Raw genomic sequence first — 115343 nt, 5'->3', positions numbered from 1 at the left:
GGGCGCCCACGATGGACTCCCTCACGGCATCCTGGACGCCGGCGGAGGCGACGGTGGATGACCGGGAGTTCACCACCACGGACCTCATCTCCTTCGCGGACGCTTACATGGGCGTCGAGGCGTCGCGCTGGTGCTTCTACACGCGCACCTCGCCGAAGGACGGAGAGCTGCCCGTCTACTTCGAGGACAACGACTACGAGGCGCTCGCGGGCCACTACGTGGATGACGGCACGTGGTTGGACGAGAACGACCCGATGTCGTTCGGCTTCGAGAGCTTCGAGCACTGGTTCCGCGCGCTGTGCAAGGTGCTGCGTCGGGAAGACGTGGACCCCGAGGACGTCCGGCAGGTGGGCAACTCGATAAAGAAGTGAGTCACGGTCGCGGATACATCGAGCACTCGGGACGGGCCTTCCTGAAGGCCTCGAGCTCCCCAGGCGGGACGTCCGTCTGCGACAGGTCCAGGAACTCGAGCGTGGCAAGTCGGCTCAGCCACGCCGGCAGCGCGGTGATGCGCGTGTTCTTGAGGCTGAGCGAGCGCAGCCGGGAAAGCTGTCCGAGCACCTCCGGGAGCGTGGCGACCGCGGTGTGGTCCAGGTTGAGTGACTCGAGGTGCTGGAGTTGCCCCAGCTCGGAGGGCAGGGTGGCCAGCTCCGCGTTCCAGGAGCAGTCGAGCTGCTCGAGCTTCGAGAGCCGGCCCAGCACGGCGGGCAGCTCCTTCAGGCCCGCGCCCTTCAGCGTCAGCGTCTTCAGCTCGGTGAACTCGGCCACCATGTCCGGCACCACGCCCAGCTTGCGGTGGAGGAGGGCGATGGCGCGCGTGTCGCGCGGGAAGGTGTCGAGCAGGGCCGCCGCGCCCGCCTGCCGAGCCTTCGCCGCCGCCTCACCGAGAGACTCCTGGAGCAACGCGAGCGGGTCGCCCAGCTCCGGCTTCTTGCCCGCACCGGCGGGCTTCGCGACGGCCTTGCGCAGCGGTTCGAGGGCCTTGCCGAGCCACGCCTCGAAGCTTCCCAGCTCGCGCAGGGGCAGGCTGTCCTCCACCTGGAACACGACAGGGGCGTCGTCACCCGCTCCACGTCCGAAGGCGAAGCCGTTGACGTCGTTGAGGTCGGCGGACGCGAACATCACGAAGCGGTACACGTGACGGCCCGCCTCCCGCTCCGCACGCACGTCGGTCCACTGCCGGTTCGGTTCGCCCATGCCCTGGGACGCGCTCGCGCGCCAGCGGGGCGGCAGGAACGCCAGGGCCTTCTTGCCCGTGTTGAGCCAGCGGTACCCCAGCGCCTCGACGAAGCGCTGGTAGGACTCCGGCAGGAGCCCCGTCTCGTCGGGGACCTGCTCGAACACCAGGCTCATGGGCTCCAGGTCCGAGGGGTACTGGCCCACGGCCTTGGGTCCCATCGCGGCGAGCACCTGTTGCTCCAGCCCGGTCCACGCCCCCTCGGGCGAGACAGGCTCCTGCTTCCCGGTGGAAGCGCGGGGCGTGGACTTGCTCTGGGAGGACGAGGAGGTCTTCTTCTGCGCCATGCTGCACCACGGGGTCGGGTTGAGGCGCACCGCAGGCGGGAGCCCGTGGTGCGCCTCGTGACGAATCCCGTCTAACACTCTTCCGCGAGACACTGCGTCATACACGCCGTATTGGTGCCGCAGCGCTGACGACAGATGCGGTTGCACAGACAGGTCGGGTTGTCTTCACACGCCTGCGCGCTCACGTTCGAGCCCGTATCCGCCGGCTGCTCGCTCACGGGCTCTTGTGACTCCTCGGGCAGCGGTGCGCCACATCCGAACATCAGGCCGAGTGCTGTCACCGCAGCCAGCCACATGCTTGCTCGCTTCATCCTGTTCTCCTGGTGGGACGCGCGGAAGTGCGCACCCGGAGTCTAAAGGCAAGCAGCCCAGGAGCGCGAACGCTGCAGTGTGAGCATCAAATGACAGCCATGCATGCTTTCTGACGCGCCGCCCTATCCTTTGCGATGTTCAGCGCAGGAATCGCGCGAGGACGGAGAAGTCGTCCTGTCCGTGCCCCGCCTTCCGCGCGGTCTGGATGAGTGCATCCATGGCCTCGGGGATGGCGCGGTGGATGTTGCGCTCCTCGCACAGGTGCAACAGGTGTTGGAACGCCACGTTGTGCGTGTCGAGCGTGGCGGGGCTCTCGGCGTCCGCGCCGTACTGCTCCTTCTGGATGCGCTGGAGCAGGTCCGTCATGGAGAACTGAATCATCGGACCGACGGACTCCAGGTGCCGCCCCAGCACGTCGAGCGCAATCCCCTCCGCCCGGCAGATGGCCGCGGCTTGCAGCCCGCTGAACAGCGAACCCCACAGCTGGAACAGGATGGCGCTGTCGAGCGCGGACGCGTGGCCCTCGTCCTCGCTCACGTGCTGCGTGTTTCCACCGAGCGCCGCCAGCACCCCCTGGTGCTGGTCGTACAAGGCCTTCGGCCCCCCATACAGGAGCGTGCAGTGGGGCTGACCGATGAGGTCCGGCGTGGCCATGATGGCACCGTCCAGGTAGTGGATGCCGTGCTGGCGAGCCCATGCCGACTGCTCGCGCGCCAGCTTCGGAGAACCGGACGTGAGCTGCACCAGCGCCTTGCCGCGCAGCTCCCGCGTCACCTCGTCCTGACGCAACAGCGCGTCGCTGGTGTCGTAGTCATTCACGTTCACGATGACGATGCCGGCGACCCGCACCGCGTCCCGCACGGAGTCGGCGATGCGCGCGCCCGCCGTGGCCAACGGCTCGCACCGCGCCCGGGTGCGGTTCCAGACCGTCGTCGTGTACCCGTTCTGGAGGAAGGCCTTGACCAGCGCGGAGCCCATGCGGCCCGCGCCGATGACGCTGATGTGTGGCTTCATGTCGTGTGTCCTTACGAAGTGGGAGTGAGCTCAGAACTGCGACAGGCCGCCGTCGACGGGCAGCTCCGCGCCGGTGGTGAACGTGGCCTCGAGGCCGAGGAACAGCGCCGCGCGAGCCACCTCCTCGGCGTCCGCGATGCGTTTCATGGGCGTCAGGTGCAGGCCCTCCTGCTCGAAGGACTCCACCTCCTGCGGCGTGGCGCCGGTGACGCCCATCGTGGGCGTCCGTGTGAAGCCCGGGCTCACCGCGTTCACCCGGATGCCCCGTGACACCAGCTCCGCGCCGAGCACCCGCACGAACGAGCGGACCGCCGCCTTCGCGCCTGAATAGACGCTCATGCCCGGAGCGCCCGTCTCGTCCGCCACCGACGTGGTGAAGACGAACGCGCCGCCGTCTCGCACCAGGGGCGCCAGCCGCTGCGCCGTGAAGAACGCCCCCTTCGTGTTGACGCCGAAGGTCTCGTCGTACACCGACTCCGTCACCTGCTCGAAGGGCACCAGCTTCGCGTACCCCGCGTTGACGAGGACGAAGTCCACCGCGCCCAGCGTCTCCTTCACGCGCGCGGCCAGGGCGTCGATGTCCCGCAGGCTCGCCGTGTCGGAGCGCACCACGTGGGCTCGCGGCCCCAGCTCCTTGCGCGCCGCCTCCAGTCCCTGCTCGCCACGGCCGGTGAGCAGCACCTCCGCGCCTTCCGCGAGCAGCGCCTTCACCGCGGCGAGCCCGATGCCCGCCGTTCCTCCCGTCACCACCACTTTCTTCCCGGAATACCGTCCCATGTCGCGTCTCCCCAGAGTCCCGCCTGGAAGCACGGCCACGCACCGGCGCGGCGGCTCCATCGAGTGTGGGGAAGGAATACCGACGGCCTCCACGTGGGTCGCGCACGCACGGATGTTTCGGGAGCACGAACGGACGCGGACCCCTATATTCAGACGCCATGAGCGAGCACGCGCGACGACCTCGAGTCAGCCTGGGGGTCGAACTGCGGACGACGCGCGCCGGAGACCGGGTCCACCTGTCGAGCTCGGACCACGTCCTCAACATCCACGCGGGCCAGCCCGTGCGGGTGTCCTGTCTCGCCAGCCAGCACTTCTCGGTGCGCACGCGAGGGGAGCTCTTCCTGTTGCCCGCGGGCCACACCGACACCTGGGTGGAGGACGATGACAGCGTGGGCCTGGACCTGCGTCTGCCTCACTCGCTGCTCCGGATGGCGGCCGAGGACATGGGGCTGGACCCGGACCGCGTGGGCGTCGCGCTGCGGCACCACTTCCGCGACGCGCAGCTCGAACACATCGCCTGGGCCCTGGAGGCCGAGGTCCGCGCGGACTTCCCCAACGGACTGCTCTACCGGGAGAGCCTGGGCCTGGCGCTCGCGGCCCGGCTGCTCGCCCACTACCGCGCGGAGGTCGAGGTGCGCGGAGGCCTGTCCCCGGACCAGCTCCAGCGCGTCACGGACTACGTGGAGACGCACCTGGACGAGGACCTCTCGCTCGCGACGCTTGCCCGCGTGGCGGCCGTCAGCGCGTCGCACTTCAAGACACTCTTCAAGCGCTCCACCGGGCTGCCCGTGCACGAGTTCGTGATTCAGCGCCGCGTGGAGCGGGCCCGCACGCTGCTCCTGCGCGGCGAGCTGCCCACGGGGCAGGTGGCCCTGGAGGCGGGCTTCTCCCACCAGAGCCACATGGCCCGCTGGATGCGTCGCGTGCTGGGTGTGACGCCGGGTGACATCCTCCGCTCGCGCGCCTGACTCCCGCGTTGCCGGTGGCCTGGGAGCGGCGTAGAGCCCATCCCATGGCCGAAGAGACTCCCGATGCCCAGATGCTCGCCATCTTCGAGGCGAATGACTTCCACTACGCCTCCGTCGAGGAGGCCTGGGCGAAGGCCCGGCACCTGTATCCGCTGCTGCCTTCCGTGGTGGACCGCTTCCCCGAGGAGCGCGCCCACCAGGTCTGCTCGGAGTGGTTGAGCCGGGTGGCCGAGCGCATCCAGGACGCGCGGCCGGCGGCGGAGCTGTTCGCCCAGGCCCGCTCGAAGGCTCCCCCACGCCAGGCGCACCTCGTCGCCAGCAAGCTGGGGGACCTGCGCAACGCGTGGGTGCTGGGCAAGAAGCCCGCGGCGGCCGCCTTCGCCGATGGCGCCGGCCACCTCGCCGAGGTGTGGGCGGCCAGGACCTCGGGGGAGGAGGACGGGGAGACCGACGCGTGGAAGCGCTCCCAGGAGGCCTCCACGGCCCTGGTGACGGCCTGGGTGCTGCACCAGGGGCTGGTCGACACGGACAAGGAGGCCCGGGTCCGGGCCCGCGAGGCGCTGACCGACCTGCTGCGTGAGGCCCGGGGCGCGCTGCCCCTCGAAGAAACCTGACATACTCCTGTCACGGGCAGGGTCCATAACTCCCTCATCACCGCGACTCACCGAGGAGAACCTGTCATGAGCCTGACCCCTGCCCAGAAGTCCCCCACCCTGAAGAAGTACGTCGGCGGCTGTCACTGCGGCGCCGTGCGCTTCGAGGCCGAGGTGGACCTCACCGAGGCGATGAATCGCTGCAACTGCACCGTCTGCACGAAGATGGGCGGCACGACGACGCAGGTGGCCCCCAGCTCGTTCCGCGTCCTCCAGGGCGAGGGCGAGACGGGCGAGTACCGCGTGGGCAAGAGCCCCAACTACCGGCGCTTCTGCAAGCACTGCGGCGTCCAGGCCTACGGCGGCGGCTTCGTCGAGGAGATGGGTGGGGACTTCCGCTCCATCAACGTGGGCTGCCTGGATGACGTGGACGTCTCCAAGCTGAAGATTCAGTACTGGGACGGCCGTCACGACAACTGGCAGGCGGGTTCGCGCTCCGAGCCGTGGCCCCTGCGCGCCGCGTGAGGCGGGCCTGCGGTCAGCGGTGGGCCAGCGTGGCCTCCAGGCCGCGCAGCAGGACGTCCAGGCCGTGGCGGAACTCCTCGTCGTGGGTGAGCCGCCGCGCGTCCCCGGCCGTCTGCCTCAGCAGGGGATAGCGGGCGGCGTCCAGCTCCGTGAGCGCGGCGGTGCCCGCTCCGGACAGGGCGCCCAGGTGCGTGAGCTGGACGGAGCCGAAGACGTGGCTCACCAGCGTGCGCAGGGCGATGAGCCGCGCCAGGTCCTCGAAGCCGCCCTCCGTCAGGAGCGCGAGCAGCGCCTCCGCCCACGCCAGCGTGCCCTCGGTGCAGTGGCGCCGGGTGAGCACCAGCGGCGCGACGGAGGGGTGGCGCGCCACCGCCCCGCGCACCTGTCCCAGCAGCGTCTTCACCCGCTCGGTCCAGGGCGTGCCCTCGACTGACTCCGGCAGTCGCACGTCCCGCATCACCGCGTCGACGACCAGCGACTCCAGCGCGTCGCGCCCCTCCACGTAGCGGTACAGGGACATGGTCCCCATGCCGAGCACGCTCGCCACCGAGCGCATGGACAGCGCGGCCAGCCCCTCCCGCTCGATGACGGTGAGGGCGGCGTCGGCGATGCCGGGCAAGGTGAGCGAGCGGGGACGTGGCATGGCGGAGGGGGGCTTGGGCGTACAGCGTACGCTCATGGTGGGGCTGTTACGACTCATCTCGAAGGAGATGGGCGCTCCGGACGGGAGAGGTTGTCCTCCGTGATTCCGGCAGGTTGCCTGCTCCGACAGGCCGTGTGTGCTTTTTCCTCCCACGGCGACACAACCTCAGGTGCCCAGAGTTCGAGAATCTTCACGAACCTGTCACCTCTGGGCCCCCCCCACCATGAAGATTCGCGCCGACCTCCCGAAGCTTCCTGTCACGCGTTCCACGGACATCCGGCCCGCGACGACCCCCGAGGTGAAGAACAAGGCCCTGGGCTTCACGGAGGGCTCCACCTTCGAGGCGTCCACCAGGCCCGCGCCGCCGAAGTCGGCCACGCCGCTGACGGCCCCGACGGTGACGTCCGGCCCGGTGGCCCTGGACAGCGCCGCCAGCAAGGCGGCCATCCAGACGACGATGGACTTCCTGCAGAAGCAGGCGGCGCCCACGGTGTCGCAGCTGCTCGCCGGCAAGCAGGGCGTCAACGCCGCGGACTTCGCGCCGCGCGCGGTGGAGCAGGACGACCTGGGCTTCACGCACGTGCGCATGGACCGCAAGCACGAGGGCGTGCCCGTCTTCGGCGAGCAGGTGGTGGGTCACCTGGACCGCGAGGGCAAGCTGGAGAGCCTCACCGGCGACGTGGGCACCCTCCCCGCGGGCCTGGGCAAGAAGGAGACGAAGCTGTCCGCCGAGGACGCGCTGGCCGTCGCCCAGAAGGAGTTCAACGGCCCCACGGACCGCAAGCCCGTCTCCGAGCGCGTCATCTTCAAGGACGCCAACGGCGAGTACAAGGCCGCGTACCACGTGGAGCTGAGCAACACGACGGACGTGGGCCCGGGCAAGGACCCGCGCCGCATGCAGTACCTGGTCGACGCGAACACCGGCAAGGTGCTGGAGCAGTACAACCAGATGGGCGGCGTGGGCAGCCACGCGCACGGCGCGGACCACGCCGGCCACTCGCACGCGGCGAAGCCGTCGCTGACGGCCGAGACGCCGACGACGGAGGAGCCCGGCACGCCCGCGCCCTCGAGCAAGGCGGACGACACCACCCAGTACAGCGGCAAGGTGGAGATCGGCAGCACGAAGACCGCGGACGGCAAGTACTCGCTCGAGGACAGCTCGCGCGGCGGCGGCGTGGTGACGCGGGATGCGCTCAACCGCGACCCGAACACCGACTCCACCACGCACGCGGCCGTCACCGACGACAACGACATCTGGGGCGAGGGCACCGACTCCGCGCGCAACAAGGACGCGGTGGACGCGCAGTACGGCGCCCAGGCCACGTACGACTTCTACAAGGACGTGCTCGGCCGCGACTCCATCGACGGCAAGGGCGAGAAGCTCATCTCCGACGTGCACGTGGGCAAGGACTTCGCCAACGCCTTCTGGGACGGCGAGAAGATGAACTACGGCGACGGTGACGGCGACCAGTTCGGCTCGCTCACCACGCTGGACATCGCGGGCCACGAAATCACCCACGGCCTCACCGAGCGCACCGCGGGCCTGCAGTACCGCAACGAGTCGGGCGCCCTCAACGAGGCGATGAGCGACATCATGGGCGTGGGCGTGGAGTGGTACGCCAGCCAGCGCAACGACGCGGTGAAGTTCGACTGGACGGTGGGCGAGGACACGTACACGCCCAATAACGGCGACGACACCGACGGCCTGCGCGACCTGAGCAACCCCTCCAGCGACGGCATGTCGCCGGACCACTACTCGAAGCGCTACACCGGCTGGCAGGACAACGGCGGCGTGCACATCAACTCGGGCATCCCGAACAACGCCTTCTACCTGCTGTCGGAGGGTGGCACGAACCGCACCTCCAACGTGGAGGTGAAGGACGGCATCGGCATCGAGAAGGGCCTGAAGATCTACTCGCGCGCGCTGAACTTCTACATGACGCCGACCACCAACTTCGCCCAGGCGAAGGAGGCCACGTACAAGGCGGCGCAGGACCTGTACGGCAAGGACTCCGTCGAGGCCCAGAAGGTGCTGGAGAGCTGGGGCGCGGTGGGCGTGAAGTAGTCGCCGCCGTCTGTTGAATCCCCGCCGCGCTCGAGTCACTGGCTCGCGCGGCGGGGCGCCTCACCCGAGGGCTCACGCGTCGTCGTCCCGCTCCTGCTCCCACCTGGGGAACACGCCGTCGAGCCAGGGCCGCAGCATGACGCCCACGTGCTCCACGGACATCCCGTCACCGGTGCGCCGGAAGATGGCGTAGGGCGCGTAGGCCTCGAGCGGTTCCATGTCCTGGTGGCACCCCTCGCGGGTGAACGCGGCGAAGAGGGGGATGGCGTCCCCGTTGTCGTGCCATGCAGACCGGTTCATCTTCCACTGCGCCTCGAAGACCGCCCGCCAGGTCGTCGTCGGATGGTTGATGGGGTCATCGTCCTCCGCGCGGGAGACGGCCGCGAGGTCGGGGGTCTCCAGCTCGGAGTAGGTGAGCTCCCGGTGCACGGCGTCGCGGGCGTCGTCGTCCCAGTACTGGGCGACCAGGAACGTCGCGGAGCGCAGCGCGGGGAAGCGCGCGAACATGTCGCGCACCTGGGGCTCGATGTGCTCCTTCAGGACCTGCTCGCGCATCGCGGCCGTCTGGCTGGGGGTGTACTTGGTGGGGGCGCTCATGATGGACCTCGCAGCAGCGCGAGCTGCTCGCGGCGCTCGTCGGGGGTGAGTCGGTGCAGGTAGCACTCGAAGATGACGGGCAGGCCGGAGCGCATGCGCTCACGGGCCCAGCCCAGTCCGAAGGTGTCCGCGGTCAGCGGCTCGTGCGCGTCCCGGTCCCCGGGGTTGGCGGAGACGTGCACCTCGTCGATGTGGGGATGGTCCCAGAGCCGGTGCAGGACGGCGTCGGAGAGCCGGCCCGCGGTGCGCTGGATGTGCAGGTGCGAGACGTCCACCGCCAGCCGCAGCCCCAGGTCCATGGCCCACTGGAGCGCGTCGCCCGTGCCCAAGGCATGGCCGGGGTACATCGTCTCGAGCGTCAGGTGCGCGTAGTCACCGGCCTCGGCGCGCTTTCGCCAGTGCGCGCTCGCGGCGTCCACGTCGCGGGGCGGGTGCACGGAGTCCGAGCGCACCATGCACCTGGCGGTGTCGGACCAGACGCGTGAGCGCAGCGCCCGCGCGTCGAAGCCGTGGTGCGTGCGCGTGGGGACGCCCTGGCGCGCGAGGGACTCCAGGAAGCCCTCGGTGGGGGCGTTGCCGGGCGTGAGCTGGAGCCCGTCCACGCCGGGCAGCGAGAGCAGCTCCTCGGCGGCGGCTTGCATGGGACGACCTTGGAGGCAGCTCAGGGCGAGGAGGAGCATCGGCGTTGGGAGGATGGCACATGGCCCCCACGGCAGACGAGCCGCGCGCCTGACAACCGGGGGCTCCCGGGTGGAACGGACGGCTGCCCGCAGGCTCGCCCCGCTCCGGGGAACGAGGCTCCCACCCAGGGACAACACCATCTCGTCTTCCAGAGAGCCTTCACGCCCAGGAGAGCACATGCCCCTGCATGGAAAAGACGAAGTCCGGGACCGCCTCAACGATGACGTCTACGCCTCGCCGGACCTGTCCGTGCCGATGCCGAAGTACCGCATCCCCGACGAGGAGCACAGCCCGGACCACGCCTACGCCGTGGTGCATGACGAGCTGCTCCTGGACGGCAACTCACGGCAGAACCTGGCCACCTTCTGTCAGACCTGGTCCGAGCCCCAGGTGCACAAGCTGATGGACGAGTGCCTCGACAAGAACATGATCGACAAGGACGAGTATCCGCAGACCGCCGAAATCGAGACGCGCTGCGTGAACATGCTCGCCGACCTCTGGCACGCGCCCCACGCGTCCAGCGCCATGGGCTGCTCCACCACGGGCTCCAGCGAGGCGGCCATGCTGGGGGGCCTGGCGCTCAAGTGGCGCTGGCGCAAGCGGCGCGAGGCGGAAGGCAAGTCCACCGAGAAGCCGAACCTCATCTGCGGCCCGGTGCAGATCTGCTGGCACAAGTTCGCGCGCTACTTCGACGTGGAGCTGCGCCAGGTGCCGCTCGCGCCCGGGCGCATGGTGATGACGCCCGAGGAGGTGCTCAAGCACTGTGACGAGAACACCATCGGCGTCGTGCCCACGCTGGGCATCACCTTCAACCTGCTCTACGAGCCGGTGGCGGACATCGCCGCGGCGCTGGACGCGTTCGAGGTGCGCACGGGGCTGGACATCCCCATCCACGTGGACGCGGCCAGCGGCGGCTTCCTCGCGCCCTTCATCCACCCGGACGTCGTCTGGGACTTCAAGCTGCCGCGCGTGAAGTCCATCAACGCCTCCGGCCACAAGTTCGGCCTCACGCCGCTGGGCTGCGGCTGGGTGGTGTGGCGCGACAAGGAGGACCTGCCCGAGGAGCTCATCTTCCGCGTGGACTACCTGGGCGGCGACATGCCGACCTTCGCGCTGAACTTCTCGCGGCCGGGCGGCCAGATCGTCATCCAGTACTACAACTTCCTGCGGCTCGGACGGGAGGGCTACCGGCGCTTGCAGCAGGCGTGCTCGGACACCGCGAACTTCATCGCGAAGGCCATCGAGCAGATCGGCCTGTTCGACATCGTCTACGACGGCCGGGGCGGTGTGCCGGGCGTGTGCTGGAAGTTGAAGGAGGGGACGGACCCGGGGTTCACCCTCTACGATTTGGCGGACCGCCTGCGTGAGCGGGGCTGGTTGGTGCCCGCCTATCCGATGCCCGCGGACATCCAGGACCTGGTGGTGCAGCGGGTGCTGGTGCGCCACGGGGTGAGCCGCGATCTGGCGACGCTGCTGGTGACGGACCTGCTCGCGTGCATCGAGCACTTCCGCCGCCACCCGGTCAGCGCGCCGATGACGCGGGAAGAGGCCTCCGGCTACCACCATTGAGGTGGAGCTGTCGGGGAGAGTGCGGGAGCGCGTCAGGTGCGGACGCGCTCCCGTTTTTTCCGCGTCAGCGCTCGTCGTTCCGCTCGATGAAGTCCACCAGGCTGTCCACGTAGCGCGAGTCGATGAGCGTCGTCAGGTGCGTGCGGCCGGGGACGATGACGTTCTCGAACTCCGCGAGCTCGCGCTCCAGGCGCACCGTCTTGGAGTAGGGCGCGTCGAACTCACCGTTCACTGCCTGCACCGGCACGCGCAGGGACGGCAGGTCGATGGACGGCGGCCACCACGCGGACCACGCCTCGGTGATGGCGGCGACGAAGCGCGGGTCCGGGGGCGGCTCGTTGGCGATTTCGTCGAGGATGCGCTGCTCGTCGGGGTCCGTGCCCTTCGGGTCCTTGGCCTCCGCCTCCGCGCGGATGACCGGGTCCAGCTCCTCCACGCCCGCGCCGCCCAGGTGCGCGCTGATGACCCGCTCGGGGGCACGTGTCATCAACACGCGCGTCATCGCCGCGCCCATGGAGTAGCCCACGATGTGGGCCCGCTCGATGCCGAGCGTGTCCATCAGCTCGAGGACGTCCAGCACCATGGGCTCGCCGTAGGACGAAGCGGTGTAGGGGACGTCGCTCTGCCCGTGGCCTCGCTGGTCCAGGATGATGAGCCGGTGGCCCTGCTTCGCCAGCGCTCCGGCGATGCCCGGGGCCACCCAGGACGGCTTCGCGCTGCCCAGGAGGCCGTGGAGCATCACCACGGGAGCGCCGCGCCCCTCGAACTCCAGATAGTGCATCTTCAGGCCGTCCCGGTTGGTGAACCAGCGGTCCTGCGGCTCCGCGGCGGGCTCGGGGTCATCCGAGCAGCCCACCAGCGCGAGCAGGGCGAGGGGCAGCAGGGCTACGTACGACTTCAGCATGCGGTGTGTCTCCCGGAGAAACGCGGCCAGAAATGCCGTGGTCTCCGGGAAACACCGCGCAGCTGTTCTTCTGTTACTGCTGTTTCAGCGAAACGCGATGGGCTCGAACTGCTTCCCGTCGCGTGAGGACGTCAGGTGGTGGGGGAACACGGTCCACAGCCTGTCTCCGGCGACCACGAGCCGGGCGACGCCGGGAGCGGGGGAGGGCAGCTTGACGGTGACGGCCCGGTCCTTCTCCAGCCGGAGCACCTGCTCCCCGACGCTGACGAACAGGCGGTTCTTGAAGAAGTCGATGGAGTGGATGCCGTCCTTGGGCAGGGCGAGCTTCTGGGCCTTGCCCTTCCGGGGCAGGTACCAGGCGTGCTCGTCGGTGTGCAGGTAGACGCCCTGCTCGGGGGCGGCGCACAGGGCTCGGACGGGGGCGCGGGTGGGCTGGCGCCGGGCCAGCGTTCCGTCCTCGAGCACGAACACGCCATCGTCGCCGAAGGCGTAGAGCGTGCCCTCGTGGGAGAAGAGGCGGTGGAGGCCGGACTGCTCGTCGCCGAGCAGCTCGAGGCTCAGGTTCTTGCCCTCGGGCACCAGCCGTCCCAGGCCGTTCGCCTCGCAGAGTCCGTAGAGGACGCCGTCGTGGACCACGGCGTCCACGAGGTTGAGGCCTCCGGGGCCGCTGACCTCCTTCACCTTCCAGCCCTTGCCGCCGCCGTCGAAGGCGAGCGCGGAGACACCGAAGGCGGACAGGCCCCAGGGGGCGCCGAGGTCGCGCAGGATGGGCGCCACGTAGCCATGGGGCAGGGCCTTGGGCAGCTTCGTGCGAGTCCACGTCTTGCCGTCGTGGATGAGCAGGCGGTTGAAGTCGACGTCGTAGGAGAGCCCGTTCGACTCGAGCTCGTCCTCGTCGATGTCCATGTGGATCTGCTCCAGCCAGACGCGGTCGTCCCATGGCTGGTTCCATGGGATGCCCTTGTCGAAGTCCCACAGGTCGTCGCCGGCGGTGTAGCCGTGGTCGGAGTCCGGGTGGGGCGTGCCCGCGAGCACCATCACCGTCCCGTCCGAGGTGACGTGCACGTCGGCGAACACCTGGGCCGTCGTGTACACGTCCGGCGCGGGCTGCTTCGCGGCTGGGGCCCGCTTCGCCGCGGAGGGCTTCTTCGGGGCTGAGACCTCCCTTGCGTTCTTCGCGGCCTTGGACTTCTTCGCGGTGGGCGCCTTGCCCTCGGCGTCCGGCTTCGCGCCCGACAGCGCCTCCAGCTCCCGCACCAGCGCCTTGTCCCCGAGCTTCTTCGCGCGCTCCAGGAGCGACTTGCCACCGACCTTGAACTCCAGCTTGGCGCCGAGCGCGCGGAGCGCGAGCAGTCGACCCACCCGGCACGGCGTGGTGACGGGGCCCTTCAGCTCCGCGGAGACATCCCAGTCGCCGACGTGCCGCATCCCCTGCACGAGGTCCTTCGCGCGCTGGCCCTTGGCCACCTGGGGCTTCCTCGCACGGAGCCACTCGAGGAACCCCTCGTCCGCGAAGGCGCCCTCCATCCCCCGGAACGCGGAGGCGTGGTCATCCGGATGGAAGGGCGAGGGGCGCGGATTCTCGGCCACCCAGTCGAGCAGCTCCTGATACGCATCGGGCCTGCCCTTGCGCGCGCGGTGGATGGCCTTCCACGCCATCACGCCCCGCTCGGCCCGCCGTTGCTCGGGGCGGTCCGCGGCCAGCGACTGGCTCTCCGCCAACAACTCCTCGGCCTGCTTCAGCCGCGCGGGCGTCGGGTCCGTGCGCAGGATGTTCTCCGCGTGCTGCGCGAGCGCGAGCGCGCGGGCCCGGTGCGCCACCGTGTCGCCACCATCCGCCTTCACCTTCTTCGTCAGCTCGAGGATGCGCCCCCGCACCGCGCGCTGCGGCTCCTGGAACTGGCCCTGCCACTGCCCGGGTGAATGGTCCCGGTCGCGCTCGTAGGCCCAGTTCAGCGCGTGCAGGGCCTCCAGGTGGTCCGGCTGGGCGGTGAGGACCTCCTGGAGCAGCGCCTTGGCCGTGCCGAAGCTCCGGGGATACTGGTCGAGCAACTTGTCGGCGCGGGCGAACAGCGAGTCGACGTCGGAGGCGCGAAGCTTGGGCATGGGGGCGTGCATAGCACTCTCCCCGGCATGCCCGAGCTCCTCAGTGCGGCGCGGCGGCGCTGTCGCTGGCGATGGGCGCGTTCGCGTCCCGGCTCACGCGGGGGAAGAACAACCCCGACACGAAGGCCGCCACCGAGAAGGCGCAGATGAGCCAGAAGTTGATGTTCAACCCCGTGGTGAGCGCCCCGCTCAGCGACTTCAACATCGCCTCCGGGATGGCCGCGTGCCCCCGCTCCGGACCGAGCAGCGCGTTGGCGGCCGACAGCGGCACCGTCGGGTCCTTCATCAGCTGCGACACCATCACGCCGCCCATCAACCCCACGCCCAGCACGCCCCCGATGGTGCGGAAGAACATGTTGCTCGCCGTGGCCACGCCCCGCAGCTCCCAGCCCACGCTCGTCTGCACCGCGATGAGCAGCGCGGTGGACGCGAAGCCCAACCCCACGCCGAACAGCGCCATGGCCCCCTGCAGCGCCCACAGCGGCGCGTTCTGGCCGAGCAGCAGCGCCATCAACACCGTGCCCACCATCGTCAGCCCCAGGCCGCCGACGATGAGCGGCCGGAACCCCGTGCGCAAGAGCAGCTTGCCCGCGAACAACGAGGCCAGCGGCCAGCCGACAATCATCGGCGTGATCATCCCGCCCGCCACCGTGGGCGTGCTGCCCAGCACCGCCTGCACATACAGCGGCACGTACGTGGTGGCGCCGAACATCGCCGCGGAGAACAACGCCCCGGCCACGGAAGAGATGGCGATGGCGGGCGACTGGAAGATGCTCATCGGGATGACCGGCGCGGGCGCCCGGCGCTCCACCGCGACGAAGGCCCACAAGAGCCCCAGCGCCACCGGCAGCGCCCACAGGTTCATCCCCACGCCCTGCACCCCGACGAGCAGCGCCACCACGCCCGCGCACAACAGCGCCGCGCCCGCGTAGTCCAGCTGCTGCGGCTTGCGCTCCACCTGCTCGTGGAAGAACGCCACCACCAGCGCGAACGTCAGCACGCCCACCGGCACGTTGATGAAGAAGATCCAATGCCAGCTCAGGTACTTCACGATGAGCCCGCCCGTGACGGGCCCCACCAGTCCCGCCACCCCCCACACCGCGCTGAAGGCGCCCTGCACCCGCGCGCGCTCCCGCATCGTGTACAAATCCCCGACGATGGTGAGCGCCACCGGCTGGATGGCGCCCGCCCCCAGGCCCTGCAACGTCCGGAACGCGATGAGCACCCCCATCGACGTCGCCAGCCCGCTGGCGACAGAGCCCACCAGGAACAGGCCGATTCCGAACAGCAGCACCGGCTTGCGACCGTACAGGTCCGCCAGCTTCCCGTAGATGGGGACGGTGATGGTGGAGGCCAGCATGTACGCGGTGAAGACCCACGCGTAGCTCTGGATGCCACCCAGCTCGCCCACCACCGTGGGCATGGCGGTGGAGACGACGGTGACCTCCAGCGCCGCCATGAAGAGGCTCGTCGCGAGCGCCAGGGTCGTCAGGGGACGGTGAGTCTTTCGCATGATGTCGGGCGGGGTGGGGCCGCCCACTTCTAATGGCCACCTCCCGAAGGCGCCAGCGTCAATCTTTTCGCGCACTTGGGAAATCATGGAAAAGCCTGGAGAGCGTGTCGATCCGAGCCTTGCTCGTTCGTCGCGCAAGATGAGTGGCGAGCGGCGCGCTCGGTCCAGGGCCCGGGGGGGCCGTCAGGAGAGGTCGGACCGAGCGCGCTCCACTCCTTCGAGGAGCTTTATGAAGAAGACACCCGGAGTCCTGTTGGCGGTCATCGTCCTGGGCTTGTTCGTGGTCATCAGTCACAGGCCGGACACCTTCCGCGTCGAGCGCACGGCCTTCATCCAGGCTCCCGCCGAGGTCGTCTTCACGCTGGTCAACGACTTCCGGTACTGGGAGCAGTGGTCGCCCTGGTGGAAGCTGGAGCCCACGCAGCAGGTGTCCCTGACGGGCGCGCCCTGGGGCGTGGGGGCCGTCTACGAGTGGCGGGGCCAGCGCACCGGCTCCGGGCGGATGGAAATCGTGGAGAGCCGCCCGTGCGAGTACGTCCGCCTCCGGCTCGACTTCCTGGAGCCCATGCGCGCCACCAACACCACCGAGTACGTGCTGACGCCCGCGCCCGGCGGGGTGGCGCTCACCTGGGTGATGGCCGGGGAGAACACCTTCGCCGGCAAGGCGCTCCAGCTCTTCTCCAGCATGGACGAGGTGATGGGGCGTGACTTCGAGCGGGGCCTGGCCGACATCAAGCGCGTGGCCGAGTCCTTCCGGGGCGCCGCGCGGCCCTCCGTGGGCGACGCGGGCTTCCGCGGCGACAGCGACTCGCGAGCCGCGGCCCTCGAGGTCGTCGTCACCCGGCAGCACCAGAACCACGAATAACGTGTATTTGTTATCAGGAGGAGCCGGCTCCGACGGCAGCGCGGCGCTGTGACACATGGGACACGCAACCTTGGGGGCTCCTGGCCGATACTGATTCTGGATTTCTCCAGACAACGGCCGAGACATGTCACCCCGGATTCCCCCACCGAGCCGTCCCGCCACCTCCTCCACGTCCTCGCAGGCCCGCTCCTCGGAGTCCGAGGCCCAGCCGGCCCCCTCCTCGCCCCGCCCTGGCAGCGCGGGGGCACGCGGACCCGCGGTGAAGGACTTCTTCGACGATGTCCGCCAGACGCGCAACGCGGAGGCGAAGCGCGCGCCCGCCCAGGCCTCACAGGCGGACCACGGGCCGGTGGCCCGGGCCTTCGCGCGCAAGGACGGCAGCCTGCTGGCGACGCCGCTGGTCCCCAGCGCGGCGACGGTGCCCACCCAGGCCTCCAGCCGTCCGGGCATGGGCGCCATCCCCTACGACGGCGGCACGACGTTCCGCGTGTGGGCCCCCAACGCGCAGCGGGTGCAGGTGGCCGGTGACTTCAGCAACTGGCAGTCGGTGGAGCTGCAGCGCGAGCCCAGCGGCAACTTCTCGCTGGACGTGCCCGGCGCGAAGGCGGGCGACCAGTACCAGTACGTGGTGCAGGGCAAGTACGGCGACTGGCGCTGGAAGGGAGACCCGCGCGCCAACGACGTGACGAACTCCACGGGCAACTCCATCGTCGTGGACCACAAGTCCTACGAGTGGAAGCACGACTGGGAGTTCAAGATGCCGCCCTGGAACGAGGCGGTCATCTACGAGATGCACGTGGGCACGTTCAACGACGAGCCCGGGTGGGGCCCCGGCAACTGGCAGAGCGCCATCGACAAGCTGGACCACCTGAAGGATTTGGGCATCAACGTGGTGGAGCTGATGCCCTCGGCCGAGTTCGCCGCGGACTTCTCCTGGGGCTACAACCCGGCCTTCCCCAACGCGCCGGAGAGCGCGTACGGCACGCCGGATGACTTGAAGCGCTTCGTCGACGAGGCGCACAAGCGCGGCATCGGCGTGGTGATGGACGTCGTCTACAACCACCTGGGGCCCAGTGATTTGCCCCACTGGGACTTCGACGGCGAGACGTACGGCAAGGGCGGCAGCTACTTCTACACGGACTGGCGCGCCAAGACGCCGTGGGGCGACACGCGCCCGGACTACGGCCGCCACGAGGTGCGCGACTACCTGCGCGACAACGCGATGATGTGGCTGCGCGACTACCACATGGACGGGTTGCGCCTGGACGCCACCAAGGAGATCCGTCAGGCCAGCGGCGCGAACAACCCCGAGGGCTGGCAGCTCCTGCGCGACATCAACGAGGCCGTCAACCGCGAGTTCCCGCAGAAGATCATCATCGCGGAGGACCTGGGCAACGAGGCGGGCCTCACGCACCCGGACGGCGCCAACTTCGACACGCAGTGGGACTCCAACTTCGTGCACCCCATCCGCTCGGCGCTGACGGCGCCCTCCGACGCGGCCCGGGACATGAACGCCGTCGCCGACGCCATCCGCTTCAAGTACAACGGCAGCGCCAACCAGCGCGTCATCTACACCGAGAGCCACGACGAGGTGGCCAACGGCAAGCAGCGGCTGCCCAGCGAGGTGGGCGGCTGGGACGCGGGCGGCTACCACGCCAAGAAGCGCTCCATCCTCGGCGCCGCGCTCACCATGACGAGCCCCGGCATCCCGATGATCTTCCAGGGCCAGGAGTTCCTCGAGGACGGCCACTTCCAGGATGGAGACCCGCTCGACTGGAAGAAGAAGGAGACGTACGCCGGCATCAACCAGGCGTACACGGACCTCATCAAGCTGCGCCGCAACTGGAACGACAACACGGCGGGCCTGCGCGGTGAGAACGTCAACGTCCACCACGTGAACAACGACGACAAGGTCGTCGCCTTCCACCGCTGGGACAAGGGCGGCGCGGGCGACGACACCATCGTCATCGTGAACTTCGGCGGGAAGCAGCTGTCCAACTACGAGCTGGGCCTGCCCTCCGACGGCACGTGGAAGGTGCGCTACAACAGCGACTGGCAGGGCTACTCCGACAACTTCGGCAACGCGCAGAGCTTCGATGTCGGCGGACGCTGGAGCGGCAAGGACGGCCTGCCCGCCAGCGGCAGCCTCAACAACCTGGGGCCCTACAGCGTCGTCATCCTGTCGAAGGACAAGTAGGCCACGCACCCGGTGGGGACGGACCCGGGCCCCTGTCGCTTGAAGGACAGGGGCTCGCCCCCCGTGGACAATGTCGTGTGCGGCGGCCATCCGGCACAACGGCCGGCATGGCCAGAAACGCGATGGTGGTGGTGGCGCGCCCGGAGTGGGTTCCCGGCGGCAGTCCCTGGTGGTCGACCTTCAAGGTGACGTTGCTCAACCTGTCGGACGAGGCGGTGGTCAACCCCTCCATCGGCTTCCGGGTGGCGCCCGACCAGGTGGTCCACAACAACTACGGCCTCTTGTGGCAGCGCCACGGTGACACGCTGATGGGCACGCTGGTGGCCGAGCGCCAGACGATTGCCCCACGCGCGACCCAGGAGTTCCGCCTGTCCGTCCGGACGGAGGGCGCGCACAAGGGGCCGCTGCCCTCCTGCTTCACAGTGGACGGCCAGCCCGCGGACCCGCCGCGGGATGTGGAGCCGCCCTCGTCTCCCCGGCGCGTGCGCGCCCTGCTCGTGGGCTCGCGGCTGCTCACGCTGGGGTGGGATGCGTCCACCGACAACGTGGCCGTCGCGGGCTACCAGGTGACGTACTCGAGCATGGACCGCGAAGAGGCGCGGACGCTCACCTGCGCGCGGCCCTGCATCACCCTCACCGGCCTGACGCCTCGCACCGAGTACCTGGTGTCGGTGGCGGCGTATGACTTGTCCGACAACCTGTCGAAGCTCACGCCCCCGGTGATGGTGCGCACGGCGGCGCCCTTGCCGGACGCGGGGGACTGGGACGTGCCCCGGGCGCCGTTCCTGGACCTCGCGTCCGCGTCCCGGCCCGTCGTGGCGGAGCTTGCGCGGGCGTGCGGGCTGGATGGCGTCATGCTCGGCGGTCTGGGCGTGCGGGCCGGCGGCGCGCGGAAGCTGGCGTGGGGCGGACACCTCCGGCTGGTGGACGCGGTGGATGGGCGCTCGCACGAGGCGGAGGCCTCGGTCTCCGACTACGGCAAGGAGGACCTGGCGGCGTTCCGACACAGCGGGGGCAGGGTGGTGCTGTCCTTCGGCGGCGCCGGGCTCATGCCGCTCGAGGTGGAGGAGACGGACGTGGCCCGCGTCGTCGCCACCTACGCGGCCATCCTCCGCAACTACGAGGTCCGCCACCTCGACTTCGCCTTCGACAGCGCGTTCCTCCATGACGACGCGGGCCTGGAGCGCCACGTCGCGGCCATGTCCCAGCTGCGCCTGGTGTGCCCGTCGCTGAAGCTGTCGTACTCGCTGCCGGCGGATGGCGCGCCGGGGGCGCTCGCGGGCTTCAACGACGCGGGAGTGCGCCTGCTGCAGCGGCTGTCCTCCGCGGGAATCGAGCCGTCGCTCGTCAACGGCCTCCTGCTGGAGCTCGGACCGACGGCGCCCGTGGACACCTTCGAGTGCTGTGTCCAGGCGCTCCACGGCATGCACGCGCACCTGTCCGCCGCCTTCCCGCGCTGGGACTCGGACCAGGTCTGGCGACGGCTGGGCGCGAGCCCCCTGTTCGGCGCACACCCCAACGGCCGCGACTTCACCCTGGAGCATCAGCGCAGGCTGGTGGCGCTCGCCCAGAAGCTGCGCCTGGGGTGTCTCTCCGGCCGCGCGGGCCTCCGGGACACGGGCCTGTCCTTCTCGCGGTGCATCGCCACCTACCTGCCCGGCGCGTCCACGACACAGGCGCTCATGTCGTAAGCATCTCCCGAAGTACGACGCGCGTCGTTGACAACGTACGATTCGAATCGTACTTTGACGACATGACGACGGAAGCGATTCCCACGGAAGTGGAGCTCGCCATCCTGGGCGTGCTCTGGAAGCGCGGTCCGTGCACCGTGCGGGACGTGCACGAGGCCCTGGGGCGGGAGGACGGCAAGAGCGCCGGTTACACCACCACGCTCAAGCAGCTGCAGGTGATGGCGGCCAAGGGGCTGGTGAGCCGTGACGAGCGCTCGCGCAGCCACGTGTACGCGGCGAGCCTCGGTGAGGCGCGCACCAAGCGCCAGCTGGTGAAGGACCTGCTGGAGCGTGTCTTCGGGGGCTCCTCGGGCGCGCTCGCGGTGCAGGCGCTGTCGCTCAAGCCCGCGTCGAAGGAAGAGCTCGAGGACCTGCGCCAGCTGCTGGGCGAGGGCAAGGGGAGCAAGCGATGAGCCCGACCTGGCTGATGGAGGGTGCCCGGGCGCTCACGGTGTGGCTGGCCCAGGGCGTGTGGCAGGCGAGCCTCGTCGCGCTGGTCGCGGCGGCGGCGCTGTGGCGCTTGCGCGAGCGCTCGGCGCGGGCCCGGTACGCGGTGGGATGTCTGGCGTTGGCGGCCCTGGTGCTCGCGCCGGTGGTCTCGCGGGTGCGGTCGTCTCCGGGGGCCGCGCGGCAAGAGGCGGCTTCGCGCGCCGACGCCCTGTCACCGTCCGGGTCCGAGGCGTCACGGCCGGAGGCGCCGCCCGCGAGTGCGCGCGTCTTCGTTCCCCAGGAAGTGGCGTCCGGTGACGTCCGGGCACAGTGGCCCCTCGTGCTCGGCGGGCTCTGGCTGTTGGGCGCGTGCGTGGGGCTGGCGCGGCTGCTCGTGGGGGGGTGGCGCACGTCGCGGCGACTGGTGCGGCCGGCGACGCCCGTGTCCTCGGCGCTGAGCCAGACGGTGTCGGACGTCTCGGAGCGCCTGGGACTGTGGCGTCCGGTGCGCACGCTCGAGTCCCCGCTCGCGCCGTCTCCGTTGGTGCTGGGCGTGGTGCGCCCGGTGCTGGTGTTGCCCCAAGGCGTGGAGGCGCGCCTGTCGCCCGCGCAGCTCGAGTCGGTGCTGGCGCACGAGCTGGCCCACGTGCGTCGCCACGACACCGCCGTCAACTTCCTGCAGTGCCTGGTGGAGACGCTGTTCTTCTTCCATCCGGCGGCGCGGTGGTTGTCCGCGCAGGTGCGGCTGGAGCGTGAGCACTGCTGTGACGACGTGGCGGTGGGCTTCTGCGGCAACGTGCGGCTGTACTCGGGCGCGCTGCTGGGGCTCGAGGAGCTGCGGCAGTCGGGGCCGGCGCTGGCGCTCGGCGCGGGCAGCCATCCGCTCGCGGCGCGGGTGCGGCGACTGCTGGGGCGCACGCCCGTGGAGTCACCTCGGGGGAGGGGATGGGCCCGGCGCGTGGGCAGCGCCCTGGGGGTCCTGGCCGTCTCCTGCGGTGCCTGGGCGTGGGAGGCACCGGCGAGCGCGCCCCGTGACGGCAAGGGCATGCTCGCGGCGGGGACGTGCTCGCGCCCCGTGTATCCGAAGGACTTCACCGCCATCGCCACCCACGTGAATGCGGACCGCACGCTGCGCCACCGGCTGTTCGTCTCGCGCTGCGGTCGCATCCGGCTGGAGGACGCCACGGGCGCGTCCGTGTACACGCTCCTCTTCGACGTCGGCACGGGTGAGAGCGCGATGCTCGATGCCCGCGAGCGCACCTACGAGACGCACTGGGGCGAGACGGAGCTGGGGCTCCCGCTGCACCTGCCCGGGGGCTGCTCGTCGCGGGGGGCGGGCTGTGAGCGCCAGGCGGAGGAGACGGTGATGGGGCGCCGCGCCCAGCGCTGGCACCGCGTGCACTCCGCCCATGACACCGTCACGCGGTGGATGGACCTGGAGCTGGACTATCCCATCCGCGAGGTGTCCGAGCTGTTCGGCACCCTGACGCTCTCCGACATCCGGCTGGTGGAGCACGGCGCCACGCTCTTCACCCTCCCGAGCGACTACCGGGCGGCGACGGCGCCGTAGCACCCGCCTCAGGGCGTGGGCTTCGCGGTGGGGCCCACCTTGGCGAGCAGCGCCTCGCGCGGAATCCTCAGCGTGAAGGTGGAGCCGCGCCCCAGCTCGCTCTCCACGTCGATGGTGCCCGCGTGCGCCTCGACGATCTGGTGGGTGATGAAGAGCCCCAGGCCCATGCCGCCGTAGTTGCGCTCGGACACCGCGCGCACGAAGCGCTCGAAGATGCGGTGCTGCTGGGTGGGCGCGATGCCGATGCCCTCGTCCTTCACGACGATGACGGCCTGGGTGTCCGCCACCCTCGCGCTCAGGTGGATGGGCTTGCCCGCGCCGTACTTGATGGCGTTGGTGACCAGGTTCGTCACGGCCTGCTCCAGCCGTCGCCGGTCCCACGTCCCCTCGATGGGCTCGGGGGCGTCCACGTCCAGGCGGCAGCCCGCGACGTGCGCCTGGGGCCCGTAGCGACTGGCGATGTCCCGCAGGAGCGCGGACAGGTCCATGCGCTCGGGCTCCACCGTGAGCCGGCCCACGTTGATGCGCGAGACGTCCAGCAGGTCATCGATGAGGTCCGCCAGCTTGCGCACCTGCCCGCTCGCCGACGCCAGCTCCCGCGACAGCCGCCCCTCCGCCAGGAGCGCCTGGGGGTGGGTCTCCGCGATGCGCTTCATGGCGGTGAGCTTCAACTGCAGCGGCGTCAGCGGCGTCTTCAACTCATGCGAGGCCACGGAGAGGAACTCGTCGCGCGCCCGCAGGGCCTCGCGCAGCCGCTCCAGCTCCCGCGTCTCCTCGGCGTGCTTGCGCTGGGTGAAGTCCCGCGTCACCTTGCCGAAGCCCCGCAGCTCCCCGCTCTCGTCGAACAGGGCGGTGATGACCACGTTGGCCCAGAACCGGGTGCCGTCCTTGCGCACGCGCCAGCCCTCGTCCTCGAAGCGGCCCAGCCGGATGGCGGACTCCAGCTCCCAGGCGGGCTTGCCCCAGGCGATGTCCTCGGGAGGATAGAAGCGGCTGAAGTGCTGCCCCAGGATCTCGTCCGCCCGGTAGCCCTTGATGCGCTCGGCGCCCAGGTTCCAGCTCGCGATGTGGCCCTCCACATCCAGCGTCAGGATGGCGTAGTCGGACACGCTCGCGATGAGCAGACGGAGCTGGTCCTCCGTATCCCGCCCGGAGCGGTCGCTCCGTGAGTAGGTGATGACCCCGTCGCTCGAGTTCAGAAGGTGGTCGTGGTTGTCGCCCAAGGTGCCCTCTTCCAGCCGCCTAGGAGAACACGTCAGTGTCGTCGCGCAAGCGTCCGTCCCATCCTTTCGTCCAATAGACGAAGGCGTCCCCCTCCTACCAGGGCGGTGGATGGACCGGAGGGCCCCCCGCCCGTCCCGTGCGAGCAGGCGAGGGGGCACCCGGAGCGAAGCGACCTCTCAGGCCGAGGCGTCCTCGCCGAAGGCGCGCTCGACCAGGGCCTTGAGGGGCGCGTGGGCGGGCAGCGTCCCGAAGCAGGCGCCGTGCGCGCCACCCAGCCGCGTCTCGCAGAACGTGTCGGCGACCTGGCTGTTGCCGGCGCGCAGCAGCAGCGAGGCCTGGAGCGCCAGGGCCAGCCGCTCGACGACGAAGCGCGAGCGCCCCTCCAGCGTGGCCGTGTCCGCGAAGTTCTTGGAGATGCGGGCCAGCTCCGCGTCGAACGCCGGGTGGCCTCCCTGCGCCGTCATCAGCTCCTGGAACAGGGCCTCGCGGCTGGCGGGCTCCCGGGTGGCCGCGCGCAGCACGTCCAGGCACTGGATGTTGCCGCTGCCCTCCCAGATGGAGTTGAGCGGCGCCTGACGGTAGAGCCGGGGCAGGTTGGACTCCTCGACGTAGCCGGCGCCGCCCAGGCACTCCTGCGCCTCGTTGACGAAGACGGGCGCGCGCTTGCACACCCAGTACTTGCCCACGGCCGTCGCCATGCGGGCGAACGCCGCCTCGCGCTCGTCGCGGGGCCCTGAGTCCACGGCCCGGGCCACGCGCGCGGTCAGCACGGTGTGCGCCTCCGACTCCAGCGCCAGGTCCGCCAGCACGTTGAGCATCAGCGGCTGGTCGATGAGCCTGCGGCCGAACGCCTTGCGGTGGCGCGTGTGGTGGATGGCCTGCACCAGCGCCTGTCGCATCAGGCTGCTGGAGCCAATCATGCAGTCCTGCCGGGTGAGGGCCACCATCTCCAGGATGGTCGCCACGCCGCGGCCCTCCTCGCCCACCATCCAGGCCACCGCGCCCTGGAACTCCACCTCCGAGCTGGCGTTGCTCCAGTCGCCCAGCTTGTCCTTGAGCCGCTGGACGCGGATGGCGTTGCGCTCCCCTTCGGGCGTGAAGCGCGGCAAGAGGAAGCACGACAGGCCGCCCTCGGCCTGGGCGAGCACGAAGAAGGCGTCGCTCATGGGCGCGGAGAAGAAGAACTTGTGCCCCACCAGCGAGTACGGATTGCCGGGCCCCTTCTCCCCCAGCCGGTGGGCGCGCGTGGTGTTGCTGCGCACGTCGGAGCCGCCCTGCTTCTCCGTCATGCCCATGCCGATGGTGACGCCCGTCTTCTTCTCCGAGGGGATGAAGCGCGAGTCGTACGACGCCGCGGTGACGAGCGGCAGCCACTTCTGGGCCAGCCCCGCGTGGTGGCGGAAGGTGGGCACGCACGCGTACGTCATCGTCAACGGACAGCTGGTGCCCTGGTCCGCCTGGTTGTGCAGATAGGACAGCGCCATGCGCGCCACGTGCGCCCCGGGCGTCTTCTCGTGACGCCAGGCGAAGTTGGGGATGCCGTGGGTGATGGCCGCTTCCATGATGCGGTGGTAGGCGGGATGGAACTCCACCTCGTCCAGCCGGTTGCCGTAGCGGTCGAAGGGCTTGAACCTGGGCTTGTTCTCGTTGGCGAGGAAGCCCTGCTGCATCAGCTCGCCGCCCACCAGCGGGCCGTACTTCGCGATGTCCGCCTCCGCCCAGCCGCCACCCTCGCGGTGGATGGCCTCGCGCAGGGGCACGTCGGTCTTCCAGGCGTCGTACACCAGGGGCGGCGCCTGGTTGGTGACTTCATGGGTGGCGAAGGTGGGCGCGAGGGGGGCGGAAGAACTCATGGGACGAGGATAGGCGAGCGATTCGGGCGGGGCGAGCGCAACGTCTGCGCCGGGCCGGACGCGGGGGGAGGAGGCGCACGGCGCGCGTGGCCCTCAGAGGTTCAGCGTCACCACGAGCGTGTCGGAGTACGCGCCCTGGGAGGCGCTCTGCTGCGCGGGGATGCGGCCGTAGATGGGGATGGCCACGTCCAGCCCGAGCAGGGGGAGGAAGGGGCCCAGGCGGTAGGTCCCCGCGCTCCCGTCGCCCCAGATGTTCAGCCGGGTCGGGTCCACGAAGAGGTTGTAGGCGAGCGTGTTCGTCGCCGGCCCCTGCATCTGCCTCGCGGCGGGGGTGTTCGAGCGGCCCGCGCCCAGCTCGATGGTGATGGGCGTGGAGTGGGCCATGCACCGGTAGACCACGCTCCCCGTCGTCTCGAGCGGCGCGGCGGAGACCGGGTTGTAGTTGCCGAAGTTCAGGTTCACCACGCCTCGCACCTGGCAGAGCGCCTGGCTCTGCGTCGCCCCGAGGATGCACGCCCCCGCGAGCAGGAGCGCGCAGCTCTGCGTCACTTCATTGCTTCGCCTCATCTGCGCACCCCACGGACCCCAGGTCGATGACCGGACCGGGGAGGGATGGGATCTCCAGGACCGCGGCGCATCGTCCGCCGGGGTAGTTGACGTGCGCTTCATGTCGGCCGGGTGGAATCCCCACCAGTTCGAACTCCCCATGCCAGCCGATGCCCGATTCCCAACGCTGTCCGTCCACCTCCACCTGGAGCGTGCCCTGGACGAGCGCGAACGCGTCGGGCCGCTTCTCGAGCACCAGCTTGCCGCGATAGGCGCGCACGGAGTCCACCTCGAAGTCGAGCAGCGCCCCGCCCTTGCGCCAGGGCGCCACCAGCTTCTCCGTGGCGGTGACGTACAGGTCCAGGGGGAGGTCCTCGTGCACGAGCGACAGCCGGTTCACGCCGTAGGCCTGCAGCCGCGTCACCACCAGCTCGCCGTCCGCGTTCGTGCGCCCGATGAAGTGGTTGTTCAGGCGGACCCCAATCCCCGACGCGCCCTTCACGCGCACCAGCGCATAGCCCTGGTCCACCGCGCGCGTGACGTGCAGGCCCCCGCCCAGGGCCACCACGGCCCCGGAGACCTCGGCCCCGCCCACCAGCGCCCCGCCGTGCCACTCCGCGTTCCCGGACACGCGGCCCACCTGGGTGTCGTAGTCCACGCGCGCCAGCGCCATGTCCTGGCTCCCCAGCTGGGCCTGGGCCTGGAAGCCCAGGCCGCCCTCGAGCGGAATCCCCCGGCTGATGTCCAGCGCGGTGGCGCCGCGGCGGCGGCCCTGGGTGTGCCCCACGTTCACCGTCGTCCGGGGGTCGAGCACGGCGGTCAGGTGCACCATGCCCTCCAGCGACGAGGGCCCCTGGAGCTCCTGGTTGCGGCTGGCGGAGAAGGACAGCATGGCGCGGGTCAGCAGCTGCGCGGACGTGGACGCGCCCAGCCGCGTGGTCCACTCGCCGGACTTCCAGCGCATGGCCACCGCCTGTCCGCCGAAGCTGACGCGGCTGCCCAGCGCGACGAAGACCGAACCGCCGGCCTCCAGCGGCGGCGTCCTGCCCGCCACCAGGCTCGCGTTGGCGTAGTCCGGGCTCTGCACCCGGGTGAAGAGCTGGCCGCCCGCCCACCGCCCCTGGAGCGAGTAGGCCAGGCCCGCCGCGAGCCCCCTGCGGCGCTCGCTGATGCTCAGCGCCTCCGACAGCTCGAGCTCGCCCTTGGGCAGCTGCAGCCACTGCGCGGCGCCCGTGCTGAGCAGGTCCGGGGACAGCTCCAGGCGCACGCCCGGCGTCAGCCACCGCGTGGCGCCCATCCGGAAGTGGCCGAGCAGCAGGGGACGGCCGTAGTCGAACGAGCGCGTGGCCAGCGACCTGCGCTCCACGCCGAGCGACAGCTGGTAGTCGGCCACGCCCGGCGCGAGCAGCTGCGCGCCCAGCGAATACGACGAGCTCACCTCGCGCGTGCGCCCGAACGCGTCCCGCACCACGTAGCGCGCGACGCCTTCTCCCCGGGGCACGGTGAAGTTCTCCAGCCGGTAGGGGCCCGGTGGCAGCTCGGCGCGGCGCACCAGGCGGTTGTTGACGTAGACCTCCAGGACGGAGGGCGTGCTGACATCCCCGGCCAGGTCCTGCACCGGGTTGCGCACGAAGTAGGGGTTGAGCTCGAACGAGCGCTGCACGTGCACGCCCGCCACCACCGCGCCCCCTCCCAGCACGCCGCCATGGCCGGTGGCCTCCCCGGCGATGGCGCGCAGCATGACCTCGGGGAAGTCCACCGTGAGCTGGCTCAAGCCCCACAAGGGATTGCCGCCGGGGGTCCACCGGGCCTGGGTGGTGAACAAGGCCCGCCCCAGCGAGGCCCCCGTCTCGCCGTACAGCGTGAAGCCGGAGTTGCGCGCATGGGCCGCGTAGTTGAGGAACGCGCTCGGGCTCCCCGTGAGCGTGTAGCCCTCGGGGGCCGTGGGCCCCATGTCCACCCGCGTGGTGACGAAGGCCGTCGCGGGCAGCTCGCACTGCAGCTTCGCGGTGCGCTCATCCAACTGGAAGCTCGCCAGGGGGCCCAGGCCCGCGAGCGACACATAGCGCTGGCCGTCGATGACCTCCACCCGCGCGCCCAACCGGACCAGGTCGACGCCCGCCGCCTCCAACGTGGCGGCCGGCACGAGCACGTCCTGGTCCCGCAGGCGCGGGAACACGTCCCCCTGGGGGACGCCGTTGAGCGTCATCTCGACGACGATGGGGGGGGTGACGACGGGCTCGGCCGCGCGCGCCAGTCCCGTCCACAACAGGACCAGCGCCGCCCCGAGCCCCAACGATGTGGAACGGCTCATGGAGTTTCAGGCGTCGCGCAGGGGACGGATGCGTTCACCGGCGCCGCCTGACGGAACACCCCACGGTCCGTCTCCACCTCCACCTCCAGGGACCGAATCTTCTGGCACTGCTCCACGGGCGTCTTGAGCGCGAAGGTCAGCGAGCCGCCCGGCAGCACGTACCAGCCGGGCTCCTCCTTCACGAAGACGCGCTCGCCCTTCTCGTCCAGCCCCCGCATGCGGCTGTTGCGCACGTAGAAGGTGACGGTGCCCGGGTTCTTCACGCGGAACTGGAACTTCGATTGGGTCAGCTCCACGTCCTCCACGCGCCCATCGACGCTCTTGCTCTGCGGCGCGACGAACACCGGGACGGAGATGCGGGTGAGGACCTTCAGCCCGGCGGACGGTGGCAGGGGGCCGATGGGCGGCAGCTCCTCGACGACCAGTCGGAACGTGCGCTCCGTCGCCTGTGGGGCCGAGGAAATGCCCACCCGGATGGGGCGGGTCTCCCCCGGCTCCAACGTCAACATCGCCGGAAAGAAGAAGACCTCCTGTGTCGGCGCGAGGCTCATGTTGCCGCCCTCGTCCTGGGTCCAGGTATGCATCGATGCCTGGAAACGAACGGATTCGTTGCTCAGGTTCTTCAGCATCACCGCCACCCCCCGTGAGCCGCCCTCCAAATCCAGGCGCACGGGGTTGACCTCGACGGCGGCGGCCAGCCCGGACGCGGGCAGGGCCCACGTCCACAATGACAGCCACCTCAGACTCCGGACCCAGAACGACCGACGCGAAAACATGAGGCCTCGACCGGGTCAGAAGGTGATGGTGGCGACCACGGTGTCGTTGTACGTGCCGGAGGGCACGTTCTGCCCGCGCGGCACGTTGCCGTAGACCGGCACCGGGATGGAGATACCCGTGCCGACGTACGCCAGGCCCGTGCCGGCCGTGTTGCCCCAGACCACCAGGCGCGTCAGGTCCTGGTACAGCAGGTAGGACATGTAGTCATTGGAGTTGGTGTTCTTCATGCGACGCAGGGGCACCGCGTCCGTCGAGCCCGCGGCGGCGTTGCGGCCCTGGCCCAGGGTGATGACACCCGTGCCCAGCAGGGTGCACTGCACGCCCATGGTGCCCGTCCCGAGCAGGTCGATGCCCAGGCTCGAGTTGATGATGACCGGGTCGTAGTTGCCGAAGTTGAGCGTGCCCGAGTTGATGGTGCACGAACCGGACACGGCTGCCGTCACGGTGAGGTTGGCGGTGGCGGTGGCCGCGTCAGCGGTGGTGGCGGTGAAGACAGACGCCGCGATGGCGGCGGTGAGGACGCTCTGAATGGCTTTCATGTGTGATGCTCCAGCGACGGTCAGGTGAATCCTGCCGTTGCCTCCTGCCATTGCAGACTGGGCGCCAACGGCGCGAACGCCAAGGCTGCCCCTCCCCATGCGCCAATCACCTCACGCTTCGGAAGTGGAGTGGCTGGCACGTCTACAACCCAGGGGAGGGCGGATATCGACTGGCGAGTGTCCCACCGTACGTCGCGGGTCCCCCTCGGGCCCGGGTGTCGGACCCGAGGGGAAGCGGCTAGGAGGGCGGCGATTTCGCCATCGCGGGCGTGCCGTTCTCCCATTCCGGGCACCGCGAGGGTCAGGGCTGGAACGCTTCTTTCACTGCGTCGAGTGGTGGATTGGTGCCCGTCGCCGGGTTGGTGCAGCCCTGGTTGAGGGTCCAGATGATGGTGCCGCCGAAGCCGTTGGCGCGCGCCCACGCGCCCTTCGCGGCGATGGCCTGCGGGGAGTCATACGAAATCCAGCGCACGGTGCCGTCCACCACGGGGCGGGTGAAGGTGACGTAGCTGGACTGGGCGGCCGCGTCCCAGCGGTACGTGCCGCTGGCGGACAGCTGGAGGATGCGCGCGTAGGGGAAGTCGTTGTCGCTGCCCACGTAGTCGGACCAGTCGGTGTAGGGCTGGTAGGGGCCGGTGATGTTGCGCCAGGCCATGCCATAGAAGGGGATGCCCATGCCGAGCTTCGCCTTGGGCAGGCCCGCGTTCGCCCAGGCGTTGAGGCTGGAGGACACCGACGTCGGCCGCGTGCCGGACTCGCCCGTGAGCGCGGAGCCGTACCACGAATCCCAACCGCCCCAGGGGCCGGTCATCTCATAGGTCATGACATTCATCTGGTCCATGTAGGGGACCAGGTTGTTGAACCAGGGGTCGGCGTCCTCGGGGAAGTTGTTGTTCACCCAGCCGATGGGGATGGTCATCAGCATGTTGGGCCGGGCCGCGCGCAGCTCGCGCACCAGCGCCAGCAGGTTGGGCCGGTCCGCCACCTCGATGGGCTCCCAGTCGATGTCCAGGCCGTCGTAGCCGAAGCTGTCCATGGCGGCGATGAGGTTCCGGACGAAGCGGGCGCGGTTGGCGTTGGAGGCGGCGCCCACCCAGCCGTCGTGCTCTCCGGCGCCGCCCACCATGATGAGGGCCTTGCGCCCCGCGGCGTGGGCCCGCGTGGCCAGGGTGCGCGCGATGGCTGGCCCGTTGTCGTTGTCGAACTGGGTGTTCACCGTGCCGTCGGCGTTGGGCGTCGCGCGGCCGACGAAGATGTGGGTCAGCGCGCTGAAGTCCACCTTCTCCGGCGGATACAGGTCCGCGTTCCAGCCGGTGTAATAACCAGACACCCACAGCCCACCCCCGGGCGCGGCGCTGACGGTGATGGTGGCCTCGGCGGACTGGTTGGTGTCCGCGAGGCTCTGGGCCACCACATGGTAGGTGCCGGGCGCGGTGGGCGCGGTGTAGACGCCCGCCTGGGTGATGGCGCCGCCCGCGGTGCCCTCGCGCACGCTCCAGCGCACCTGGGTGTTGGTGGAGCCCGTCACCGTGGCGACGAAGGTGCTCGTGCCTCCGGGCGGCAGGGTCACGGCGGGCGGGGAGACGGTGACCTGCACGGGGGCCGGGCCGTTCGAGTCCTCCAGGCGCACTTCGTCGAAGTAGAGCGTGGACAGCGTCTGCCCGAGCGCCTCCTGGAGCACCAGGCCCTTCATGCGCGAGCCGACGGGGATGACGGCCGACAGCGGCACCCTGCACGTCACCCAGGTGTTGGCCCGGACGCGGCCGCCGGTGCAGCGGGCGCCCAGGGGCGTGCCCGGGGTGAGCACGTTCTCCTCGAAGGCGCGCACCTGCACCGCCGCGTTCTCACCTCCCGTGCCGCCGTGCACGCGCAGCACCAGCGCGGCCGTGGCGTTGACGCTCTGGGGCTCCGTCAAGAAGAACAGGCCCTCATGCGCTCGCATCGTCACGGAGATGGAGTGCCGTCCTCCGGAGACGGGCGAGGTGTTCGTCAACGAGTGCTGCGCCCAGGAGAAGTCCTGCCAGGGCGCCACCATCCCATCCAGATATATCCAGCTCGTGACGGCCAGCCCCTGTTCGCGTGGGGCCTCCGTCTTCGGCGGCTGCGCGTGTGTCCCCCAGGCCGACAGCAGCACCACGGCCATGGCCATCCAACCCACCCAACGTTTCATGTGTTCTCCTCTCGGGGCATGTCGGGCACCGCGCTCACCAGCGGCGTCGCACGGGCCATGCGCCCCGGTGGCGGTCCGAAATGGACCGGCCACTCGAGGCAAGCTGGGTGAAGACTCCCCAGCGGCAAACCCCACCCCCGGTCCCAGACGGCGGCGGTGGGCCGACATTCATCTGGCGGCTGGGACAATGAATGGCGTCAATGCCTTGCAGGAGGAGTTCTCGCTACACGCCCCCCTGAGACATTGGAACGAGCGAGAAGTTTCGTCACGTCTGGGATTCAGGCCCGGCCGTTGTCTGCCCCGGGGTGGTGATTCGGACCCGGCTTGCGCGGGGGCTGGCCGGGTGTGGGTGGAGCGGGTCATGGCGCGCGTCGGCCGGTTGGCCGTGGCATTCCCGCGCGGGCCGCGACCGGGAGTCTCGAGGCGTCGCCGCAGGACCTGTCATTGGGGCGCCATGTCGCGCTCAAGCTCCCGCGGCCGCAGCTGCTCGGTCCCCTTGGCGCGGAGCGGATGCTGGAGGAGGCTTGTCGCGAACACCGTGCTGCTCCGGAGCATGGCCACGATGGCTTTCATTGGGCTCATCGCGGCGCCCCTGGATTCTGTCGGTGGGGTTGACCCCGGGGTGAGGCTGAAGATGCACCGAGGGGCGCGCGCGACTCAGGTGGTTTGCGGGGGTGCTCTGAATCCCAGGTTCCACTACACTTCCAGGAAACCTGTGACTCCCAGTTGGAGACGAATGATGTTCAGTGCCTTTCCGCGCACCCTGCGAAGCCTCACCGCCACGGCGGCCCTCCTGTCCCTGACCGCCTGTGGCGACGACGACGACAACACCCCCGAGCCGCCCGCGCCCCTGGCGTGTGACGCCTCCACCTACGCCGAGGCCGTGCGCAACGCGGCGGAGCCCACGAGCACGGACATCTCCACGGACCTGTGGGCCATCAGCCCGTCCAACACCAAGCTCGTGTGGAACGCGGACAAGACGGCCGTGCGCATGGCCATCTGGACCACCTTCCAGGGCTATACGCTCGGCCAGAACACGCTGTCGCGCGAGGTGTGGGTCACCCCCGCGCCCCAGCTCCAGACGTTCTGCAAGACGGTGCCCCAGGACAAGCTGGTGGCGCGCGTGAACCAGTACCTGGGCCTGCCCCCCGCGGGCGAGAGCGACAGCGGGCGCTACATCGTCGAGCTGTGGGTGAAGCCCTCCGACATGTTCCGGCCCTGCCCGGACTCGGAGATCGACGACGGCAGCTGCGGCCTGCAGTTCCCCGAGTCCGCCACCAACGAGCACAAGAACTGGATGAACGCGTACTTCGCCTCCAGCTACGGCTTCTGGCAGCGCACCCAGTACCCGTGGACCGGCCTGGGCTACACGTATGACTGGTGCAACGCCGACACGCACGTCGGCGCCAGCGAGTACGTGGTCCGCTCCGCCTCCATCGTCGAGGTGACCGGCAAGTTCGAGCGCGCCGTCTACTGCGCGCAGTAGTCGCCGCCCCCGCCCACCGGTCCGCTCACTTGAGCCGTGAGCGGGCCGTGGGCTCCAGCAAGAGCGTCTCCGGTTCGGCCTTCAACCGCGCGCGCAGCCCCGGGCGCACCGTCTCCTTCCAGCCGCGAGCGCCCTCCAGCTTCTCCAGGTGCGCTCGGTACGCCTCCCGGCTCGCGAAGCGCGTGAAGAAGACGACCACGTGCGCCCCTTCGCGCACGGGCAGCGCGGGGAAGGTGTTCGTCGCGTGCTCGCTCTGGAACACCGCCAGGGGCGCAGCCCCCGCCTTGGTCAGCTCCGGTATGCACTGCTCCTCGACGTACTCCAGGAACGCCGCGTCCACGGGCGCGTCGCGGTGGAGGATGGTGGCCACGACGAGTGAGCCGGGAACCTCTCGCGCCTCCACACCCGGGCGTGCCTGGGTCGGCGCGGGGAACCCACGTCGACCGGGGAGCGGCTTCAACAGGAGCACGTTCGACGAGTCCACCATCGTCGCGTTCGCGGCCTCCCGGTGCGCCTTCCACACCGGGCTGCCGTAGAAGGACTTCAGCGCCACCTCACGGGCCCCCATGTCCGCGAAGCCGCGCAGCCACACGAAGCGCTCGGGCCTCTCCGCGTCCCGGAACTGACCGACGAGCCGGGCGCCTCGCGCCTCCTGGCTCTCGATGAACTCCCGCTCGAACAGCGAGACGAGCACGTCCCGCTGCCCCTCGCGCAGCGTGTACTGCCTCAACTCCAGCACGGCACAGCAGTCATCGGACGACGGTTTCACGGGCGTGACTCCAGCAGCGGAGGCCGGCGGGAGCGCGTGGGCCGTCCACGTCAGGAGCAAGGAGAGAACGAGGAGGGGCGGTCGCATCGGGCCTTCCGGAAGAAGAAAGGGCCACGGTACGGACCATCTAGGTCAGTTCCGGTCCTCATTCGGACGACCCTCGCGCGCGGCTCAGGGCACGTAGGCGACGCAGTCGATCTCCACCATCAGCCCCTCGTCGGGGAGCGCCGACACCTGCACGGTGGTGCGCGCGGGGCGGTGGCCGGCGAAGACGCGCTCGTAGACGGCGTTCATCCGACGGAAGTCCTTCATGTCCGTCAGGAAGACGCCGCAGCGCAGGACGTGCTGCAGGCTGGAGCCGCCCGCGACGAGGATGCGCTCGAGGTTGCGCAGCACCTGCTCCGTCTGCGCCTCGATTCCCTCCGCCTGTTTCCCGGTGGCCGGGTCCGTGGCGGCCTGTCCGGAGACGAAGAGCAGCGACTCCAGCTTCATCGCGGGGGAGTAGGGGCCCACGGGCTTGGGCAGCCCCGGTGCGGTCACGACTTCGTGTTTCGTCGACGTCATGGACGGATGCCTCCTGGTGCCGGGGACCCCACATGACCTCCCAGGGCGAGTCAAGTGGGTCCGGTTCAAGGAAAAGCGTGATACAGCGTGCGTCGACACGCGCGGGTCCTTCCGCGTGGCACGCGCCCCGGCGCGTAGGCCCGTGATTCATGCTCGGGTCCTGGGAGGGTGACAGATGCAGTCGAGATGCGTCTTGCAACGCCTGGTCTTGATGTTGTGCTGTGCCATGGTGTGGTCGTGCGAGCCTCAGCGCGAACTGCCCGCGGCGGAGGATGCGCTCGCCCTGGCCCGGAGCTATTTCCCGGAGCTCGCCACGGACGAGGGTGCCCCCAGGCGCTTCTCCTCGTCGGACACGCCAGCCTCCGGAGCGGACGCGCGGGTGCTGACGGCCCGGCTCACCGGGAGCGGGGCGCTGGAGATTTCCACCCGAGGGCTGTCCTTCCGGGTCGAGTCGTCGCCGGGGGATGCCGACCATGGGATGCCGCGCCACGAGGGCGCGGTCTCGTACGTGGGCGAGCGTCACTTCTTCTTCCCGGTGGGCGGCTTCGCGGAGCTGAGCCAGGGCTGGCGCGGCTCGCGAATCGAAGAGGCCTGGGTGGTGGATGCCTCCGAGCCCACCCACCGCGCCGAGTATCGCGTCACGCTCCCGGGCACGGTGACGCGGCTGCGGGACACGGGCGAGGTCATCGAGTTCCTCGACGAGGACGGCTCGCCGGTGCTGCGCTTCCACCCGTCCGAGGTCCGTGACGCGCAAGGCACCTCGCGCCGTGGGACAGCGCGGCTGTCGGGCGTGCGCGAGAGCGCCGTCGCGAAGGTGTTCGACGTCGTGAGCCCCCAGGTGGGCATCGTCTCCGAGGTCGCGCTCGCGGGGCTCTCGGCACCGCTGGTGGTCGACCCCGGCTGGTCCTCGACCGCGGCGATGGCGACCGCGCGTGGCCAGCATGCCGCCATCCCGCTGACGGAGGGCTCCGTCCTGGTGGTGGGCGGCGTCAACAGTGGGGGGTTCGTCACCAGCGCGGAGCGGTTCGACCCCACGCGGGGCGCCTGGTCCGTCGTCGCGGCCCCGGGCATCACCGGCAACACGACGTTCGGCGTGATGCTGCCGACGGGCAGCGCCGTCGCCTTCACGGACGGCAGCCTGACGGGACGCCTGTACGACGCGGCGGCGAACACCTGGACCGCCACGGGCGCGATGTCCGCGAGCCGGGCGCTGCCGACCGCCACGCTGCTGTCCTCGGGGCAGGTGCTGGTCGCGGGCGGCTCCAGCCTGGCGACGGCGGAGCTGTACGACCCGACGACGAACACCTTCACGCCCACGGGCTCCATGTCCGCCGCCCGCCGTGCCCACGTCGCCGCGCGGCTGAGGGATGGCCGGGTGCTGGTGGTCAGTGGCTTCAACAACGCCGCGGTCGAGGTTCCCTCCGCGGAGCTCTACGACCCCACCGCGGGGACCTGGTCGCTCGCGGCCCCGCCCCTGGTGCCGCGTCACTACGCGACGGGCACGCTGCTGCCCGATGGCCGCGTGTTGCTCGCGGGCGGCCGTACGGCCTCGGGTGTCATCGCGCAATCGGAAATCTATGACCCCACCGCCAACACCTGGACCGCGACGGGCGCGCTGCGGCTTGCTCGCAACGGGCACACGGCCACGCTGCTCCCGGATGGGAAGGTCGTGGTCATGGGCGGCTCGGACGACGCGAGGGTGGGGCAGACCGTCTCGGAAATGTATGACCCGGCGACGGGGACCTGGAGCGATGCGGGCACGGTGACCGTGGGCCGTGAGAACGCCACCGCCACGTTGCTCGTCACCGGTCAGGTGCTGGTCGCCGGCGGCTTCAACCAGTCGGGTGGGCCCACGGTCTTCTCCGCGGAGGCGGACCGCTACGAGGCCTCCAGCTCCCGCTGGACGCCGGCCGGCGCGCTGGCGACGGGGCGTGAGAGCCAGTCGGCCGCGCTCTTGCCCTCGGGGCAGGTGCTGGTCGCCGGAGGTCGCGACGACACGGGCGTGCTCAGCGGCACGGAGCGCTACACGCCCGCGAGTGACTCGTGGGCTCCCGCGGCCGCGATGGCCACGACGCGCGAGCGCGCCACGTTGACGTTGCTGCGTTCGGGGCAGGTGCTCGCGGTCGGCGGCTCCAACAACGGCGGTGCGCGCCTGTCCTCGGCGGAGCGGTACGACCCGACGACCAACACCTGGGCGCCCGCGGGGAACATGGCGGGCGCGCGCGATGGTCACACCGCGACGCTGCTGGCGACGGGCGACGTGCTGGTGACGGGCGGACGGCTCGCGGGCGTGACGGAGATCTACGACGTGAGCGCCAACACCTGGCGTCCGGCGGCGACGACGCCGGAGACCCGCTCGAACCACGCCGCGGTGCTGTTGCCGGACGGCCGGGTGTTGGTGGCGGGCGGTCGCTTCGCCGCGACGTCGGTCAACACGGTGGAGCTGTATGACCCGACGGCGGACACGTGGACGCCCGTCCCGCCACTCGCGGAGGGCCGGGCCCACTTCTCGCTGGTTCTGCTGCCGTCCGGGCGGGTGCTGGCGGCGGGAGGTCAGTCGCCCACGGGTGAGACGGCGACGGCGGAGCTGTACGACCCGACGACCAACACCTGGTCTCCCGCGGGGACGCTCACGACGGCGCGGGCCTATCACGCCACCGCGCTGCTGCCCTCCGGGCGCGTGCTCGTCTCGGGTGGCGAGGGTGGGGGGAGCGTGCTGGACAGCGCGGAGCTGTACGACCCGGTGACGAACACCTGGCAGCCCGCGGCGAACCTGCCCGAGGGCCGGTCGTTCTCCAAGCTCATCGTGTTGTCCACCGGCGAGGCGCTGACCTTCGGCGGACAGGACGCGGGCGGCCTCTGGTTGGCGAGCGCCTCGCGCTACAACGACACGGGTGCGCAGCCCGCGTGGCGGCCGACGGTGGCCACGCCGGACCAGGTGCCCCTCGGCTGCCCGGTGCGCATCACCGGCACGGGGTTCCAGGGCATCTCCCACGCCAGCTCGGGTGACTACCGAGACTCCTCGGCGGCCTTCCCGCAGGCGCGCCTGCAGGCCATCGAGGGCCGGCGGCTGTGGAGCCTGCCGGGAAGCGACATGTCCGCCACGGGCGTGACGGCCACCATCCCCGCGAGCGCGACGCCGGGCGCGTATGTGCTCTCCGTCTTCGCCAACGGCGTGGGCAGTGGCCGCGTGGTGCAGGCGGTGCCGAACACCGCGCCCACCGTGCAGGGCCTGTCGGCCCTCTCGAGCAACGGGGTGCCCGCGGAGGTGACGTTGACGGGCACGGACGCGGAGGGTTCTCCGCTCACGTTCATCATCGTCACGCCGCCGGCGCACGGCACGCTCAGCGGCACGCCACCCAACCTCACGTACACGCCGAATCCGGGCTACATCGGACCGGACAGCTTCACCTACCGGGCGCGCGACTGCGGACTCGACAGCAACGTGGCCACGGTGACGGTCGATGTGTCCGACGACCCGCCGACAATCACCTGTCCGGCGGACCTGGTGGTGGACGCCACGAGCGCGTCGGGCGCGGTGGTGGACTACCCCCCGGCCACGGCGTCCGACAACGGCGGGCCCGCGCCCACGGTGACGTACTCGCCGCCCTCGGGCAGCACGCTGCCGCTGGGCGACACGACGGTGACGGCGACGGCGGTGGACACCGGCGGTCAGCAGGTCACCTGCACCTTCCAGGTGACGGTGCGCGACACGACGGCGCCCACGCTGACGTGCCCCGCGAACATCGAGGTCCAATCCGACGCGCAGGGCGGCGCGGAGGTGACCTACAGCGTGCCGCCTCCGACGGACACCTCCGGCCCCGTCACCGTGACGACGTCGCACCCGTCCGGCTCGCGCTTCCCGTCGGGCCGCACGCGCGTCACCGTCACCGCGACGGACGCCTCGGGGAACTCGTCCCGCTGCGAGTTCGACGTCACCGTGCAGACCTTCGTGGTGCGCATCGCCGGCGGTAGCTGCCAGGCCGCGGGCGGTGGAGCGAACCTGGCGCTGGTGGTGCTGGCGGTGCTCGCCGTGTGGGCGGGGCGCCGTCGTGGCCGCGAGGAGGCGGGTCGATGAGCTCCTCGAATCCTCTCCTCCGACTCTTCAGCTCGAAGGACCTTCCCTTGCGTAAATCAGCACGGATGTGTGTGCTCGCCGCGGCGCTGGCCTCGGCGGGTGGAGCCTCGGCGCAGACGACCTCCACGCCCCTGAGCCCCTTCGACGCGGAGCGGCTGCGGCTGAACGCGTCGGCGGTGGACTCGCTGACGGTGGACACCGGACGGCTGCTCAACGAGGGCGGCTATCGGCTCAGCCTGCTCGTGGGCTACGAGCGCGGCATCCTGGTGCTGGAGGGCAGCGACGGCAGCGAGCGCTCCATCCTCCACTACCGCACGTCGGCCTGGGTGCAGGGCGCCTGGTCGCCGGTGGACCGGTTGGAGCTGTCCGCGCGGCTGCCCGTCATCATCCACCAGGGCGGCCATGGCGAGGGCATGTACGTCGGCATCTCCACGCCGTCGTCCTCGGGGCTGGGCACGCCGGAGGTGGGCGCGCGCTACTCGCTGTTGCGTCGCGACGAGGGCGCGCCCTTGTCGCTCGCGGTGGGGTTGGACGTGGGCCTCCCCGGTGGACGCGCGAGCGCCTTCGGTCGGCAGGAGCACTGGGCGGGGCTGCAGTTCTCGCCCCGCGTCTCGCTCGGCCGCGAGGTGGGCATGTTCGCGCTGGGCGCCAGCGCGGGCGCGCGCATCCGGTCGACGGAGGCGAACCCGGGCCGCGACGTGGGCACGGAGCTGGAGCAGTCCGTCGTCGTGGCCACGCGCGGCGAGGGGCTTCGCGGCGAACTCGCGTTGCAGGTGGCCGAGTCGCTGGTGCAGCCCGACGTGGCGGTGGAGCTGCTCGGCGGTGTGCGGCTGCCCATCGGCCACGGCTTCGAGGTGAACGCGCTCGCCGGAAAGGGCTTCACGAACATCCCCGGTACGCCCGCGTGGCGTCTGGGCGCCGGCATCGCGTGGGCACACAACCCCGCCCGCGAGGACGTCTGCCAGGGCGGACGCAAGCACACGCCCGAGCAGTGCCCGGACAACGACGACGACAATGACGGTGTGCTCAACAAGTCCGACCGCTGCCCGAACGAGGCGGGCTCGGTGGAGAATGAGGGCTGCCCGGACCCGGACTCGGATGGTGACGGCGTGCCGGACCGGACGGACGCGTGCCCGAACGAGGCCGGCAGCAAGGACGCGGGTGGCTGCCCGGACAAGGACGGCGACGGCGTGCCGGACGCGAAGGACCAGTGCCCCGACGAGAAGGGCACGGCCGAGAACCAGGGCTGCCCCGCCCCGAAGGACACGGACGGGGACGGCGTGCCGGACGACGAGGACAAGTGCCCCAAGCAGAAGGGCACGGCCGAGAACCAGGGCTGCCCGGCCCCGAAGGACACGGACGGTGACGGCGTGCCGGACGACGAGGACAAGTGCCCCAAGCAGCAGGGCACGGCCGAGAACCAGGGCTGCCCGGCCCCGAAGGACACGGACGGTGACGGCATCCCGGATGACCAGGACAAGTGCCCGAACGAAGCGGGCGTGGCCAGTCGCCAGGGCTGCCCGGAGCCGGCGCCGGTGGAGGAGAAGCTGTCGCTCGCGGACCGTCGCGTCACCTTCACGGTGGGTCGCGCCGAAATCGAGGGTCAGGGCACCAAGGTGCTGGATGACGTGGCCGCGCAGCTGAAGGCGCGTCCGGGTGTCGCCGTCCGCATCGAGGGCCACACCGACAACACCGGTCCGGAGGAGCTCAACCGCACGCTGAGCCAGGAGCGCGCGGAGGCGGTGCGCGCGTACCTCATCAAGCGCGGCATCGACGGCAAGCGCCTGGAGGCCAAGGGCTACGGTCCGTCGCGTCCCATCGCGACGAACGACACCCCGGAAGGCCGCAGCGAGAACCGCCGCGTGGAGTTCATCATCAAGCGGTAACGGCAGGACCTGGAGGCCCGCGGAGCCACGAGGCTCCGCGGCCTTCGGGAGCGGCTCACGCCACGGCGACGTAGGCGGCCACCGCCACCATGCACGCGCCGAACGTCCAGCCCTGGATGCGCAGGGCGCGCTCGGAGCGGAAGCGCCCCAGGATGAGCTTCCCGCCGTAGATCCACGGGAAGTGGCACGCCACGCAGACGACCAGGAAGGCCCCGGTGAGCTGCGCCGTCTGCGCGAGCATCCCGAGCTCCGGCCGCAGGAACTGCGAGAACATCACCAGAATCATCGAGTGGATTTTCGGGTTGAGCGCGACGGCGAGCACGCCCTCGACGAAGCCGAGGCGCTCCGGCTCCACGTCCTCCGTGGTGGGCGCGCGGGTGCTGCGCACGAAGCTCCACGCGAGATGGAGCAGGTACACCACGCTGCTCCAGCGCAGCACGTGCAGCAGCGCGGGCACCCCTTCCAGCGCCCGGCCCAGCCCCAGTCCGTAGACCAGGCACAGGGCGACGTTGGCCACCTCGAACCCCACCCAGAACGGCAGCGTGCCGCGGAGGCCGAAGCGGCCTCCGGCGGTGGCGAGCACCGTGTTGCCGGGGCCCGGACTGAACACCATCGGCACCGTGTAACCGAGGAACATCACCCAGACTTCAGCGGGAATCATGGCTCGAGCCCTCAGGCCTCCGGCGCGTCCATCGCGTCGGGCACCTGTCAGGACAAACTCCATTTCGAGCCCGCTCCCCAGCGAGCTATCCTCGGGCCCTCGATAAAGGGAGCTCATCGAGCATGCGACGCATTCCACCGCTCGGCGCCCTGCGCGCCTTCGAGGCGGGAGCACGGCATCTGAGCTTCACCCGCGCCGCCACCGAGCTGCGCGTCACGCAGGCCGCCATCAGTCATCAGGTGCGTCAGCTGGAGGACTGGCTCGGCGTGTCGCTGTTCGAGCGCCGGGGCCACGCGCTGACGCTGACGCAGAAGGGACAGGCCTACCTGCACGAGCTCACCCCCGCCTTCGAGCGACTGGCCGAGGCGACCACACGTCTGTACGAGGCGGAGCAGGGGCCGCTGCGGCTCACCGTGCTGCCCTCGCTCGCCGCGTGCTGGCTGCTGCCCCGGCTCGCGTCCTTCCGCGAGCACCACGCGTCGCTGGAGCTCCAGATTTCGAGCGCCGTCGAGCTGTGGGACTTCCTGGATGACCGCTTCGATGTCGGCCTGCGCTCCGGGCTGGGGAAGTGGACAGGGCTGAAGGCCGAGCTGCTGGCGCCGGAGGGACTCACGCCCGTGTGTACCCCCGCGCTCGCGAGGCGGCTGCGCGCGCCCTCGGACCTGCGCAAGCTCCGGCTCCTCCACGACACGCCGAAGGACGGCTGGCGGCGCTGGTTGGACGCGGCCGGCGTGGAGGGCGTGGACACCACGAAGGGCTTCTCGTTCAACGACGCGGGGCTGGTGCTCCAGGCCGCGCGTCAGGGCGAGGGCGTGGCGCTGGGGCGGTTGATGCTCGCCGCCGAGGACCTGCGGACCGGACGGCTCGTCCGGCCCTTCGAGACGGTGCTCCCCAACGACTACGGCTACTGGCTCGTCCACCCCCGGCCGCTGTCGGGCCGCGCCGACGTGGCGGCGCTGCGCGCCTGGGTGCTCTCCGAGGCGCGCGCCACCGCGCGTTCCGTGGGGCTCGTCGTCGGGCCCGGTGCTACGGGGTCGCCCCGGACGCGCACGTGAAGTCGGCCCGCGTGCTCCACAGCTGGAGCTCGCCCGTGCCGTCCTGGGCGAAGAAGAAGATGCTCTTGCCCATGCGCCGGAATCCCGAGGGCGACGAGCCACTCGGGCCCGGAACGATGTCCGCCAGTTGCCCCGTGGTGGCGGAGGTGCCGCGGGTGAACCAGGGCTCGGTGGCCCCGTTCTCCGACCCGCGGAAGAGCAGCGCGCCGTGGCCCGTGTCGAACAGCGGGGAGCTGGACTCGTAGCTCAGGTCCAGCGGACGGTGGACGAGCTGGGTGCCGGCGGCGGTGCCATCCGTCACCCATAGGGACACGTCCTGGTGGGCCGGGCCCGTGCCTTCGATGGCCATCGTGAAGAAGAGCTGCGCTCCGGAGCGCAGCGCGCGCTGGAGATAGGGCATGGCATCCGGGCGATTCGCGTACGGGTTGGGCAGTGTGGTGATGCGCGTCTTGCCGCCGCCCTCGAGCGAGATGCGCTCCAGGTGGAGCGCGCGCAGGTCCTGCGACAGCGTGCTCAGGTAGACCGAGGAGCCCAGCACCCCGAGCAGGCGCGTGGCCCGGCCGAAGGCCTCCAGTCGCACCGTGCCCTGGGCGGTCCCGTCCGTCTTCCAGACCTCGTCATGGGTGCCGTCGTTCATCACGAACAGGCCCACGTCCCCCGTCGCGTCCACGTGGTGGACGTAGGCGTCGCGCGAGTCCACCTTCTTGACGGCGAACGTCCCGGAGGGCGTGCCATCGGTGCGCCACAGCGTGGTGCCGCTCTGCTCGGAGGACAGGAACATGAGCAGCGTGTTGCCCACCTTCAGGGAGGAGGACTGGACGGTGACGTCGTCGGGGATGAGCGTCACCCGGGAGGTGCCCTCGGGGGTCCCGTCCGAGCGCCACAGCTCGTGGTGCACGTAGGGCGGCCGGGAGTCGAAGGTCCCCCGGACGAAGACGAGCAAGTCGTCGAGCACGGTGTGGTGCGTCAGCGACGAGCTCCTCGCGCCAGGCGTCATGTCCTTGAGCATCCGGCTCCCCGCCTGGGTGCCGTCGCTGACCCACAGCTCATTTCCGGTGATGGGGTCGTCGACCTCGAAGAAGACCTTGCGGCCCATCGCCAACAGTCCGCCCAGCCGCGGGAAGCGGTTCGGTGCGGGGGGGAAGTGGGTCACCTGCACGGTGCCCCCGGGCGTTCCGTCCGAGCGCCAGAGCGTGGCGCTGCCATCCTGGCGGTTGGTGCCGAAGGAGAGGACTCCTCCCATGTCGACGAGCAGGTCCGTCCCGCGGTGCTTGCCGCTGAGCAGGATGGAGCCCGGTGGCGCGATGACCTTCAACCGGGTGGCCGTGCCCTGGGGACAGGCCTGCGCCCGGGCCTCGCTTTGGCCTGTGTCGATGGCTTGTTCATCCTCGGGGCTCGTGGAAAATCCGCACCCCGCAAGTCCGAGTCCCAACAAGGTGCACAAGTGTCTTGCCCGCATGTCCGTTCCTTTCCGGAAAGAAAAGCAACGGACGGTGGGGCGCGAGGCGTGGACTTCCAATGGGCGCCGTGGGGAGGGGTTCCCGTTCACCAACGCTGTCGCGCGCTACCAGCGGGCGTTCGGGTCCACCCGCTGGCGCGTCGCCGCGTTGAGGCGGTTCCAGAGGTTGACCAGCCCGATGGACATCACGAGCGTGCCCAGCGCCGTCTCGTCGTAGTGCCGGGCCGCCTCCTGCCAGACGTCGTCGGGCACCGCGTCCGAGCGATCGCTCAAGCGGGTGACGCACTCGGTGAGCGCCAGCGCGGCGCGCTCGGCGTCGGTGAAGTAGGGCGTGTCGCGCCAGGCGGAGACGGCGAACAGTCGCTCCTCGCTCTCGCCGGCCTTCCGGGCCGTGCGCGGGTGCATGTCCACGCAGACGGAGCAGCCGTTGATCTGACTGGCGCGCAGGTGGACCAGGTCCAGCGTCTTCTGCGGCACGCCGCCCTTGCTCGTCGCCTTGGCGAGCGCCATCAGCGCGTGCATGGCCTCGGGGACGACCATCGCGGGGTTCTTCATGCGGGAGTTCATGACAGGGGTGCTCCGGGAGCCGTGGAGGCTCCGGTGGAAGGGAGTTGCCGCAACGACTGTCTGCGTGTCACATCGACGCCGTGTTGCGTCCGGCGCCGCGATGACGGAGCCCCGCGAAAGAATGTGACCGATGGACGAAGAAATTCGGCGAGCCAGGGAGTTCGAGTCCCACCGGACACACCTTCGGGCCGTGGCGTACCGGATGCTGGGCTCGGTGAGCGAGGCGGAGGACGCGGTCCAGGAGTCCTGGCTCCACCTGAGTCGGGCGGACACCCACGATGTGGTCAATCCCCGAGGCTGGCTGACGACGGTGGTGGCGCGGGTGTGCCTGGACTTCCTGCGCACCCGCAACTCCCGCCGCGAGGAGTCCGAGGACCTCCACGGGGTCTCCCGGCTGGAGAGCGTGCCCGCCGCGAGCGACCCGGAGCAGGAGTCGCTGATGGCGGACTCGGTGGGCGTGGCGCTGCTGGTGGTGCTGGACGCGCTCAGTCCTCCGGAGCGCATCGCCTTCGTGCTGCACGACATGTTCTCGCTGTCGTTCGATGACATCGGGCCCATCGTGGGACGCACGGCGACGGCGACGCGGCAGCTGGCCAGCCGGGCCCGGCGTCGGGTCCACGGCGCCGCGCTCTCTCCGGACGCGGACCTGAGCCGGCAGCGGGAGCTGGTCGCGGCCTTCCATGCGGCGGCGCGGGGCGGGGACCTGGAGGCGCTGCTCGCGGTGCTGGACCCGAACGTGGTGGCGCGCACGGATGCGCGGGTGTTGCCACCCGGGGCGCCGCGAGAGGTCCGGGGCGCGACGTTCGTGGCCCGTCAGGCCACCATCGCTTCGGCGCGTGCTCGCTTCACGCAGCTCGCGCTCATCGATGGACAGGTGGGGCTGGTCATCGCTCCCTCGGGCCGGCTGGTCTCCGTGCTGCGCTTCACGGTGGAGGGGGGGCGCGTGGTGGCCATCGAGTCCATCTTCGACCCGGAGCGCCTGCGGCAGCTCGAGGTGACGGTGTTCCCCAGTTGAGTCGAGCCCGGCTCACCAGGCGGTGCCGCTCAGGGTGCTCTCGCGCAGGCCGCCCTGCGGGAGCACGGTGAGGAAGCGACGCGACACCGGGTGCCACGCGGCGGGCTTGAGCGTGGCGTCCTCGTGGAGCTTCTCGCCGGTCTCGATGTCCCAGACGGCGGTGCCGGTGTCCACTGCGCTGGCGAGCAGCAGGTTGCCGTCGCACTCGAAGGCGCCGCGGGGTCCCGGGAACCAGCGCAGGAGCTTGCCCGTGGAGACGTCGTGGAAGAGCGCGGCGTCGATGAGCATGTCCGCGTCGCTGCCGAAGCCCCAGGTGGCGAGGATGCGGGGGCCCACGAAGCAGCGCGGGCCGTCCCAGTGATAGGGAATCTCGCGGAGTCGGCGTCGCGAGGGACCGTCCTCGGACTCCCAGACGTTCTCCCGCACCCAGCGCCCCAGTGAGAGGCTGGTGAGGATTCCCACCGGGTGCCAGACCCAGCCATCGTCCACGAGCCACTCGTCGTTGGGCGACACGGTGAGGCCGCAGTGGAAGTAGTCGAGCTCGTGCGCGGGAATGGGTTGGTTGGGCTCGCCTCGGGGCGGGCGCTCGCGCGTGCTCAGCAGCGCTCCGGTGGCGGGGTCCGACAGGTCGAGTCGGTTCCACGCGGTGGCGTGCACGAGCAGCGTGCGCTCCGCGTCACGGAAGAAGGCGACGGAGAAGTCGCAGTGTTCCGTGTGGTACGAGCCGCGGTCGAGCCGCATCGTCACCGCGCCGGTGGAGAGGTCGACGACGACGCCGATGCTCCCGTGCTGGTGGACCACGGCGGCGAAGCGGGCGCAGGGGGAGACGTGCAGCGCGAGCGGTGCCGCGAAGTCGATCGACGTGAGGCTCACGGAGCCCAGCTGCTCGGGTGTGTCTTCGTTGAAGTCCAGGCGCAGCAGCGTGCCTTCCGCATCCACCGCGAGCCAGCTCGAGGCGCCGAGCGCGGCGACGGCGAGCGGCTTGCGTCCGGCGAGTGAGGGGAAGGCGTGTTCTCGATGTTCGAAGCGGAGGTTGGTGGCGCGGGCGCGGGACTCGGGGCGGCCGATGACGCCGATGATGTCGAAGATGCGACCCATGGTGGACTGCTGGCAGTCCCCACAGATGGGGCGGTGGGCCTGTCCGGGATGACTGATGCGGCTGCAGTCCTCGCACAGCAGGTCCATCGAGGAGCCCTTGCCGGTGAAGCGGATGTAGTAGCCCGCGTCCTCGTTCTCGAGCAGGTGGACGCAGCTCAGACCCGCGATGGGCGCGGCATGTCCACAGGCGAGTGTCTCCACGGCGGACCTCGGGGTGAAGGTGTGGCCGGCAAGGTACCCGAGCCGCGTGGATGTCGCATCCGACGCGAGTCGCGGAGGCGCTGTGACACCGGTGTGGCGCGCTCCGCCGCCTGTGAGGCGGAGTCCAGGTCCGCTTGTGTCGAGAAACTCCGTCCGCGCTTCACCTGGGGCTCACGCACTCGCCCCGGTGAGCAGGTGGCCTACCCGAGCGCCGACGCATCGAGCCTTGGGCAGGCCTGGAAGATTCCGCCGCGCGCCCGATCAGGCGCGGTGGTCCGCCTTGGGCGCATCGCTGGCGTCGACAATCTCGACGTTGCGGAAGTCCTCGCAGGGCTTGGCGAAGCCGAGCACGTACTTCAGCGTGCGCAGCTCCAGCAGCACCTTGTTCCACAGCCTGCGCGGCAGGCTCGGCTTCACGGCGACGGGCAGCGTCAGCGCGCTGTCGTTGAGGTCCAGGTAGTGGCACGTCGTGCGCCCCAGGCCCTCGAACTCGTGCTCGAGTCCCTGCGCCCGTCCCCTCAGCTCCGGCTCCAGACGCTGGTGCACCGCGTCGGTCATCAGGACGTACTCGGTCACCGGCACGTCGTTCTTCAACATCCGGTGCACGAGGATGACGTCGACGCCCGCCAGCTCCGTGAGGTGCTTGACGCGCTGGAAGGCCACCTCACCCGAGTGGGCCACGAACTTGAGCGTCAGCGAGCCCACCTGCATGCACCCGTCGCACTTGCACATGCGGTCGACGTCCAGCAGCGTCCTCCGCGTGACGAACGCGCGCCGGATGTCGGAGATGCGCTGGGCGAGCGAGCCGTGGTCCTCCCCCACCGCGTAGAAGAACGCCGCGTCGCCCTCCAGCTTGGCGAGCTTGAGCTTCCCCGACGCGTCGATGACCGCTTCGAGCAGCTGCGCCACCGAGTCCTGCGCGTGCGCGAGGCTGAAGCGGTGATGCTTCATGAAGCGGGTGTAGCCGCCGATGTCCGCGATGAGCAGCAGCGCCTTCTCTGTCGCCATTCTGCCACCAGCGTAGCCCAGGGCCCCGGAGAGGCAAGCCGCCGCCCGGACTCAGCGCTCCGCCTCCACCTCCTCGCGAAGGCGATGCAGGGCCTCGGCGAGCGGATTGTCGGAATGCAGCCTCACCCGGGTGGGCATGCCGAGCAGCACCGCCAGCTCCGTGAACGCCTTCATCACCGGCCCCGGCGCCTGGGTGTCGACCTGAATCATCAGCGACTTCTCCCACGACACGGTCTCCAGCCGGTCGTCGGCGGACAGGTAGGGGCGCAGGAGAGGCACCATGTCGGCGGCCCCGGAGTTCTTCTTCGCGAAGTACCCGGTCACGATGACGCGCTGGCTCGTGAGCATGAGCGCCCGTCCCCCCTGGCGGTGGGCCAGGTATCCCAACCGGGGGCCGAAGTGTCCCTCCTCGAGCAGCACGTGCGCGCCGGCCAGGGTGACGGCGCCCTCCAGGTCCTGGGTGTAGCGCGCCGCGGCCTCCGCTGAATCGAACAGGACCCACAGCCGGGTCCGAGTGGCCTTCGGATGTCTCGACGCGAGCGTCTGCTTCAGGTGGGCCTCCTTCGGCACCTCCACCAGCTCCGCCGCGAGCACCGCCCCATGCTCCTGCGCCATCGCCTGGAGGCGGGCCGCGCGCGTGTCGAGCGCCTCCTTGTCTCCGGCATCGCCCCAGAACTCCACCAGCCCATGGAGCTGGTTCGCATGGCGCACGAAGGTGCCGAGCTGCTCCGCGTCCAACGCGCGCGCGAGCTCCGGGAGCGACGCCGCGTCCTTCACCCCGAACACCGTGGCCAGCAGGACCTGGGCGTGGACATGGATGCCTGTGTGGACCATGCGGCCCTTGTGCTTCCACACCCGCGTCCGCAACGCACGGAAGTCGTCTCCCAGCGTCATGTTGGTGTGCATCAGCACCGAGCGCCCCACCGCGAGCATCACCTCGGGCGAGTACTCGTCCTCCGCGACGCGGATGCCCTCGGCCGCCAGCAACGTCTTCCACCGCTCGGGGTACTCGCTCCCCGACTTCCAATCGGGGACGAGCGTCTCCAGATAGGCCGTCGCCTCCTCGGGTGTATCGAAGCGGCCCACGAGCACGCAGTCGCCGCTGTTGTTGCCGGAGAACCCGCGCCACACCCGGACACCGTCCTCGAGCGAATCCGCACGCGGCGAACTCACGCGCGCGCAACCCGGCAGGGGCGACGGCGTGGACAGCGTCGCCTGGTTCTTCTCCCACGCCTGGAGCACCTCCTCCGCCAAGCCGATGGGCAGGCCCGCGCCATGGAACGAGCAGGACTTCAGCCGCCGGTCCGACGTCAGCGTGACGAAGTCGCGTCCCGCGCCACAGTCGCCACCGAAGAGCCGGGGCACCTCCAGCAACATGTCCCCGAAGCAGACCGACAGCCGCGTGCGCACTGGACTCTCTGCGACGATGGCCGTGAGCCGCGCCTCGTCCTCCGCGCCGAGCCGCAGCGTCGCATCCCGGCCCACGTAGCGCAGGAGCGCGACATCACGACACCCCAACGCCTCCAGCCTCCGCAGCCGCTCCGGAAGTCCCGACACCTGCTGTGGCGTGGCCAGCAGGTTCACCCCGAAGGTCTGCCCCGCGCGGGCCAGCCGCCGCACGCTGGCCTCCCAGTCGTTGTCCTCGTACAGGGAGACGCGGACCTCACCCAGATGAGGCCGCAGTCCCGCGAGCCGCTCCTCGGAGAGCAGCACCCCGTTCGTGGTGAAGTGGATGGCCAGCGGCGTGTGCGTCGCCAGCCGCTCGACGAGCGCATCGAAGCCCCGGAACGCGAGCGGCTCTCCGCCACCGAAGGCCACCTCCAGTGTCCCCGCGCGTGACAGCCCCGAGAGCACCTCGAACGCCGAGTCCACCGTCCAGTCGCTGCGCGCCTCGCGCTCCCTCGAACAGAAGCCGCACGCCAGGTTGCACGCGTTGGTGATGCCGAAGAGCACCAGCCGGGGCGCGCGCCGCCGCAGGTGGCGTGTCCCGGGAGCATCGAGGCGGAGGTTCGTCCCCGTCTTCCGATGGAACCAGAGGAGGGCGCCGTCGAGTGCATGGGGGCGCCAGTCGGGCTGCGGCTGCATGGGGACCTCGTGGGGAGAGTGGCCCCATACGTCCACCTTCGCACAGCCCTGACCCGATGGCGCGCCCGGTCGAACGCTCGCTCAGTTCGTGAAAGTCCGTGCTCTTACATTGCAAGAAACCTTTGCGGGGGCCGGGCCGATAACGAATCAGAAGCCCCGCTCATCCCCACACCCCCGAGGTTCCAGCCATGGGCATCCGGCTCCCCAGCTTCAACGACGTGAAGAAGACGGTGACCCGCACCGTGGACGACGTGAAGGACACTGTCGTCGACAAGGCGAAGGGTGTGAAGGACGCCGTCGTCGACAAGGCCCAGGACGCGAAGAAGGCCGTCGTCGACACCTCGCGCGACGTCTTCGAGGATGTGAAGCGCAACCCCGTCGCGGACGCCTTCAAGAAGGCCATCACCGACCCCAAGGACCTGGCGCGGGACGTGTTCCAGACGGGCCTGCGGACCGCCTATCACGGCGCCAACGCGGTGCTTCCGGACGGCGCGACGAACGTGCTGCTCAAGGGCGCCGAGATGGGCGTGGACGCGCTCGCCAAGACGTCCGAGCTCGTGCTGGGCAAGGACGCCTCGCTCACCGACAGCCTCAAGAAGCTGGGTGAGGTCGACCTGGAGGCCATCAACCGCACCACGGACCCGGTGACGGGCCAGAAGCTCGAGGCCGACTGGACGAAGCTGTGGGGCACGTGGCTGCTCGAGGAGAAGCCGGCGGACCTGGGCACGTGGGACAAGACGACGGACAGCGAGGGCCGCACCGTCGACCGCGTCACCGTCACCGACGAGAAGTACACCCAGGACCTCGCCGGCCGTCCGCACCAGCAGCAGCTGACCGAAGAGTTCTTCAAGATGTACCCGAACCCCCAGCCGGGCGACGTCTTCCCGCCCACCAGCGGGGACCCGAAGGCCATCGCCGACGCGAAGGACAAGGCGCTGTATCGCTTCACCGGCCCCGGCACCTCCGAGAACAACAAGGACGCGCCGTACACCGCGCTCGAGTGGTTCATGGGCTCGTACAACACGAAGATTGAGTGCACCGGCATCGACCCGAACACGGGCAAGCCGAACCTCGAGTACACGGTGACGAACAACTCCCACCTCGAGTCGGGCACGCGCGTTCCCCAGTCCTTCCAGGACAAGGGCCTGCCGGACGCGCTCGTGGGCGACGTCGAGCGCGAGCGGGGCCTGGGCGTCGGCGGCAGCTTCATCCAGGACTTCGTCTGGACGAGCAACGGCGTGGACAACCCCAACAAGTAACGCACCCCTCCCGCTGTATCCATGAAGGCCCGGTGGTCGCGTCGAAGCGGCCCCGGGCCTTCTGTCTTTGCGCCACAGGGGCCGCACACCGGGATGTTTGTCTTTGCGCGTCATCTGATTTTCGCGCACATCAGGAAACTCATTCCCACCCATCGCGATGATAAAGGCATCCCCCAGCCCTTCGAGGCGATGTCATGGCCCCCATCTCTTCTGTCGACCGTGGAGCAGCCGAGGCAGCCCGTAGGCGCGCGGAGGCGGCGCGAATCGCCGCCCAGGCCCAGGCCGCCGCCGCCAAGGCGAAGGAGAAGGCCGCCCAGAAGCCCCAGCCCCAGCAGACGCTCACCGCGTTCGAGGGGAGCCGGAAGGTGGGGACGGAGAAGCTGACGGGACAGAAGGCCGCGCCCGTGGCGAAGGGCCCGCTCGACGCCGCGCCCGCGGACCCGAAGGCGCGGGCGGGCTGGTGGAAGCAGCTGTCCCCCACGGAGCAGATGCAGGCGGTCAGCGCGGACCCGAAGAAGGTCGGCTCCCTGGATGGCCTGCCCGCGTCCGTGCGCGACACCGCGAACCGCCAGCAGCTCAAGAACGAGCTGACCCAGCTCACCGCCGAGGCCGACCAGGCCAAGAAGCACTACCTGGACAACCGCTCGCTGGGGGACAAGCTGCGAGACGCGCTCCGTCCGGGCAGCGCCGCGGACGAGCCGGCCGAGAAGTTCCTCCCGCAGGAGAAGCGGCACCAGCTGGAGAACGCGCGGGCGGTGCAGAAGCAGCTGGAGCGGACGGAGAAGGAGGTCGGCTCCGCGCAGCTGCTCGTCTATGACTCCGCCTTCGTCAAGGGCGAGGGGCGCGCGGCCATCGTCGCCGGCAACCTGGACACGGCGAAGCATGTGTCGGTGAGCGTGCCGGGGCTCAAGTCGGACGTGCGCGACTACATGGACAACATCACCACCGACGCGCTGAACCTGCACAAGGCCGCGGGCAAGGAGCATGGCGAGGTCGCGACGGTGGCGTGGATGGGCTACGACGCGCCGGGCTTCCAGAACGTGGCGTCCGACAACGCCGCGGAGAACGGCGCGAAGCTGCTGGCCGCGGACGTGGCCGGCATCCGCGCCAGCCGCGAGGGCAGCCAGCCCCACCTGACGGTGATTGGCCACAGCTACGGCAGCACCACGGCCTCCATCGCCGCGGACAAGAACGGCTTGCAGGCGGATGACCTGGTGCTCATCGGCAGCCCGGGCGCCGGCAGCGCGAAGTCGGTGAAGGACTACGACGGGCCGCTCGCCAACGGACACGTCTGGTCCGGCTCGGCCAGCCGGGACTTCGTCTCCTGGCTCAACGGCAGCAACATGCCGGGAGACCCGCTGGGCCAGGACCCGTCCGAGGATTTGTTCGGCGCCAGGCGCTTCACCGCCGAGGCGGCGGACCGCGGCGACAAGAGCAACTTCGCAGACCACTCCAAGTACTACCGCGAGGGCTCCGAGTCCCTGGGCAACCTGGCCGACATCGTCACCGGCAACTACGGCGGCGTGGACTCGGCGAAGCACCGCTACGGCGAGCACGACTGGTTCAAGGGCAACCGCGTCATCGACCCGGAGACGCAGCGCCCCGTGTGATTCAAGGCCGTGTGCTCTGGTGCTCGCGCAGCGCGCGCACCAGGGCCCAGAGCCCCGCCTCGGCGGCGACCTGGTTGTCATTGAAGACGACGGCCACGAAGGCGTCGTCCGTCGGGAGATAGGCCACCACCGACGTGAAGCCCTGGATGCCGCCGCTGTGGCCCAGCATGAGGCCCGGCCCCTGCGGCACCTCGTAGAGCTGCACGCCGCGCCCGTAGAACATCGTGTTGCCCGGCTGGGCCGGCGGGTACATGACGTCCATCGAGTGCATGTCCTGGAACATGCGCTGGACGGTGTCCATGGGCAGCAGTCCGCCGGACATCAGCGCGTGCCAGAAGTGCACCAGGTCCTCCGCCCTGGAGGCCAGCGCGCCCGCGGCGTAGGGGGTGGCGTAGTCGACCTGCGTGACGGGCGCTCTCGCCAGATGGCCGCCGACGACCTGCGGGAGCGGCACGCCGGCGGTCCTCATCCGCGAGTGTTCGAGCCCCAGCGGCCCGGCGATGCGCTCCTGGAGGAGGTCCGCGAACGGCTTGCCCTCCACCTGCTCGAGGATGCGGCCGAGCATGACGTAGCCCGTGTTGCTGTACGCCCAGTGGGTGCCGGGGCAGAACTGGCGCGGATGCTCGGCGGAGACCTGAATCAACTCCTCCGGTGCGTGGTGGGGGCCGTCCTCGAAGCCGGGCAGGGCGTTGAAGCTCACCAGCCCGTGGGTGTGCTCCAGCAGGTCCGCGACGGTCATCGCCTCCGCGCCCTTCACCTGGGGGAACCAGGTGGAGACCGGCGCGTCCAGCGAGAGGCGCCCCTCGCGCGCGAGCTGCAGGACGAGCACCGCCGTGAAGCTCTTCGCCACGCTGGCGACCTGGAACAGGGACTCGGGGCCCACCGCCTCACCCGTGTCCGTGCGCGACACGCCGCGTGTCGCCGTCCACAGCCCTGCTCCTGGCAGGGCGACCGCGACGCTGGCCGCGGGGACATGTTTCAGGACCGAGTCCAGCGCGGTGTCCAGCGCCTGGGTGAGTCCGGCGTCGAGCGTCCCGGTGATGGGGCGCTGGGCGGCGAGCGTCGGCCAGACGTCCTCGGGTGCGCTGCGTCGGGTGGGGCCCCGGTAGGTGCGCTCTCCGGTGCAGCGCTCGGGACCTGGATTGGAGCTCGCACACCCCAGCAAGAGCAATCCCAGGAAGCAGGTCCAGCGGGTCATCGAGTGCATGGGTTCTCGCGTCGTCGGAAGTCCTGGACGCCGGCCCGGCTCAGGAGGGCAGGGGCCTCATCATCCTCGAGGCTCCTGCTGCGAAAGGGAACGCGTGGGGCGCGTGGATGTCGCGGAGTGGTCAGCCGAATCGCTCCTTGAGCACGGCCGCGTAGCTGCGGCTGAGCGGCAGGGGAGACTCGACGCCGCGCAGGTACACGTCGCCGCCGCCGCTGAGTCCCCGGTCCACGCGCTCGACGAGCGTCAGGTTGACCAGGGCGGAGCGGTGGATGCGCGCGAACGTCCGCTCCGGCAGCCGGGCCTCCCACTCCTTCAGGGGCCGAGGCGACAGCGTGCACGTCCCGTCCACCGTCACCAGCTCCACGTAGTCGCCCGCGCCGCGCAGGCAGACCAGCTGGTCCACCCGCACGAAGCGCGACTTCGCGCCGTTCTCGAGGAACAACATGTCCGTCTCGGTCAGCTTGTGCCGCGAGGGGCTCTGCGAGGCAGCGGGCTTGTCCTTCTCCACGTCCTCCAGTCGCGCCAGCGTCCGGGCCAGCCGCTCCGGGTGCACGGGCTTGAGCAGGTAGTCGAGCGCGTTGACCTCGAACGCCCTGAGGGCGTGCGCGTCGAACGCCGTCACGAAGATGACCTCGAGGCGCGGCTCCGGCAGCCGGGCGAGCAGGTCGAACCCGCTCTCCCCCGGCATCTGCACGTCCAGGAACAGCAGCTCCGGCTTCAGCTCCTCGATTCGCGCGAGCGCGCTGGCCACGCTGTCTGCCTCGCCCACCACCTTCACGTGGGGGAAGGGCGTCAGCATCTCGCGCAGCTCGGTGCGCGCCAGCCGTTCGTCATCCACCAGCAACGCGCGCAGCGGGTGCGTCATGTGACTCCTCGGCGAGAATCGGGGTCCACTCCTGGGCGGGCAGCTCCACGCGGACGCGCACCCAGCCCTCCTGCTCGGAGGTCTCCAGGCGCGCGCGCTCCGCGTAGAGCTGGGCCAGCCGCTCGCGCACGTTGCGAAGGCCCGTGCCCGTGCCCTCGGGGCCCATCTCCCGCGCGGGCGGCGCCCACATGCCGGTGTTCTCCACCAGGATGCGCAGCACGTCCTGCTCCCGCGTGATGCCCAGCCGCACCCGCACCGGCAGCTTCCCTGACGCCAGCCCGTGCTTCACCGCGTTGTCCACCAGCGGCTGGATGAGGAACGCGGGCACGGAGAGCCGCTCGGTGCCCGGCATCACCGACACCTGCACGTCCAGCTTCTCCTCGAAGCGCACCGACTCGATGCTCAGGTAGTTGCGCACCATGGCGAGCTCCTCCTCCAGGGGCACATGCGGGCTGTCCCCCTTCTGGAGCGAGAAGCGCAGGAAGTCCGCCATCTCCGTCACCATGCGCCTGGCGCGGGCCGGGTCCTCGCCAATCAGCGCGCGCACCGACGTCAGCGCGTTGAACAGGAAGTGCGGACGCACCTGGTGTCGCAGCGACGCCAGCCGCGCCTCCTGCGCCAGGGCGGCCGCCTTCAGCGCCCGCTCGCGCTCGTCCTGCCACGCCCTGGCGTGTTTGATGCCGAAGTACAGTCCGCTCCAGCCCAGCAGCGTCACCGCGTAGTCGAGCGCTCCCCGGGCGAACATCATGCGGTTGGTGCGCCAGTCGTACGTGTCATACATCCACGTGGCCCACGCCTCCGCGAGGAGCATCCACGCCACGCCGAACACCGCGGTGGTGACCATGGCCCAGGCGGCCTGTCGGGTGAAGCCGCCGGGGAACAAGCGCTGGTAGCCCAGCCGCATCAACGAGGTGAGCATCAGGCCGAACATCGCCCGGCTGCCCTTGGCGATGAGCAGGTGCGTTGCCCGCCCATCGGAGGCTGCCGCGGGCAGGAAGGTGACGATGAGCAGGAGCGCATAGAGCCCCCAGCCGCCGAACTGCATCGGCCAGAAGGAGGGCCTCGACGCCGCGCGGGAGTCCATGCGCGGCAGGGTACCAGAGGGCTCCGGGCCCGACGACGGGCCGGCGTGTTCGCCTGGCTGCCTCATCGCCCGAGCAGCGAGGGCAGCAGCGTGGCGAAGGCGGTCATCTCCTCCACCGTCCCCACCGTCAGTCGCAGGCAGGCGATCTCCGGGGCGATGGGGACGTGGGGCCGGGTCGTCAGGTGGAAGCCGTGGGGGATGAAGCGGCCGGGCAGGTCCAGCAGCTCCGGTGGCAGGGGCATCCAGACGAAGTTGGCGTGGGCCGGCACGGGCTTGAGCCCCGCGGCGTCCAGGGCCTTGGTGGTGATGCGGCGCGCGTCGGTGGTGAGCTTGCGCATGCGCGGCACGAAGGCCTTGTCCTGGAGGCTGGCGAGCGCGGCCTCGACGGCGAGCGGATTGGGCAGCGTCATCTGCCGCGAGTCGAGCTTCTTCACGAGCGCGGGCTGGGCGAGCGTGTAGCCCATGCGCATGCCGGCGAGCCCATGAATCTTGGAGAAGGAGCGCGTGACGATGACGTCCTTCCCCGCGCGCACCAGGTCGACCATGGAGAGGCCGGGCGCGGGCTCCAGGTAGTGGATGTAGACCTCGTCCACCAGCACGGTGGCGCGGGAGGCCATGGCCTCGCAGAACGAGCGCAGCCTCGCGGAGTCGACGACGGTGCCGGTGGGGTTGTTGGGATTGCAGACGGAGACCAGCTTCGTGTTCGCGTCCACGCGGGCCGCGAGCGCGTCCAGGTCGTGCGTCATCGTGGCATCGAGGGGGACGCGCTGGACCTTGCCGCCGGCCCGCTCCGCGAAGGTGGCCACGACGGGGAAGGACGGGTCGGGACAGATGACGCCGCCACCTCCGGCGCCGAATTCGTTGGCGAGGAGGACCAGCGCCTCGAAGGAGCCCGCGGTGATGAGGACATGCTCGGGCGTCAGGCCCTCCAGCTCGGCGATGGCGCGCTTGAGCGCGTCGACGCGTGTCTGTGACACATAGCGGCTGGCGAGATGGGGCGACTCCCGCATCACCCGCAGGGCGCCCTCACAGGGGCCGTAGCGGTTCTCGTTGGAGAAGAGGCGGACGGGGTCCTGGCTCCAGTTCCTGCGGGGGACAGGCGCGGCGGACGAGGGCTCGGGGCGCAGCGTGAGCGCGGCGGTGGTGACGGCGGCAGCGCCGGCGAGGAGGGCCCGGCGGGTGGGTAGGGTGTGGGGCACGAGGTTCTCCGTGCGCGAGTGGGCTGGGTGGCTTTTCGCGCGAGGCGGAGGTTAGGCGTTCGGCGCGCTCCCGAAGCGAGGGCATCTGTGAAGGGGGCTGGACGTCGGTGAACGGCGAGCCTTCGTCGACGAGCCGCGGCATCCCTCGGTGTTACAGCCGTGGGGCGCTTTTCCTGTCTGGGCGGAGCCCGTGCCTTGCGCAGCGAGTCAAATCCCTCAGCGGATTCACAATCACTGTTGCAACCCAGTGGGTCCCTGCTGACCAGGAGCCTGTCAGTCTTTGCGTCACAGTCATGTTCCGGGCTTAAGTGAAATGCTTGTTACGTGCGTTTTGCGGTTTTAATGCTACACCCACCGCCAACACGTACATCCAGGACTGGGAGGACATGATGGGCGTCAATTCCGTGGGAGGCTCGGGTTCGGGGCGCGGTACATCGGGTTCGAACTCCGCGTCAGGCAATGACAGGGCCTCGAATGCGGCGGACGCGGCGTCCAAGGCCGAGGCGGCGCGCGCGGAAGCCGCGAAGGCGGAGGCGGCGCAGGCGGAGGCCGCGAAGGTCGCCGAGGCCGCGGCCATCGCCGCGAAGGTGGACTTCAGCGTCAGCTCCTTCACCCCCGCCGCGGCGGTGACGAACATGCCGTCGCTGACGGCGCCGACGTTCTCCATGGCGCTCGCGAGCCCCACGTTGAACCCGTCGCTCACCGCGCCGAACTTCTCCGCGCCGAGCCTGATGTCCGCCACGCCGCTGGGCCCGTTGGACTCGTTCAATCCCTCGCTGCCCGACGTCGGCCCCGTCCCGGCGACGAAGCCCGAGCAGGTCGCGGACGCCCAGGCCGCGGAGGTCGCGGACGGGCTGCGCTTCGGCGCGGACGCCAACCAGGACGCCGTCAGCGCGCACACCCGCGAGGTGCTGGGCGAAATCATGGCCACGGCGAACGTGACGTCCGCGCGCATCACCAGCACCGCGCGCACGCCCGAGGCGCAGGCGCGCGCCATGTACGACAACATCCAGTCCACGGGCGTCGCGCGTCAGAAGTCGCTCTACGGCGCGGGCGGTGACGCGGTCATCGACACCTACTCCGAGTCCGTCGCGGCCGGATTGACGAAGGAGCAGACGCTCCAGGCGATGGTGGACCGCATCAACGAGCTGGGGCCGTCCAGCGTGTCCAAGCACATGGCGGACCCGACGCGGCTCAACGTCATCGACATCTCGCCCCGGTCGATTCCCGACAGCAAGAAGGAGGCCTTCGAGGAGGCCATCCGCGCGCATCCCGAGGTGTCGCGCTTCCTGGGCCCGTCCAACAACGACCCGGCCTACCACCTCGAAATCCGTCAGCCCTGAGCGCGGGCAGAGCCCCGGCGCGTGTCACCGCGTCGGGGCCCTCTCGCAGGTCCGCTCAGGCGCGGGGCTGGGACTGCCTCAGCCACGCCACCGTGTCGCTCAGCGTCTGGCGGTGGGCGCGCGGCTGGTAGTCGAGCTCCTCGTGGCTCCACAGGGTCTTGAAGCCCCAGTGGCACGTGGACATCTCGAGCACGACGGGGTCCGGCAGCTTCTTGAGCGGCACCTTCGAGCCCAGCTTCGCCAGGCCCTGGACGACGAGCGTGGGGACGTCGGGCTTGTCCACCTTGATGCCGGCCACCTCGCCCACGCGCTCGAAGAAGGTGCGCAGGGACAGGGACGTCCCGGGCAGGTGGTACGTGTCGCGCCACGTGTCGCGCTTCGCCAGCCGCGCGAGCGCATGGGCCACGTCCCGCACGTCGGTGAAGGCGATGCCGCCCGCGGGGATGAAGGGCAGCCGGCCGTTGAGCACGCGCGCGACGTTGGTCGTCGAGCGGCCCAGCGTGTCGCCCGGGCCGAGCAGCACCGGAGGCCGCACCACCGTCAGCTCCACGCCGAGCTGCTTCGCCAGCTTGCGCGACTGCTCCTCGGCGCGAATCTTCGACAGGTAATAGGGCCAGCGCCCGACGACGCCCTCCGCGTAGAGCGAGTGCTCGTCCGCCTCGATGGTGGCGTGGGGAAAGCAGCCCACCGTGCCGGACGTCGACACCAGCACCATCCGGGCGTCGAGCGCCTTCGCCGCGCGCACCATCGCCAGCGAGCTCTCGATGTTGAAGCGCACCATCTCCTCGGCGTGGTGCCGGCTGTGGTGCACCATGCCCGCCGCGTGAATCACCACGCGCGTGCCCTTCGCCTGGGACAGCCACGCGTCGGGCTCCATCGGCGTGCCCGACACTTGCTGGACCTTGGCGTCCAGCGGCGAGCGCACCAGCGCCACCGCGTCGTCGCCCAGGACCTCGAGCAGGTTGCGTCCCAGAAAGCCGCTGGCACCCGTGACGAGCGTCTTCACGACTGCACCTCGCCCCGCCACGCGCAGGCCTGCTGGAACTGGGCGAGCTGGGCCGCGTTCGGACCCCACTCGAGGTCGTCACCCGAGGGCTTCACGATGTCGAGCGACAAGAGCGCCTGCACCACGCCGTCCAGGTGCGGACGGTGCGCCACCGGCACGGCCTTCAGCTCGCAGGGCGCGCTCACCTTCGTCGCCTCCAGGTAGTCGCGCACCACGGGCTCGAAGAGCGCCTTGACCACCGCGTCGACGCGCGGGTCGCCCATCTCCGCCAGCGGCGTGGCGCACCAGCGGTAGCGCGACAGGTGCGTCTCCAGCGCGGGGTTGCCCGGCTGGCGCGCCAGCACGTCGCCCGCGAACCAGTTCTGCCACTGGTTGCGCAGCGAGTGCGCCAGCGTCGCGGGCAGGGGCGAGGGCACCGGCAGCTCGCTGGCGATGACGCGCCCGCCCCGCCGCTCGATGGCGTCCTTCAGCCACGCCTCGTCGACGCCCGGAATCGGGTGCTCGGCGAGGAACGCGCGCAGGTGGAAGCTGCTCACCGAGGTGTGGCGCTGCAGCTCGGCCATCACCGTGTGGCTCAGCGTGCGCACGTCCGTGTCCGGGCCCATGGCCTGGGGCTGTCCGCACGCCACGTGGACGCGGCCCAGCTGGACCTGTCCGCGCGCGAGCCGGCTCAGCCACGACATGACGCCCGTGAGCGTCATCTTCGGGCGCGGCTTGCCGGACAGCTCCTCGCACAGCGACGCCTCCTCCGGGAGCCTGTCATAGGAGATGGCCACGGGCAGCACGACGAACTGGCGCCCCGTGTTCTGCAGGGCGCGCAACAGGCCCCGCTTGGGCGGCAGCATCAGCCGGGCGCGGCTTCGCTGGCCCTCGATGAAGAACATGAGCGAGGCGTTCTTCTCGGTGAGCCGGCGCAGCTCCTCACCCAGCTCCGGCACCTCGCGGCCCACGCCGCGCTTGATGAAGAAGGCCTGCGAGTCCTTGAGGATGGGCCCCACCACGGGGATGCGGCCGAACTCCTCCGCCGCGGCGATGTGCGGCATGCAGATGCCCAGCTCCGGGTGCTGGAAGCACAGGTAGCTGGTGAGCAGGAAGTCGAAGTAGCTGCGGTGCGTGGGCGCCAGCACCACCAGCGCGCCCGGCGGCACCTGCGCCATCGCGCGCTCGAACGAGGGCCGGTCGAACGTCACGTCGCTCGTGCAGTGGCGGAACGTCTTGCGCAGCGCATAGCCGAACACCTTGAGCGTGGTGTTGGCGGCCGGGCGCTCCTTGAGCCACGTGCTGTCCGCCCGCCCGTCATCGTGCTTGGGCCCCGCGAAGGACACCTGCGTCTCGTCGCGCGACAGCAGGTGGCGGTACATGCCTTCGTTCACCACGCGCACGTACTCGCGCGGCTCGAAGTCGGGGACCTCCAGGGGGCGGGTCCGCACGAAGTCGAAGGTGTGGTGCGTGAAGTACGAGAAGCCCTCGTTGAGGTACTGGACCTTCTGGTCCGCGCGCACCAGCTTGCGGAGGGCCTTGCTCTGCCCGAGCAGCGACAGGACGGCCTTCTGCAACTGCACGGGCAACTCGCGCCGCATCAGGTCCGCGGCGTCGAAGCCGTGGTCCTTGCGGCCGACGAACATGTCCGGCGCCTTCACCACGCCGGGGCGGTGCTTGAACCACTCGATGGTGGTCGCCGCCGCCATGTCGATGCGCAGCGCGCGCTGCACGCCCATGGTGGCGTGGACGATGGGCACCGGCTGGCCTTCGGCCGGCATGGGGCCGAACACCGCGCGCACGACTTCACTGGCCACCACGTCCACCGGCACCACGTCCAGGCGCACCGACGGGTCCGCGTTGAAGGCCCGCACCACGCCCAGGCCGCTGTACAGCAGGCACCCGGCGAGCGCCGCCGGGCTGTCGAGCCAGGCCGGGAAGGGCGCGCGGTGCGCCGCGGACACGATGCTGGGGCGCACGATGACCACGGGCACGTGGCCGCGCCGCTCGCAGATGAGGTGCTCGGCGACGCTCTTGGTGAGCGTATAGGTGTTGGGGTGGCCGGTGAGCGTCAGCCACTCGCGGCCGTCGCCTTGCGCCACCTGGAACGCCTCGTAGAGCTCCGAGGCGGGCTTGGGCAGGTGCGCCAGCCGCTCCTCGATGGGGCCGGGGCGCCAGACGCTGACGTACGCGGTCGACACGTCGACCATGCCCACCACCTTGGGGCACTCGCGCGCCAGCTCCAGCACGGACAGCGCGCTGCGGATGTTGGCGGACGTGGCCTGGGCGAGCGGCAGGTCGAACTCCACGCTCGCCGCGCAGTGCACCACGTGGGTGATGCTGCCACGCACGGCGTCGCGGTCCGCGGCGGACAGGCCGCAGGCGGGCTGCTCCAGGTCACCGCTCACCACGTCGACGTGCTGAAGCCAGCCAGCCGGCAGGCGTGAGAAGCAGGCGGCCTGGGCCACCTTGGCGAAGCGCTCGGGGGCCGACTGCACGCGGCCCTGACGGTCCTTGGACTCGCGGACCAGCACGGTGACGCGCTCGACGCCCTGGTGGAGCAGCGCCTCCAGCACCACCTTGCCGACGAAGCCGGTGACGCCGGTGAGAAAGACATGGCGGGACATCAGTGAGGCTCCTCGTTCGGGGTGAGCGCCACCGGGCCGTTGATGCCGCTGTTCGACGCGCCGAAGAGGTTCTCCGGGTCGATGGCCGCCTTCACCTTGCGGTTCAGCGCCAGCGCGCCCTCGGAGTAGACCTCCGGCAGGAAGTCGCGGCGAATCTTGCCGACGCCGTGGTGGTGCGACAGGGAGCCGCCCGCGGCGAGGATCTCCTCGCGCGCCGCGTGCTCGAGCGCCGCGTAGGCGCCCACCGGGTCCGCCACGCCCTTCGCGTAGAAGCCCAGGTAGAAGTAGATGACCACGCCCGTCTGGTAGACCTGGGTGAGGCGGCCGGTGAAGAAGACCTTGCCGGGCAGCTTCAGCAGGGCGTGCTCCTTCTCCACCCGGCGCTGCACGCGCTCGTAGAGCTCCAGCGCGCGGCTCCACGGCACGCTCGTCTCGAAGCTCTCCGCGATGGCCCAGTGCTCGAAGGTGAGGTCGCGGATGTAGGCGATGCCGAAGGTGAGCTGGTAGCCGCGCTCGCCGTTGGCGCCGCCGCCCTTCATGCCGCCGTGCGCGGAGGCGATGCGGTAGAGCGTCTTCTCCTGGAAGTCGACCTCCTCGCGCGAGCCCTCGAACACGATGGTCGCCACCGCGAGCTTGTACGGGTCGAAGCCCTTGAGCTTCGTGACGACGACCTTTTCCAGCTCGCTCTTGAGCTTCGCGGCCAGCCCGTGCTTTGCGGGCTTGAGCGCCTGGCCGAAGTGGAACTGGGTGTTGTCCATCACGCGCACGCTGGCGGGCACCGCGCCGGACTGCTGCAACTCGTAGAGGAACGCCAGACCCTCGGCCAGGTCGGGGAAGATGACCGAGCCGTAGCGCTGCACCTCGGGCAGGGGGAAGAGCTTCACCACCGCGGTGGTGATGATGCCGAAGTTGCCCTCGCTGCCGAACATGTACTGGCGCGGGTTGACGCCCACGCTCTCACGGGGCGCCTGGCGCGGGCGCTCCACGATTCCCTGGGCGGTGACGACCCGCATGTCCAGCACCAGGTCCTCGATGTTGCCGTAGCGGTTCTTCTTCATGCCGCTGGCGTTGGTGGCAATCCAGCCGCCCAGCGTGGAGAACTCGAGGCTGTCGGGCTCGTGGCCCATGGTGAAGCCGAACTTCGCCAGCTCGCTCATCAGGTGGCGGCCGGTGGCCCCCGCCTCGATGCAGGCCATGCGGTTGACGGTGTCAATCCACAGGACGCGGTTCATCTGCCGCATGTCCACGGCGATGACCAGGCGCTGCTCGGAGAGAGGGATGCGCAGCGCCTCGGTGACGTTGGTGCCGCCGCCGAAGGGGATGACACACGCGCCGTGCTTCGTGGCGGCCTCCACCAGCTGGACCACCTCGTCGTGGCTGCGCGGGAAGACCACCAGGTCCGGGACCCGGTCCAGCTTGGTGTAGCGGATGGCCCAGATTTCTCCGCCCGTGTGGCCGTGGCCCCGGCGCAGCCGCTGCTTCGGGTCGTCGGTGAGCTGGTCCTCCTTCAGGAACCCGCGCAGCGCGGTCAGGAGCGCTTCGTCCTTCTTCGCCTCGGGAATTTGGGGCGGGTAGTGCGGCTCGTTGCGGTTGTCGTAGCCCAGCGGCGAGGCCAGCTTGGCGGCGAACCACGGCATCAGCTCCGGCAGCGCCACGTTGCTGATGTTGTAGCGGGTGCCCGTCAGCAGCGTGCTGCCATCCGGTTGCACCACGAAACGGGTGTCCTCGAAGCCCCAGCCCTCGAGTGATTCGACGTCCTGAGACGCGGGGGAAACGGGGGGCGTGAAGCGCGTGTCTCCAGACGACACGGTGGACGACTTGCCGTCGAGGCGCTCGCCTGTTTCGCTCTGCACCGCATTACCCAGACGGTGCAGCAATCCTGATTTGTCTGCCATGGTCGCGCGCAGTGGTACATAGGGTTGCTCGCTGCGTCAACGCGCGCGCATTGCGCAGGTGCGCACCGCGCTACGCACTTTCGGAACGCACGGTCTCGTAAGTGCCCTAACGAGACCTCCGGTCTCGTAATCCGGCTTCTTCCGAGACAGGAAGTCTCGTAAAGGGGTGTCATGCGTGCAGGCCGACCGAGGGACGAGGGCGTGCGCCGGGCCATCCTGGTGGCGGCGCAGGAGCTGGTGCTGGAGCGGGGCTATGCGGCCGTCACCATGGGGGACGTGGCGAAGCGGGCCGGTGCGGGCAAGCAGACCCTCTATCGCTGGTGGCCGGGCAAGGGGGCGCTGGTGCTGGACGCGTTCTCCGAATGGGTGAGCCAGGCGCCCAGGGGGCGGAGCCCGCGCAGGCCCTCGTTGTCCTCCACGCTGGTGGAGCTGTGCCGGGGGGCCTCGGAGGCGGCGCCGGTGCTGCGGGCGTTGATGGCGGAGGCGCAGTTCGACGAGGACCTCCACCAGCGGCTCGTCGCGCAGCTGGTGCGGCCGAGGGGGGATGAGCTCCGGGCCTGCCTCGTCGACCGGCGGCCGGCGGACCGGGAGCTGGTGGTCAACGTGCTCTCCGGGCTGGTGTGGCAGCGGCTGATGCTCAACGAGCCGCTCGACGCGCGCTTCGTGCGCTTCGCCCTGAGGGTGGTGGAGCGCATCTGAGGGGGCTGGCGGCCGGGCGGGCCCCGGCGGCGTGGCGGGGTCGAACGAAGTTGGCCGGCCTGCTCCCGCTGTGCTAGCTAGCGCCCAGCCACTCGACGCTCCGATGGCGGTGCGGCATCTCGTCGCGACCGTAGGGTGTCCTCGGGTGGCATTTCTTCGGCTGGCGCCTCCCGAGCATCGACCCCGTTGTTGCTGGAGGCCTACATGTCGACGTCCGAACTGCCCGTCCTCGAGTTCATCCTCGCGAACTACAAGAACTTCAACGCGCGGGCGACGCGCGATTCGCTCTTGTCCTACTGGGACCACGTCTCCACGGGTGGCCGGATGTTCTGGAGCGTCGCGGGCGCGATGTCGTCCGCGCAGCTGGGCATCACCCTGGCGCCGGCCATCCGCTCGGGCCTGATTCACGGCCTGTCCGTGACGGGCGCGAACCTGGAGGAGTCGCTCTTCCGGCTCGTCGCGCACGACGCGTACAAGGACTTCCCGGAGTACCGCTATTTCACCAAGCAGGACGACACCAAGATCCTCGAGCAGCGGATGCGCCGGGTGACGGACACGAGCATCCCCGAGGACGAGGCGTTCCGCGCGGTGGAGAAGTTCATCGTCCCGATGTGGAAGACGGCGACGCAGAAGGGCGAGCGCCGCTTCTGGCACGAGTACTTCTACGAGGTCATCCAGATGCTGGACCCCTCGGCGTACGAGGGGGACCCGGAGGCCTGCTGGCTGCTCGAGGCGGCGCGCCGCAAGCTGCCCATCGTCGTCCCGGGCTACGAGGACTCGACGTTCGGCAACATCTTCGCGTCCTACGTGAAGTCGGGCGAGTGCAGCGCGAGCATCGTCAAGTCCGGCATCGAGTACATGGCGGACTTCTACGACCGCTACGAGGAGCTGTCCGCGGGCCAGGGCGTGGGCTTCTTCCAGATTGGCGGCGGCATCGCCGGTGACTTCCCCATCTGCGTCGTCCCGTCCATCAAGTACGACCTGCAGAAGCCCGTGAAGCCGTGGGCGTACTTCTGCCAGATCAGCGACTCGACGACGTCCTACGGCTCGTACTCGGGCGCGACGCCCAACGAGAAGATTACGTGGGACAAGCTGACCGAGACGACGCCGATGTTCGTCATCGAGTCGGACGCCACCATCGTCGTCCCGCTGATGCTGCGCGCCCTGCTCGAGTGCCAGGGCAACCCGAAGGCGGCGGGCGCCCTCATCGCGAAGCACCGCGGCTGAGAGGCTCGTGGAGATGTGACGGCTTGCCGGGGCGGCCCGTATCACCGCCCCGCGCCCGGTGGGGGTCGTGACGTGGCCGCCTCGCGGAGTGCTCCCGCGAGGCCTGGCCGCTCCGGCGCTGGAGTGACGCTCCTCGAGAGGCTGGGTTGCATGTGCATTCTCCGCGCGGCGCTGGAGCGCGTCTGGAGACTCGCGTGTCCCGGTGCCCGCCGGTGGGCGATTCCTGGCGGGCGCGCGCCCGGGCTCGGGTGTGGGGCCGTGTGAACGACAGGTCGGGGCGCGTGATGCGGGGGGCGGCACCCGCATTGTCTGTGATTGTCGCCCTGGAGGGTGTCTGTGTTATCGAGGGGAGCCTCTTCCCGAAAGGGTGCTGACCTGGCGCAGGGCGGGGCCACCGCCCCAGGTGTCGAGTCGCTGAGGGCTCGCTCAGACGCTCGAACCTGAAGCGCGTCCATCGCCCCGGGATGGACTACGCTGCGCCGCCTTCGTCGGAAAGGTCGGTGCGTGTCCCATGGGTGGTGGTCGTGTGCTCTCGCCAGTGCTCCTCGTCGGTGCCGGGATGGGGGAGGCCACGTGTGGCATCCTCTACCTGGCGAGCTACCTTCGACGCGGCGGCATCGAGGCCTTCGTGCGGCTGTACGATGGCGACGAGACGGAGGCCGAGGTCATCCGCTCGTTCGAGGCCCTGGTGCGCCGGGTGCGCCCCAAGCTGGTGGGCATCAGCCTCAAGTGGTTCCACCACGTGGACCGCGCGCTGCTCATCGCGCGGACGCTGCGAAGAATCGACCCGTCCATCCGCGTCGTCGTGGGCGGCAACTCCGCGTCCTTCTGGTGGCGGGAGCTGCACGCGTTCGACTGCATCGACCACGTGGTGCTGGGGGACGGTGAGCGGCCGCTGTTGGCCCTGTGCCAGGGGGAGGACTCGCCACCCAACTGCGTGAGGCGGGACCCGGACGGCCGTGCGCGCCGGCTGCCGCTCGAATACGTGCAGGGCGCCACCAACACCGAGGACGTCTTCTACTCGCACTTCGGCGAGATGTTCCTGAGCCAGCTCGACCTGAGCTCCTTCTCCGGCTGGGTGGCGCCGGGCAAGGGGTGCGGCGAGAACTGCCTGTACTGCGGCGGTGCGCGCGGCAACCAGAAGGCCGCCTTCGGTCGGGCGAAGCCCTTCCTTCGCTCCGAGGAGAGCGTCCGAAAGGACCACCAGGAGATCGCCAGCAAGACGTGGCAGATGCGCTACGACTTCGCGGGGAGCTCGGCGGAGTTCCTGGGCAGCACCTGGGCGGGCGTGGACCTTTCGGGACACTGCTGCACGTACTTCCTGTGGGGCGTGCCGCGCCTGGAACTCGTCGAGGCGCTGTCGAACACCTTCGAGCGCGTCTACATGGTGGTGGACATCGGCTGCTTCTCCGAGAAGCAGCGCCTGGAGCAGATGGGCCGCGGGCTGCTCAAGCCGTGCGCGAAGGACCGGGAGCTGCTCGAGCTCATCGAGGGCTGCCGTCGCTACAAGAACCTGGGCATCGAAATCTCCGGCATCGGCGGGCTGCCGTTCGCCAGCGAGGCCACGCTCGTCGAGGAGCTCGCGCTGGTCCGGCGCATCATCGACCAGGACTGCGTGGTGGGCTACCAGCGGCTGGAGTCACAGCCCGGCGCGCTCGTCACCGAGCACCCCACGCGTTTCGACATGGTGAGCGAGGCGCGCACGTTCAATGAGTTCCTCGACTTCTTCGAGCGCCGCGCGCCCGGCGACGTGTCCGTCCCGATGATTCGCTTCCGCGACGCGAAGCTGGAGGCGGCGGTGCAGCGCACCTCCGAGCAGGTGGATGCGCTGGCGTGGAAGCACCGGGATGGACGCCGCAACCTCGACGTCAACGGGCGCACGCGCCTGGTGAACACCGCGTCCTCGCCCCGGCGCTTCTCGCTGGGGGACTGGCTGGGCAGCCACCGGGCTCCCGTGAAGGTCGCGCGTGAGGAGGTGACCGTCCTGCGCTCCGTCGACGGCATCACCTTGAGCTGCGCGCCCACCGTCAACCCGCGCAAGTTCTCCGACCCCACGCTGGTCCAGGGGGAGGACGGCGCCATCCTGCTGGCGGCCCTCGCCGCGTTCGAGCGCCCCACCACGGTGTCCAGCGCGGTGTCCCACCTGGGCAGCAAGGCGCGGTTGGACCCCCACTCCGCGCGGGAGGTCATCGACCATCTGGTGGAGGGGCGCTTCCTCCAGCCGGGCTGAGCCTCACAGCTCGGTGGAGCTCTCCGCCTCGTCCGCGCTCTTCGCCGCGGTGCCCGGAGTGACCGTCGGGAGCAGGAGCCGGCCGAGCACCAGGGTGAGAATCGCCGCGCAGGCGCTCGCGGCCAGGACTCCCAGCTTCGCGCCGGCGAGCAGGCTCGCGTCGGTGAAGGCGAGCTGCGCGATGAACAGCGCCATGGTGAAGCCCACGCCGGCGACCAGACCGAGCACCACGAGGTGGCGCGCGGTGAGCCCCGCTGGCAGCGTGCCGATGCGCAGCCGCAGCGTCGCGCCGATGGCGAGCAGCACGCCCACGGGCTTGCCGACGACGAGCCCCACGGCCACCGCCGTCGCCACGCTCCAGGCGGAGGCGCCGAGCGTCCCGCCCGAGAGCTGGACGCCCGCGTTGGCGAGCGCGAACACCGGCATGATGCCGAAGGCCACCCACGGGTGGAGGGACTCGATGAGGCTCTCCGCGGGGGACAGGGCCTCGCGCCGCGCGAGGTCCACGTGGCGGAGGACTCGCGAGAGGTCCTCGTGGGAGTGCGCGCCCGTGGGCTGCTGTCCGAGCGTCTCGAGCTCCTGTCGCACGTCGACGAGCAGCCCCTGGGGCCCGAGCCACGCGCGCACGGGGGTCATCAGGCCCACGATGACGCCGGCGATGGTCGGGTGGATGCCCGCGGCGTAGATGCCCGCCCACGCGACGAGCGCGGGGATGACGTAGGCCCACTTCGCGCGCACGCCCAGCCGCTGCATCGCGAGCACGCCGACGAAGCCGAGCGCGGCCGTCAGCAGCCCGACGAGCGAGACACCCGAGGAGTAGAAGAGCGCGATGACGACGATGGCGCCCAGGTCATCGATGACGGCCAGGGCCAGCAGCAGCACTCGCAAGGCGGGAGGCACGCGCTTGCCGAGCAGCGTCAGGATGCCGAGCGCGAAGGCGATGTCGGTCGCCATCGGGACGCCCCAGCCGCTCCTCGTCTCGGGGGCACCCGCGAAGGCGAGGTAGAGCAGGGCCGGGGCGACCATCCCGCCGAGCGCGGCCGCGACGGGCAGCGCGGCCCGTCGCCACTCGGACAGCTCGCCGTGGTGGACCTCGCGGCGGATCTCCATGCCGACGACGAAGAAGAAGATGACCATCAACCCGTCGTTGACGACCCACTCCAGCGAGCGCTCGAAGCTGAACGCGCCGAGCCGGAAGCCGACGGGCGTGTGCCAGAGGCGGGTGTAGCTCTCCGCCCATGGGGAGTTGGCCCAGGCGAGCGCGACGGCGGCCGCGACCAGCAGGAGGATTCCGCTCGCGGCCTGGATGCGCAGGAAGCGCTCCAGGGGACGGCTCGCGAGACGCACGAGGCGCAGCAGGGGCTCCCAGGCCTCCGGCGGAGACGAGGGAGGGGGAGGGACAGGGGTCGACATGACGCATCCTCGCCGGCGGTTCAACCGGCTCGGATGGCGGCCCGACCATCCACTGTCCTGCAGCGGTGTGCTGCACCCTTGGGTTGTGTGAGGCCCGGGCACCTTCTCACAGGCGGCCTCGAGGGTCGACGAATACCGGCGCGTGGGGGGCTCACGCGTTGTCCCTGAAAGGGATGCCGGAGGCTCGGAAGAAGACCGCCGTCAGGGCCGCTGGGAGCGCGGCGAGCACCGGGGAAAACAGGCCGTCGGGCCCTCCCTCCATCCTGGCGGGTATCTCCAGGGTGACGAGGAGCGCGCCCGCGGCGGCGAGCAGCAGCAGCGCCCGGAGGTCCGCAGGGCGAGCTTCTGGGGCGATGACCAGCTTGAGGGCTCGCCAGGCTGTCAGGCCCCCGACGAGTGCCGCCAGGAACTGGGGAAAGGGGGGGATGAGGGGGCCGTGGAAGGCGAGGCTCACCATGGTGTGGCCGACCAGGCTCACCACCACGGTGCCCAGGCCCCCCAGCGTCGTGAGCGCGGCCGAGACGACGAGGACCCATCGCGGCGGTGCCAGGGCGGGAGTGCGCCCGAAGGTGAGGTCCTCGGGTGTCAGGCGCCGTGCCTCGGGGCCATCGAGCTTGAGCAGCGCCTTCACCGCGAGCGCCCGGCAGGAGCGTCCCTTCCGGTCCCGCACCGTCGTCAGGGTGCCGGAGCTCAGGAGTTCCCACAGCACCGTGCCCAGCTCGGGCGGCCCACCTCGGTGGGCCACCTCGCGCAGTCGCGCGCTCAAGGTCTCCACGTCGAGCGTGGTCTCTCCCTGATGGGCGAGCACCGCCTGCTCCGCGAGGCCGCGCAGCGTCGCCACTTCCATCGCGGTGAGGTCGGACTGCGAGGGTTCGAGCACGGCGCGCAGTCTATGCCAGACGTGTGTGTTTGAGGTACGGGCCCGCGTGTGAGTCTTCAGCGAAGAGTCTCGTGAGGAACCGTGGCCCCCAGGCTCACGGCATGCGCACTTCCACCCTCCCGAGCGCCGTGAGTTCTTCGTGCTGGTGGAGGAGGGCGCCGACAGCCCGCTGTTCGGCCCTGCCGAGGCCTGTGCCCCTGCAGGCCCCCATGGCGTGACATGCCCTCGGAGACGCCCCGACGCCGCAGCCCTGGGTGACGCTCGGCTCCCACGGCTTCGCATGCTGAAGCGAAGGCGAGCTCAGCGCTCCCGATGGAGGGCCTCCATGTTGTCGCCATCGGGGTCCAGCACGCGCCGACGCTCGATGTCCGCGACGCCGATTCCCGTGGGGTCCATCACGCCATGTCCCGCCATGCCTCAGGCGGGCGAGAGCGTAGCCACGCACGGATGGTTCCTGAAGCCCAATCCCACCGCGGGTTCGACCCCTGGCTTCGCGAAGACGCGAGGCCTTCCGGAGTGGGGGGCGCACGAGGGCGGGACGTCGCGCGCGTTCGGAGGCATGATGGGCAGGCGCCGTCGACCTCGCGGAGGACGCACGCGCGCCAGGAGCCACGGGCTGTTGCTGGGGGAGCGCGGGAATGTCGGAGTCTGTCGAGCTGAGGTGCCTCCGGTGTGGTGCGCCGGATGCGGGGAACGTGGCGCGGTGTGTGTGCGGCGCCAGCCTCCGGGTCGATGTGGTGCTGCGGGACGCGGTGGCGGATGAGCGGGCACGCTTCGCGCTGGCCCGTGCCATCGCTCAACTGGGCCCGCCCGCTCCCTCGTTCACCGAAGCCCGAAGCCTGCTCGCCAGGGCCGGCGCGCCCCTGGCCCACGGTGTCTTTCGCGCCTTCGCGGAGAAGCTCCTGACGGTGCTCCGCGCCCAGGGCGCCCGCGCGGACCTTCGCCCCTTCGTGGAGGTGGCGGTCATCGCCGAGGCGCCCTCGAATGGGGGCCGTCGCGCGCTCCTCGGGCTGCTGCTCCTGGCCGCCGTGGGGTTGGGCGTCTGGGCGGCCCGGTCTCCGCGCTTCGCGCAGACGCGCTCGGAGGTCCTCGCCCTCGCCTCGGGTGAGGCGCCTCAGGGTGAGAAGGCCGCGGGGCCCGTGGCCCTCTCCACCGCGGAGATCTCCCGCCGCGCGGGGCCGAGCACGTTGACGCTGCGGTGCGGGAACAAGACGGGCTCCGGCTTCTTCGTGGACCCGGAGCTGGTGCTGACCAACGAGCACGTGGTGTGCCCTCCGGGCAAGATGATGACGGCGGTGCTCGCGGATGGACGCGAGCTGCTCGGCGAGACGGTGGCCACCGACGTGGACCTGGACCTCGCCACCGTTCGCGTCGTGGGCGCGAAGGCCGCGCCGCTGCCGTTGGGCGACGTCACGCGCCTGGAGCCTGGAGACCCGCTCGTCTTCATCGGCAGCCCCAAGGGGCTGGACTTCACCGTGCACGAGGGGAAGGTGGGCTACGTGGGCCGCCAGTACCTGGGGACGGGCTACGTGCAGTTCAACGCCTCGGTGAACCCCGGCAACAGTGGCGGGCCGCTGTTGAATGGCCAGGGTGAAGTGGTGGGCGTCGTCTCGATGAAGATCGAGAACTCGGATGGCCTGGGGTTGGCGCTGCCCATCGCCTACGCGAGCAAGCTCTTCCCCGTGCCCACCACGCCCGAGTCCACGGAGCGCTGGAAGCAGCTGCTCGAGCGTGTGGCTCGCGACGAGTCGCGCGAGGTGCAGCGCTTCCAGGTGGACACCGAGCAGCAGGTGCTCCTCTCGGTGCAGCGGGTCGACGGACTGGGGCTCGTGGTGCTGGTCCTCGAGCGGTTCGATTCGCCACCCACGGCGCTCAAGCGCCGCATGGAGCTGGAGGCGGAGGGGAAGACGTGCACGCTGGACCTGGAGTTCGAGGACTGGCGGCCGCTGAGCCAGTCCCTGGCGGCGCAGGAGGACTCGCGGCGGCTGCGCTGGTTCCTCTCGAAGGGGCTCACCCGGGGCATCCACATCGGAGGCGCGCGACTGCCCGTGGAGACCTGCGTGCTGCCGGCGACGGGCACGGCGTCGCTGAAGGCGGGGCAGGGGAGTGGTGAGGACCTGGAGCGCCTCGAGGTGTCACTCAAGGACGTGCGCGACGCCCGGGAGACGTGGAACCGGAACCCCGCGGGCATCCAGCGCTGGGAGCGCGAGCGCTTCAAGCAGCGCCTCGTGGGGACGCAGTCGCGCGACGAGGAGGAGCGGTGGCGCACGTCCTTCGGCAAGGCCCGGGCGCGTGTCGCCCGCTTCGAGGAGGAGCGCACGCGCCTGCGTCAGGACGAGGCTTCGGGCAAGCCCGTGGCGCGGCGCCAGCAAGAGGTGGAGGCGGAGCTGAAGCTGGCGAGCCAGCAGCTCTCCGAGCTCGAGCGCTACGCCACCGAGAAGAACGTGCCCGCGGAGTGGCGGAGGTAACCCCCTGTCAGGACAACATCGGCGATAGCCCTCAGGGGCCTACATTGGCTCCCTGTCCGCGAAGTCCGGAACGTCGGTTCGAGGGGCGCTCGGGAAGACAGTTCTGTCAGGTACCGAGGACGTTGGCGTCGGGAGGCCATCCCTTGCCGTCGCTGCGTCCGAGTATGTGCGTTCTCGTTGGGGGGAATCATCTCGGGGGCAAACGCAAGAACAGTCGGCCCTGTGGGTGAAATGGGAAAGCCATTCAAGTCGCGGCAGTCTTTTCAGCCCATTCTTTCTTCGCGGGGGCGAGGCTCCATCGCTTGCTTGTGTTTGGGCGTTGCTCGCAGTGTAGGAATGTCTGGAATGTACGTGCCTTGACAAGAAATGAACGGATACCGGATAACCGGACTCCGTCGAGGAGGGGGCTTGCACTGTCAGAATCATCCGTCCGTCACCGCTGCCGCGTCATGCGCAGGCTGCGCGGAGGCGTTTTGTGAGAATTGCCTCGTGCCCATGCAGGCCAACCGTTACTGCGGTGGATGCAAGATCATGGCTGTTCCCGCATCCGCGCTGACGATAACGCGCGAGTCTGAGGATGCCACTCGGGCGCTGAGGCTGGCTTTCCTGGGCATCTTCTGCTTTGGCTTCATCGTCGCCCCCATGGCCATCAGTGCCGCACTGACGGCGCGCAAGGAGATTGGGAGGGACGCCACGGTGGGCGGGCTGGGCAAGGCGAACGCCGCGCTGCTCATCGCTCCGGCGGTGTTGATCATGTCGCTGGTGGGCATGGTTGCCCGCATCAAGGGGGCGCTCCCGTGAGCCTGGAACAGCCGCAACAGGTCGGCTTCGGAACGCTGCCGGAGACCTGCCGCAACCATCCTACGGTGACGAGCCCGCAGGTGTGCACGCGCTGCGGCGATGCCTACTGCCCGGTTTGTCTCTTCTCCACCGAGGCAGGGCCTGTTTGTCCTCCCTGCATGCTGCGCCCGGCTGCCGGAGGCCCCAAGGGGGCCACGCTCTACGCCGTCGGTGGACTGGGGCTCGCGTTCGTGGCGGCGATGGTGAATGGCTGCTTCTTCTTCTACCCGGTGCTGTACGGAGAAGAGCTGAAGGAGCCTTTCGCCACCGGCCTGGGCATGCTGGCGATGCTCTGCGCCTTCGGCGGCGTGTCGCTGTCCTTCATCAGCAGGGACCTGGGGCGGGGCACGGGGGCGATGCTGCCCATGGTGGGAATCGTGGCCAACGCCCTGCTGACCGGACTCCTCGTCCTGCTCTCCGTCGTCGGCGTCTTCATGTAGCGCGTGTCCTCCACGGAGCCGATGCGATGGGAATGATGACGGTCGAGGTCTGGGACGCGACGGGCGCCAAGCGACAGCAGGTCGAACTGCCCGACGACGCGCCAGTGAATCGCGTGCTGGTGGTGCTGGTCGAGAAGATGCACCTTCCGCGGCACAGCCCGGACGGCCAGCCCATGAGCTACAAGTTCCACCACAAGGCCAGTGGCACGCAGCTGCTGGACACGCAGTCGCTCGCGGACGCGAAGGTCCAGCCTGGGGACGTGCTGCGGCTCCAGCCGGAGATCACCGCCGGGGCGCGTGTCTCGTGAAGGTGTCTGTGAATGAGGGGCGCTTCAGTCGCTTCGAGCTGATTGACTGGTGGGACCAGCCGCGGCTCTCCCGCGCGCGGGTGCTGGTGGCAGGCGCCGGGGCGCTGGGCAACGAGGTGCTCAAGAACCTGTCGCTCCTGGGCGTGGGGCAGGTGGTGGTGGTGGACATGGACGTCGTGGAGACCTCCAACCTCTCCCGCTCGCCGCTGTTCCGTCCCTCCGACGCGGGGAGGGCGAAGGTGGACGCGGTGGCGGACGGAGCGCGCGCCATTCATCCGGACCTCCGGGTCCGCCCCCTTCGCGCCAACGTGGTGCACGACCTGGGGCTCGGGCTCTTCCGCTGGGCGGACGTGGTGGTCGGCGCATTGGACAACCGTGAAGCGCGCCTGACCCTCAACCGCGCCTGCTACCGGGTGGGCCGGGCCTGGATTGATGGTGCCATCGAGGTGCTCTCCGGTGTCGCCCGCGTGTTCACCCCACCGGAAGGGCCCTGCTACGAGTGCACGATGAGCGAGCAGGACTGGCGGCTGCTCGAGCGACGTCGCTCGTGCAGCTTGCTCAATCGGCAGCTCGAGGAGCAGGGCAAGGTGCCAACCACGCCGACCACGGCCTCGGTCATCGCCGCCATCCAGTGCCAGGAGGCGGTAAAGCTGCTTCACGGCCAGCCCACGCTCGCGGGCTCGGGGTTCGTCTTCGACGGCCTGACACACCAGTCGTACGTCACCCGCTACCAGCGCAATCCCGAGTGTCTGAGCCACGACCCGCTCCAGGCGATCGAGCCGGTGGCGCGCTCGACCCTGGACGTGCGCGCCCGAGAGGCGCTCGGGTGGGCTCGGGCGGCGCTCGGCTCCGCAGCGGTGCTCGAGTTTGGCCGCGAGCTGCTCCACGGGCTCGAGTGCCCGGGCTGCGGCCGTGAGGAGCGCGTGTTCCGGTCGCTCTCACAGGTGACGGAGGCGGAGGGCGTGTGCCCGGCCTGTGGGGCGCGCCGCTCACCCCGGCTCTTCCACGGGCTGCGTGGCGACGAGGACTTCCTGGACCTCACCTTGGCGCAACTGGGTGTACCGGCGTGGGACGTGGTGGTGGGCCGCGTGGGGGAGCGCGTGGTGGGGTTCGAGCTGTGTGGTGACCGGGCGCGCGTGCTCGGCGAGCTGGACGAGGAGGGCGTATGAGCCAAGGCGCGCAGGCGGAGAAGCAGCAGCCGACGTCGGGGGGCTTTCCCGGAGGGGAGGTCACACCCGGACCGGGCGAGCTGCGCATCGCGATGGAGAAGCAACCGTATGCGCAGATCATCGGCCACGCCGTGCTGGAGCCGGATGTGGAGGTCTGCGGCGTGCTGGTGGGCCGCGTGCTCGAGGATGCGCGGGGCCCCTACCTGAGCATCACCCACATCATTCGAGGGGAGGCCGCCAGACAGCAGGGCGCCCAGGTCACCTTCACCCACGACACGTGGAATCACATCCACCGCGAGATGGATGCGAAGCACCCCGACGCGCAGATTGTCGGCTGGTACCACACGCACGGGGGGTTCGGCATCTTCCTCTCGGAGATGGACACGTTCATCCATCGCAACTTCTTCTCGCAGCCGCATCAGGTCGCCTACGTGTACGACCCGCTTGCGGGTACCGAGGGTTTCTTCCATGGCCTGTCTGGAGAGCTGCGGCAGGCACGGCGCTATTGGCTGGGCGGGCGAGAGCGCAAGCCGCTGGGCGCCGCCGTGGAGTCGTCCACCGGCGGTGGGGAGGGCGGGGACCTGGCGGCCGCCGTGAGCGCGTTGGGGCGGGCCGCGACGGCGCTCCAAGCCTCCACGCACAGGCGTCCCCCGGAGGGGTTTCCCCTCTGGATGCTCGCGGTCGTCGCCGCGGGCGCCCTCGCGTTGGGCTACGGCTACCTGGGAAATGTCATCGCGCCAGGACTCTCCGCCGAGGGACGCCGACGCTCGCAGCACATGCTCCTGCTCGAGCAGGACCCGGCGACAGGGGTCGCGCTGGGGCTGGAGGTCGTCCAGCTCGCGCCTGAGCGCGACACGGTCCTGAGGGATCGCAACGGGGAGCTCTACGTGGGGGTCCCGCTCCGGGACGTCCAGGGCCGGGCGGTTCCGCTGCTCGAACTGCTGGCGGGCGGGCGGAGCGCAGGCAGCACGGTGGCCGCGCCCAGCCCCCCGCCGGAGATACCTCCCGATGCGAAGGCGGCCGCGCGAGGCTCGCCGTCCCGGACGCACGTGCTCGTGTTGGTGGGAGGCGTGGTGCTGGCGCTCGTGGCCGTCGCGGCGACAGTGCTCTTCGCGCGGCGGCGCCGCCGCGCCACGAAGACGGCCAAAGGCTGAGGAGGTCGCCCATGGCGGGTATGGCGGACAAGATTGTCATCGCGCCCGAAGAGCTGGCCTCGTCCGAGGTGGACGAGGCGCTCGCACGGCAACTGTCGTTTGGCATGGCGCCGGCTCCCGAGCGCGTGGAGGAGCGGCCCACGGGCTTCTTCTATCGCGCCTATGTCGCGCTCTCGCTGGCGGGCCTGTTGGGAGGGCTTTCCGGCTGGGCCGTGCTCGAGCCCTTCGTCACGGAGGGGGTGGAGTTCGCAAGCGTGGTGGAGCTGGTGAGCCCGGGCTACCACACGCCGTCCGGCCAGCAGCTCACCCTGGTGCGCATCGGGATGGTTCAGGTGTGGGTGAGCCCCTGGTCGACCCGAGTCGAGCGGGACGGCGAGGTGGTGGCGGTGGAGACGCTGGCCACCGGGCAGGTGGTTCGCGTGAAGGGGCGTGTGATTGGCGAGGGCGCGGAGCGCTCAGTCTCCGCCTATGAGGTCATCCAACTGCCCGAGGGGAGTCGGGACGCCCGGTTGGGCGTGAACCTGCCCGAGGCGGAGCGACGTGCCACGATGACGAGGCTCCTCGTGTTCGCCGTCATCGCCGCGTTCATCGGGTTGTTCATCGGTGCCGCGGATGGCCTCTTGTCACGGGCCTTTCATCGGGCCGCCGTGTGTGGCGCGGTGGGGATGGGGATGGGGTTGGTCGTGGGGCTGATGGTCACGCTCCCCGCGGAGGTGGCCTATGGACTGGGGGCCCGGCTGGTGGAGGGGATGGGTGAGCCGAACGAGCAGGGGATGACCACGGCGCAGCTCCTGGTGCAGATGTCCGTGAGAGGCCTGGCCTGGGCCTTGGCGGGAGCCGCGATGGGGCTCGGCCAAGGAGTGGCCCTGCGCTCCTCCAAGCTGCTCGTCAACGGCCTTGTGGGAGGGATGGTCGGGGCGCTGATAGGCGGCCTGCTATTCGACCCCATCAACGTGCTGTTCGACACGGGAGGGGAGGCTTGGCTGAGCCGGGGCGTGGGCTTCGGCGTCATCGGGTTTGTGACGGGGTTGATGACGGGTCTGGTGGAGCTGGCGGCGCGCGAGGCGTGGATCAAGATGCTCACCGGGCCGCTCGCGGGGAAGGAGTTCGTGCTCTTCAAGAGCCCCACCACCGTGGGCAGCTCGCCCAAGAGCGACGTGTACCTCTTCAAGGACCCGGAAGTGGAGCCCTCCCATGCCCTCATCCATGCGTTGGGCGAGGGCTATGAACTGGAGGACCGCGACAGCCCCACGGGGACGTATGTGAATGGCAGGCGGGTGTCGCGCGAGCGACTGGTGTCGGGCGACCAGGTGCGCATCGGCAAGACGGTCTTCGTGTTGCGACTGAAGGAAGACTGAGATGTCCGCGCTCGAGCCCCGACCCACGGCCGCCTACGTGGGCCACACCTGCGGCATCTGCCAGACGGACATCGCGACCGACGAGCAGGTGGGCACCTGCCCCGCCTGCGAGGCGCCGTTCCATGCCGAGTGCTGGGCGGAGAATGGCGGCTGCGCGCAGTATGGCTGCCTCCACATGCCCTCCTCCGGCCCCAGAGAGCCGCCGGCGCTCGGTCATGCCTACTGGGGGCAGGAGGAGAAGGCGTGCACGGAGTGCGGGCAGCAGATCAAGGTCGCGGCCCTGCGCTGCCGCCACTGTGGCGCCGTGTTCGCCTCGGACCAGCCGATGACGGCCGCCGAGGTGGAGACCCAGGAGCAGGTGGAGGCGCGCCGCGCGGCGGTGGGGACCACGGCCCTCTGGCTGTTCATCGCGGGGCTGGTACCCTGCACCGCGCCGCTGGCGCTGGTGGTAGGCGGGGTCTGGTTCCTGCGCAACCGCGCGGCGATTCGCCGGCTGCCATCCCAGCGCCGGGTCATGGCCTGGCTCGGACTTGGCGTGGCGGCGGCGGCCACGCTCCTGTTCGTGGTTGTCGGGCTCTTCTTCGGTGCGGAGACATGAGTGCCCCCGAGTCCGAGCGTATCCGCATCGAACTTCAGGAGGTGGAGCGCGCCGTCCTGCCGCTCCCCGTGCGTGCGTCCCTCCCGCTCGCGGCTCCGTCCCGTGGTGACCCCCGGCGAGTGGACCCGCTGGCGTCCGGAGCGCTGGCGTTGTCGCTCCTCGGGGTGCCGCTCGCGGGCTGTCTGCTGGGACCCGTAGCCATCTTCTGCGGGGCGGTGGCGCTGTCTCGGCTGCGCGGTCGTGAAGGGACGCGTGGCTTCGGACTCGCGTTGGCGGGGCTCCTGGTGGGGGTCGTCGAACTCATCGCGTGGACGGGAGGACTGGGGTGGGCGCTCTTCATGCCGTCGAAGGTCCCCCGGCTCGCGGCTCCGCCCGTCATGCTCACGTCTGGCGCGTTGGAGGTCATGTCGGCCCCCTCGCACATCCGACAGGCCCTGCTCGCCAACGTGCGCCTGACGTGCGAGGGCCCGGAGGGTCTGCTCGGCTCGGGGGTGAATGTGGCGAGTCGGGATGGGCGGACGCTGCTGTTGACCAATCGCCACGTCGCCGAGTGCCCCCAGGGGGCGATGCCTCGGGTACTCTTCCACGATGGAGAGCAGGTTGCGGGGCGCGTGCTCTGGAGTGGCCCGGTGGGGCTGGACCTGGTCGTGGTGGAGGCGCACTCGGGACAGTCCCGCGTGGGCGAAGTCATGCCGCTGAGTGCGCGGGCGGACGCGCGGGTGGGGGACGACGTGTTCGCGGTGGGCAACCCGCTGGGCTTCGACGGCACGTACACCACGGGCGTGCTCTCCGCGGTGCGACGCCTTCCCATGGGCGCTATCGAGGGACGCGTCTTCCAGGTCCAGGTGGCCGTCAATCCTGGCAACAGTGGCGGGGGGCTGTACTCCATGGACGGAGTGTTCCTGGGCATCAACACCTGGGCCATGGATCGCAACCACTCGGAGGGGTTGGGGTTCGCCATCAGCGCGGACACCATTGCCCAGGCGCTGCGCGACGCGGATGCTCCCATTCGGGAGCTCGTGCGAGCATCCTCCGAAGAGGAGAGGAGTCTCCCATGAACGTGAGACATCGGCGACTGGTCGCGGACCAGCGCATGGTTCAGGGCTGCTTCGGTCACCATCCCTACATCCGGATACGAGAGGCCTCGGGAGATCCTCCCGAACGATACCGACTGGAGTACAGGGTGCGTGGCCTGGTCATGCAGAACGAGCAGGTGGTGCCCAAGGATGAGCATCTCGTGGAGGTGTTCCTCACGCTGGGCTATCCGCGCCAGGCGCCCCAGTGCCGCATGCTGACGCCCGTCTTCCACCCGAACATCGCCCCGCACGCCATCTGCATTGGAGACCACTGGAGCGCGGGTGAGTCGCTTGCGGCGCTCATCGTGCGCATCGGTGAACTCATCACCTTCCAGAGCTACAACATCAAGAGTCCGCTCAACGGGGCGGCGGCACGGTGGGCCGAGGAGCACATGGGAGAGTTGCCCATCCAGCGGGTCGACCTCTTCGCTGCACTGGATGACCCGCGAGTTCCCGTGCCGATGGCGGACGAGCTTGTCCCGTTCAAGGCACCGGGGTGAGCAGCAGGGCCTGAAATCCCCTCATCGTCGCTGGAGGGGCGCCAGCCTGTCCCTCTCACTCCGACAGTTATCGGGCCCCGGCGCGGTGGAGGGGAGACGCCGTTGCCGTCGATGTCCTCGTTGCCCGCGCCCGCCCCGACGACGAGGAACTGACTGGGGTGGAAGTTCCACGTCATCCACGAGGCACGCTCGTCCGCCATGCGTGGTGCCTGGCTTCACGGGCGCCGACGGGCCGCCTCGTGGCAGGGGACGCGGAAACCTGACACAGGGCTGTCAGCGGCCAGGACCATGAATACGGTGACTCCGACACACCCCCGTGTCGGCCATTCCAGGAGGTGGAGCGTGGAGAGTCCCGTGGAGGTGGTGAAGGCGTACTTCGATGCCTGGACGACGAAGGACGAGGCGAAGCTGCGTGGGACGCTCGCCCCCGAGGTGAGCTTCGTCGGCGCGCTCGGCACGGCGGAGGGCGCGGAGGCCTGCGTGAAGGGGCTCGTCAACGGCATGTGGAAGGTGTCACCCCGCATGCGCGTGCTGCACCGCTTCGTGGATGGCCCGGAGGTGCTGACCTGGTTCGAGATTCATCCGCACGACGGCGCGCCCACGCCGGTGGCCAACTGGTGCCACGTCGAGCACGGACGCATCACCCACATCCGCGTCACGTTCGACCCGCGCTCGATTCTCGAGAAGCGTTGACCGGGATTTCCTCGGGAATCCCCAGTGGCTGTTTTCCGGGGCCCCTGGGGGCCATGGTTTGCGGGAACCCATCCGTGGGATAAGGGCTCCACTCTCCACTGATCATGGCCACGACCTCTTCCGCCTCCGGTGTCCTGCGCGGTTATGTATTGCCCGCGCTTCTGTTGTTCGCCCTTCCCGTGTTCGGCCTCTGGTTCACGGGATACGCCAGCAACTGGTTCGACGAGCGCATCCGCAACGCCATCTCGCAGCAGGTGATGCTGGACCGGGAACTCGACGAGGTCCAGCGCAAGGAGGTGCTGGAGGCGTACAGCACCTTCTCCGCGGTGGACGCGTGCATGAGCACGGACGAGGAGCGAGCGGGCTTCCGCGCCAGCTTCGGTGACGGGTGCACGGACGCGAAGCAGTTCGGCTGGGCGTACCGCGGGACGTGGGGCCTGGTGCTGTTGGGGCTCGCCTCCGCGTTGGTGGCCCTGTTGTGCGGGTTGGCGGCGTTCATCTCCCGGCCCCTCCAGTACCTGAGCTTCGTGGTGGGCTGGAACCTGTTGCGGCTCGCGAGCGCGGTCCAGGTCATCGGCCAGGGGGCGCTGGCGGTGTGGCTGTCGTACTGGGTGACGGCGGTGCTGACGCAGCGCTACTCGGTGAAGCTCATCGGCGCGGTGGGGCTGATGGCGGCGGCGGCGGCGTTCATGGTGGTGGTGGCCATCTTCCGTCGTCCGCCGATGGACTTCGAGGTGGAGGCGGAGGTCGTCGAGGAGTCGAAGGCGCCGGAGCTCTGGGCGCACGTGCGCAAGCTGTGTCAGCGGCTGCAGACGCCGCCGCCGGACCACCTGCTGGCGGGCATCGACGCGAACTTCTTCGTCACGGAGAGCGACATCCGCGTGGGAGAGCGGACGCTCAAGGGGCGCACGTTGTACGTGAGCCTGGCGCTGCTGCGGTTGTTGGAGCGGCGCGAGGCGGAGGCGGTGCTGGCGCACGAGATGGGGCACCTGCTGGGCGGCGACACGGGCCACGGCAAGCGGCTGGCGCCGATGCTGGCGCGGTTCGGCCAGTACCTGGAGGCGCTCCACGAGGGGGGGCTGACCAAGCCCATCTACTACTTCATGTTGTCCTACCGGGGCCTGTTCGAGCTGTCGTTGGGCCGCAGCCGGCGCGCGAGCGAGCTGGCGGCGGATCGGCTGGCGGCGAGCGTGACTTCGGGGCGGGACGTGGCGCACTCGTTGGTGAAGGTGGGCGCGTACGCCAACTTCCGGGACCGCGTGGAGGCGGCCTTGTTCAACCGCGACGAGCAGCACCAGAGCGTGGCGATCGCGCAGCGGGTGGCGCATGGCTTCGCCGAGTACGCGCAGTCGGAGGCGCTGCAGGGGGATTTGCACGGCTCGGTGACGCCGCATCCGTTCGACTCGCACCCGCCGCTGTCGGCGCGGTTGGAGAACGTGAATGTGAAGCTGTCGCCGGACGACATGGGGAGCATGCTCGTGGAGCCGGTGACGTCCTCGTGGGCGGAGGCGTTCGAGGACGCGGATGGCATCGAGGCGCGGTTGTGGGGGGCGTACGAGTCGCGCTTCTCGAAGGCGCACGACGTGGCGTTGGCCTACCGGTACGCGCCGTCCAACGACGAGGAGCAGGCGCACGTGGAGCGGTACTTCCCGCCGGTGACGTTCGAGGCGAAGGAGGAGGGCCACGAGGTCCGGCTGACCTACGCCGAGGTGTACTGCGAGGAGTGGGCGGCGCCGGTGCACCTGAACGAGGTGACGACGGCGACCACCGAGGACCGCATGTTCAAGAAGTACCTGGACCTGCTCCTGAACGGGACGGGGGCCACCCAGGGCAAGGTGTCCATCTGCTTGAACAAGATGAAGGACTCGGAGGCACTGCTCGCCGCGTTCGGCCACTACCTGGGCCGCCATCGCGCCAGCAAGGACCACCAACAGAGCGCCGAGCGCGACGCGGCGTGAGGTCCCCCGGGCGCCCGCCGTAGCGGCGCGGCGCCAGGTGTCAGTTCCGGGGGGGGATTTCCGTCCCATCGCGGCCTCGATGTCCGCAGGCCGCGATGCAGGGGCTCGGTGGGCTCGACGCCCACGACGCTGGCGGCGATTCCCATCGAGGTAGAGCTTGGCCAGGAAGCAGCGCCCTCGGTTGCCACCGGAGCAGCGTGACGCCGCGCTCGAGGACATCCTCTCCTCCGAGCGGGAGCGCATCATCCCCGCGGCGAACCTCCTCTCGTCCGACCCCTCCACCCTGCCCCGATTGCTCGAACTGCTCGCGCTCGAGCGACGCGCGGACAATCGCCAGGCGATTCTCCATGCGCTGAGCTGGCATGGAGAACCCGACGCGCTGTGGGAGCTCATGATTCGGGTCCTGTCCGACCCGACGGAGGGCGAGAAGGTCCGAGGCCAGGCGTCGGAGGGGCTCGCCTACATGTTCGCGGAAGTCGAAGTGGGCTCCACGCGCTTCGAGGCAGGAGTCCAGGCCCTGCTGGCGGCGTTGAAGGACTCCGCGCCGGAGGTCCGCTACTGCGCGCTCTTCGCGCTCGGCGCGACAGCGCATCCGCCGCTCATCCCCGCGATGGAAGCGATGCTCGCGGACGACACGCCCGTTCCCGGTTGGGTCGGCACGGTGGCCACCTCGGCTGCGGAGGCCCTCGAACGCCTCAGGGGTGGATACGCGTATCTGCACCGCGAGAAGCCGCAGGAGGATGGCTCCTCCTGAGCAGGACAGGCGTCTTCCGCCTACTCGGCCCGGAGCGCGACGATGGGGTCCACCCGGGTCGCCTTCATCGCGGGCACCCAGGTGGCCACCAGCGCCACGCCCCCGAGCAGCCCCGCCACGCCGATGAAGGTCCATGGGTCCTTCGCCGTCACCTCGTACAACATCGGCCCCCAGACCTGCTCGAGCCCCAGCGCCAGGCCCACCGACAGCACCAGTCCCGCGCCGACGCCCACCACCGCCAGCCGCATCCCCTGTCCCAGGACCAACCGCAGCACGTCGCTCCGGTCCGCCCCCAACGCCATCCGGATGCCCAGCTCCCGCGTGCGCTGCGCCACCGAGTAGGCGATGACGCCCGCAATCCCGAGCGCCGCCAGCAACAGCGACACGCCCGCGAACAACCCCATCAACAACGCGGACATGCGCCGCGAGCCCAGCGCGTCGTCCACCCGCTGGGACAGCGGCGCCACCCCGAACAGCGGCACCTCCCTGTCCACCTCGCGCAGCATCGACTCGAGGCTCGCTCGCACCGACTCCGGCGCCCCATGCCTCGGCCGCACCACCATCCCCATGTGGAGCGCTGGCAGCTGCGCCAGTGACCAGTACGCCGTGGGCCTCGCCGGCTCGCTCAGGTTCGCCTCCCGCAGGTCCTCGACGATGCCCACCACCGTCGCCCACTGCGCATCCTTCGTGTGCATCTTGAGCCGCTGTCCCATCGCATCACCGCGCGGCCAGTAGAGGTCCGCGAAGCGCTGGTTGATGACCAGCGCCCAGGGTGAGCCCGCATCGTCCGTGTCCCGCAACATGCGCCCCTGGTGCAGCTTCACCCGCAGCGCCTGGAAGTAGCCCGCCGTCACCGCCCGGTACTGCACCGCCGGGAGCCGAGCGCTCGGGTCCAACGTCCGCCCCTCGATGTCGAAGGTGTTGTCGCGCTGCCCCGACAACGGCAGGAGGTTGGTGAGCCCCACCGCCTCCACGTCCGGCAGCGCCTGGACACGCTCCAGGAGCGCGCGCTGGAAGTCCGCCTGCCGCGCCTTCTCCCCGTAGCCCGCCTGCGGCAATGACACCCAGCCCGCGAGCACACCGTCCGCCGCGAACCCCGGGTCCACCCGACGCAGCGCCAGGAAGCTGCGCCCGAACAACGCCGCGCCCACGAGCAACACCAACGCCAGCGCCACCTGCGCCACCACGAAGCCGCCGCGCAGCCGGCTCGTCCCTCCATCCACCGTGCCCCGCGCCCCCTGGTTCATCGTCGACGCCAGGTCCGCCCTGCTCGAACGCAGCGCCGGCACCAGCCCGAAGAGGAGCCCCGTCAGCAGCGACACGCCGCCCGTGAAGAGCAACGAACTCGTGTCCAGCTGGACCTCCGTCGCCCTCGGCAACCCGTCACCCACCAGCGCGAGCAGCGCCTCCAGGCCCCACGCCGCGAGCAGCACGCCCAGCAACCCTCCGGCGACGGACAGCATCAAGCTCTCCGTCAGGAACTGCGCCACCAGCCGCTTGCGGCTCGCGCCGAGCGCCGCGCGGATGGCCACCTCGCGGCCTCGCGCCACCGCCCGCGCCAGCAGCAGGTTCGCCACGCTCGAGCACGCCACCAGCAGCACGAAGCCCACCGCGCCCAGCAGCATCCACAGCGTGCCCCTCACGCTGCCGACCGTGCGCTCCTCCAGCGTCTTGAGCGACAACGACCAGCCCGCGTCTTTGTAATGCTGGGGATGGGCCTCGGACTCCCGTGCGGCGACTTGCGCCATGTCCCGCAGCGCGGCCTCCTCCGTCATGCCGGGCTTGAGCCGACCGAGCACGGAGAGATAGCGCGCGCCGCGATAGTTCTCCGTGAAGTGCTCCGCGGGCGGCGCCAGCGGTAGGTAGAGGTCGATGTCCTCCGGATAAAGGCCCCCGGCCGGGAGCACGCCCACCACCGTGTACGCCTCGCCATCGAGCTGGAGGCTCCTGCCCAGCACGTCCCTCGACTGGGCGAAGTACGCGCGCCATGCGCCCTGCGTGAGCACCACCACGCGGTCCTTCCCCGGCGTCTCCTCCGCGTCGGTGAACCACCGCCCCATCGACGGCGTGAGCCCGAGCGTCGGCGCGAACGACGCGGTGGCCTTCGTCACCGTGAGGCGCTGGGGCGCATCCCGCCCGGTGAGCGTCATGTCGCCCTGGACGTAGGCACCCACCGACGAGAAGGCGCGCAGCTGCTGGCGATAGGCCTGGTACTCGGGGACGGACGAGGTGATGTCCTTCAGGTCCCAGCCCGCGAGGTTGCCGTACAGGCGCACCAGCTGCTCGGGCTGGTGGAAGGGCAGGGGACGCAGGAGCACCCCGTTCACCACGCTGAAGACCGCGCTGTTCGCCCCAATCCCGAGCGCCAGGGCCCACACCGCCATGAGCGTGAAGCCAGGGCTGTTGCGCAGACCGCGCAGCGCGTACTTCACGTCCTGAAGGAAGGTCTCCATGTGCGCCCGCATGATTGCGAGTCATGTGCCATGCGGCCTTCCCGCTGCAACTCCCTGGATTCACGCACGCGAGCGGCGCGCCCCCTGTTCGATTACGCGCAGCCTCGTCCCAGGGGCGAACACGCCCGCAGCCTCGAGGTGGCTTCAGCGAGGCGGCCGCGCAAGTTGCTGGCGCAGGTGGCCCTCCTCTACCAGCCCCCATCGCTCGACCAGCCGCCCCTCGGGAGAGAAGCGCAGCAGGTCCAGCAGGGTGTAGCTCACCGGCAGCCCCGTCGGAGCGAAGCCCATGAATGGCCCCAGGTGCGTCGCCCGGGCGGTGATTCGACAGGCGACCTTGTCCCCCTCGGCGACCAGGTCCTCGAGTTCGAAGCGGATGTCGGGGAACGCGGCCCGCAGGCCGGCGAACCCCTGTTTGATTCCCTCGCGCCCCGGCGTCATGTCGGGGTCCGGGTGGTGGTCGACGGCGTCCTGCTGGATGACGTCATCGACGACGTCGAAGTCGCCGGAGTGGATGGCCTCTTCGAGTCGGCGGTAGAGCCTGCGCGCGGCGTCCTGGGTGGAGAGGGTCATGGGCTGAAGATGGGCACGTGTCCGCCAGGCGTCTTGAACGAATCGGACAGCGCTCACGTGGCATGCTCCGCCCCATGTCCACCGGCTCGGCCGCTCGCTGTGGGGGCGGGGAATCGTCAGCGCCGCGCTCGATGCCTTCTGTGTCTGGTCCTTCGCGAACACGGACCTCCTCCGGCTGTTCGCGCTGCCCTTCGCCGACAACACGGCGTCCTGTCGGGTGCTGGAGAAGGCGGGCTTCCAACGCGAGGGCGCTCTGCGCGCGCCTGCGTCCATCAGGGCCTTGAGCCACCGTGCGCGGCAGGGGGAATGGCATACGTCCCCACCGCATGGGCCACGGGCTCCGGGAGGCCCTCCGAATACAGCGACACCTCGCCCACCGCGAGGCTCCGCCCCACCTTCAGCAAGGTGCACACGCCGATGATGCGGCGGTCCGCGGAGGGCTTGCGCATGAAGTTGAAGCTCAGGCTCGTCGTCACGGCGAGCGGGACGATGCCAATCTCGCCCAGCAGGGCCACGTAGAGCGCCACGTCCGCGGTGGCCATCAGCACCGGGCCCGACACCGTGCCACCGGGCCGCAGCTCTCCAGGGCCCACCTCGTGCGCGACGGTGGCGCTCCGGTTCCCCACCTCGAGGACCCTCACACGCGTCTGGGGGAATTCGGCGGTGATGAAGTCCGAGAGCTCACGCAGGGTCGCCATGTCGCGAGTGTGCGGGAAACCCGCTCGCGAAAGTAGCGGCGATGGCGCGCACGCACGGCGCGTGGCGCACGGGGTCTTATGATTGGCCCATGTTCGACGAATTCCTACACCGCTGGTCCCTGACTCCGGATGGCGCGCCCATCGTCACCCCGGGTGCGCGTCTGCTCCCGGTGCGCCGACATGAAGCGCCCGCGATGCTCAAGCTCGCGCTGGACGCGGAGGAGCAACAGGGCGCCCGGGTGATGACGTGGTGGGCGGGAGACGGCGCCGCGCGCGTGCTGGCGGCGGAGGGCCTCGCGCTGCTGCTGGAGCGCGCGGAGGGACGAGGCTCGCTCACCGAGATGGCGCGGGGCGGCCAGGACGACGAGGCGTGCCGCATCCTCTGCGCCGTCGCGGACCGGTTGCACGCGCCTCGCCCGGCGCCACCTCCCGAGGACCTGATTCCGCTGTCGCGCTGGTTCGAGCCCCTGGCGCTCGCGGCCGCCACGCACGGGGGCGTGTTCACCCGCTCGGACCACGCCGCGCGCGAGGTGCTCGCGACGCCGGCGCCGGCCGTCGTGCTGCACGGGGACCTGCACCACGACAACGTCCTGGACTTCGGCGCGCGAGGCTGGCTGGCCATCGACCCGAAGCGCCTGGTGGGCGCGCGCGGCTTCGACTTCGCCAACATCTTCACCAACCCGGACATGGCCAACCCGGAGCTGCCCCTGGCGGTGCTTCCGGAGGTCTTCCATCGCCGCGTGGAGGTGGTGGCCGAGGCCTCGGGGATGGAGCGCGGGCTGCTGCTTCGCTGGGTGCTCGCGTGGACGGGGCTGTCCGCGGCCTGGTTGGTGGAGGAGGGAGGGGACGCGACGGTGGACCTGCGCGTCGCGGCGTTGGCGGCGGCCGCGCTGGGGCGTTGACGGCGTGCTATGTCATTGCGCCATGAACCTCTCACGGTGGTTGCTGGCGGGTGTGGGCGTGGCGGTCCTGGCGTCCGGCTGCGGCGGGCGTCGAAGCCACGCCAAGGTGGACTTCGCCCAGATGGGGCCGTCCATGAACGCGAAGCGCTACGCGAACCTGGAGAAGCTCGCGGCGAAGGACCTCAAGTGCTCCGAGGAGCTGACGCCCACCTACCTGGGAGAGAACCAGTACCAGATGGCGGGCTGCAACGCCGAGGGCGTCTACGAGCTGCGCTGTCGCGTCGGGCAGTGCGGCTGGATTCCCGACGTGAGGGCCCGCGCGGAGTTCGACCTGGGCTGTCCCCGCGCGCAGCTCAGCACCACGCGGATCGACGACGTCACCTCGGGCGTCGCGGGCTGTGGCAAGCGCGCCACCTACAGGGCCCTGGGCAAGACGTACGGCGTCAACTGGGTGCTGAACTCGCCGGTGGCCGAGGACTCGAGCCCCGCCGCGGACACCGCGGGCGCCGCCGCACCGCTCTGATTCACAGCGTCGCCCAGGACTGCTCGGCCCTGGCGACGACGTTGTCCTCGTCGAACTGCGCGGTGAAGTCCCCGAGCCAGCGCGCCCGCTCGGACGCGTCACCGCCTTCGCCGAGCAGCAAGTCGCTCAGCTCCAGCAGGTCGACGACGATGCGCTCGTGGCGACAGGCGCACAGCCGCCGCGGGTCCACCGCCACGTCCCCGTAGCCGGTCTTGAACGCGGCCACCTCCTCGTCGCGGGTGCCAATCCCTCCCACGCCCGCGCCGATGAACATGAGGTCCACTTCCCGAGGCCCCCGCGTCGCGGAGTCCCAGTCGACGACGGTGAGCGCGTCGTCGCCCACGAGCAGGTTCCCCGCGTGCAGGTCCGCGTGGCACGGCACGGTTTGCTCCCCGGCGCCTCGGGCGTTCCCCGCGAGCACGGCCGCGCGCTGGAGCACCGTCGCGATGCGGCCCGCATGTCGGGTCCACGCGTCGACCAGGGACTGGGTGGCCTCGGTGGTGAGCGCGCCGCTCAGCAGCGCCTCGTGCCGGGCCCGCGCGGCCGCGAGCGGCGGTGCGTCCGGCTCCGGGAGGGCCGCGTGCAGCTCCGGAGGCAGGCGCGCCTCGTGGATGCGTCGCAGGGCCTGGCCCAGACGCTTCCAGTGCTCGGGGGCCGGCGGTCGCTCGAGGCCGCTCGGCGCATCGATGAAGGGGTAGAGCGTCCAGGCCACGTCCTCGGCGCGCGGCGCCAGCTCCCCGCTCAGCGACGACATGGGGGCGGAGACCTCCCGCACGCCTTCTCGGTGGTGGAGGTGCCACGCCAGCCGGAGCCGAGCGTCCGACCACCGCCGCCGCAGCTTGAGGAACCAGGGCGAGCCCCGTCGGGTGGTGACCTTCAGCACCCGTGCGTCCGAATCCAGGCCCGCAGGGAGCGGCTCGAGCGCCGAGATTTCGAGGCCATGGTGCTCATGGAGCACCCGGGCGCAGCGTTCCTCGTCGGGCCAGGAGTCGGGGCGGTCGGCGGTCATGGAAGGAGTGTCGCAAAGCTCCGGGCGGCGGCCGCGCGCTCATCGCAACCAGTGTTCATCAGCACTCCCGTGGCCCGGGGGCAGGACGTCCCGCGCGCGGACTTTTCCAACCCGCCTGGGCGCCCATGGGCGAGGCGGGCCGGTGGACGCGCGCTATCAGATACTGAAGCAGTTGCTTGACTATCGGGGCGGCGGTGTCGATAGTGAAGCAAATGCTTCAGCATTCATCCCTGGACCAGGTCTTCCATGCGTTGGCGGACCCGACACGGCGCGCGATGGTCGAGCGCCTCACGTCGGGGTCCGTGTCGGTCAGCGAGCTGGCGGCGCCGTTCGCCATGTCGCTGTCGGCCGTCGGCCAGCACATCCAGTTGTTGGAGGCGAGCGGGCTGGTGCGCACCACCAAGGAGGGGCGCGTCCGCACCGTGGCGCTGGTGCCCTCGACGCTGGCCTCCGCGGAGGACTGGTTCAAGAGCCACCGCGCCCGCTGGGCGCAGCGCCTGGATGCCTTGGGTGCATTGCTGGAGGAGCCCGAAGAGAACGCAGTCCCCACCCCACCCCGGAGGAAGAGATGAGCACACCCGTCACCCACAGGACCTTCACCCTCGAGCGCACGTACCCCGCCGACGCCGCGCGGGTCTTCAAGGCGCTGTCGGACCCGAAGAAGAAGCGCCGCTGGTTCGCGGAGGGCGAGGGCTTCGTCGTCGACAGCTACACGCTGGACTTCAAGGTGGGCGGCTTCGAGCGCACGCACTTCCGCTTCGGCGACGGGCCTCCCATGACGAACGACAACGTCTACCTGGACATCGTCGAGAACGAGCGCCTCGTCTTCGCCTACGCGATGACCGTCGGCGGCGCGCCGCTGTCGTCCTCGCTGGCTTCGATGGAGCTGGTGCCCTCGGGCTCCGGGACGCTCCTGCGCTTCACGGAGACCACCGCCTTCCTGGACGGCAAGGACGGCTCGGCGGACCGCAAGGAAGGCACCCGCGAGCTGCTCGAGGCGCTGGCCCGGGAGCTCGAGCAGCACGGCTGAGTCGACGCGACGTGCGGGACACCGGGGCCAGGCGCCCTCGGCGTCCTCGCAAGCCATGCGGGGCTCCCTACCCGGGGGGCCCGTCTTCATGTCCAGGCCTCGAGCGCGGCATCGCTCGGCTTGAGTCATGACTCCAGGTCAGGAGCAGACGTGGTTTTGGGCCCTACCTTGTTGCCTCTCCGCCAAATGCAGCTCATGGGCAATCACATCCAATCGGAGGTCGAGAGGAAGTTGTAGCTTGCGAGGCTACAGCGCTGGAGTTGCGCCAGAATGGCTCGGTTCGAGTCCTCCGGAGCGGCTCGCCGGACCCACCTGTGACGTCATCTCCACGTGGGTTTGTCAGAGGGTCGTTGCATGGTGTCGCCCTCGGTGGCGGCGGCCGGATGCCCGAGGGAAATCGCAGGGGGACTGAGGAAGAAATGGGCCCTCGTGCGTTCAGGGTGGCGCGGAATTCACGCGTTAATTTTCCGTAACGAGGACTCCCTGATTCCTTCGGAATATTTGCTCAATCCGCTGTCACTGGAAGATGCGAAAGCGTGGTTTGCATCTGAATAGGACATGCTACTGTGTGTTTTGGGGAACACGCGCTTCATCAGGGGCTGAAGTCGATGGATACAGGGGGCCAGGAGTTGCAAGGCATTGCCTTGATTGGCATGGCGGGGCGCTTTCCGGGGGCAGAGAGCGCTCTTCAACTGTGGGAAAATCTCATCGGTGGAGTCGAATCCATCTCGCGGTTTCGTGATGAGGAGTTGTTGGCGGCGGGAGTGCCGGCGGAGGTGTTGCGCAATCCGGCCTACGTGCGCGCCAAGGGTGTCATCGCGGACGCGGACTGCTTCGACGCGGGCTTCTTCGACTTCAGTCCGAGGGAGGCGCAGCTCCTGGACCCGCAGCAGCGGGTGTTCCTGGAGAGCGCGTGGGCCGCGTTCGAGGACGCGGGCTATGACCCGACCCGTCTGACGGGGATGCCGGTGGGCGTCTTCGGTGGGGTGGGGCTCAACAGCTACCTCTATACGCACCTGGCGCGTCCGGGTGTGCCGGTGCCACTCGAGGAGTTCTTCGCGGCCTTCATCTCCAACGACAAGGACTTCCTGTCCACGCGGGTCTCCTACAAGTTGAACCTGCGCGGCCCGAGCCTCACGGTGCAGACGGCGTGCTCCACGTCGCTGGTGGCCGTGCACCTGGCCTGTCAGAGCCTCCTGAGCTTCGAGTCGGACATGGCGCTCGCGGGCGGCGCGGCCGTCACGCTGCCGTTGCGCACGGGCTACCTTCACAACCCGAACTTCATCCTGTCGAAGGACGGCTCCACGCGGACGTTCGACGCGCGGGCGGGCGGCACCGTCTTCAGTCACGGCGTGGGCGCGGTGGTGCTCAAGCGGTTGGAGGACGCCGTGCGGGATGGCGACGCCATCTACGCGGTCATCAAGGGCAGCGCCGTCAACAACGATGGCGCGTCGAAGGTGGGCTACACCGCGCCGAGCGTGGACTCGCAGGCGGAGGTGATTCGCACCGCGTACACGCTGGCGGACGTGGACCCCGCGAGCGTGGCGTACGTGGAGGCGCACGGCACCGCGACGCCCATGGGGGACCCCATCGAGGTCGCCGCGCTGACGCGGGCCTTCGCCTCGGAGGGGCCGCGCGACACGCCGTTCCTGCTGGGCTCGGTGAAGTCGAACCTGGGTCACACCGACGCGGCGGCGGGGGTCGCCGGGTTGATGAAGGTGGCGCTCTCGCTGCGCCATGGCGCCATCCCTCCGTCGCTGCACTTCGAGAAGCCCAACCCGCATCTGGACCTGGAGTCGGGCAACTTCCGCGTCGTCACCGAGCCCACGCCGTGGCCCGAGCTGGGGGCGCCCCGGCGCGCCGGGGTGAGCGCGTTCGGCATCGGCGGCACCAACGCCCACGTGGTGCTGGAGGAGGCTCCGTCCCAGGCGTCCACGCCGGCGAGCCAGGGCGAACAGCTCCTGGTGCTGTCCGCGCGCACGCCGGAGGCGCTGGAGCGCGCGCGGCTGCGGCTGGCCGAGCACCTGCGTCGGGAGCCCTCGGTGGACCTGGGGGACGTGGCCTTCACGCTGGCGGTGGGCCGCAAGCTCCTGCCGTTCCGCGCCTCGCTGGTCGCGGCGGACTCGGCCCAGGCGGCCGGGGCGCTGGAGGCGAGGCTGCCGGTGGAGCCGGTGGCGGCGCGGCAGACGCCGGTGGCGTTCCTGTTTCCGGGGCAGGGCTCTCAGTACGCGTCCATGGGGCGCGGGCTGTACGAGACGGAGCCGGAGTACCGCGACACGGTGGACCGGTGCGCGGCGCTGCTCCGGCCGCACCTGGGGTTGGACCTGCGCGAGGTGCTCCACGCGGAGGCGGGTGACGCGGCGACGGAGCGACTGGCGCGCACGGAGCTGACGCAGCCCTCGCTCTTCGTCGTCGAGTACGCGCTGGCGCGGCTGCTCATGTCCCGAGGGGTGGAGCCCTCGGCGATGCTCGGCCACAGCGTGGGGGAGTGGGTGGCCGCGTGCCTGGCGGGCGTCTTCCCGCTGGAGGACGGGCTGCGGCTCATCGCCCTGCGCGGCAAGCTGATGCAGGCGCTGCCGCCGGGGAAGATGCTCTCGGTGCCGCTGCCTCGCGAAGAGGTGCGGGGCCTGTTGAACGAGCGGCTGTCGCTGGCCGCGGTGAACGGCCCGGCCTCCTGCGTGGTGGCGGGTCACCCCGAGGCGGTGGACGCGCTGGCGGCGACGCTGTCGGGCCGCGGCGTCCAGGCGCGCGCGCTGCGCACCTCGCACGCGTTCCACTCGTACATGGTGGATGACGCGCTGGCGGCGTTCCGTCGGGTGGTGGAGCAGGTGACGCTGTCCGCGCCGCGCATCCCGTTCGTCTCCAACCTCACCGGGCGCTTCATCACCCCCGCCGAGGCCACGTCGCCTGACTACTGGGTGCGCCACATGCGCGAGGCGGTGGAGTTCGCCCGGGGCGTGGGCACGCTGCTTCGCGAGGAGCGTGTGTTGTTGGAGGTGGGGCCGGGCAACGGGCTCGGCGCGCTGGCGCGGATGCTCCCCGAGAAGGGCGCCACGGCGACCATCCTGTCGACGATGCGCCACCCGAAGGCCGCGGCCCATGACGGCCGGGTGCTGCTGGAGACGTTGGGGCGACTGTGGGAGGCCGGTGGCGCGCTGGAGCTCGCGGCCCTGTGGCGCGAGCAGCCTCGTCGCCGCGTCCATCTGCCGACGTATCCCTTCGAGCGTCAGCGCCACTGGGTGGAGGCTCCTTCGGAGGGGCCGGTCGCCGCCGCGCGCGATGCGCACGAGGGCCTGTTCCACGTCACCACGTGGGCCCAGCTGCCGCGCTCGTCGCCGCGTCCCCGCGTCGAGGGGGAGCGGTGGCTCCTGTTCCTGGATGACTCGGAGCTCGCGCGGGAGACGCTCTCGAAGCTGGACCTCGGGGCGGCCTTCGTCACGCGCGTGGAGTCGGGGGACGCGTTCGAGCGGCGGGAGGACGGGTTGTATCGCCTGCGCCCTGGCAGCCGTGAGGACCACCAGCGGCTGGTGGAGGCGCTGGCGGCGACGGGCCGGCTCCCGGACCGCGTGGTGCATGCCTGGAGCGTGACGGGGCCCTCGGAGGCCTCCCTCACGCCCTCGACGCTGGCGCACGCGCAGGAGCGGGGGCTCTTCAGCCTGTTGTGGCTGGCACAGGCGCTCGGTGAGCGCGGCGGCGGGCGGCCCGTGGCGCTGGTGGCCGTTGCCGATGGCGTCCATGCGGTCCTGGAGGGCGAGCGCGAGCGGCCGGAGAAGGCGACGCTGCTGGGCGCGTGCCGGGGCATCTCGCTGGAGGTGCCCGGGCTGACGTGCCGGCTGGTGGATGTGGCCGTGACGCCCTCGGAGGCGCTGGCGCGGGCGTTGGTGGACGAGCTGCGCGCCGAGGAGTCCGCGGGCGTGGTGTCCCTGCGCGGGGCGCAGCGCTGGGCTCCGCGCGTCTCGCCGGTGACGTTGCCGGCGAAGGACGTCTCGGGGGCGGAGTCGCCGCTGCCCGGGCGCACGTGGCTCATCACCGGCGGGCTCGGCGGCATGGGGCTCGTCTTCGCGGAGCACCTGGCGCGCACGCGGCAGGCGCGGCTGGTGCTGCTGGGGCGCACGGTGCCTCGCGCTGATATGGGCGCGCTCCAGGGCGAAGAGCGCGAGCGGATGGAGAAGCTCGCGGAGCTGGAGCGACTGGGGGCCGAGGTGCTGCCCCTGGCGGTGGACGTGGGCGACGAGGCCCAGCTCGCCTCCGCGCTGGCGAGAGCCCGGGAGTGCTTCGGTCGCATCGAGGGGGTCCTCCACGCGGCGGGTGTGCCGGGAGGGGGCGCGCTCCAGCTCCAGACGCGTGAGCAGGTGGAGGCCGTCTTCCGGCCGAAGGTGCTCGGTGCGCTGCACCTGGGGCGGCTGTTGGCGGCGGACCCTCCGGACACCTTCGTCCTGTGCTCCTCCGTGACGAGCCTGCGCGGCGAGCCGGGGCAGGTGGCCTACGCGGCCGCGAATGCCTTCCTGGATGGCTACGCCCACCTGCTGCGCTCCACGGGGCTGCGCGCCGTGTCCATCGGCTGGGACACGTGGGGCGAGGCGGGCATGGCCGTGGCGGCGCTGCGTGGCTCGGGGGCTCGCTCGACGCGGGGGCTCCTGCCGGGACATCCGCTGCTGGGCATGCGCCGCGTGGAGGGCGAGGACATCCTCTACACGCAGGTGATGGCGCCCGAGCTGCAGTGGGTGCTCGATGAGCACCGGGTGCTGGGTCAGCCGTTGATGCCCGGCACGGGCTACCTGGAGATGGTCGTCTCCGCGCTCACCGCGGAGCGCCCCGGCACGGCGGTGGAGTTGAGCGACGTCGTCTTCGTGACGCCGCTCACGGTGATGCCGGGGGAGCGCCGCGAGGTGCGGCTGGTGCTGAGTCCTTCGGGCGAGCGCCTTCGCTTCCGCGTCCAGAGTCGCCCCGCCTCCTCGCTGGAGGAGGTGTGGCAGGAGCACACGCTGGGCACCGCGCGTTGGACGCAGGGCGCCGCTCGGGTCCACCCGCTGGTGCCGGTGGAGTCCCGGTGCACCGATGCCCTGGAGTCCGCGCAGTCGCTGATGGGGGACGCCGGCGAGCACCACATCTTCTTCGGCCCTCGCTGGACGACGGTGGACTCGCGGCTGTTCTTCGGCGGGCGGGAGCTGCTGGCGACCTTCTCGCTGTCGGAGGCGTACCGGGAGGAGCTGGGCGTCTACCACTTCCACCCCGCGCTCCTCGACGTGGTGACGGGGTACTCGCGCCTCTTGGAGCTGCGCGAGAAGGGCACGGCGGGCGCCGCGGCCCAGGGGCTCTTCCTGCCGCTGACCTACCGCCGACTGAGCGTTCACGGGCCCGTCCCAGCGCGCGTGCGCGTGCACACGCGGTGGCGGCAGGACACCGAGGACGCGGCGTCGCTGCGTGTGTTCGACATCACCCTGCTGGACGAGCAGGGCTCCGTGGTCGTGGACGTGGAGGGCTTCACCCTCAAGCGGCTCGATGACATGCACCAGACGTTCTCCGCGCCGACGGTCGAAGCCGCGAGGAGCGTCGCCGCACCCGAGCGCCTCACGCTGCCCGGCGCGCTGACCAACCAGGAGGGCGTCGAGGCCCTCTCGCGAATCATCGCGGGCTTCGAGGGGGCGCACCTCTACGTGTCCCGCGAGCCCCTGAAGTCCCGCGCCTCCCAGCGCGCCGAGAGCCCCGTCTCCCGGAAGCAGGGCGCGAAGGCTCCGCGTCCCGCGCAGCGCACGGCCTACGCGGCGCCGCGCGACGAGGTGGAGACGCAGGTGTGCGAGGCGCTGGCGGAGCTCCTGGGCGTGGAGGCCGTGGGCATCCACGACAACTTCTACGACCTGGGCCTCAACTCGCTCCTGATGGTGCAGTTGAGCGCGCGGCTGCGAGAGCGGCTCGACGTGCAGCTGTCGCTCAACGCGCTGTTGGAGCACTCCTCCGCCGCGCAGATTGGCGCGCAGGTGTCCGCCACCCGGCCCTCGTCGGCCTCGGCTCCCGCGGCGCCGAGCGAGCCCGCGCTGCCCGCCGGCGTGGTGCGCTTGCAGCGAGGCGTGCCTGGACGCACGCCGCTGTTCTGCATCCACCCCGCGGGCGGCTCGGTGTTCGGCTTCCTGCCGCTGGTGCGTCACCTGGACAAGGAGCAGCCGGTGTTCGGCATCCAGGCGCGCGGCGTGGAGGGCGAGGTTCCGCCCGACACCTGCATCGAGGACATGGCGCTGCACTACCTGGCGCTGGTGCGCGGCCTGCAGCCCGAGGGGCCCTACCTGTTCTGCGGCTCCTCCATGGGCGGCACCGTGGCCTTCGACATGGCCCGGAGGCTGACGGCGCTGGGCCAGCGCGTGGACCTGCTGGCGATGCTCGACACGCCCTCGGATGACGGCGGCACGGTGCGCCACTCGGAGCCGGTGACGGACGACTTCGTCCTCGACTACGTGAAGAAGCTCTCGCCGGAGATGTCCGACGCCTTCGTCCGGATGAACGCGGAGAACGGCGGCAGCTTCCTGCGCCTGTGGCGCGCGCACAACGAGGCCCTGCTGCGCTACGCGGCCGAGCCGGTCGACACTCGCATCCTCTATTTCCGGGCCCGTGTCCGGGACCACCTCATCCCCCGCCATCCGGAGTACGGCTGGATTGGGAAGGCCCGAGGCGGCATCGAAATCCACGAGGTGGAAGGCAATCACCTCACCATGAGTCTGGAGCCTCACGTCGCGAGACTCGCCTCGCTGCTTCGCGAGCGCCTCGCGTCCTGAGCGTCCACAGCCTCCCGAATCCATTGCTCGCCGTCGGCGAGGAGAGCCGAGTCATGTCTCGAGACACCGAATCGATGTCCCTGGAGGAGAAGAAGCAGCTCTTGAAGCGCCTCTTGGCGCGACAGGACGCGGCCCCGCGGGTGGCGGCGGTGCAAGAGCCCTTCGCCCTCTCCTACGGCCAGTCCGCGCTGTTCCACCTGCACCAGTCCGACCCGGACAACCACGCGTACCACACGCTGTTCTCGTTCCGCGTGCACGGCCCGCTGGACGTGGATGCCCTGCGCCGCGCGGCCGAGGGGCTGGTGGAGCGGCACGAGGTGCTGCGCACCACCTACGGTGTCAGCGACGACGGGCGGCTGCTCCAGCGCGTCCAGGAGAAGGGCACGCTCCCCTTCACCCTGAATGACTCGCGTGGCGTGTCCCCGACGGAGGTGCGCCGCCGTCTCATCGAGGAGGTGCGCAAGCCCTTCGACCTGACGACGGGGCCGGTGGCCCGGCTGAGCGTCACCCGCGTGGACGGCGGCGAGCACCTGGTGGTCTTCACCCAGCACCACGTCTCCAACGACGCGCGGGCGCTGCAGGTGCTCCAGCGGGAGCTGCTCGAGCTCTACGGCCAGCTCGTCACCCAGGGCACGGCGAGCCTGCCGGCGCCTCGCGCGCAGTACCGCCAGTTCGTGGAGTGGGAGCAGTCGTTGCTCGGCGGTCCTCGCGGCGAGGTGCTGGAGCGCTACTGGAAGGAGCGCCTGGCGGGGGCGCCTCCCGCGCTGGAGCTGCCCACGGACAAGCCCCGGCCCGCGGAGCAGGGCTGCCACGGCGACACCGTCATCCACGAGCTGGACCGGGGGCTGGTGCGCCGCGCGGAGGCCCGGGCGCGTGAGCAGGGCGTGACGCTGTACACCTTCCTGCTCTCGTGCTTCCACGTGCTGCTCTCGCGGCACACCGGTCAGCGCGACGTGCTGGTGGGGACGCCCACCAACACGCTCATGTCCGCGGAGGACGCGGCGCTGCAGGAGGTCGTCGGCTACGCCGTCAACCCCGTGGTGGTGCGCTCCTCGGTGGACGAGGGGCTGGGCTTCGGCGCCTTCGCGCGCGAGCTGCAGAAGCGGGTGCTGGAGGCGCTCGAGCACCAGGCGTACCCCTTCCCTCAGCTGGTGGCGAAGCTGGGGGGACCGAGGGACGCGTCGCGCCCGCCGGTCTTCCAGGTGATGTTCAACTACCTGCCGGTCAGCGACCGCGACCCTCTGGCGATGCTCGGCCTGTCCGTGGACGAGGGCCGCACCTTCCAGGTGAACGGGCTGACGCTGTCGCCGTACGTGCTGCCGCAGCAGGAGGCCCAGTTCGACGTGGGCATGGAGTGCCTGAAGCTGGGCGAGCGGCTGGTGCTGGCGCTGCACTACAACGCGGACCTCTTCCTGGCCCGGACCGCGCGCCGGCTGCTGGAGCGCTTCGAGTGCCTGCTGGCGGACGCGGTGGAGCGCCCCTCGGCCCCGTGTGACGCGCTGGAGGTGGTGTCCGCGTCCGAGCGCGAGGAGCTGCTGCTCGGCCTCAACCCCCAGCCGATGGACTGGGTGGACGGGCCGTCCATGGTGGACCTGGTGGAGGCCCAGGTGCGCCGCACGCCGGACGCCGTGGCGCTGTCCGTGGGAGACACGCACCTGACGTACCGCGAGCTGAACGCGCGGGCCAACCGCCTGGCGCACTACCTGCGCGCGCACCATGGGGCCGGCCCGGACGTGCTGGTGGGGTTGATGGTAGACCGCACCGAGTGGCTCCTCATCGGCACGCTCGGCATCCTCAAGTCCGGCGCGGCCTACGTGCCCATCGACCCGGCGTACCCGGCCGAGCGCGTGCGCTACCTGCTGCAGGACAGCAGCAGCGGCGTGCTGCTCACCGAGCCGCAGCTCATGGAGACGGCGCGCCAGGGGTCGCCCGCGGGCTGCGTGGACATCACCACCGCGCGGGGGGACTCGGACGAGGACGTGGCGCACCGCCCTGGCTGCGAGGACCTGGCCTACGTCATCTACACGTCCGGCTCCACGGGTCGACCCAAGGGGACGCTCATCGAGCACCACAGCGCGGTGTCCTTCCTGCGCTGGTGCCAGACGGAGTTCCGCGCGACGGACTTCGACGTCACCTTCTTCGGCACGTCGTACTGCTTCGACCTGTCCATCTTCGAGATGTTCTACACGCTGTCGGTGGGGCGCCGAGTCCGGCTCCTGCGCAACAGCCTGCAGATCGCCGAGTACCTGGACAGCGAGCCGCGCATCCTCGTCAACACGGTGCCCTCCGTGGTGAAGGAGCTGCTGGCGGCGGGCGCGGACCTGGGCAACGTCACCGTGCTGAACATGGCGGGCGAGCCCATCCCGCAGAGCGTGATGTCCCAGCTGGAGGGCCTGCCCATCCAGGTGCGCAACCTGTACGGCCCCAGCGAGGACACGACGTACAGCACCTGCTACCGCTTCCCGGGGGACGACCCGAAGGTGCTCATCGGCAAGCCGCTGGCGAACACCCGCGTGTACATCCTCGACAAGGACCTGCGGCTGGTGCCCCGGGGCGTGCCCGGCGAGCTGTGCCTGTCGGGCGATGGCCTGGCGCGCGGGTACCTGGACCGGCCGGACCTGACGGCCGAGCGCTTCGTTCCCGACCCGTTCATGCCCGGTCGGCGCATGTACCGCACGGGCGACGTCGCGCAGTGGCGCGCGGATGGGAACCTGGACTATCTGGGGCGGCGCGATGACCAGGTGAAGCTCAACGGCTATCGCATCGAGCTGGGCGAAATCGAGGTGGCGCTGTCGAAGCACCCGGCCACGCGCGAGACGCTGGTGCTGGCGCGGCCCGGGCCCTCGCGGGACATGGAGCTGGTGGCCTGGCTGGTGTGCTCGGAGAAGGTGGAGCCGCGCGAGCTGCGGGCGTTCCTGGAGCAGCGCCTGCCGCGCTTCATGGTGCCGGGGCACTTCGTCTTCCTGGACGCGTTCCCGCTCACGCCGAACGGGAAAATCGACAAGAAGGCGCTGGCGGCGCCGGTGCCCGCGGCCTCCCGCGGCGCGATGCCTCCCGTCGCGCCGCGCAGTGAGCTGGAGCGCGCGCTGCACGAGCTGTGGGGGCACGCGCTGCGCGGCGCCCACTTCGGCATCGACGACAACTTCTTCGACGTGGGGGGCAGCTCGCTGCACCTGACGCAGATCCACATGTCGTTGCAGCGGCGGCTGGGGCGGAAGATGCCGATGACGGAGCTGTACCGCTTCCCGACCATCCGCGCGCTGGCCGAGTTCCTGGACGGGGGGGCCGAGAAGCAGGCCGAGCCCTCGAACGACGAGCGGGCCGAGCGCATGCGCAAGCAGGAGCAGTTCTTCCGGGCGCGCAAGGCGCGGCGGAGCTGAGTCACCCCGAGGCACGGGTCGACGAGGCCCGACGTGAAGGTTCATGGCCCCGGCGTGGGCGGAAGAGGCGTTGAGATGACGGCTGAAGGTTCGATGTCGGAGCAGGCCATCCAGGCGTGGCTCGTCGCGCGCATCACCGCGCTGTTGGGCCTGGAGACGCTGGACCCCCAGGAGCGACTGAGCCGCTACGGGCTGGACTCCGTGAAGGTCGTGGCCTTGATGACGGAGCTGTCCCGTGTGCTGGGCCGCCCCGTGTCGCCCCTGTTGTTCTGGCGGCACCCGTCGATTCAGGCGCTGTCGGCGGCGCTGGTGGGACGCGCGGAGACCGGGTCCCGGCCGGTGGCCACGACGTCGGCCTCGCGTCCGGTGGATGAGCCCATCGCGGTGGTGGGGCTGGCGTGCCGCATGCCGGGCGCGCCGGACGTGGCCTCGTTCTGGCGGCGCCTGTGCGAGGGCTACGATGCGATGCGCGAGGTGCCGGCGGAGCGCTGGGACATCGACGCGTACCACGACACCGAGCTCCAGGCGCCGGGGAAGATGGTGGCGCGCCGCGCGTCCTTCGTGGACGGCGTGCAGGGCTTCGACCCGCTCTTCTTCGGCATCTCCCCGCGAGAGGCGGAGCAGATGGACCCGCAGCAGCGGCTGATGCTGGAGCTGGCGTGGGAGGTGTTGGAGGACGCGGGCGTGCCCGCGACGGGGCTGCGTGACTCGAGCACCGGCGTCTTCGTGGGCGCCATCTGGCACGACTACGCGGTGCTGCACCAGAACGCGTGCGCGGCCGTCACGCCGCACACCGCGACGGGGCAGGCGCTCAACATCGTGGCCAACCGCATCTCCTACGCGCTGGGCCTTCGCGGTCCGAGCGTCACGCTGGACACGGCGTGCTCCTCGTCGCTGGTGGCCGCGCACCTGGCCTGTCAGAGCCTGCGCGCGGGCGAGTGCCGGCTGGCGCTGGTGGGCGGCGTCAACCTGCTGCTCGCGCCGGAGACCAGCGTGGCGCTCACCAAGTTCGGTGGGCTGTCGCCGGATGGCGCGAGCAAGGCCTTCGCCGCGGACGCGAACGGCTTCGCGCGCGGCGAGGGCGCGGGCATGGTGGCGCTGATGCCGCTGTCCGCCGCGCAGGCGGCCGGGGTGCCCATCTACTGCGTCATCCGTGGCGGCGCGGTGAACAACAACGGCTTCGGCAACGGCCTGACGGCGCCCAGCGCGTCCGCCCAGGAGTCCCTGCTGCGTGACGCGTACGCGCGCGCCGGAGTGACGCCGAGCCGCGTGCACTACGTGGAGACGCACGGTCCTGGTACGGCGCTGGGCGACCCCATCGAGGCAGGGGCCCTGGGCACGGTGCTGGGCGAGGGGCGCGAGGCGGAGCGCGCGCTGCTCATCGGCTCGGTGAAGACGAACATCGGCCACCTGGAGGGCGCCGCGGGCATCGCCGGTCTGCTCAAGGTGGCGCTGGCGCTGGCGCACCGCCGCGTGCCGCCCAACCTGCACTTCGACGCGCCCAACCCGCTCATCGATTTCGGGACGCTGCGCCTGATGGTCCCCGAGCGCCTGTCGCCCTGGCCCGCTGAGGACGAGAAGGCACTCGCGGGTGTGAGCGCCTTCGGCTGGGGTGGGACGAACTGTCATCTGGTGCTGGAGGAGGCCCCAGGCTCGCGCGCGGAGCTCCTGCCGCTGGCGGCGTCGGATGTGGCGACCCTGCGCGCCGAGGTCGAGAAGGTGGCGGCCCGCGCGTCCGACGCCGGGTCGCTCGAGACGCTGGCGGAACTGTGCCAGCCATGGGCGCGCAGCGTGGGTGAGGGCGAGCACCGGGTGGCCTTCACGGCCCGTTCGCGCGCGGAGCTCGCGGAAGAAGCCCGGGCCTTCCTGGCGGGTCAGGAGCGCGTCGGGCTGGTGGTGGGCAAGGGCGAGCGGCCCTCGCCGCGCATCGCCTTCGTGTGCACGCCCCAGGGCTCTCAATGGGACGGGATGGGGCGCGAGCTGCTCCACCGCGAGCCCGTGTTCCGCGCGAAGGTGGAGTCGCTGGACGCGGCCTTCCGGCCCCTGGCGGGCTGGTCGTTGGTGGAGGCGCTGGTGACGCCGCACCCGCGCGCCGAGGACGCGGACGTGGTGCAGCCGCTGCTCTTCGCGGTCCAGGTGGGGCTCGCGGCCTTGTGGCGCTCGTGGGGCGTGGAGCCGGAGGTGGTGGTGGGTCACAGCCTGGGCGAGGTGGTGGCCGCCTGCATCACCGGCGCGCTGAGCACCGAGGACTCCGCCTGGCTGGTCCACCACTACAGCCGGTTGCAGCAGCGCACGGCGGGCCGCAGTGGCATGGCGCTGGTGGGCCTGCCGGGCGTCGAGGTGGAGGTGCTGCTGACGCCCCTGGAGGGGCGGGTGGTGGTGGCGGGCTTCAACGACCCGTCGACGACGGTGGTGTCCGGTGAGGCGGGGGCGCTCGATGGGCTGCTCGCGGAGCTGTCCTCGCACGGCGTGTTCTGCTCGCGCATCCCCGTCAACGTGGCCGCGCACAGCCCGGAGATGGACGCCATCCGCGAGGACCTGGACGCGGCCTTCGCGCGGATGACGCCCCGGCCGAGCGCTCCTCGCTGGGTGTCCACGGTGACGGGAGAGGACCTGGAGGGCGCGTCGCTGGAGGCGTCCTACTGGAGCCGGAACCTTCGTCAGCCGGTGCGCTTCACGCAGGCGGTGGAGAAGCTGGCGGCGGAGGGCATCGACACCTTCGTCGAGCTGAGCGCGCACCCGGTGATGCGTCGCTCGCTCGAGCAGGCGCTGGCCCGGACGGAGCGCACGACGCTGACGGTGGCCTCGATGCGGCGCGACGATGCGCGCGGTGGCCTGCTGGATGCGCTGGGCGCGTTGTACGCGTGGGGTGCGCCCGTCTGCTGGCCGGGGACCCCGACGGTGGATGGCGCCGTGCTGCTGCCGCTGTCGGCTCGGACGCCGCAGGCGCTGGCGGACCTGGCGCGCTCGCTGGTGCCGCATTGTGACGCCGCGTCGTCGACGTCGCTCGCGGATATCGCGGCGACGCTGGCGCTGCACCGCTCGCCGCTGGACCAGCGACTGGCGCTCGTGGCGCGAGACCTGGCGGGCGCACGCGAGGGGCTGGAGGCCTTCCTGCGGCAGGAGCCGCGTCCGGGGCTGGTGGTGGGACAGGGCCCCGCGTCCTCGCGGACGCCGGTGGTGTTCGTGTTCCCCGGCCAGGGCTCGCAGTGGGTGGGCATGGGGCGTGAGTTGCTCCGGAGCGAGCCCGTCTTCCGCGCGGCGATGCAGGACTGCGACGCGGCGCTGCGGGCCTTCGTGGATTGGTCGCTGCTCGAGGTGCTGGCGTCAAGCGACGCGGGCTGGCTGGAGCGCATCGACGTGGTGCAGCCGGCGCTCTTCTCCATGCAGGTGGGGCTCGCGCGACTGTGGCGCTCGTGGGGAATCACCCCGGACGCGGTGGTGGGCCACAGCATGGGCGAGGTGGCCGCGGCGCACGTGGCCGGCGCCCTGACGCTGGAGGACGCGGCGCGCATCATCTGCCGTCGCAGCAAGCTGCTCCTTCGCACCAGCGGACAGGGAGCCATGGCGGTGACGGAGCTGTCGCTCGACGAGGCGCGCGAGGTGCTGCGCGGCGTGGAGGACCGGCTCTCGGTGGCCGCGAGCAACAGCCCTCGCTCCACGGTGCTCTCCGGAGACCCCCAGGCGCTCCAGCAGGTGTTGGAGACGCTGACGCAGCGTCAGGTCTTCTGCCGGCCGGTGAAGGTCAACGTGGCCTCGCACAGCCCGCAGATGGAGCCGCTGCGCGCGGAGCTGCTCGAGGTGCTCGACGGGCTCTCGCCGCGCGCGAGCGAGGTGGCGCTGCACTCGACGGTGCTCGGGCGCGTGGCGGAGGGGACGGAGCTGACGCCCGCGTACTGGGTGCGCAACCTGAGGGACCCGGTGCTGCTGTCGCAGGTGGTGGAGTCCCTGGTGGCCACGGGGCACGGGCTGTTCGTCGAGGTGAGCGCGCACCCGGTGCTCCTGCCCTCCATCGAGCAGACGCTCGCGCACCTGGGCAAGCCGGGCACGGTGCTGCCGTCGCTGCGGCGCGAGCAGCCCGAGCGCGTGGTGATGCTGGAGTCGCTCGGCCGCCTCTTCACGCAGGGACGCGAGGTCTCCTGGCGCGCGGTGACGCCCGAGGAGGGCCGCCAGGTGTCGCTGCCCACGTACCCGTGGCAGCGCGACCGGTACTGGTTCCAGCCGGGCGCGGCGGGGGCGTCGAGGAGCGCGGGCCAGGGACACGCGGTGCTCGGGGTGTCGCGGCGCTCGTCGCTCCGGCCGGGGGCGCGGTTCTGGGACGTGGACGTGGCGGTGGAGAGGCTGCCGTACCTGAAGGACCACCGCGTGCAGGGCACGGTGGTGCTCCCGGCGGCGGCCTATCTGGACTGGGCCCTGGCCGCGGCGCGCGAGGCGCTGGGCGAGGGGGCGTGGGCCCTGGAGGACGTGCGCATCGACGAGGCGCTGGCGCTGCCCGAGGACGGCTCGCGGCCGACGCAGTTGGTGCTGACGTCGGAGTCGGCGCAGGGCGCGTCGTTCAAGGTCTCCAGCTTCGTGCCCGTGTCGGGCGAGAGCGCGGAGGTGTGGACCGTGCACGCGTCCGGCAGCGTGAGGCCGCTGGCCACGGGGGCCGAGGTGTCCGCCGTGTCGCTGGACGAGGTGCGGCGTCGGTGCACGCAGGTTCGCGAGGGCTCCGCGCACTACGGGGAGATGGAGGCGCGAGGCTTGAGCTACGGCCCGACGTTCCAGGGCCTGCGCGAGGTGTGGCGTCGCGACGGTGAGGCGCTAGGGCGCCTGGAGGTGCCCGAGGCGCTGGGCTCCGTGCGAGGGCTGCACCCGGCGATGCTCGACGCGAGCCTGCAGGTGCTCCTGGAGGCGTTCCCGTCGGGAGGTGGCACCCACGTCCCGGTGCGTGTGCGCCGCTTCGCGGTGAGTCGCGCGGGCACGCCGGTGCGTTGGGCGCATGCGCGACTGTCGGAGCCCGTGGCGGGGGAGACGACGCGGCAGGGAGACGTGTGGCTCCTCGACGCGGACGGCAAGTGGGTCGCCGAGGTGCGCGGCATGGTGCTCGCGCCCCTGGCGGGACAGCGCGACGCGCGGCTGGTGGCGCAGGACCGGGCGCTCTTCGAGATGGCGTGGCACCGCGTGGACGCGCCCACGACATCCCAGCCGGTGGATGCACCCTGGCTCGTGCTGATGGATGGCCAGGGTCATGGCGCCGCGCTCGTGAGCCAGCTCGAGGCACGGGGCGGCACGTGCGTGAAGGTGGAGGCGGGGACGGAGTTCCGCAAGCTGGGCGCCCGGCACTTCGAGGTGGCGCCGGGTTCGCGTGAGCACCTCCAGCGACTGCTGACCGAGGCGTTCCCCGAGGGGCAGTCGTGTGGAGGCGTGGTGTACCTGTGGGCGCTCGAGGCCTCCGAGGTGGAGGTGTCCGGAGCGCGCGCGAGTGACGAGGCCGAGCGGCTGTGCGGTGGCGCGCTGCACCTGGTGCAGGAGCTGACCCGCGCGGGTTGGCGCACCGCGCCCCGGCTGTGGCTCGTGACGAAGGGCGCGCAGGCCGTGGGCGGAGAGCCCCGGGTGAACGCGGTGCAGGGCTCGTTGTGGGGCTTGGGCCGCGTGGTCTCGCACGAGCACCCGGAGCTGCGGTGCACCTGTGTCGATGTCGAGGCGCTGTCCCCGGACGCCGTGGCCTCGCTGCTGACGGCGGAGCTGCTCGCGGGAGCGAAGGACGAGCAGGTGGCGCTGCGCGCCCAGGGACGGCACGCGGCGCGACTGGCGCGGCGGCTGCCTGGGGATGCGTCGCGCGAGTCCGCTGAGCCGAGGCTCCCCGTCGAGGGGCACGCCTTCCGGGTGGAGATTCCCACGCCCGGCGTGTTGGACCGACTGGTGGCGCGGGTGACCGAGCGACGTCGTCCGGCTCGCGGCGAGGTGGAGGTCCAGGTGGAGGCGGCGGCCCTCAACTTCATCGACGTGATGAAGGCGATGGGCATCTACCCGGGTCTGCCTCCTGGGCCTGTCTCGCTGGGTGGCGAGTGCGCGGGCCGCGTGGTGTCCGTGGGTGAGGGCGTCACGGGGTTCTCTCCCGGACAGCGCGTGGTGGCGGTGGCCGGAGGCAGCCTGGGCTCGCACGTCATCGCGGACGCGCGCTTCGTGCGCCCGTGCCCCGAGGGCATGAGCGCCGAGGACGTGTCCACCGTGCCGCTCGTCTTCATGACGGCGTGGTACGCGCTGGAGCACCTGGGGCGGCTCCAGAAGGGAGAGCGAATCCTCATCCACTCCGCGGCGGGCGGACTGGGGCTCGCGGCGGTGCAGGTGGCCCAGGCTCGGGGCGCTGAAATCTTCGCCACGGCGGGCACGCCCGAGAAGCGCGAGTTCCTGCGCAGCCTCGGGATTGCGCACGTCATGGACTCGCGCACGCTGGCCTTCGCCGACGAGGTGAAGCGCCTGACGAACGGCGAGGGCGTGGACGTGGTGCTCAACTCGCTCTCCGGTGACGCGATTCCTCGCGGCCTGGAGCTGCTCGGTCCGGACGGGCGCTTCCTGGAGGTCGGCAAGCGCGACATCTACGACGGCCGGGCGCTGGAGCTCACGCCGTTCCGCAAGAGCATCTCGTACACGGCCATCGACCTGGCGGGCCTTCAGGAGCGCAAGCCCGTGTTGTTCGCGCGGCTGCTCCAGGAGGTGATGGAGCAGGTGGAGTCGGGCGCGCTGCGGCCGCTGCCGTACCAGCGCTTCCCCGTGTCGCGCGTGGCGGACGCCTTCCGCGAGATGGCGCAGGGCCGGCACACCGGCAAGCTCGTCATCGGTATGGAGGACCCCACGCTGAAGGTGGCCCCCGCGCGCTCGGGCTTCCGCGTGCGAGCGGATGGCACGTATCTGGTGACCGGTGGCCTGGGGGGGCTGGGCCTCTCCGCGGCGAAGTGGCTGGTGGAGCACGGCGCGCGGAACCTGCTCCTGATGGGCCGCTCCGCGCCGTCGCAGGCCGCGCGTGGGACGTTGACGGAGCTGGAGACCCTGGGTGCGCGAGTCGTCGTGGCCCAGTCCGATGTCGCGGACGCCGAGCAGCTCCGCGCCGCGCTGGCCAGGACGCGTGACGGAGCGCTGCCGCCCCTCCGCGGCGTGCTGCACTGCGCGGGCGTGCTGGAGGACGCCACCCTGTCGCGGCTGACGACGTCGCACCTGCGCACGGTGATGGCACCCAAGGTGCGCGGCGCGTGGAACCTGCACGAGCTCACGCGAGGCGAGTCCCTGGACTTCTTCGTCCTCTACTCGTCCGTGGCGTCGCTGCTGGGCCTGCCGGGACAGGGCAACTACGCGGCGGCGAACGCGGCGATGGACTCGCTCGCGCACCACCGGCGCGCGGTGGGGCTGCCCGCCACGAGCGTCAACTGGGGTCCGTTCTCGGACGTGGGCCTGGCCGCCGCGCAGTCCAACCGTGGCGAGCGCCTGGCGTACCAGGGCATGGCGAGCTTCGTTGCGCGCGAAGGCGAGGAGCTGCTCCGGCGGCTGCTCGACGAGGGCGCCACGCAGGCCGCCGCGGTGCGCCTGGATGTGCGCCAGTGGCTGGAGTTCTTCCCGTCCGTGGCGCCGCTGCGCGTCTGGTCCGAGCTGAGCGCGGAGGGACGCGGCGAGGTGGCCCGTCCCGGCTCGGACTTCCTGGGCACGCTGAAGCAGGCGGAGCCGGGCGCGCGCCTGGAGATGCTGGAGGCGCACCTGCGCGAGCGGATTGCCCAGGTGCTCCGGCTGGAGCCCTCGCGCGTGGGACGGGCGGACCCGTTCCGGGCGCTGGGCCTGGACTCGCTGATGAGCCTGGAGCTGCGCAACCGCGTCGAGGCGTCCCTGGGGCTCAAGCTCTCCGCGACGCTCCTGTGGACGCACTCCACGCTCGGCGCGCTGAGCGTCCACCTGCTCGAAAGACTCGAGCTCGCGCCGGTGCGCGAGCCCTCAACCCCTTCGCCGTCGAAAGAGAACCCGGAGCGTCCACCCGAGGAGTCCGCCGCGGAGCTCGCGGCCCTCTCAGATGAGCACCTGCTGGACCTCTTCGACGATGCGCTGACCGCGCTGGAGAACGAATCGTGAGTGACGCGACCAAGGAGAACGAACTGAAGCAGCGCATGGCTCGCGCCGTGCTCGCGATGCAGAAGGTGCAGGCGAAGCTCGACACGCTCGAGAAGGCGCGCACCGAGCCCATCGCCATCGTCGGCATGGGGTGCCGCTTCCCGGGCGGGGCGGACTCGCCCGAGGCCTACTGGAAGCTCCTGGACGAGGGGCGGGACGCCGTGCGCCGTGAGCCGGCGTCGCGCCGCACGGGCCCCGACACGGGCACGCCGCGCTGGGGTGGGTACCTGGACGAGGTGGACGGCTTCGACGCGGACTTCTTCGGCATCTCCCCGCGCGAGGCGGCGAGCCTGGACCCGCAACAGCGGCTGTTGTTGGAGGTGAGCTGGGAGGCCCTGGAGGACGCGGGGCAGAACCCGGAGAAGCTCCTGGGCTCGTCCACGGGCGTCTTCGTGGGCATCACCGGCAACGACTACGAGCGCGTGTTGCCCATGGGGGCGGACCAGCTCGACGCGTACTACATCACGGGCAACGGTCACTGCTTCCCGCCCGGCCGCATCTCCTACGTGCTGGGCCTCCAGGGCCCGAGCCTCGCGGTGGACACGGCGTGTTCGTCGTCGCTCGTCGCGGTGCACCTGGCCTGTCAGAGCCTGCGGCTGGGCGAGTGCAACCTGGCGCTCGCGGGTGGCGTCAACCTCATCCTGGACTCGTTGAGCACGGAGATGATCGCGCGCACGCAGTCGCTGTCGCCCAACGGGCGGTGCAGCACCTTCGACGCGTGGGCCAACGGCTTCGTGCGCGGTGAGGGCTGCGGCGTCATCGTGCTCAAGCGCCTGTCGGACGCGCAGGCGGACGGGGACACCATCCTCGCCGTGGTGCGCGGCTCCGCCATCAACCAGGACGGCCGCTCGACGGGGCTGACGGCGCCCAACGTGCTCGCGCAGCAGGCGCTGCTGCGTCAGGCGCTGGCGAACGCGCGCGTGGAGCCCTCGGCCATCGGCTACATCGAGGCGCACGGCACGGGCACGTCCTTGGGTGACCCCATCGAGGTGGAGGCCCTGGCCGACGTGGTGGGCGCGCCGCGAGCGGATGGGAGCCAGTGCGCGCTGGCGTCCGTGAAGACGAACATGGGGCACCTGGAGTCCGCGGCGGGCATCGCGGGCCTGATGAAGGTGGTGCTCTCGATGCGCAACGAGCGCATCCCCAAGCACCTGAACTTCACCCGGCTCAACCCACGCATCCGCATGGACGGCACGGCCTTCGTCATCCCGGCGGAGCGCGCGATGCCGTGGGTCCGCTCGGAGAAGCCGAGGTTCGCGGGCGTCAGCTCGTTCGGCATGAGCGGGACGAACGCGCACGTCGTGCTGGAGGAGGCCCCCGTGCGCGCGGTGCCCTCGGTGGCGCCGAGCCGGCCCGCCTCGCACCTGCTGCTCCTGACGGCGAAGTCCGAGGACGCGCTGGCCGAGCAGGTCCGTCAGTACGCGAGCCACCTGTCCGCGCACCCGGAGCTGGACGCGGCGGACGTGTGCTTCACCGCGAACGCCACGCGCGCGCGCTTCCCTCACCGGCTGGCGGTGGTGGGCGGCTCGACGCAGGCGCTGGCTGACGCGCTGAAGGGCTTCGCGCAGGGAGAGGTCTCGGACGCGGTGGTCACGGCGGAGGCCGCGCCCCAGTCGCCGAGGGTGGCCTTCCTCTTCACGGGGCAGGGCAGCCAGTCCGTGGGCATGGGCCGCGAGCTGTACGCGACGTCGCCTGTGTTCCGCGAGGCGCTGGACCGGTGCGCCGCGCTGCTGCGGCCCCGGATGGAGCTGCTGTCCGTGCTCTTCCCGGCGGAGGGCGCGACGTCGCCCATCGACCAGACGGAGTACAGCCAGCCGGCGCTGTTCGCGCTGGAGTACGCGCTGGCGCAGGTGTGGAAGAGCTGGGGCGTGGTGCCGCACGCGGTGATGGGACACAGCGTGGGCGAGTTCGCCGCCGCCGTCGTCGCGGGCCACCTGTCCCTGGAGGATGGCCTCGCGCTCATCGCGGAGCGTGGCCGGTTGATGCAGGCGCTGCCCTCGGGAGGCGCGATGCTCAGCGTCTTCGCCACCGAGGCCCAGGTGCAGCCGCTGCTGGAGCCGCACCGGAGCCAGGTGTCGCTGGCCTGCCTCAACGCGCCCGGCCAGGTGGTGCTGTCCGGAGCGGGAGAGGTGATTGCGCGGCTCGACCAGGAGCTCCAGGCGCAGGGTGTGCGCACCAAGGCGCTCGTCGTCTCGCACGCGTTCCACTCGCCGCGGATGGACCCGATGCTGGAGGCGCTGGAGTCCCAGGCCGCTCGCGTGAAGGTGATGCCGGGGACGATTCCCCTCGTGTCGAACGTGACGGGCCGGCCCGTGGGCGCTGGCGAGCTGGGCGCACCGGGGTACTGGCGTCGCCACGCGCGTGAGGCCGTGCGCTTCCAGGAGGGCATGGAGTCGCTGCGCGAGCTGGGCATCGACGTGTTCGTCGAGGTGGGGCCCACGGCCACGCTGCTGGGCCTGGGGCGCGCGTGCCTGGGAGAGCAGCCCGCGTGGATTGCCTCGCTGCGCAAGGGTCGTCCCGACGCGGAGCAGCTGTTGGGCGCGCTGGGGCGGTTGTTCCTCCGGGGCCAGGATGTGAACTGGCGCGCGGTGGACGCGGAGCCCTCGCGGCAGAAGGTGGCCCTGCCCACCTACCCGTGGCGCCGCCAGCGTCACTGGCCGACGGAGTCTCCCCGCCTCACGACGGGGCGCTCGGAGGTCGCCACCGCGCACGGTGCCGCGACGGTGACGGAGCTGGACGCGAGCTCGCTGCTCCAGGTGCGTTGGGAGGAGTCGACGGCGAGCGGGCAGGGCACCACAGGTGCCTGGATGCTGCTGTGCGACCAGGGCGGCGTGGGTGATGCGCTCGCCACGCGCTTCGAGCAGCAGGGCGTGCCGCACGTGAAGGTCTACGCGGGGGCCGCGTCCGCGCCGGGGACCCTGGCCGTGGACCCCGCGGACGGCGTGGCGCTGGCGAAGCTGTGGAAGGAGGCCTTCCCGGCGAACCTGCCACGCGCGGGCGTGGTGCACCTGTGGGGTCTGGATGCGTCGGGCGTGGAGTCGCCTGGAGCGTTGCGGACCAGCACCCGGGAGCGCTGCATCAGCGTGGTCTCCGCGCTGCGGGCGCTCGAGTCCTCGCCGGAGCTGCCCGGACGACTGTGGGTCGTGACGCGCGAGGCCTGCGCGGTGGAGTCCTCGTCGGTGGACCCGTCGCAGGCGCTCTTGTGGGGCCTGGGCCGCGTGGCGGCGCTGGAGCACCCGGAGCGCTGGGGCGGCCTGGTGGACGTGGAGAACGCGGAGGGCGAGACGCTGGCGGACGTCCTTACGCGCGGCGCGGGTGAGGGCGAGGAGCAGGTCGCGCTCCGGAGCGGGCGTCGGTTCGTTCCCCGGCTCGAGTCGAAGCCGCTCCCCACGGCGAAGGCCACGACGCTGGCCTCGGCCGCGACGTACCTCGTCACGGGGGGCCAGGGGGAGCTCGGGCTGCAGGTGGCGCGCTGGATGGTGAAGCAGGGCGCGCGGCATCTGGTGCTGACGGCGCGCGGAGCCTTCCCCGAGCGCTTCGATTGGGATGCCCTCGAGGCGCGTGGTGGCGATGTGGCCGTGCGCATCGCGGCGGTGAAGGAGATGGAGGCCGCGGGAGCGACGGTGGTGCTCGCGCGCACGGACGTCTCCCGTCGTGAGCAGATGGTGGCGCTGCTGGAGAACGTGCGCTCGACGATGCCTGGGCTCAGGGGCGTGGTCCACGCGGCGGGTGTCTCCACGCACGCGCGACTGCGGGAGCTGGATGCCTCCGCGCTCGACGCCGTGCTGGCGCCGAAGGTCGAGGGCGCGTGGCACCTGCATGCGCTGACGCAAGGGGACTCGCTGGACTTCTTCGTCCTCTTCTCGTCCATCTCCGCGGTCTGGGGCTCGGTGGGCTCCGGACACTACGCGGCGGGCAACGCGTTCCTGGACGCGCTCGCGCAGCACCGGCGCGCGCGGGGCCTCGTGGCGACGAGCATCAACTGGGGCCCGTGGGCGGGCCGGGGCATGGCCTCGCCGGATGCGCAGCGGTGGCTCGCGAACATGGGCGTGGACTCCCTGGAGACCCAGGAGGGCATCGCGTGGTTCGAGCGGCTGCTCGGCGCGGACGTCACGCAGGCGACGGTGGCGCGCGTGCGGTGGGAGCGCTTCAAGCCCATCTACGAAGCGCGTGGTCCTCGACCGTTCCTGGCGGCGATGGGGACGAAGGCCGTGGAGACCTCCGCTGCTCCGACGGTGAGCACCGCGCCCGTGCTGGGGCGGGACGAACTGGAGGTGGCGGTGCGCCAGCAGGTGGCGGGGGTGCTCGGATTGGACCCGAAGCGACCGATTCCCGCGGGGCGCGGCTTCGCGGACCTGGGGATGGACTCGCTGATGGCGGTGGAGCTGAAGGAGCGGCTCCAGCGCGTGGTGGGACAGTCGCTGCCGGCGACGCTGGCGTTCAACCATCCGAACGTGCAGGCGCTCACGGAGCACCTGCTGAGCCTCGTGGAGGAGAAGAAGCCTCGCGCCGAGACGCCCAAGGCCGCCGCTCGCACCGACGAGCCCATCGCCATCGTCGGAATGGCCTGCCGCTTCCCCGGTGACGCGAACACGCCCGAGGCGTACTGGCGTCTGCTGCGCGACGGGGTGGACGCCACCTCGGAGGTGCCCGCGGACCGCTGGGACGTGGACGCGCTGTTCGACTCGGACCCGGAGGCGCCGGGGAAGATGTACATGCGCAAGGGCGGCTTCCTGCGCGACGTGGCGGGCTTCGAGCCGCAGTTCTTCGGCATCTCCCCGCGCGAGGCCGAGAGCATGGACCCGCAGCAGCGACTGTTGCTGGAGGTCGGCTGGGAGGCGCTGGAGCGCTCGGGCATCAACGCGGACTCGCTGCGAGAGACGAACACGGGTGTCTTCGTGGGCGTCACCGCGTCGGACTACTCGCGCGTCATCCTCAATCAGGACGCGGCGGCGGTGGACGCGTACTTCGCCTCGGGCACGTCGCTGAACGTCGTCGCGGGTCGACTGTCGTTCGCGCTCGGGTTGCACGGTCCGAGCATGGCGGTGGACACGGCGTGCTCGTCCTCGCTGGTGGCGCTGCACCTGGCCTGCCAGAGCCTGCGCAACGGTGAGTCCACGCTCGCGCTGTCGGGCGGTGTGAATCTCATCCTCACGCCCGAGGCCACGCTGTCCATCTGCAAGGCGCACATGCTCTCGCCCGAGGGCAGGTGCAAGACCTTCGACGCCTCGGCCGACGGGTTCGCGCGAGGCGAGGGCTGCGGTGTGTTGGTGCTGAAGCGGCTGTCGGACGCGGTGGCGGACGGGAACGAAGTGCTGGCGGTGATTCGCGGCACGGCGGTGAACCACGACGGGCCGAGCAGCGGACTGACGGTGCCGAACGGGCTGGCGCAGCAGGCGGTGATTCGTCAGGCGCTGGAGAACGGAGGAGTGAAGGCGACGGAGGTCAGCTACCTGGAGGCGCACGGGACGGGGACGTCGCTGGGAGACCCGATTGAAGTGGACGCGATGTGGGGCGCGCTGGGGGAGGGGAGGAGCGGAGAGTCGCTGTGGCTGGGGTCCGCGAAGACGAACCTGGGGCACCTGGAGTCGGCGGCGGGGGTGGCAGCGGTGATGAAGGTGGTGCTGTCGCTGAAGAACAAGCAGCTGCCGCCGCACCTGCACTTCAAGACGCCGAACCCGCACATCGGTTGGGGTCAGATGGCGGTGGAGGTGCCGACGAAGCTGACGCAGTGGGACCCGAAGCAGGGACGTCGGCTGGCGGGCGTCAGCTCGTTCGGATTCAGCGGCACCAATGCGCACGTGGTCCTCGAAGAGGCTCCGGCCCCGCGTGAGCTGCCTGCGTTCCAGGAGCGCCCGAAGCACGTGCTGGTGCTGTCTGCGAGGAGCGCGAGCGCGTTGGAAGAGCAGGCGAAGCAGTACGCGGGAGCGCTGGGAGAGGCGCCGGTGGGAGACGTGTGCTTCACGGCGTCAGTGGGGAGGACGCACCTGGAGCAGCGGCTCGCGGTGGTGGGCGCCAGCGCGGAAGAGCTGAAGACGAAGCTGGAGCGCACGGTGGCGGGAGAAGCCGTGGCGGGAGTGGTGAAGGGGCAGGCGGTGG

The 115343-nt window shown here is 70.7% G+C and carries 81 protein-coding genes and 1 pseudogene (1 of these 82 running past the window's edge); 44 read left to right on the top strand and 38 right to left on the bottom strand.

The annotated features are described in order from the left end of the window. Window positions 1-371 carry the 3' portion of a hypothetical protein gene (locus LXT21_RS40750; RefSeq protein WP_254043656.1) on the top strand. Its footprint begins 292 nt before the window's first position, so 371 of the gene's 663 nt are visible here — the last part of the coding sequence; its start codon lies off the left edge, out of view; it ends in the stop codon at window positions 369-371. 1 nt (window position 372) lies between these two features. On the opposite strand, the gene LXT21_RS40745 is transcribed toward LXT21_RS40750, so the two are convergent. The 4 genes from LXT21_RS40745 to LXT21_RS40730 form a co-directional block, all read right to left on the bottom strand. Next, complete coding sequence (locus LXT21_RS40745) at window positions 373-1524, bottom strand: leucine-rich repeat domain-containing protein (protein ID WP_254043655.1); 1152 nt, start codon at window positions 1522-1524, stop codon at window positions 373-375. A gap of 71 nt (window positions 1525-1595) precedes the next feature. Beyond that, the gene (locus tag LXT21_RS40740; RefSeq protein WP_254043654.1) at window positions 1596-1835 is read right to left on the bottom strand and encodes a hypothetical protein; all 240 of its coding nucleotides are present in this window, start codon (window positions 1833-1835) and stop codon (window positions 1596-1598) included. Between the two features lie 139 nt (window positions 1836-1974). Continuing rightward, window positions 1975-2850, bottom strand: a complete 876-nt coding sequence (locus LXT21_RS40735; RefSeq protein ID WP_254043653.1) for an NAD(P)-dependent oxidoreductase — start codon at window positions 2848-2850, stop codon at window positions 1975-1977. A gap of 30 nt (window positions 2851-2880) precedes the next feature. Then, window positions 2881-3627: an SDR family oxidoreductase gene (locus tag LXT21_RS40730; RefSeq protein WP_254043652.1), complete on the bottom strand. Its 747-nt coding sequence runs from the start codon at window positions 3625-3627 to the stop codon at window positions 2881-2883. 158 nt (window positions 3628-3785) lie between these two features. Here LXT21_RS40730 and LXT21_RS40725 point away from each other — a divergent pair, with 158 nt between their 5' ends. The 3 genes from LXT21_RS40725 to LXT21_RS40715 all read left to right on the top strand — a co-directional run bounded on the left by LXT21_RS40725 (window position 3786) and on the right by LXT21_RS40715 (window position 5713). Next, window positions 3786-4595, top strand: a complete 810-nt coding sequence (locus LXT21_RS40725; RefSeq protein WP_254043651.1) for an AraC family transcriptional regulator — start codon at window positions 3786-3788, stop codon at window positions 4593-4595. A gap of 44 nt (window positions 4596-4639) precedes the next feature. Next, window positions 4640-5209, top strand: a complete 570-nt coding sequence (locus LXT21_RS40720) for a hypothetical protein (protein ID WP_254043650.1) — start codon at window positions 4640-4642, stop codon at window positions 5207-5209. Window positions 5210-5275: 66 nt separating this feature from the next. Continuing rightward, window positions 5276-5713 (top strand): GFA family protein, encoded by a 438-nt coding sequence (locus LXT21_RS40715; RefSeq protein WP_254043649.1) that lies wholly within the window; start codon window positions 5276-5278, stop codon window positions 5711-5713. 13 nt (window positions 5714-5726) lie between these two features. Here LXT21_RS40715 and LXT21_RS40710 read toward each other — a convergent pair whose 3' ends face one another. Further along, window positions 5727-6392, bottom strand: a complete 666-nt coding sequence (locus tag LXT21_RS40710; RefSeq protein WP_254043648.1) for a TetR/AcrR family transcriptional regulator — start codon at window positions 6390-6392, stop codon at window positions 5727-5729. Window positions 6393-6579: 187 nt separating this feature from the next. Here LXT21_RS40710 and LXT21_RS40705 point away from each other — a divergent pair, with 187 nt between their 5' ends. Beyond that, window positions 6580-8421: a M4 family metallopeptidase gene (locus tag LXT21_RS40705; protein WP_254043647.1), complete on the top strand. Its 1842-nt coding sequence runs from the start codon at window positions 6580-6582 to the stop codon at window positions 8419-8421. 72 nt (window positions 8422-8493) lie between these two features. On the opposite strand, the gene LXT21_RS40700 is transcribed toward LXT21_RS40705, so the two are convergent. Together LXT21_RS40700 and LXT21_RS40695 are read right to left on the bottom strand one after the other, a co-directional pair. Further along, on the bottom strand, window positions 8494-9018 hold the full coding sequence (locus tag LXT21_RS40700; RefSeq protein ID WP_254043646.1) for a hypothetical protein: 525 nt from the start codon (window positions 9016-9018) through the stop codon (window positions 8494-8496). Next, complete coding sequence (locus LXT21_RS40695) at window positions 9015-9659, bottom strand: hypothetical protein (RefSeq protein ID WP_254043645.1); 645 nt, start codon at window positions 9657-9659, stop codon at window positions 9015-9017. Before LXT21_RS40695 ends, LXT21_RS40700 begins: the two co-directional genes overlap by 4 nt. Window positions 9660-9876: 217 nt before the next feature. On the opposite strand from LXT21_RS40695, the gene LXT21_RS40690 reads away from it, so the two are divergent. Next, window positions 9877-11268, top strand: coding sequence for a glutamate decarboxylase (locus LXT21_RS40690; RefSeq protein WP_254043644.1), 1392 nt, complete (start codon window positions 9877-9879; stop codon window positions 11266-11268). A gap of 64 nt (window positions 11269-11332) precedes the next feature. Here the strand turns inward: LXT21_RS40690 and LXT21_RS40685 are convergent, their stop codons facing one another. The 3 genes from LXT21_RS40685 to LXT21_RS40675 all read right to left on the bottom strand — a co-directional run bounded on the left by LXT21_RS40685 (window position 11333) and on the right by LXT21_RS40675 (window position 15791). Beyond that, on the bottom strand, window positions 11333-12172 hold the full coding sequence (locus LXT21_RS40685; RefSeq protein WP_254043643.1) for an alpha/beta fold hydrolase: 840 nt from the start codon (window positions 12170-12172) through the stop codon (window positions 11333-11335). Window positions 12173-12256: 84 nt separating this feature from the next. Then, window positions 12257-14278, bottom strand: coding sequence for a hypothetical protein (locus LXT21_RS40680; RefSeq protein ID WP_254043642.1), 2022 nt, complete (start codon window positions 14276-14278; stop codon window positions 12257-12259). 40 nt (window positions 14279-14318) lie between these two features. After that, window positions 14319-15791 carry an MDR family MFS transporter gene (locus LXT21_RS40675; protein WP_254043641.1) on the bottom strand — a complete coding sequence of 491 codons (1473 nt, stop codon included), beginning with the start codon at window positions 15789-15791 and terminating at the stop codon, window positions 14319-14321. Window positions 15792-16020: 229 nt separating this feature from the next. On the opposite strand from LXT21_RS40675, the gene LXT21_RS40670 reads away from it, so the two are divergent. From LXT21_RS40670 to LXT21_RS40650, 5 genes are all read left to right on the top strand, one after another. After that, a complete protein-coding gene (locus LXT21_RS40670; RefSeq protein ID WP_254043640.1) occupies window positions 16021-16656 on the top strand; it encodes an SRPBCC family protein in 636 nt (211 codons plus the stop codon). Window positions 16657-16780: 124 nt separating this feature from the next. Further along, entirely contained in the window at window positions 16781-18853 is a 2073-nt protein-coding gene (locus tag LXT21_RS40665; RefSeq protein ID WP_254043639.1) for an alpha-amylase family glycosyl hydrolase, read from the top strand. A 107-nt stretch (window positions 18854-18960) separates the two neighbouring features. Next, window positions 18961-20544, top strand: a complete 1584-nt coding sequence (locus LXT21_RS40660; RefSeq protein WP_254043638.1) for a fibronectin type III domain-containing protein — start codon at window positions 18961-18963, stop codon at window positions 20542-20544. Between the two features lie 62 nt (window positions 20545-20606). Beyond that, on the top strand, window positions 20607-20996 hold the full coding sequence (locus tag LXT21_RS40655; RefSeq protein WP_254043637.1) for a BlaI/MecI/CopY family transcriptional regulator: 390 nt from the start codon (window positions 20607-20609) through the stop codon (window positions 20994-20996). Further along, window positions 20993-22582, top strand: a complete 1590-nt coding sequence (locus LXT21_RS40650) for a M56 family metallopeptidase (protein WP_254043636.1) — start codon at window positions 20993-20995, stop codon at window positions 22580-22582. The genes LXT21_RS40655 and LXT21_RS40650 overlap by 4 nt, the downstream gene beginning before the upstream one ends. Window positions 22583-22590: 8 nt before the next feature. Here the strand turns inward: LXT21_RS40650 and LXT21_RS40645 are convergent, their stop codons facing one another. The 7 genes from LXT21_RS40645 to LXT21_RS40615 all read right to left on the bottom strand — a co-directional run bounded on the left by LXT21_RS40645 (window position 22591) and on the right by LXT21_RS40615 (window position 32005). Continuing rightward, window positions 22591-23805 carry a PAS domain-containing sensor histidine kinase gene (locus LXT21_RS40645; RefSeq protein WP_254043635.1) on the bottom strand — a complete coding sequence of 405 codons (1215 nt, stop codon included), beginning with the start codon at window positions 23803-23805 and terminating at the stop codon, window positions 22591-22593. A gap of 177 nt (window positions 23806-23982) precedes the next feature. Beyond that, entirely contained in the window at window positions 23983-25659 is a 1677-nt protein-coding gene (locus tag LXT21_RS40640) for an isovaleryl-CoA dehydrogenase (RefSeq protein WP_254043634.1), read from the bottom strand. Window positions 25660-25752: 93 nt separating this feature from the next. Next, window positions 25753-26226: a Csu type fimbrial protein gene (locus LXT21_RS40635; protein WP_254043633.1), complete on the bottom strand. Its 474-nt coding sequence runs from the start codon at window positions 26224-26226 to the stop codon at window positions 25753-25755. Then, window positions 26210-28519, bottom strand: coding sequence for a fimbria/pilus outer membrane usher protein (locus LXT21_RS40630; RefSeq protein WP_254043632.1), 2310 nt, complete (start codon window positions 28517-28519; stop codon window positions 26210-26212). Before LXT21_RS40630 ends, LXT21_RS40635 begins: the two co-directional genes overlap by 17 nt. Beyond that, the gene (locus LXT21_RS40625; protein WP_254043631.1) at window positions 28516-29295 is read right to left on the bottom strand and encodes a fimbrial biogenesis chaperone; all 780 of its coding nucleotides are present in this window, start codon (window positions 29293-29295) and stop codon (window positions 28516-28518) included. Before LXT21_RS40625 ends, LXT21_RS40630 begins: the two co-directional genes overlap by 4 nt. Before the next feature lie 15 nt (window positions 29296-29310). Then, a complete protein-coding gene (gene pru / locus LXT21_RS40620; RefSeq protein ID WP_254043630.1) occupies window positions 29311-29835 on the bottom strand; it encodes a fruiting body development fimbrial-like coat protein PRU in 525 nt (174 codons plus the stop codon). A 301-nt stretch (window positions 29836-30136) separates the two neighbouring features. Further along, window positions 30137-32005, bottom strand: a complete 1869-nt coding sequence (locus LXT21_RS40615) for a glycosyl hydrolase family 18 protein (protein ID WP_254043629.1) — start codon at window positions 32003-32005, stop codon at window positions 30137-30139. A 736-nt stretch (window positions 32006-32741) separates the two neighbouring features. Between LXT21_RS40615 and LXT21_RS40610 the strand changes: the two genes are divergently transcribed. After that, window positions 32742-33491: a hypothetical protein gene (locus tag LXT21_RS40610; protein WP_254043628.1), complete on the top strand. Its 750-nt coding sequence runs from the start codon at window positions 32742-32744 to the stop codon at window positions 33489-33491. 25 nt (window positions 33492-33516) lie between these two features. Here LXT21_RS40610 and LXT21_RS40605 read toward each other — a convergent pair whose 3' ends face one another. Together LXT21_RS40605 and LXT21_RS40600 are read right to left on the bottom strand one after the other, a co-directional pair. Next, window positions 33517-34260: an NIPSNAP family protein gene (locus tag LXT21_RS40605; protein WP_254043627.1), complete on the bottom strand. Its 744-nt coding sequence runs from the start codon at window positions 34258-34260 to the stop codon at window positions 33517-33519. Window positions 34261-34431: 171 nt separating this feature from the next. After that, window positions 34432-34824, bottom strand: coding sequence for a RidA family protein (locus LXT21_RS40600; protein ID WP_254043626.1), 393 nt, complete (start codon window positions 34822-34824; stop codon window positions 34432-34434). A gap of 193 nt (window positions 34825-35017) precedes the next feature. Between LXT21_RS40600 and LXT21_RS40595 the strand changes: the two genes are divergently transcribed. Both LXT21_RS40595 and LXT21_RS40590 read left to right on the top strand, forming a co-directional pair. Then, window positions 35018-38902, top strand: a complete 3885-nt coding sequence (locus tag LXT21_RS40595; RefSeq protein ID WP_254043625.1) for a kelch repeat-containing protein — start codon at window positions 35018-35020, stop codon at window positions 38900-38902. A gap of 47 nt (window positions 38903-38949) precedes the next feature. Then, the gene (locus LXT21_RS40590) at window positions 38950-40788 is read left to right on the top strand and encodes an OmpA family protein (RefSeq protein WP_254043624.1); all 1839 of its coding nucleotides are present in this window, start codon (window positions 38950-38952) and stop codon (window positions 40786-40788) included. 55 nt (window positions 40789-40843) lie between these two features. Here LXT21_RS40590 and LXT21_RS40585 read toward each other — a convergent pair whose 3' ends face one another. Then, complete coding sequence (locus LXT21_RS40585) at window positions 40844-41449, bottom strand: LysE family translocator (protein ID WP_254043623.1); 606 nt, start codon at window positions 41447-41449, stop codon at window positions 40844-40846. A 122-nt stretch (window positions 41450-41571) separates the two neighbouring features. Here LXT21_RS40585 and gcvA point away from each other — a divergent pair, with 122 nt between their 5' ends. Further along, window positions 41572-42504 carry a transcriptional regulator GcvA gene (gene gcvA, locus LXT21_RS40580; RefSeq protein ID WP_254043622.1) on the top strand — a complete coding sequence of 311 codons (933 nt, stop codon included), beginning with the start codon at window positions 41572-41574 and terminating at the stop codon, window positions 42502-42504. Here gcvA and LXT21_RS40575 read toward each other — a convergent pair. Both LXT21_RS40575 and LXT21_RS40570 read right to left on the bottom strand, forming a co-directional pair. Next, window positions 42476-43963 (bottom strand): hypothetical protein, encoded by a 1488-nt coding sequence (locus tag LXT21_RS40575; protein ID WP_254043621.1) that lies wholly within the window; start codon window positions 43961-43963, stop codon window positions 42476-42478. The genes gcvA and LXT21_RS40575 overlap by 29 nt on opposite strands. A 105-nt stretch (window positions 43964-44068) precedes the next feature. Further along, the gene (locus LXT21_RS40570; RefSeq protein ID WP_254043620.1) at window positions 44069-44530 is read right to left on the bottom strand and encodes a carboxymuconolactone decarboxylase family protein; all 462 of its coding nucleotides are present in this window, start codon (window positions 44528-44530) and stop codon (window positions 44069-44071) included. A 130-nt stretch (window positions 44531-44660) separates the two neighbouring features. Here LXT21_RS40570 and LXT21_RS40565 point away from each other — a divergent pair, with 130 nt between their 5' ends. Beyond that, the gene (locus LXT21_RS40565; RefSeq protein ID WP_254043619.1) at window positions 44661-45545 is read left to right on the top strand and encodes a sigma-70 family RNA polymerase sigma factor; all 885 of its coding nucleotides are present in this window, start codon (window positions 44661-44663) and stop codon (window positions 45543-45545) included. A 12-nt stretch (window positions 45546-45557) separates the two neighbouring features. On the opposite strand, the gene LXT21_RS40560 is transcribed toward LXT21_RS40565, so the two are convergent. The 3 genes from LXT21_RS40560 to LXT21_RS40550 form a co-directional block, all read right to left on the bottom strand. Then, window positions 45558-46844: a WD40 repeat domain-containing protein gene (locus LXT21_RS40560; protein ID WP_254043618.1), complete on the bottom strand. Its 1287-nt coding sequence runs from the start codon at window positions 46842-46844 to the stop codon at window positions 45558-45560. Between the two features lie 261 nt (window positions 46845-47105). Continuing rightward, window positions 47106-47852, bottom strand: coding sequence for a DUF2652 domain-containing protein (locus LXT21_RS40555; RefSeq protein ID WP_254043617.1), 747 nt, complete (start codon window positions 47850-47852; stop codon window positions 47106-47108). A gap of 51 nt (window positions 47853-47903) precedes the next feature. Further along, the gene (locus LXT21_RS40550; protein ID WP_254043616.1) at window positions 47904-49937 is read right to left on the bottom strand and encodes a radical SAM protein; all 2034 of its coding nucleotides are present in this window, start codon (window positions 49935-49937) and stop codon (window positions 47904-47906) included. Window positions 49938-50125: 188 nt separating this feature from the next. On the opposite strand from LXT21_RS40550, the gene LXT21_RS40545 reads away from it, so the two are divergent. Together LXT21_RS40545 and LXT21_RS40540 are read left to right on the top strand one after the other, a co-directional pair. After that, window positions 50126-51196 (top strand): hypothetical protein, encoded by a 1071-nt coding sequence (locus tag LXT21_RS40545; protein WP_254043615.1) that lies wholly within the window; start codon window positions 50126-50128, stop codon window positions 51194-51196. A 194-nt stretch (window positions 51197-51390) separates the two neighbouring features. Further along, the gene (locus LXT21_RS40540) at window positions 51391-52806 is read left to right on the top strand and encodes an alpha/beta hydrolase (protein ID WP_254043614.1); all 1416 of its coding nucleotides are present in this window, start codon (window positions 51391-51393) and stop codon (window positions 52804-52806) included. Window position 52807: 1 nt separating this feature from the next. On the opposite strand, the gene LXT21_RS40535 is transcribed toward LXT21_RS40540, so the two are convergent. From LXT21_RS40535 to LXT21_RS40520, 4 genes are all read right to left on the bottom strand, one after another. After that, window positions 52808-54013, bottom strand: a complete 1206-nt coding sequence (locus LXT21_RS40535; protein WP_254043613.1) for a serine hydrolase domain-containing protein — start codon at window positions 54011-54013, stop codon at window positions 52808-52810. 121 nt (window positions 54014-54134) lie between these two features. Continuing rightward, window positions 54135-54878, bottom strand: a complete 744-nt coding sequence (locus LXT21_RS40530) for a LytR/AlgR family response regulator transcription factor (protein WP_254043612.1) — start codon at window positions 54876-54878, stop codon at window positions 54135-54137. Further along, window positions 54844-55962 (bottom strand): sensor histidine kinase, encoded by a 1119-nt coding sequence (locus LXT21_RS40525; RefSeq protein WP_254043611.1) that lies wholly within the window; start codon window positions 55960-55962, stop codon window positions 54844-54846. The genes LXT21_RS40530 and LXT21_RS40525 overlap by 35 nt, the downstream gene beginning before the upstream one ends. Window positions 55963-56024: 62 nt before the next feature. Beyond that, window positions 56025-57161: a pyridoxal phosphate-dependent aminotransferase gene (locus tag LXT21_RS40520; RefSeq protein WP_254043610.1), complete on the bottom strand. Its 1137-nt coding sequence runs from the start codon at window positions 57159-57161 to the stop codon at window positions 56025-56027. A gap of 386 nt (window positions 57162-57547) precedes the next feature. Here LXT21_RS40520 and LXT21_RS40515 point away from each other — a divergent pair, with 386 nt between their 5' ends. After that, window positions 57548-58504, top strand: coding sequence for a hypothetical protein (locus tag LXT21_RS40515; protein WP_254043609.1), 957 nt, complete (start codon window positions 57548-57550; stop codon window positions 58502-58504). A 55-nt stretch (window positions 58505-58559) separates the two neighbouring features. Here LXT21_RS40515 and LXT21_RS40510 read toward each other — a convergent pair whose 3' ends face one another. The 3 genes from LXT21_RS40510 to LXT21_RS40500 are packed head-to-tail and all read right to left on the bottom strand — an operon-like array spanning window position 58560 to window position 64011. Then, window positions 58560-59510, bottom strand: a complete 951-nt coding sequence (locus tag LXT21_RS40510) for an NAD-dependent epimerase/dehydratase family protein (protein WP_254043608.1) — start codon at window positions 59508-59510, stop codon at window positions 58560-58562. Beyond that, window positions 59507-62116: an SDR family oxidoreductase gene (locus tag LXT21_RS40505; protein WP_254043607.1), complete on the bottom strand. Its 2610-nt coding sequence runs from the start codon at window positions 62114-62116 to the stop codon at window positions 59507-59509. Before LXT21_RS40505 ends, LXT21_RS40510 begins: the two co-directional genes overlap by 4 nt. After that, a complete protein-coding gene (locus LXT21_RS40500) occupies window positions 62116-64011 on the bottom strand; it encodes an FAD-binding oxidoreductase (protein WP_254043606.1) in 1896 nt (631 codons plus the stop codon). The genes LXT21_RS40505 and LXT21_RS40500 overlap by 1 nt, the downstream gene beginning before the upstream one ends. 171 nt (window positions 64012-64182) lie before the next feature. On the opposite strand from LXT21_RS40500, the gene LXT21_RS40495 reads away from it, so the two are divergent. The 3 genes from LXT21_RS40495 to LXT21_RS40485 all read left to right on the top strand — a co-directional run bounded on the left by LXT21_RS40495 (window position 64183) and on the right by LXT21_RS40485 (window position 68167). Beyond that, complete coding sequence (locus tag LXT21_RS40495; protein WP_254043605.1) at window positions 64183-64710, top strand: TetR/AcrR family transcriptional regulator; 528 nt, start codon at window positions 64183-64185, stop codon at window positions 64708-64710. Between the two features lie 204 nt (window positions 64711-64914). Continuing rightward, complete coding sequence (locus LXT21_RS40490) at window positions 64915-65937, top strand: deoxyhypusine synthase family protein (protein ID WP_254043604.1); 1023 nt, start codon at window positions 64915-64917, stop codon at window positions 65935-65937. Window positions 65938-66448: 511 nt separating this feature from the next. Continuing rightward, window positions 66449-68167, top strand: a complete 1719-nt coding sequence (locus LXT21_RS40485; RefSeq protein WP_254043603.1) for a B12-binding domain-containing radical SAM protein — start codon at window positions 66449-66451, stop codon at window positions 68165-68167. 3 nt (window positions 68168-68170) lie between these two features. Here LXT21_RS40485 and nhaA read toward each other — a convergent pair whose 3' ends face one another. After that, window positions 68171-69580, bottom strand: a complete 1410-nt coding sequence (gene nhaA, locus LXT21_RS40480) for a Na+/H+ antiporter NhaA (RefSeq protein WP_254043602.1) — start codon at window positions 69578-69580, stop codon at window positions 68171-68173. A gap of 151 nt (window positions 69581-69731) precedes the next feature. Continuing rightward, complete coding sequence (locus LXT21_RS40475; RefSeq protein WP_254043601.1) at window positions 69732-70460, bottom strand: hypothetical protein; 729 nt, start codon at window positions 70458-70460, stop codon at window positions 69732-69734. A 638-nt stretch (window positions 70461-71098) separates the two neighbouring features. On the opposite strand from LXT21_RS40475, the gene LXT21_RS40470 reads away from it, so the two are divergent. The 13 genes from LXT21_RS40470 (at window position 71099) to LXT21_RS40410 (ending at window position 83776) form a co-directional block, all read left to right on the top strand. Further along, window positions 71099-72928: a S1C family serine protease gene (locus LXT21_RS40470; protein WP_254043600.1), complete on the top strand. Its 1830-nt coding sequence runs from the start codon at window positions 71099-71101 to the stop codon at window positions 72926-72928. A gap of 531 nt (window positions 72929-73459) precedes the next feature. Further along, window positions 73460-73729 (top strand): hypothetical protein, encoded by a 270-nt coding sequence (locus LXT21_RS40465; protein WP_254043599.1) that lies wholly within the window; start codon window positions 73460-73462, stop codon window positions 73727-73729. 158 nt (window positions 73730-73887) lie between these two features. Continuing rightward, on the top strand, window positions 73888-74208 hold the full coding sequence (locus LXT21_RS40460; protein WP_254043598.1) for a hypothetical protein: 321 nt from the start codon (window positions 73888-73890) through the stop codon (window positions 74206-74208). Window positions 74209-74234: 26 nt separating this feature from the next. Then, window positions 74235-74516 carry an EsaB/YukD family protein gene (locus tag LXT21_RS40455; protein ID WP_254043597.1) on the top strand — a complete coding sequence of 94 codons (282 nt, stop codon included), beginning with the start codon at window positions 74235-74237 and terminating at the stop codon, window positions 74514-74516. A gap of 8 nt (window positions 74517-74524) precedes the next feature. Further along, a complete protein-coding gene (locus LXT21_RS40450; protein ID WP_254043596.1) occupies window positions 74525-75685 on the top strand; it encodes a ThiF family adenylyltransferase in 1161 nt (386 codons plus the stop codon). Next, window positions 75682-76839, top strand: coding sequence for a Mov34/MPN/PAD-1 family protein (locus LXT21_RS45280; protein WP_267145445.1), 1158 nt, complete (start codon window positions 75682-75684; stop codon window positions 76837-76839). The genes LXT21_RS40450 and LXT21_RS45280 overlap by 4 nt, the downstream gene beginning before the upstream one ends. An 11-nt stretch (window positions 76840-76850) precedes the next feature. Next, entirely contained in the window at window positions 76851-78197 is a 1347-nt protein-coding gene (locus tag LXT21_RS40440; RefSeq protein ID WP_254043595.1) for an FHA domain-containing protein, read from the top strand. A gap of 1 nt (window position 78198) precedes the next feature. Beyond that, a complete protein-coding gene (locus LXT21_RS40435) occupies window positions 78199-78795 on the top strand; it encodes an RING finger protein (protein ID WP_254043594.1) in 597 nt (198 codons plus the stop codon). Continuing rightward, window positions 78792-79853, top strand: coding sequence for a trypsin-like peptidase domain-containing protein (locus LXT21_RS40430; protein WP_254043593.1), 1062 nt, complete (start codon window positions 78792-78794; stop codon window positions 79851-79853). Before LXT21_RS40435 ends, LXT21_RS40430 begins: the two co-directional genes overlap by 4 nt. Then, window positions 79850-80371: a ubiquitin-conjugating enzyme E2 gene (locus LXT21_RS40425; RefSeq protein ID WP_254043592.1), complete on the top strand. Its 522-nt coding sequence runs from the start codon at window positions 79850-79852 to the stop codon at window positions 80369-80371. The genes LXT21_RS40430 and LXT21_RS40425 overlap by 4 nt, the downstream gene beginning before the upstream one ends. A gap of 342 nt (window positions 80372-80713) precedes the next feature. Then, window positions 80714-81064 carry a nuclear transport factor 2 family protein gene (locus LXT21_RS40420; RefSeq protein WP_254043591.1) on the top strand — a complete coding sequence of 117 codons (351 nt, stop codon included), beginning with the start codon at window positions 80714-80716 and terminating at the stop codon, window positions 81062-81064. 104 nt (window positions 81065-81168) lie between these two features. Beyond that, on the top strand, window positions 81169-83022 hold the full coding sequence (locus tag LXT21_RS40415) for a M48 family metallopeptidase (protein ID WP_254043590.1): 1854 nt from the start codon (window positions 81169-81171) through the stop codon (window positions 83020-83022). A gap of 157 nt (window positions 83023-83179) precedes the next feature. After that, entirely contained in the window at window positions 83180-83776 is a 597-nt protein-coding gene (locus LXT21_RS40410; protein ID WP_254043589.1) for a HEAT repeat domain-containing protein, read from the top strand. 20 nt (window positions 83777-83796) lie between these two features. Here the strand turns inward: LXT21_RS40410 and LXT21_RS40405 are convergent, their stop codons facing one another. Further along, entirely contained in the window at window positions 83797-86229 is a 2433-nt protein-coding gene (locus LXT21_RS40405) for an ABC transporter permease (RefSeq protein ID WP_254043588.1), read from the bottom strand. Between the two features lie 144 nt (window positions 86230-86373). Continuing rightward, a complete protein-coding gene (locus LXT21_RS40400; RefSeq protein ID WP_254043587.1) occupies window positions 86374-86799 on the bottom strand; it encodes an ester cyclase in 426 nt (141 codons plus the stop codon). 94 nt (window positions 86800-86893) lie between these two features. On the opposite strand from LXT21_RS40400, the pseudogene LXT21_RS45055 reads away from it, so the two are divergent. Continuing rightward, window positions 86894-87028: pseudogene (locus LXT21_RS45055) on the top strand (GNAT family N-acetyltransferase); the annotation flags it as partial. Window positions 87029-87071: 43 nt separating this feature from the next. On the opposite strand, the gene LXT21_RS40390 reads toward LXT21_RS45055, so the two are convergent. Then, window positions 87072-87497, bottom strand: a complete 426-nt coding sequence (locus tag LXT21_RS40390; RefSeq protein WP_254043586.1) for a PaaI family thioesterase — start codon at window positions 87495-87497, stop codon at window positions 87072-87074. An 89-nt stretch (window positions 87498-87586) separates the two neighbouring features. Between LXT21_RS40390 and LXT21_RS40385 the strand changes: the two genes are divergently transcribed. Then, the gene (locus LXT21_RS40385; RefSeq protein ID WP_254043585.1) at window positions 87587-88399 is read left to right on the top strand and encodes an aminoglycoside phosphotransferase family protein; all 813 of its coding nucleotides are present in this window, start codon (window positions 87587-87589) and stop codon (window positions 88397-88399) included. A gap of 22 nt (window positions 88400-88421) precedes the next feature. Next, a complete protein-coding gene (locus LXT21_RS40380; RefSeq protein WP_254043584.1) occupies window positions 88422-88922 on the top strand; it encodes a hypothetical protein in 501 nt (166 codons plus the stop codon). Window position 88923: 1 nt separating this feature from the next. Here the strand turns inward: LXT21_RS40380 and LXT21_RS40375 are convergent, their stop codons facing one another. Further along, the gene (locus tag LXT21_RS40375; RefSeq protein ID WP_254043583.1) at window positions 88924-89931 is read right to left on the bottom strand and encodes a phosphotransferase enzyme family protein; all 1008 of its coding nucleotides are present in this window, start codon (window positions 89929-89931) and stop codon (window positions 88924-88926) included. A gap of 212 nt (window positions 89932-90143) precedes the next feature. On the opposite strand from LXT21_RS40375, the gene LXT21_RS40370 reads away from it, so the two are divergent. From LXT21_RS40370 to LXT21_RS40335, 6 genes are all read left to right on the top strand, one after another. After that, on the top strand, window positions 90144-90503 hold the full coding sequence (locus LXT21_RS40370) for an ArsR/SmtB family transcription factor (RefSeq protein ID WP_254043582.1): 360 nt from the start codon (window positions 90144-90146) through the stop codon (window positions 90501-90503). Next, entirely contained in the window at window positions 90500-90961 is a 462-nt protein-coding gene (locus LXT21_RS40365) for an SRPBCC family protein (protein ID WP_254043581.1), read from the top strand. Before LXT21_RS40370 ends, LXT21_RS40365 begins: the two co-directional genes overlap by 4 nt. A gap of 608 nt (window positions 90962-91569) precedes the next feature. Next, on the top strand, window positions 91570-97728 hold the full coding sequence (locus LXT21_RS40360; protein WP_256572402.1) for a type I polyketide synthase: 6159 nt from the start codon (window positions 91570-91572) through the stop codon (window positions 97726-97728). 53 nt (window positions 97729-97781) lie between these two features. Beyond that, window positions 97782-101108: a non-ribosomal peptide synthetase gene (locus LXT21_RS40355; protein WP_254043580.1), complete on the top strand. Its 3327-nt coding sequence runs from the start codon at window positions 97782-97784 to the stop codon at window positions 101106-101108. Between the two features lie 75 nt (window positions 101109-101183). Continuing rightward, entirely contained in the window at window positions 101184-109205 is an 8022-nt protein-coding gene (locus LXT21_RS45275) for a type I polyketide synthase (protein ID WP_267145444.1), read from the top strand. Beyond that, window positions 109202-115343 (top strand): type I polyketide synthase (locus tag LXT21_RS40335; RefSeq protein ID WP_254043579.1); only part of this gene is annotated, 6142 nt, incomplete at its 3' end. The genes LXT21_RS45275 and LXT21_RS40335, both read left to right, overlap by 4 nt.

Source organism: Myxococcus guangdongensis (assembly GCF_024198255.1).
Classification (GTDB): domain Bacteria; phylum Myxococcota; class Myxococcia; order Myxococcales; family Myxococcaceae; genus Myxococcus; species Myxococcus guangdongensis.
This window is presented reverse-complemented; position numbering and strand designations above follow the sequence as displayed.

Excerpts from the sequence above, each read along its gene's own strand:
- gcvA (WP_254043622.1), top strand. The coding sequence starts at position 41,572 with ATGCGACGCATTCCACCGCTCGGCGCCCTGCGCGCCTTCGAGGCGGGA.
- LXT21_RS40385 (WP_254043585.1), top strand. The coding sequence starts at position 87,587 with ATGTTCGACGAATTCCTACACCGCTGGTCCCTGACTCCGGATGGCGCG.
- LXT21_RS40370 (WP_254043582.1), top strand. The coding sequence starts at position 90,144 with ATGCTTCAGCATTCATCCCTGGACCAGGTCTTCCATGCGTTGGCGGAC.
- LXT21_RS40505 (WP_254043607.1), bottom strand. The coding sequence starts at position 62,116 with ATGTCCCGCCATGTCTTTCTCACCGGCGTCACCGGCTTCGTCGGCAAG.
- LXT21_RS40355 (WP_254043580.1), top strand. The coding sequence starts at position 97,782 with ATGTCTCGAGACACCGAATCGATGTCCCTGGAGGAGAAGAAGCAGCTC.
- LXT21_RS40670 (WP_254043640.1), top strand. The coding sequence starts at position 16,021 with ATGAAGAAGACACCCGGAGTCCTGTTGGCGGTCATCGTCCTGGGCTTG.
- nhaA (WP_254043602.1), bottom strand. The coding sequence starts at position 69,580 with ATGTCGACCCCTGTCCCTCCCCCTCCCTCGTCTCCGCCGGAGGCCTGG.
- LXT21_RS40495 (WP_254043605.1), top strand. The coding sequence starts at position 64,183 with ATGCGTGCAGGCCGACCGAGGGACGAGGGCGTGCGCCGGGCCATCCTG.
- LXT21_RS40730 (WP_254043652.1), bottom strand. The coding sequence starts at position 3,627 with ATGGGACGGTATTCCGGGAAGAAAGTGGTGGTGACGGGAGGAACGGCG.
- LXT21_RS40650 (WP_254043636.1), top strand. The coding sequence starts at position 20,993 with ATGAGCCCGACCTGGCTGATGGAGGGTGCCCGGGCGCTCACGGTGTGG.
- LXT21_RS45280 (WP_267145445.1), top strand. The coding sequence starts at position 75,682 with ATGAGCCAAGGCGCGCAGGCGGAGAAGCAGCAGCCGACGTCGGGGGGC.
- LXT21_RS45275 (WP_267145444.1), top strand. The coding sequence starts at position 101,184 with ATGACGGCTGAAGGTTCGATGTCGGAGCAGGCCATCCAGGCGTGGCTC.
- LXT21_RS40630 (WP_254043632.1), bottom strand. The coding sequence starts at position 28,519 with ATGAGCCGTTCCACATCGTTGGGGCTCGGGGCGGCGCTGGTCCTGTTG.
- LXT21_RS40695 (WP_254043645.1), bottom strand. The coding sequence starts at position 9,659 with ATGCAAGCCGCCGCCGAGGAGCTGCTCTCGCTGCCCGGCGTGGACGGG.
- LXT21_RS40690 (WP_254043644.1), top strand. The coding sequence starts at position 9,877 with ATGCCCCTGCATGGAAAAGACGAAGTCCGGGACCGCCTCAACGATGAC.
- LXT21_RS40660 (WP_254043638.1), top strand. The coding sequence starts at position 18,961 with ATGGCCAGAAACGCGATGGTGGTGGTGGCGCGCCCGGAGTGGGTTCCC.
- LXT21_RS40675 (WP_254043641.1), bottom strand. The coding sequence starts at position 15,791 with ATGCGAAAGACTCACCGTCCCCTGACGACCCTGGCGCTCGCGACGAGC.
- LXT21_RS40640 (WP_254043634.1), bottom strand. The coding sequence starts at position 25,659 with ATGAGTTCTTCCGCCCCCCTCGCGCCCACCTTCGCCACCCATGAAGTC.
- LXT21_RS40745 (WP_254043655.1), bottom strand. The coding sequence starts at position 1,524 with ATGGCGCAGAAGAAGACCTCCTCGTCCTCCCAGAGCAAGTCCACGCCC.
- LXT21_RS40430 (WP_254043593.1), top strand. The coding sequence starts at position 78,792 with ATGAGTGCCCCCGAGTCCGAGCGTATCCGCATCGAACTTCAGGAGGTG.
- LXT21_RS40490 (WP_254043604.1), top strand. The coding sequence starts at position 64,915 with ATGTCGACGTCCGAACTGCCCGTCCTCGAGTTCATCCTCGCGAACTAC.
- LXT21_RS40390 (WP_254043586.1), bottom strand. The coding sequence starts at position 87,497 with ATGGCGACCCTGCGTGAGCTCTCGGACTTCATCACCGCCGAATTCCCC.
- LXT21_RS40405 (WP_254043588.1), bottom strand. The coding sequence starts at position 86,229 with ATGGAGACCTTCCTTCAGGACGTGAAGTACGCGCTGCGCGGTCTGCGC.
- pru (WP_254043630.1), bottom strand. The coding sequence starts at position 29,835 with ATGAAAGCCATTCAGAGCGTCCTCACCGCCGCCATCGCGGCGTCTGTC.
- LXT21_RS40565 (WP_254043619.1), top strand. The coding sequence starts at position 44,661 with ATGGACGAAGAAATTCGGCGAGCCAGGGAGTTCGAGTCCCACCGGACA.
- LXT21_RS40585 (WP_254043623.1), bottom strand. The coding sequence starts at position 41,449 with ATGATTCCCGCTGAAGTCTGGGTGATGTTCCTCGGTTACACGGTGCCG.
- LXT21_RS40435 (WP_254043594.1), top strand. The coding sequence starts at position 78,199 with ATGTCCGCGCTCGAGCCCCGACCCACGGCCGCCTACGTGGGCCACACC.
- LXT21_RS40555 (WP_254043617.1), bottom strand. The coding sequence starts at position 47,852 with ATGGCGACAGAGAAGGCGCTGCTGCTCATCGCGGACATCGGCGGCTAC.
- LXT21_RS40610 (WP_254043628.1), top strand. The coding sequence starts at position 32,742 with ATGATGTTCAGTGCCTTTCCGCGCACCCTGCGAAGCCTCACCGCCACG.
- LXT21_RS40735 (WP_254043653.1), bottom strand. The coding sequence starts at position 2,850 with ATGAAGCCACACATCAGCGTCATCGGCGCGGGCCGCATGGGCTCCGCG.
- LXT21_RS40375 (WP_254043583.1), bottom strand. The coding sequence starts at position 89,931 with ATGACCGCCGACCGCCCCGACTCCTGGCCCGACGAGGAACGCTGCGCC.
- LXT21_RS40465 (WP_254043599.1), top strand. The coding sequence starts at position 73,460 with ATGGCTGTTCCCGCATCCGCGCTGACGATAACGCGCGAGTCTGAGGAT.
- LXT21_RS40710 (WP_254043648.1), bottom strand. The coding sequence starts at position 6,392 with ATGAGCGTACGCTGTACGCCCAAGCCCCCCTCCGCCATGCCACGTCCC.
- LXT21_RS40545 (WP_254043615.1), top strand. The coding sequence starts at position 50,126 with ATGGGCATCCGGCTCCCCAGCTTCAACGACGTGAAGAAGACGGTGACC.
- LXT21_RS40685 (WP_254043643.1), bottom strand. The coding sequence starts at position 12,172 with ATGCTGAAGTCGTACGTAGCCCTGCTGCCCCTCGCCCTGCTCGCGCTG.
- LXT21_RS40380 (WP_254043584.1), top strand. The coding sequence starts at position 88,422 with ATGAACCTCTCACGGTGGTTGCTGGCGGGTGTGGGCGTGGCGGTCCTG.
- LXT21_RS40455 (WP_254043597.1), top strand. The coding sequence starts at position 74,235 with ATGGGAATGATGACGGTCGAGGTCTGGGACGCGACGGGCGCCAAGCGA.
- LXT21_RS40655 (WP_254043637.1), top strand. The coding sequence starts at position 20,607 with ATGACGACGGAAGCGATTCCCACGGAAGTGGAGCTCGCCATCCTGGGC.
- LXT21_RS40470 (WP_254043600.1), top strand. The coding sequence starts at position 71,099 with ATGTCGGAGTCTGTCGAGCTGAGGTGCCTCCGGTGTGGTGCGCCGGAT.
- LXT21_RS40440 (WP_254043595.1), top strand. The coding sequence starts at position 76,851 with ATGGCGGGTATGGCGGACAAGATTGTCATCGCGCCCGAAGAGCTGGCC.
- LXT21_RS40700 (WP_254043646.1), bottom strand. The coding sequence starts at position 9,018 with ATGAGCGCCCCCACCAAGTACACCCCCAGCCAGACGGCCGCGATGCGC.
- LXT21_RS40715 (WP_254043649.1), top strand. The coding sequence starts at position 5,276 with ATGAGCCTGACCCCTGCCCAGAAGTCCCCCACCCTGAAGAAGTACGTC.
- LXT21_RS40550 (WP_254043616.1), bottom strand. The coding sequence starts at position 49,937 with ATGCAGCCGCAGCCCGACTGGCGCCCCCATGCACTCGACGGCGCCCTC.
- LXT21_RS40425 (WP_254043592.1), top strand. The coding sequence starts at position 79,850 with ATGAACGTGAGACATCGGCGACTGGTCGCGGACCAGCGCATGGTTCAG.
- LXT21_RS40635 (WP_254043633.1), bottom strand. The coding sequence starts at position 26,226 with ATGAGGCGAAGCAATGAAGTGACGCAGAGCTGCGCGCTCCTGCTCGCG.
- LXT21_RS40625 (WP_254043631.1), bottom strand. The coding sequence starts at position 29,295 with ATGTTTTCGCGTCGGTCGTTCTGGGTCCGGAGTCTGAGGTGGCTGTCA.
- LXT21_RS40530 (WP_254043612.1), bottom strand. The coding sequence starts at position 54,878 with ATGACGCACCCGCTGCGCGCGTTGCTGGTGGATGACGAACGGCTGGCG.
- LXT21_RS40485 (WP_254043603.1), top strand. The coding sequence starts at position 66,449 with ATGGGTGGTGGTCGTGTGCTCTCGCCAGTGCTCCTCGTCGGTGCCGGG.
- LXT21_RS40570 (WP_254043620.1), bottom strand. The coding sequence starts at position 44,530 with ATGAACTCCCGCATGAAGAACCCCGCGATGGTCGTCCCCGAGGCCATG.
- LXT21_RS40575 (WP_254043621.1), bottom strand. The coding sequence starts at position 43,963 with ATGCGGGCAAGACACTTGTGCACCTTGTTGGGACTCGGACTTGCGGGG.
- LXT21_RS40740 (WP_254043654.1), bottom strand. The coding sequence starts at position 1,835 with ATGAAGCGAGCAAGCATGTGGCTGGCTGCGGTGACAGCACTCGGCCTG.
- LXT21_RS40525 (WP_254043611.1), bottom strand. The coding sequence starts at position 55,962 with ATGGACTCCCGCGCGGCGTCGAGGCCCTCCTTCTGGCCGATGCAGTTC.
- LXT21_RS40540 (WP_254043614.1), top strand. The coding sequence starts at position 51,391 with ATGGCCCCCATCTCTTCTGTCGACCGTGGAGCAGCCGAGGCAGCCCGT.
- LXT21_RS40500 (WP_254043606.1), bottom strand. The coding sequence starts at position 64,011 with ATGGCAGACAAATCAGGATTGCTGCACCGTCTGGGTAATGCGGTGCAG.
- LXT21_RS40725 (WP_254043651.1), top strand. The coding sequence starts at position 3,786 with ATGAGCGAGCACGCGCGACGACCTCGAGTCAGCCTGGGGGTCGAACTG.
- LXT21_RS40600 (WP_254043626.1), bottom strand. The coding sequence starts at position 34,824 with ATGACGTCGACGAAACACGAAGTCGTGACCGCACCGGGGCTGCCCAAG.
- LXT21_RS40400 (WP_254043587.1), bottom strand. The coding sequence starts at position 86,799 with ATGACCCTCTCCACCCAGGACGCCGCGCGCAGGCTCTACCGCCGACTC.
- LXT21_RS40365 (WP_254043581.1), top strand. The coding sequence starts at position 90,500 with ATGAGCACACCCGTCACCCACAGGACCTTCACCCTCGAGCGCACGTAC.
- LXT21_RS40615 (WP_254043629.1), bottom strand. The coding sequence starts at position 32,005 with ATGAAACGTTGGGTGGGTTGGATGGCCATGGCCGTGGTGCTGCTGTCG.
- LXT21_RS40705 (WP_254043647.1), top strand. The coding sequence starts at position 6,580 with ATGAAGATTCGCGCCGACCTCCCGAAGCTTCCTGTCACGCGTTCCACG.
- LXT21_RS40460 (WP_254043598.1), top strand. The coding sequence starts at position 73,888 with ATGCTGCGCCCGGCTGCCGGAGGCCCCAAGGGGGCCACGCTCTACGCC.
- LXT21_RS40515 (WP_254043609.1), top strand. The coding sequence starts at position 57,548 with ATGATGGGCGTCAATTCCGTGGGAGGCTCGGGTTCGGGGCGCGGTACA.
- LXT21_RS40665 (WP_254043639.1), top strand. The coding sequence starts at position 16,781 with ATGTCACCCCGGATTCCCCCACCGAGCCGTCCCGCCACCTCCTCCACG.
- LXT21_RS40680 (WP_254043642.1), bottom strand. The coding sequence starts at position 14,278 with ATGCCCAAGCTTCGCGCCTCCGACGTCGACTCGCTGTTCGCCCGCGCC.
- LXT21_RS40535 (WP_254043613.1), bottom strand. The coding sequence starts at position 54,013 with ATGCACTCGATGACCCGCTGGACCTGCTTCCTGGGATTGCTCTTGCTG.
- LXT21_RS40360 (WP_256572402.1), top strand. The coding sequence starts at position 91,570 with ATGGATACAGGGGGCCAGGAGTTGCAAGGCATTGCCTTGATTGGCATG.
- LXT21_RS40720 (WP_254043650.1), top strand. The coding sequence starts at position 4,640 with ATGGCCGAAGAGACTCCCGATGCCCAGATGCTCGCCATCTTCGAGGCG.
- LXT21_RS40415 (WP_254043590.1), top strand. The coding sequence starts at position 81,169 with ATGGCCACGACCTCTTCCGCCTCCGGTGTCCTGCGCGGTTATGTATTG.